118 protein-coding genes, 3 tRNA genes, 3 pseudogenes and 1 riboswitch (1 of these 125 only partly in view) are annotated in these 111,420 nt (G+C 67.2%); of the genes and pseudogenes, 76 read left to right on the forward strand and 48 right to left on the reverse strand.

All coding sequences use genetic code 11. The features are described from left to right. Positions 1-542: 542 nt before the first annotated feature. Positions 543-845 carry a helix-turn-helix domain-containing protein gene (locus tag D7252_RS00005; RefSeq protein ID WP_120773532.1) on the forward strand — a complete coding sequence of 101 codons (303 nt, stop codon included), beginning with the start codon at positions 543-545 and terminating at the stop codon, positions 843-845. Between the two features lie 21 nt (positions 846-866). Here D7252_RS00005 and D7252_RS00010 read toward each other — a convergent pair whose 3' ends face one another. From D7252_RS00010 to D7252_RS00025, 4 genes are all read right to left on the reverse strand, one after another. Further along, positions 867-1,961, reverse strand: a complete 1,095-nt coding sequence (locus D7252_RS00010) for a CHAT domain-containing protein (protein ID WP_120773533.1) — start codon at positions 1,959-1,961, stop codon at positions 867-869. Positions 1,962-2,038: 77 nt separating this feature from the next. After that, entirely contained in the window at positions 2,039-2,962 is a 924-nt protein-coding gene (locus D7252_RS00015) for a DUF4231 domain-containing protein (RefSeq protein WP_147406670.1), read from the reverse strand. After that, the gene (locus D7252_RS00020; RefSeq protein ID WP_120773535.1) at positions 2,959-3,420 is read right to left on the reverse strand and encodes a TIR domain-containing protein; all 462 of its coding nucleotides are present in this window, start codon (positions 3,418-3,420) and stop codon (positions 2,959-2,961) included. The genes D7252_RS00015 and D7252_RS00020 overlap by 4 nt, the downstream gene beginning before the upstream one ends. Continuing rightward, complete coding sequence (locus tag D7252_RS00025; protein ID WP_147406671.1) at positions 3,417-4,229, reverse strand: hypothetical protein; 813 nt, start codon at positions 4,227-4,229, stop codon at positions 3,417-3,419. Before D7252_RS00025 ends, D7252_RS00020 begins: the two co-directional genes overlap by 4 nt. 68 nt (positions 4,230-4,297) lie before the next feature. Here D7252_RS00025 and D7252_RS00030 point away from each other — a divergent pair, with 68 nt between their 5' ends. Beyond that, a complete protein-coding gene (locus D7252_RS00030) occupies positions 4,298-4,918 on the forward strand; it encodes a hypothetical protein (protein WP_120773537.1) in 621 nt (206 codons plus the stop codon). Between the two features lie 6 nt (positions 4,919-4,924). Continuing rightward, the gene (locus D7252_RS00035) at positions 4,925-5,923 is read left to right on the forward strand and encodes a thymidylate synthase (protein WP_120773538.1); all 999 of its coding nucleotides are present in this window, start codon (positions 4,925-4,927) and stop codon (positions 5,921-5,923) included. 17 nt (positions 5,924-5,940) lie between these two features. Here D7252_RS00035 and D7252_RS00040 read toward each other — a convergent pair whose 3' ends face one another. The 6 genes and pseudogenes from D7252_RS00040 to D7252_RS00065 all read right to left on the reverse strand — a co-directional run bounded on the left by D7252_RS00040 (position 5,941) and on the right by D7252_RS00065 (position 13,902). Then, positions 5,941-6,942, reverse strand: coding sequence for a nucleotide kinase domain-containing protein (locus D7252_RS00040; RefSeq protein WP_120773539.1), 1,002 nt, complete (start codon positions 6,940-6,942; stop codon positions 5,941-5,943). Between the two features lie 110 nt (positions 6,943-7,052). Further along, positions 7,053-7,427 (reverse strand): hypothetical protein, encoded by a 375-nt coding sequence (locus D7252_RS00045; RefSeq protein ID WP_251050532.1) that lies wholly within the window; start codon positions 7,425-7,427, stop codon positions 7,053-7,055. A gap of 174 nt (positions 7,428-7,601) precedes the next feature. Then, a complete protein-coding gene (mobF, locus tag D7252_RS00050; RefSeq protein WP_183055363.1) occupies positions 7,602-11,156 on the reverse strand; it encodes a MobF family relaxase in 3,555 nt (1,184 codons plus the stop codon). A gap of 35 nt (positions 11,157-11,191) precedes the next feature. Further along, positions 11,192-12,056: pseudogene (locus tag D7252_RS00055) on the reverse strand (helix-turn-helix transcriptional regulator). Between the two features lie 143 nt (positions 12,057-12,199). Continuing rightward, the gene (locus D7252_RS00060) at positions 12,200-12,802 is read right to left on the reverse strand and encodes a histidine phosphatase family protein (protein WP_120773540.1); all 603 of its coding nucleotides are present in this window, start codon (positions 12,800-12,802) and stop codon (positions 12,200-12,202) included. Positions 12,803-12,822: 20 nt separating this feature from the next. Continuing rightward, on the reverse strand, positions 12,823-13,902 hold the full coding sequence (locus D7252_RS00065) for a PEP/pyruvate-binding domain-containing protein (RefSeq protein WP_259461020.1): 1,080 nt from the start codon (positions 13,900-13,902) through the stop codon (positions 12,823-12,825). A 145-nt stretch (positions 13,903-14,047) separates the two neighbouring features. Here D7252_RS00065 and D7252_RS00070 point away from each other — a divergent pair, with 145 nt between their 5' ends. Next, a complete protein-coding gene (locus D7252_RS00070; protein WP_120773542.1) occupies positions 14,048-14,443 on the forward strand; it encodes a DNA-binding protein in 396 nt (131 codons plus the stop codon). Further along, entirely contained in the window at positions 14,440-15,090 is a 651-nt protein-coding gene (locus tag D7252_RS00075) for a transcriptional regulator (RefSeq protein ID WP_120773543.1), read from the forward strand. Before D7252_RS00070 ends, D7252_RS00075 begins: the two co-directional genes overlap by 4 nt. A 79-nt stretch (positions 15,091-15,169) precedes the next feature. On the opposite strand, the gene D7252_RS00080 is transcribed toward D7252_RS00075, so the two are convergent. Continuing rightward, positions 15,170-15,712, reverse strand: a complete 543-nt coding sequence (locus tag D7252_RS00080; RefSeq protein ID WP_147406672.1) for a type II toxin-antitoxin system Phd/YefM family antitoxin — start codon at positions 15,710-15,712, stop codon at positions 15,170-15,172. Positions 15,713-16,029: 317 nt separating this feature from the next. After that, a complete protein-coding gene (locus D7252_RS20280; RefSeq protein WP_259461021.1) occupies positions 16,030-16,152 on the reverse strand; it encodes a hypothetical protein in 123 nt (40 codons plus the stop codon). Here D7252_RS20280 and D7252_RS00085 point away from each other — a divergent pair. The 11 genes and pseudogenes from D7252_RS00085 to D7252_RS00135 all read left to right on the forward strand — a co-directional run bounded on the left by D7252_RS00085 (position 16,141) and on the right by D7252_RS00135 (position 25,789). After that, complete coding sequence (locus tag D7252_RS00085) at positions 16,141-16,608, forward strand: DNA cytosine methyltransferase (RefSeq protein ID WP_259461022.1); 468 nt, start codon at positions 16,141-16,143, stop codon at positions 16,606-16,608. The two genes, D7252_RS20280 and D7252_RS00085, sit on opposite strands and share 12 nt — an antisense overlap. 265 nt (positions 16,609-16,873) lie before the next feature. Further along, positions 16,874-17,326, forward strand: a complete 453-nt coding sequence (locus D7252_RS00090; protein ID WP_120773545.1) for a MarR family winged helix-turn-helix transcriptional regulator — start codon at positions 16,874-16,876, stop codon at positions 17,324-17,326. Continuing rightward, positions 17,326-19,059 carry an ATP-binding cassette domain-containing protein gene (locus D7252_RS20495; protein WP_308162430.1) on the forward strand — a complete coding sequence of 578 codons (1,734 nt, stop codon included), beginning with the start codon at positions 17,326-17,328 and terminating at the stop codon, positions 19,057-19,059. The genes D7252_RS00090 and D7252_RS20495 overlap by 1 nt, the downstream gene beginning before the upstream one ends. Further along, positions 19,056-19,868 carry an ABC transporter permease gene (locus tag D7252_RS00100; RefSeq protein WP_120773546.1) on the forward strand — a complete coding sequence of 271 codons (813 nt, stop codon included), beginning with the start codon at positions 19,056-19,058 and terminating at the stop codon, positions 19,866-19,868. Before D7252_RS20495 ends, D7252_RS00100 begins: the two co-directional genes overlap by 4 nt. Positions 19,869-19,899: 31 nt before the next feature. Then, positions 19,900-20,207, forward strand: a pseudogene (locus D7252_RS20550) (AraC family transcriptional regulator); the annotation flags it as partial. 65 nt (positions 20,208-20,272) lie between these two features. Next, complete coding sequence (locus D7252_RS00110; RefSeq protein WP_120773547.1) at positions 20,273-20,887, forward strand: TetR/AcrR family transcriptional regulator; 615 nt, start codon at positions 20,273-20,275, stop codon at positions 20,885-20,887. Further along, positions 20,884-21,639 carry an ABC transporter ATP-binding protein gene (locus D7252_RS00115; RefSeq protein ID WP_120773548.1) on the forward strand — a complete coding sequence of 252 codons (756 nt, stop codon included), beginning with the start codon at positions 20,884-20,886 and terminating at the stop codon, positions 21,637-21,639. Before D7252_RS00110 ends, D7252_RS00115 begins: the two co-directional genes overlap by 4 nt. Positions 21,640-21,641: 2 nt before the next feature. Then, positions 21,642-23,285, forward strand: a complete 1,644-nt coding sequence (locus tag D7252_RS00120) for a hypothetical protein (RefSeq protein WP_120773549.1) — start codon at positions 21,642-21,644, stop codon at positions 23,283-23,285. Positions 23,286-23,420: 135 nt separating this feature from the next. Then, complete coding sequence (locus D7252_RS00125; RefSeq protein ID WP_120773550.1) at positions 23,421-24,032, forward strand: TetR/AcrR family transcriptional regulator; 612 nt, start codon at positions 23,421-23,423, stop codon at positions 24,030-24,032. Continuing rightward, the gene (locus tag D7252_RS00130) at positions 24,025-24,714 is read left to right on the forward strand and encodes a hypothetical protein (protein WP_120773551.1); all 690 of its coding nucleotides are present in this window, start codon (positions 24,025-24,027) and stop codon (positions 24,712-24,714) included. The genes D7252_RS00125 and D7252_RS00130 overlap by 8 nt, the downstream gene beginning before the upstream one ends. Beyond that, positions 24,632-25,789 carry an NAD(P)H-binding protein gene (locus D7252_RS00135; RefSeq protein WP_215110876.1) on the forward strand — a complete coding sequence of 386 codons (1,158 nt, stop codon included), beginning with the start codon at positions 24,632-24,634 and terminating at the stop codon, positions 25,787-25,789. The genes D7252_RS00130 and D7252_RS00135 overlap by 83 nt, the downstream gene beginning before the upstream one ends. Before the next feature lie 26 nt (positions 25,790-25,815). Here D7252_RS00135 and D7252_RS00140 read toward each other — a convergent pair whose 3' ends face one another. Further along, positions 25,816-26,613, reverse strand: coding sequence for a TetR/AcrR family transcriptional regulator (locus D7252_RS00140; RefSeq protein WP_120773553.1), 798 nt, complete (start codon positions 26,611-26,613; stop codon positions 25,816-25,818). 93 nt (positions 26,614-26,706) lie between these two features. Between D7252_RS00140 and D7252_RS00145 the strand changes: the two genes are divergently transcribed. From D7252_RS00145 to D7252_RS20555, 23 genes and pseudogenes are all read left to right on the forward strand, one after another. Beyond that, positions 26,707-27,732, forward strand: a complete 1,026-nt coding sequence (locus tag D7252_RS00145) for an ATP-binding cassette domain-containing protein (RefSeq protein ID WP_120773554.1) — start codon at positions 26,707-26,709, stop codon at positions 27,730-27,732. Beyond that, positions 27,729-28,577 (forward strand): ABC transporter permease, encoded by an 849-nt coding sequence (locus D7252_RS00150; protein ID WP_120773555.1) that lies wholly within the window; start codon positions 27,729-27,731, stop codon positions 28,575-28,577. The genes D7252_RS00145 and D7252_RS00150 overlap by 4 nt, the downstream gene beginning before the upstream one ends. 33 nt (positions 28,578-28,610) lie before the next feature. Beyond that, on the forward strand, positions 28,611-29,552 hold the full coding sequence (locus D7252_RS00155) for a helix-turn-helix domain-containing protein (protein WP_251050533.1): 942 nt from the start codon (positions 28,611-28,613) through the stop codon (positions 29,550-29,552). A gap of 250 nt (positions 29,553-29,802) precedes the next feature. Next, positions 29,803-30,903, forward strand: coding sequence for an ImmA/IrrE family metallo-endopeptidase (locus D7252_RS00160; protein WP_120773557.1), 1,101 nt, complete (start codon positions 29,803-29,805; stop codon positions 30,901-30,903). Then, positions 30,900-31,850 carry a bifunctional DNA primase/polymerase gene (locus D7252_RS00165; protein ID WP_120773558.1) on the forward strand — a complete coding sequence of 317 codons (951 nt, stop codon included), beginning with the start codon at positions 30,900-30,902 and terminating at the stop codon, positions 31,848-31,850. Before D7252_RS00160 ends, D7252_RS00165 begins: the two co-directional genes overlap by 4 nt. Then, positions 31,850-32,593, forward strand: a complete 744-nt coding sequence (locus D7252_RS00170) for a DUF2637 domain-containing protein (RefSeq protein ID WP_120776712.1) — start codon at positions 31,850-31,852, stop codon at positions 32,591-32,593. The genes D7252_RS00165 and D7252_RS00170 overlap by 1 nt, the downstream gene beginning before the upstream one ends. Continuing rightward, positions 32,593-33,036 (forward strand): hypothetical protein, encoded by a 444-nt coding sequence (locus D7252_RS00175; RefSeq protein WP_120773559.1) that lies wholly within the window; start codon positions 32,593-32,595, stop codon positions 33,034-33,036. The genes D7252_RS00170 and D7252_RS00175 overlap by 1 nt, the downstream gene beginning before the upstream one ends. A 93-nt stretch (positions 33,037-33,129) precedes the next feature. Next, positions 33,130-34,014, forward strand: a complete 885-nt coding sequence (locus D7252_RS00180; RefSeq protein WP_120773560.1) for a hypothetical protein — start codon at positions 33,130-33,132, stop codon at positions 34,012-34,014. Then, complete coding sequence (locus tag D7252_RS00185) at positions 34,011-35,024, forward strand: ParB N-terminal domain-containing protein (protein WP_120773561.1); 1,014 nt, start codon at positions 34,011-34,013, stop codon at positions 35,022-35,024. Before D7252_RS00180 ends, D7252_RS00185 begins: the two co-directional genes overlap by 4 nt. Before the next feature lie 38 nt (positions 35,025-35,062). Next, entirely contained in the window at positions 35,063-35,749 is a 687-nt protein-coding gene (locus D7252_RS00190; protein ID WP_120773562.1) for a hypothetical protein, read from the forward strand. A gap of 22 nt (positions 35,750-35,771) precedes the next feature. After that, the gene (locus D7252_RS00195) at positions 35,772-37,379 is read left to right on the forward strand and encodes a M23 family metallopeptidase (protein ID WP_374225750.1); all 1,608 of its coding nucleotides are present in this window, start codon (positions 35,772-35,774) and stop codon (positions 37,377-37,379) included. 6 nt (positions 37,380-37,385) lie between these two features. Further along, a complete protein-coding gene (locus tag D7252_RS00200; protein ID WP_120773563.1) occupies positions 37,386-37,652 on the forward strand; it encodes a DUF6112 family protein in 267 nt (88 codons plus the stop codon). 128 nt (positions 37,653-37,780) lie between these two features. After that, the gene (locus tag D7252_RS00205; RefSeq protein WP_120773564.1) at positions 37,781-38,092 is read left to right on the forward strand and encodes a DUF6112 family protein; all 312 of its coding nucleotides are present in this window, start codon (positions 37,781-37,783) and stop codon (positions 38,090-38,092) included. 42 nt (positions 38,093-38,134) lie between these two features. Beyond that, positions 38,135-39,496 carry a conjugal transfer protein TrbL gene (locus tag D7252_RS00210; protein ID WP_120773565.1) on the forward strand — a complete coding sequence of 454 codons (1,362 nt, stop codon included), beginning with the start codon at positions 38,135-38,137 and terminating at the stop codon, positions 39,494-39,496. A gap of 6 nt (positions 39,497-39,502) precedes the next feature. Beyond that, positions 39,503-40,972, forward strand: coding sequence for an SCO6880 family protein (locus D7252_RS00215; RefSeq protein ID WP_120773566.1), 1,470 nt, complete (start codon positions 39,503-39,505; stop codon positions 40,970-40,972). Positions 40,973-41,057: 85 nt separating this feature from the next. After that, a complete protein-coding gene (locus tag D7252_RS20285; protein WP_251050537.1) occupies positions 41,058-42,287 on the forward strand; it encodes a hypothetical protein in 1,230 nt (409 codons plus the stop codon). Next, positions 42,284-43,774: an ATP-binding protein gene (locus D7252_RS00225; protein ID WP_120773567.1), complete on the forward strand. Its 1,491-nt coding sequence runs from the start codon at positions 42,284-42,286 to the stop codon at positions 43,772-43,774. The genes D7252_RS20285 and D7252_RS00225 overlap by 4 nt, the downstream gene beginning before the upstream one ends. Further along, a complete protein-coding gene (locus tag D7252_RS00230) occupies positions 43,774-44,331 on the forward strand; it encodes a hypothetical protein (RefSeq protein ID WP_120773568.1) in 558 nt (185 codons plus the stop codon). The genes D7252_RS00225 and D7252_RS00230 overlap by 1 nt, the downstream gene beginning before the upstream one ends. Before the next feature lie 23 nt (positions 44,332-44,354). Further along, the gene (locus tag D7252_RS00235) at positions 44,355-46,106 is read left to right on the forward strand and encodes a type IV secretory system conjugative DNA transfer family protein (protein WP_120773569.1); all 1,752 of its coding nucleotides are present in this window, start codon (positions 44,355-44,357) and stop codon (positions 46,104-46,106) included. A gap of 90 nt (positions 46,107-46,196) precedes the next feature. Then, the gene (locus D7252_RS00240) at positions 46,197-46,643 is read left to right on the forward strand and encodes a single-stranded DNA-binding protein (RefSeq protein ID WP_120773570.1); all 447 of its coding nucleotides are present in this window, start codon (positions 46,197-46,199) and stop codon (positions 46,641-46,643) included. Between the two features lie 20 nt (positions 46,644-46,663). Further along, positions 46,664-47,248 carry a hypothetical protein gene (locus D7252_RS00245; RefSeq protein ID WP_120773571.1) on the forward strand — a complete coding sequence of 195 codons (585 nt, stop codon included), beginning with the start codon at positions 46,664-46,666 and terminating at the stop codon, positions 47,246-47,248. Next, entirely contained in the window at positions 47,245-47,493 is a 249-nt protein-coding gene (locus D7252_RS00250) for a hypothetical protein (protein WP_120773572.1), read from the forward strand. Before D7252_RS00245 ends, D7252_RS00250 begins: the two co-directional genes overlap by 4 nt. 246 nt (positions 47,494-47,739) lie before the next feature. Then, positions 47,740-48,705 (forward strand): annotated as a pseudogene (locus D7252_RS20555) (recombinase family protein); the annotation flags it as partial. Positions 48,706-49,303: 598 nt separating this feature from the next. Here D7252_RS20555 and D7252_RS00260 read toward each other — a convergent pair. The 4 genes from D7252_RS00260 to galU all read right to left on the reverse strand — a co-directional run bounded on the left by D7252_RS00260 (position 49,304) and on the right by galU (position 51,912). Further along, positions 49,304-49,379: transfer RNA gene (locus D7252_RS00260), tRNA-Ala, on the reverse strand. Between the two features lie 53 nt (positions 49,380-49,432). Next, a complete protein-coding gene (locus D7252_RS00265) occupies positions 49,433-50,278 on the reverse strand; it encodes a hypothetical protein (RefSeq protein ID WP_120773573.1) in 846 nt (281 codons plus the stop codon). Between the two features lie 90 nt (positions 50,279-50,368). Continuing rightward, positions 50,369-50,998 carry a GNAT family N-acetyltransferase gene (locus D7252_RS00270; RefSeq protein ID WP_120773574.1) on the reverse strand — a complete coding sequence of 210 codons (630 nt, stop codon included), beginning with the start codon at positions 50,996-50,998 and terminating at the stop codon, positions 50,369-50,371. A 26-nt stretch (positions 50,999-51,024) separates the two neighbouring features. Then, complete coding sequence (gene galU, locus D7252_RS00275; RefSeq protein WP_120773575.1) at positions 51,025-51,912, reverse strand: UTP--glucose-1-phosphate uridylyltransferase GalU; 888 nt, start codon at positions 51,910-51,912, stop codon at positions 51,025-51,027. A 44-nt stretch (positions 51,913-51,956) separates the two neighbouring features. Here galU and D7252_RS00280 point away from each other — a divergent pair, with 44 nt between their 5' ends. The 3 genes from D7252_RS00280 to mscL are packed head-to-tail and all read left to right on the forward strand — an operon-like array spanning position 51,957 to position 53,305. Next, positions 51,957-52,553, forward strand: coding sequence for a 5-formyltetrahydrofolate cyclo-ligase (locus D7252_RS00280; protein WP_120773576.1), 597 nt, complete (start codon positions 51,957-51,959; stop codon positions 52,551-52,553). A 14-nt stretch (positions 52,554-52,567) separates the two neighbouring features. After that, the gene (locus D7252_RS00285; RefSeq protein ID WP_120773577.1) at positions 52,568-52,840 is read left to right on the forward strand and encodes an FmdB family zinc ribbon protein; all 273 of its coding nucleotides are present in this window, start codon (positions 52,568-52,570) and stop codon (positions 52,838-52,840) included. Between the two features lie 24 nt (positions 52,841-52,864). Then, the gene (gene mscL, locus D7252_RS00290; RefSeq protein ID WP_120773578.1) at positions 52,865-53,305 is read left to right on the forward strand and encodes a large conductance mechanosensitive channel protein MscL; all 441 of its coding nucleotides are present in this window, start codon (positions 52,865-52,867) and stop codon (positions 53,303-53,305) included. Here the strand turns inward: mscL and D7252_RS00295 are convergent. Together D7252_RS00295 and D7252_RS00300 are read right to left on the reverse strand one after the other, a co-directional pair. Next, a complete protein-coding gene (locus D7252_RS00295) occupies positions 53,299-53,508 on the reverse strand; it encodes a hypothetical protein (protein WP_120773579.1) in 210 nt (69 codons plus the stop codon). The genes mscL and D7252_RS00295 overlap by 7 nt on opposite strands. Next, a complete protein-coding gene (locus D7252_RS00300) occupies positions 53,505-57,221 on the reverse strand; it encodes an ATP-binding protein (RefSeq protein ID WP_120773580.1) in 3,717 nt (1,238 codons plus the stop codon). Before D7252_RS00300 ends, D7252_RS00295 begins: the two co-directional genes overlap by 4 nt. A 178-nt stretch (positions 57,222-57,399) precedes the next feature. On the opposite strand from D7252_RS00300, the gene D7252_RS00305 reads away from it, so the two are divergent. Further along, positions 57,400-57,912 carry a methylated-DNA--[protein]-cysteine S-methyltransferase gene (locus tag D7252_RS00305; protein ID WP_120773581.1) on the forward strand — a complete coding sequence of 171 codons (513 nt, stop codon included), beginning with the start codon at positions 57,400-57,402 and terminating at the stop codon, positions 57,910-57,912. Between the two features lie 70 nt (positions 57,913-57,982). Here the strand turns inward: D7252_RS00305 and D7252_RS00310 are convergent, their stop codons facing one another. Together D7252_RS00310 and D7252_RS00315 are read right to left on the reverse strand one after the other, a co-directional pair. After that, positions 57,983-59,620: a cation acetate symporter gene (locus tag D7252_RS00310; RefSeq protein ID WP_120773582.1), complete on the reverse strand. Its 1,638-nt coding sequence runs from the start codon at positions 59,618-59,620 to the stop codon at positions 57,983-57,985. Then, positions 59,617-59,964, reverse strand: a complete 348-nt coding sequence (locus D7252_RS00315) for a DUF485 domain-containing protein (RefSeq protein WP_120773583.1) — start codon at positions 59,962-59,964, stop codon at positions 59,617-59,619. The genes D7252_RS00310 and D7252_RS00315 overlap by 4 nt, the downstream gene beginning before the upstream one ends. A 108-nt stretch (positions 59,965-60,072) precedes the next feature. On the opposite strand from D7252_RS00315, the gene D7252_RS00320 reads away from it, so the two are divergent. The 3 genes from D7252_RS00320 (at position 60,073) to D7252_RS00330 (ending at position 61,809) form a co-directional block, all read left to right on the forward strand. Then, a complete protein-coding gene (locus tag D7252_RS00320; protein ID WP_120773584.1) occupies positions 60,073-60,927 on the forward strand; it encodes a LuxR C-terminal-related transcriptional regulator in 855 nt (284 codons plus the stop codon). A 71-nt stretch (positions 60,928-60,998) separates the two neighbouring features. Continuing rightward, a riboswitch (guanidine-III (ykkC-III) riboswitch) is annotated at positions 60,999-61,069 on the forward strand. Between the two features lie 11 nt (positions 61,070-61,080). Beyond that, positions 61,081-61,407 (forward strand): multidrug efflux SMR transporter, encoded by a 327-nt coding sequence (locus D7252_RS00325; protein ID WP_120773585.1) that lies wholly within the window; start codon positions 61,081-61,083, stop codon positions 61,405-61,407. Between the two features lie 45 nt (positions 61,408-61,452). Beyond that, a complete protein-coding gene (locus D7252_RS00330; RefSeq protein WP_251050541.1) occupies positions 61,453-61,809 on the forward strand; it encodes an Lsr2 family protein in 357 nt (118 codons plus the stop codon). Between the two features lie 39 nt (positions 61,810-61,848). Here the strand turns inward: D7252_RS00330 and D7252_RS00335 are convergent, their stop codons facing one another. Beyond that, on the reverse strand, positions 61,849-62,496 hold the full coding sequence (locus tag D7252_RS00335) for a MarR family winged helix-turn-helix transcriptional regulator (RefSeq protein WP_120773586.1): 648 nt from the start codon (positions 62,494-62,496) through the stop codon (positions 61,849-61,851). A 77-nt stretch (positions 62,497-62,573) separates the two neighbouring features. Between D7252_RS00335 and idi the strand changes: the two genes are divergently transcribed. From idi to D7252_RS00380, 9 genes are all read left to right on the forward strand, one after another. Further along, positions 62,574-63,095, forward strand: a complete 522-nt coding sequence (gene idi, locus D7252_RS00340) for an isopentenyl-diphosphate Delta-isomerase (RefSeq protein ID WP_120773587.1) — start codon at positions 62,574-62,576, stop codon at positions 63,093-63,095. A 3-nt stretch (positions 63,096-63,098) separates the two neighbouring features. Next, entirely contained in the window at positions 63,099-64,181 is a 1,083-nt protein-coding gene (locus D7252_RS00345; RefSeq protein ID WP_120773588.1) for a polyprenyl synthetase family protein, read from the forward strand. Next, a complete protein-coding gene (locus D7252_RS00350) occupies positions 64,178-65,086 on the forward strand; it encodes a squalene/phytoene synthase family protein (protein WP_120773589.1) in 909 nt (302 codons plus the stop codon). Before D7252_RS00345 ends, D7252_RS00350 begins: the two co-directional genes overlap by 4 nt. Further along, entirely contained in the window at positions 65,083-66,675 is a 1,593-nt protein-coding gene (gene crtI / locus D7252_RS00355; RefSeq protein WP_120773590.1) for a phytoene desaturase family protein, read from the forward strand. Before D7252_RS00350 ends, crtI begins: the two co-directional genes overlap by 4 nt. Beyond that, positions 66,675-67,022, forward strand: coding sequence for a lycopene cyclase domain-containing protein (locus D7252_RS00360; RefSeq protein ID WP_120773591.1), 348 nt, complete (start codon positions 66,675-66,677; stop codon positions 67,020-67,022). Before crtI ends, D7252_RS00360 begins: the two co-directional genes overlap by 1 nt. Then, positions 67,019-67,366 carry a lycopene cyclase domain-containing protein gene (locus D7252_RS00365; protein WP_120773592.1) on the forward strand — a complete coding sequence of 116 codons (348 nt, stop codon included), beginning with the start codon at positions 67,019-67,021 and terminating at the stop codon, positions 67,364-67,366. Before D7252_RS00360 ends, D7252_RS00365 begins: the two co-directional genes overlap by 4 nt. Next, the gene (locus tag D7252_RS00370) at positions 67,363-68,253 is read left to right on the forward strand and encodes a prenyltransferase (protein WP_120773593.1); all 891 of its coding nucleotides are present in this window, start codon (positions 67,363-67,365) and stop codon (positions 68,251-68,253) included. Before D7252_RS00365 ends, D7252_RS00370 begins: the two co-directional genes overlap by 4 nt. 35 nt (positions 68,254-68,288) lie before the next feature. Next, positions 68,289-70,475 (forward strand): MMPL family transporter, encoded by a 2,187-nt coding sequence (locus D7252_RS00375; protein WP_120773594.1) that lies wholly within the window; start codon positions 68,289-68,291, stop codon positions 70,473-70,475. A 38-nt stretch (positions 70,476-70,513) separates the two neighbouring features. After that, positions 70,514-70,587, forward strand: a tRNA-Arg gene (locus D7252_RS00380). Positions 70,588-70,666: 79 nt separating this feature from the next. On the opposite strand, the gene D7252_RS00385 is transcribed toward D7252_RS00380, so the two are convergent. The 3 genes from D7252_RS00385 to D7252_RS00395 form a co-directional block, all read right to left on the reverse strand. Beyond that, entirely contained in the window at positions 70,667-71,164 is a 498-nt protein-coding gene (locus D7252_RS00385; RefSeq protein WP_120773595.1) for an HNH endonuclease, read from the reverse strand. 309 nt (positions 71,165-71,473) lie between these two features. Beyond that, on the reverse strand, positions 71,474-72,247 hold the full coding sequence (locus tag D7252_RS00390; RefSeq protein ID WP_259461023.1) for a M23 family metallopeptidase: 774 nt from the start codon (positions 72,245-72,247) through the stop codon (positions 71,474-71,476). A gap of 313 nt (positions 72,248-72,560) precedes the next feature. After that, positions 72,561-73,262, reverse strand: coding sequence for a metal-dependent transcriptional regulator (locus D7252_RS00395; RefSeq protein ID WP_120773597.1), 702 nt, complete (start codon positions 73,260-73,262; stop codon positions 72,561-72,563). A gap of 100 nt (positions 73,263-73,362) precedes the next feature. On the opposite strand from D7252_RS00395, the gene serC reads away from it, so the two are divergent. Continuing rightward, positions 73,363-74,475: a phosphoserine transaminase gene (serC, locus tag D7252_RS00400; protein ID WP_120773598.1), complete on the forward strand. Its 1,113-nt coding sequence runs from the start codon at positions 73,363-73,365 to the stop codon at positions 74,473-74,475. A 10-nt stretch (positions 74,476-74,485) separates the two neighbouring features. Here serC and D7252_RS00405 read toward each other — a convergent pair whose 3' ends face one another. Then, entirely contained in the window at positions 74,486-75,085 is a 600-nt protein-coding gene (locus D7252_RS00405; RefSeq protein WP_120773599.1) for a DUF3027 domain-containing protein, read from the reverse strand. Continuing rightward, complete coding sequence (locus D7252_RS00410; protein ID WP_120773600.1) at positions 75,069-75,449, reverse strand: cold-shock protein; 381 nt, start codon at positions 75,447-75,449, stop codon at positions 75,069-75,071. Before D7252_RS00410 ends, D7252_RS00405 begins: the two co-directional genes overlap by 17 nt. A gap of 117 nt (positions 75,450-75,566) precedes the next feature. Here D7252_RS00410 and D7252_RS00415 point away from each other — a divergent pair, with 117 nt between their 5' ends. From D7252_RS00415 to D7252_RS00440, 6 genes are all read left to right on the forward strand, one after another. Beyond that, on the forward strand, positions 75,567-75,842 hold the full coding sequence (locus D7252_RS00415) for a multidrug ABC transporter ATPase (RefSeq protein ID WP_120773601.1): 276 nt from the start codon (positions 75,567-75,569) through the stop codon (positions 75,840-75,842). A 10-nt stretch (positions 75,843-75,852) separates the two neighbouring features. Then, positions 75,853-77,562 (forward strand): helicase-associated domain-containing protein, encoded by a 1,710-nt coding sequence (locus tag D7252_RS00420; RefSeq protein ID WP_120773602.1) that lies wholly within the window; start codon positions 75,853-75,855, stop codon positions 77,560-77,562. A gap of 37 nt (positions 77,563-77,599) precedes the next feature. Further along, complete coding sequence (locus D7252_RS00425; protein WP_120773603.1) at positions 77,600-79,240, forward strand: DNA repair helicase XPB; 1,641 nt, start codon at positions 77,600-77,602, stop codon at positions 79,238-79,240. A gap of 99 nt (positions 79,241-79,339) precedes the next feature. Beyond that, a complete protein-coding gene (locus tag D7252_RS00430; protein WP_120773604.1) occupies positions 79,340-80,032 on the forward strand; it encodes a response regulator transcription factor in 693 nt (230 codons plus the stop codon). 58 nt (positions 80,033-80,090) lie between these two features. Beyond that, entirely contained in the window at positions 80,091-81,800 is a 1,710-nt protein-coding gene (locus D7252_RS00435) for a cell wall metabolism sensor histidine kinase WalK (RefSeq protein ID WP_120773605.1), read from the forward strand. 124 nt (positions 81,801-81,924) lie between these two features. Then, the gene (locus D7252_RS00440) at positions 81,925-82,212 is read left to right on the forward strand and encodes a WXG100 family type VII secretion target (protein ID WP_120773606.1); all 288 of its coding nucleotides are present in this window, start codon (positions 81,925-81,927) and stop codon (positions 82,210-82,212) included. A 76-nt stretch (positions 82,213-82,288) separates the two neighbouring features. On the opposite strand, the gene groL is transcribed toward D7252_RS00440, so the two are convergent. From groL to D7252_RS00460, 4 genes are all read right to left on the reverse strand, one after another. Continuing rightward, positions 82,289-83,908, reverse strand: coding sequence for a chaperonin GroEL (gene groL / locus D7252_RS00445; protein ID WP_120773607.1), 1,620 nt, complete (start codon positions 83,906-83,908; stop codon positions 82,289-82,291). Positions 83,909-84,021: 113 nt separating this feature from the next. Beyond that, complete coding sequence (locus D7252_RS00450; protein WP_259461024.1) at positions 84,022-84,588, reverse strand: LytR C-terminal domain-containing protein; 567 nt, start codon at positions 84,586-84,588, stop codon at positions 84,022-84,024. Between the two features lie 81 nt (positions 84,589-84,669). Then, the gene (locus D7252_RS00455) at positions 84,670-84,927 is read right to left on the reverse strand and encodes a DUF3263 domain-containing protein (protein WP_120773608.1); all 258 of its coding nucleotides are present in this window, start codon (positions 84,925-84,927) and stop codon (positions 84,670-84,672) included. A 9-nt stretch (positions 84,928-84,936) separates the two neighbouring features. Beyond that, on the reverse strand, positions 84,937-85,932 hold the full coding sequence (locus tag D7252_RS00460; RefSeq protein WP_120773609.1) for a DUF2332 domain-containing protein: 996 nt from the start codon (positions 85,930-85,932) through the stop codon (positions 84,937-84,939). Between the two features lie 71 nt (positions 85,933-86,003). Here D7252_RS00460 and msrB point away from each other — a divergent pair, with 71 nt between their 5' ends. Both msrB and D7252_RS00470 read left to right on the forward strand, forming a co-directional pair. Further along, positions 86,004-86,408, forward strand: a complete 405-nt coding sequence (msrB, locus tag D7252_RS00465) for a peptide-methionine (R)-S-oxide reductase MsrB (RefSeq protein WP_120773610.1) — start codon at positions 86,004-86,006, stop codon at positions 86,406-86,408. Beyond that, positions 86,405-86,965 (forward strand): nitroreductase family protein, encoded by a 561-nt coding sequence (locus D7252_RS00470; RefSeq protein ID WP_120773611.1) that lies wholly within the window; start codon positions 86,405-86,407, stop codon positions 86,963-86,965. The genes msrB and D7252_RS00470 overlap by 4 nt, the downstream gene beginning before the upstream one ends. Here D7252_RS00470 and D7252_RS00475 read toward each other — a convergent pair. Then, positions 86,962-87,888: a DMT family transporter gene (locus tag D7252_RS00475; RefSeq protein WP_120776716.1), complete on the reverse strand. Its 927-nt coding sequence runs from the start codon at positions 87,886-87,888 to the stop codon at positions 86,962-86,964. The genes D7252_RS00470 and D7252_RS00475 overlap by 4 nt on opposite strands. Before the next feature lie 102 nt (positions 87,889-87,990). On the opposite strand from D7252_RS00475, the gene D7252_RS00480 reads away from it, so the two are divergent. The 5 genes from D7252_RS00480 to D7252_RS00500 all read left to right on the forward strand — a co-directional run bounded on the left by D7252_RS00480 (position 87,991) and on the right by D7252_RS00500 (position 92,428). Beyond that, the gene (locus D7252_RS00480; RefSeq protein WP_120773612.1) at positions 87,991-88,617 is read left to right on the forward strand and encodes an SOS response-associated peptidase family protein; all 627 of its coding nucleotides are present in this window, start codon (positions 87,991-87,993) and stop codon (positions 88,615-88,617) included. Positions 88,618-88,710: 93 nt separating this feature from the next. Further along, positions 88,711-89,622 carry an ABC transporter ATP-binding protein gene (locus D7252_RS00485; RefSeq protein ID WP_120773613.1) on the forward strand — a complete coding sequence of 304 codons (912 nt, stop codon included), beginning with the start codon at positions 88,711-88,713 and terminating at the stop codon, positions 89,620-89,622. Then, positions 89,619-90,425, forward strand: a complete 807-nt coding sequence (locus tag D7252_RS00490; RefSeq protein ID WP_120773614.1) for an ABC transporter permease — start codon at positions 89,619-89,621, stop codon at positions 90,423-90,425. Before D7252_RS00485 ends, D7252_RS00490 begins: the two co-directional genes overlap by 4 nt. Before the next feature lie 9 nt (positions 90,426-90,434). Beyond that, on the forward strand, positions 90,435-91,706 hold the full coding sequence (locus D7252_RS00495) for a sensor histidine kinase (RefSeq protein ID WP_120773615.1): 1,272 nt from the start codon (positions 90,435-90,437) through the stop codon (positions 91,704-91,706). Further along, a complete protein-coding gene (locus D7252_RS00500) occupies positions 91,703-92,428 on the forward strand; it encodes a response regulator transcription factor (RefSeq protein WP_120773616.1) in 726 nt (241 codons plus the stop codon). Before D7252_RS00495 ends, D7252_RS00500 begins: the two co-directional genes overlap by 4 nt. Here D7252_RS00500 and D7252_RS00505 read toward each other — a convergent pair. Continuing rightward, a complete protein-coding gene (locus D7252_RS00505) occupies positions 92,419-93,372 on the reverse strand; it encodes an aldo/keto reductase (RefSeq protein WP_120776717.1) in 954 nt (317 codons plus the stop codon). The genes D7252_RS00500 and D7252_RS00505 overlap by 10 nt on opposite strands. A gap of 56 nt (positions 93,373-93,428) precedes the next feature. Continuing rightward, positions 93,429-93,773: a hypothetical protein gene (locus D7252_RS00510; RefSeq protein ID WP_120773617.1), complete on the reverse strand. Its 345-nt coding sequence runs from the start codon at positions 93,771-93,773 to the stop codon at positions 93,429-93,431. Positions 93,774-93,849: 76 nt separating this feature from the next. Here D7252_RS00510 and D7252_RS00515 point away from each other — a divergent pair, with 76 nt between their 5' ends. Further along, positions 93,850-94,149 (forward strand): hypothetical protein, encoded by a 300-nt coding sequence (locus tag D7252_RS00515; RefSeq protein WP_120773618.1) that lies wholly within the window; start codon positions 93,850-93,852, stop codon positions 94,147-94,149. 12 nt (positions 94,150-94,161) lie between these two features. Here the strand turns inward: D7252_RS00515 and D7252_RS00520 are convergent, their stop codons facing one another. The 3 genes from D7252_RS00520 to D7252_RS00530 all read right to left on the reverse strand — a co-directional run bounded on the left by D7252_RS00520 (position 94,162) and on the right by D7252_RS00530 (position 95,797). Continuing rightward, a complete protein-coding gene (locus D7252_RS00520) occupies positions 94,162-94,500 on the reverse strand; it encodes an ATP-dependent DNA ligase (protein WP_120773619.1) in 339 nt (112 codons plus the stop codon). Between the two features lie 223 nt (positions 94,501-94,723). Then, positions 94,724-94,796, reverse strand: a tRNA-Thr gene (locus tag D7252_RS00525). Between the two features lie 41 nt (positions 94,797-94,837). Then, the gene (locus D7252_RS00530; RefSeq protein WP_120773620.1) at positions 94,838-95,797 is read right to left on the reverse strand and encodes a thioredoxin domain-containing protein; all 960 of its coding nucleotides are present in this window, start codon (positions 95,795-95,797) and stop codon (positions 94,838-94,840) included. Between the two features lie 233 nt (positions 95,798-96,030). Here D7252_RS00530 and D7252_RS00535 point away from each other — a divergent pair, with 233 nt between their 5' ends. Continuing rightward, a complete protein-coding gene (locus tag D7252_RS00535) occupies positions 96,031-97,137 on the forward strand; it encodes an ABC transporter ATP-binding protein (protein WP_120773621.1) in 1,107 nt (368 codons plus the stop codon). A gap of 86 nt (positions 97,138-97,223) precedes the next feature. Continuing rightward, on the forward strand, positions 97,224-98,522 hold the full coding sequence (locus D7252_RS00540) for a DUF4032 domain-containing protein (protein ID WP_120773622.1): 1,299 nt from the start codon (positions 97,224-97,226) through the stop codon (positions 98,520-98,522). 6 nt (positions 98,523-98,528) lie between these two features. Here D7252_RS00540 and D7252_RS00545 read toward each other — a convergent pair whose 3' ends face one another. From D7252_RS00545 to D7252_RS00565, 5 genes are all read right to left on the reverse strand, one after another. Beyond that, positions 98,529-99,170: an NAD(P)-dependent oxidoreductase gene (locus tag D7252_RS00545; protein WP_120773623.1), complete on the reverse strand. Its 642-nt coding sequence runs from the start codon at positions 99,168-99,170 to the stop codon at positions 98,529-98,531. Positions 99,171-99,183: 13 nt separating this feature from the next. Continuing rightward, on the reverse strand, positions 99,184-100,188 hold the full coding sequence (gene rlmB, locus D7252_RS00550) for a 23S rRNA (guanosine(2251)-2'-O)-methyltransferase RlmB (protein ID WP_120773624.1): 1,005 nt from the start codon (positions 100,186-100,188) through the stop codon (positions 99,184-99,186). After that, the gene (gene cysS, locus D7252_RS00555; RefSeq protein ID WP_120773625.1) at positions 100,181-101,590 is read right to left on the reverse strand and encodes a cysteine--tRNA ligase; all 1,410 of its coding nucleotides are present in this window, start codon (positions 101,588-101,590) and stop codon (positions 100,181-100,183) included. Before cysS ends, rlmB begins: the two co-directional genes overlap by 8 nt. 9 nt (positions 101,591-101,599) lie before the next feature. Further along, the gene (gene ispD / locus D7252_RS00560) at positions 101,600-102,847 is read right to left on the reverse strand and encodes a 2-C-methyl-D-erythritol 4-phosphate cytidylyltransferase (protein ID WP_120773626.1); all 1,248 of its coding nucleotides are present in this window, start codon (positions 102,845-102,847) and stop codon (positions 101,600-101,602) included. A 70-nt stretch (positions 102,848-102,917) separates the two neighbouring features. After that, entirely contained in the window at positions 102,918-103,400 is a 483-nt protein-coding gene (locus D7252_RS00565; protein WP_120773627.1) for a CarD family transcriptional regulator, read from the reverse strand. A 135-nt stretch (positions 103,401-103,535) separates the two neighbouring features. Here D7252_RS00565 and D7252_RS00570 point away from each other — a divergent pair, with 135 nt between their 5' ends. Then, complete coding sequence (locus D7252_RS00570) at positions 103,536-104,069, forward strand: DNA modification methylase (protein ID WP_120773628.1); 534 nt, start codon at positions 103,536-103,538, stop codon at positions 104,067-104,069. Between the two features lie 83 nt (positions 104,070-104,152). Here D7252_RS00570 and D7252_RS00575 read toward each other — a convergent pair whose 3' ends face one another. Next, positions 104,153-104,836: a response regulator transcription factor gene (locus tag D7252_RS00575; RefSeq protein WP_120773629.1), complete on the reverse strand. Its 684-nt coding sequence runs from the start codon at positions 104,834-104,836 to the stop codon at positions 104,153-104,155. After that, a complete protein-coding gene (locus D7252_RS00580; RefSeq protein WP_120773630.1) occupies positions 104,833-106,056 on the reverse strand; it encodes a cell wall metabolism sensor histidine kinase WalK in 1,224 nt (407 codons plus the stop codon). The genes D7252_RS00575 and D7252_RS00580 overlap by 4 nt, the downstream gene beginning before the upstream one ends. Before the next feature lie 222 nt (positions 106,057-106,278). Between D7252_RS00580 and phoU the strand changes: the two genes are divergently transcribed. Beyond that, positions 106,279-106,977 (forward strand): phosphate signaling complex protein PhoU, encoded by a 699-nt coding sequence (gene phoU, locus D7252_RS00585; protein WP_120773631.1) that lies wholly within the window; start codon positions 106,279-106,281, stop codon positions 106,975-106,977. Between the two features lie 112 nt (positions 106,978-107,089). On the opposite strand, the gene D7252_RS00590 is transcribed toward phoU, so the two are convergent. After that, on the reverse strand, positions 107,090-107,839 hold the full coding sequence (locus D7252_RS00590) for a phosphoglyceromutase (protein ID WP_120773632.1): 750 nt from the start codon (positions 107,837-107,839) through the stop codon (positions 107,090-107,092). Between the two features lie 69 nt (positions 107,840-107,908). On the opposite strand from D7252_RS00590, the gene D7252_RS00595 reads away from it, so the two are divergent. Continuing rightward, entirely contained in the window at positions 107,909-108,739 is an 831-nt protein-coding gene (locus tag D7252_RS00595; protein WP_120773633.1) for a class I SAM-dependent methyltransferase, read from the forward strand. Positions 108,740-108,820: 81 nt separating this feature from the next. On the opposite strand, the gene D7252_RS00600 is transcribed toward D7252_RS00595, so the two are convergent. The 3 genes from D7252_RS00600 to D7252_RS00610 form a co-directional block, all read right to left on the reverse strand. Then, positions 108,821-109,945: a folate-binding protein YgfZ gene (locus D7252_RS00600; protein WP_120773634.1), complete on the reverse strand. Its 1,125-nt coding sequence runs from the start codon at positions 109,943-109,945 to the stop codon at positions 108,821-108,823. Position 109,946: 1 nt separating this feature from the next. Continuing rightward, positions 109,947-110,549, reverse strand: coding sequence for an FABP family protein (locus D7252_RS00605; RefSeq protein WP_120773635.1), 603 nt, complete (start codon positions 110,547-110,549; stop codon positions 109,947-109,949). Between the two features lie 161 nt (positions 110,550-110,710). After that, positions 110,711-111,001 (reverse strand): hypothetical protein, encoded by a 291-nt coding sequence (locus tag D7252_RS00610; protein ID WP_183055123.1) that lies wholly within the window; start codon positions 110,999-111,001, stop codon positions 110,711-110,713. 73 nt (positions 111,002-111,074) lie between these two features. Between D7252_RS00610 and D7252_RS00615 the strand changes: the two genes are divergently transcribed. Further along, a protein-coding gene (locus D7252_RS00615; protein ID WP_120773637.1) for a response regulator transcription factor crosses the window boundary here: on the forward strand, positions 111,075-111,420 show its 5' portion. 338 nt of this gene lie beyond the right edge of the window; only the first 346 of its 684 coding nucleotides appear in the window; it begins with the start codon at positions 111,075-111,077; its stop codon lies beyond the right edge, outside the window.

The following is a 111,420-nucleotide window of genomic DNA, read 5'->3' on the forward strand; positions in this document are numbered from 1 at the left end:
AAGGGCAACTTCTCTATCTTACTGATCTTTTCCCTGTTGTCAAATCGCCTTCCGGCGACTGACTCGAGGGAACGAGTCAGTTCCTTCATCCAGATCACTCACTGAGTGGTTCTCGATTCGGGAGGTGTTCGATGCTTGAGGGGAGCCGGCCCGGAGGCTTTCGCTCAACCCTTTGGGGCGAACAAGTAATAAGTTACGCGGATCTCGGGAGTCCGGCAAATCCTGGCTGACCGCCGGGCGTGTCGTCCACCGTGCCCCCGGAAACACGGGGCTGGCCGGAGGTCGGGGCCCGGTTTCGCTCATGCCCTCCGCTCGGGCTCGAGCACTCCCCTCCGTGTACGAAGAAAGCCCCCGGCTTTCGCCAGGGGCTTTCTTGTCTTGTGGACCTCCGTAGTAGCTTCTCAAACCCCCGGAAGCCGCTCGGCTCGCTGATTTCCCGTGTCCTGCGCGGATCGCGGGCTCGTCGACCGCGTAAGCGGGCTACTCGGATCACCGATCAGCGCGGCCCGGTACGGGAAAATTCTCGTCAGCCTCAAACCCGTTTGAGCGTCTCCAATCGGGCTGAGCTGCTCGCCGGATACGCTGCCGGCGTGCCGGTGCGAGAGCTGGCTACGCGGTTCAAGGTGCACCGCGGCACGGTACGCGAGATAGCTCGGCAGGCTGGAATGGTGGCACGCCAGCCCCAGCTGGCCGACCTGATCCGACAGGACGCTGCCCGGCTCTACACGGACGGTCTGGCTCTCGCTCAGGTCGCGGACCAACTCGGCATCAGCAACGAGGCCGTGCGATCCGCAGTGCTCGCGTGCGGTGGCGCGGTGCGCACCGGGAGTCGTCGTCAAATCTGATCCGCCGAACCGTCTTTGCCGTCAGCTACCAGGTGGTCGTGTCACCAAGATCAGCTCAGCAGGGTTTGCGTCATCCCGACTTCGAATCTCAGGCAGGTGAGAGTCCCCGAGCGACGCCATCTGCATAGCGACCTTCGCCTGCTCGACTGCCGAAGCAACTGACTGCGCGGAGGCGATTGCGGCGTAGAACCTCGCGGCGAACATCACGGCAGCAATATCCGTGATCGACTCTGACATCCCGATGACCGTCGGGACCGTCTGCAAGAGATCATCGGCCCCTTCGAGACTCTCGCAGGCATTGAGTACGACGAGTTGGGGAGGCTGGTCAGTGGCGCCAAGCGCTTGGGCGAGAAGGCCGAACTCTACTTCGGCACCATCTACTGAGCCTTCCTCGTTCTCCAGGAGTACGCCCAAGAAGGAGGCGTGGCCTGAGAAGTGAACGACATGTGGCCTGTGATCGTTGAGGCCGTCGATCAAGTCTGATCCGGTCGCCGCGGGCAGATGCTCGATCGTCACCAAGTCTCGGAGCTTTGACGCTCTCAACGCCTGCTTCACCTGACGCACCTCCTGGTCTACGCGCAGCCAGACGCCGTTCGATTCAGTAGATCCGTCCGGATGCTCGATGACAGTTTCCACGGCCTGAGGATTTGCTGTGAGGTAGAGCACTCGCAGTGGTTCAGGCTTGGGCGGCTGTACCTCGACATAGCGGATCTGCGCATGGGGCCGAGTGAGCCTGCCCATCTCCCGAGCGTGAGTCTTCTCCCTTTGGCGACGACGATCGTCTGCACGATCCTGAGCACGTTGCTCGCCCTGTTCCGCGCCGCGCAGAGAGGTTCGCTTGCTTGCGATCGTCTTGCTCGCGTTCGCAATCTTTGTGCCGATGTCGCCCACCTTCTTCAACGCATCCGAGGCCTCCTTTTCCTTGCGTTCGGCCGCGCTGCGTGCCGAGCGCCGCGTAGCGTCGCTGTTGGTCTTCTCTGCGCGCGCGTGCTCGCTGCGCGCCTTAGCTGAAGCGTCGTCAGTCTTCTTCTGGTACTTCGACAGCTCCTTCTTGTGGCCGGCTACCGCCGTTTCCAGACGAGCTATGTCGGAACGCAATTGGTCGCTACGGGCCATGTGATGTCACCGTCCGTTTCTTCTGCAAGTCTGTTCGCTTGTCAGTCCATGCCGACAGCGATTTTCTTGAGCTTCCATCAAATTCCGCCATTGCGGTTTGGTGGCAGTGGCTCCTCACCGCGGGTAGCCAGCCACATGGTGTGCTCGCGACTGATGGCTTCCTCTGCGTCGGCCACCGCCTGCGGCCACTCCTCGGCGCTCACTCCGCGAAGAACATCTGCTTGAACAGCAAGTTCGCCAGCCGCTACTCGGTATGCGGAGGTCAGTTGCGAGTGCTGCTTGATTGCTAGCCAGGCGGCTCCGCCAGCGACGAAGGCGGCGACGATACCGGCAAAGTCGAAGGGCTCGTCACGACCGAGGGAAATAGCCGCCGCCACGATGGCAAGCAACTCTCCGAGGAGGAGGGCGTACCGCCAGGCTGTGGCGCGAGTCTCGTTCTTTCGCGCGTTTGACGAGTACCAGTTGCGCTGCTCCTCCGTCCTATGTGCGAGGTACGAGTCTCTGCGTGTGGGGAATGCTGCTCGCCGGAGTTCCAACATGCTGTCCGTGAGGACGGCATCGCCAGGACCCACGTTGATTCGGTCTTTGCCACGTTGAAGAACTTCGGTGACTCGCGTACGAAGCAGTACCTCAGCTTCTCCCTCCGTGACACCTGGCCCGAATGGTTCTCCCTGGACGGCGAAACGCCACGCGAGCGTCTTCGTGGACTCCGCGACTGCGCGTCCGGAGTACCAGTCGCGCTCGGGCTGGAATCGGATCAGGGCGAGTTCGGCCAATGCCGCGGCAATGAACGCGACGAGAAGTACGAGGCCAGAGAAGTCAAAACTTCCAATGGCGATGCCAATTGCTGCGGCGAGCGTGGCTATGAGAAGCGAGATTAGCCGCAGGGCGCTGAGCCGCACGTAGGTAGTCTGTCCGCGTCCCGATGCTTCACTCGCCGCATCGTGGATTCCGGGGAGCTTGATGTTTGTAGGGCCAGAAGAGTTGCCATGGTCACTCATCGTGTGCACGTGCTCATCGTGTTGGTAGGCATCGATCGGCCTCGACTAGTCGCAGAGATCGCCCGTTCGATGGCGTCGTCGAACTGATTGACATCAGCTGGCTCGTACCAATTCAGTATTTCAGCTCCGTACTCCGTCAAGCCATCCGGCACCGGCGCGTCCGGGTCGATCCGGATTCCGATGATGCCCTTTCCTTGGTCTTTGCTCCATTGGATTTCTTTCTCAACCCAATCACTATCAGCGGTGTTCTTTCCGATGAGCACTACTGTCGCGGAGCTGCCGCTGATCCTTTCCTTGATCTTCCGGCTTATGTAGTCCGGGTCGCGACTCTTGACTGGGTCGAGGAGGTGTCGACCTGTGAAGTCGATGTTGACATTCTTGTTGTAGGTCATCAGGTTGAGGCCGCGCGCCTTCATTTGATCGGCGTGCTGATAACTGATGAAGACGCGTCGTGTCATGCCTTTTCCTCCACTGGCACGAGCGTGGCGGTCTTCTTGCAGAGCGGGCACCGCTTAAGCAATGCGCCGCTCTTGATCACGTACCCGCATTCGGGTTCACGGCAGCGCCATCTTCGAGTCTTGGAGCTATTGGGGACCTTCGACAGTTCCGCATCGGTTTGGTAGTAGTCGGCTGCGTCGTCCCAATTGAAGCCGGTTTCACGACCCCACGACGGATAGGCAAAGCCGGATCGAGCGCGGGCGAAGCGTTCGATCCGCCCAACCTCGTCGAGATAGTTGCCGGTCTGGTCGGGTTGACCGTCGCAGATTCTTGTCAGTGCGGCAACACTTTCAAATTCAATCGGCTTCATCGTTCGAAACGGCGCCGAGCAAATTGTTGCGAGAGGTTCTGGAAGTTCCCTCGTAAGGATGGGATTGATGAACCGAATCTCGCTCGCGGCTAGCGCGTAGTCATGATTGACCGCGCCCTGCGTCCCTTCGGTATACCAGCCGATCTTGTAGTACCCGGACAGCACGCGACCCTGGTGCTTCTTACGCGTAGTCAGGAAGAAGATCGTCGCAGCGCCGTCCTGCACGATGCGGTTGCGCATCGTTGGCTCGCAGGTAGAGAAGAGGCCGTAACTGCCTGTCTCGATGTTCGGATCGCTCTTGTTATCGCCTGGGCGAGTGATCTCACGGACAGGCCAGCGAGCTAGAGGCTCGGAGAAGTAAACCGAGAGGTAGCCCGACCCTCTGTCGTCGAGTGGGCGCCATGGATCGCTGAGGCGACGCGCCGTGGCGCCTGCCGATGTGACCGCAGGTCTTCCCATATCTTGATGATAGAGGTGACCTCTGACACCTCTACGAAGCCACGCTGTACGGGCAAAGGAGCTGTCCCATGTCCGAAGGGACACTCTCGATCCAGCCAGGAGCCGTGGTGGTGTTCGAAGGACTCGATCGAACCGGCAAGTCGACTCAGTTGAGCCGTCTCCGAGCGGCCCTCAGCCCAGAGTCAGCGGCTTTCGCCCACATGCCACGGGGCTTCGGCCGCTTCACTAAGCGTGTGTACGCAGCCCTGGAAGCTGAGGAGGTAGACGAGAAGCCCTCGTCGGGGCTCGCCCAGCAACTCGCACACCTTGCATGTCACGCGGAGTCGATCAGGCGGCTGACCGAGTCGGTCGCGTCGAGCGCGCTGGTGCTGGATCGCTGGTGGTGGTCCACGATCGCGTACGGCTGGTACGGCGGGTCGGTCGAGCAGTCAGGGCTTTCCGAGGCAAGCTTCCGTGACCTCATCGACACGATATGGTCCCCGATCGTCCCATCTGTTGTGTTCGTGTTTCTCGAACCTCACCAGCTTGACAGCAGTAACAACAAAGGCGTCGAAGCCGGCTATCGCGCTCTCATCGAACAGCATCCTGACGTCGCTGTTGTCGTGCACAGCGCCTCCGAGGATGCTGTCCACGCGCTGGTGCTGGAGACACTGTCGGAGCGCGGTCTGGCCAGCGGCCAGGATCAGTGATGCTCGATGTCGACCTACCGGGACGTGCAGGCCGCCTTCGTCGAGGAACTGCGCTCGATCATGGAGTTCGGAGAACACATCGAGGTTCGCGGCCAGTCAACGCGTGAGCTACGAGCACGACTCATCGAGATCAAAGACATCCGTGCCCGATATGTGGTGGTGCCGCATCGTCACAACAACGTCTTCGCGTCCATCGCCGAAAGCATGTGGGTAATCTCTGGACGGAATGATCTCGGGTACCTCGGCGCCTACTTGAAACGCGCACACGAGTTCTCCGACGACGGGACTACCTGGCGCGCAGGGTATGGTCCCCGGCTTCGCGACTGGAACGGCATCGACCAGTTGGCCGAAGTCGTGGCGATCCTGCGAGCAGACCCATCATCGCGGCGAGCTGTCGTGAGCATCTTCGATCCCGATCGCGACTTCGTCAGTAGCAATGATATTCCTTGCAACAACTGGCTCCACTTCCTCATCCGCGACGGGCGACTTGACCTTCACATTGCGGCGCGAAGCACTGATATCTGGTGGGGATTCTCGGGTATCAATGCCTTCGAATGGACACTCTTGCTCGAAATGATGGCCCATTGGCTTGATCAGGAACCTGGTCGCCTGGTGTTCTTCAGCTCATCCATCCACTTGTATCAACGGCACTTCGAACCGGCCACTCAAATGTTGCAACATGTGAGCGACACAGGGGAAGCCCACGGCCAGGACGACACTGCACCTCTGACGTTCAGCACGTCCTGGGACGACTTCCCTGCTGAGTTGGAAGAGTGGATGCGCGTAGAGACGGCCGTACGGTCCGGCGATAGTCTTGACGCCCTCAACTATGTCCTCACCGATCCTCTGCTAACCGGCTATGCGCGCATGATCGATGTGTTCTGGGCTTTCAAACGCGGCGCGGACGATACCGACCTCGAACGACGCTTGTGTGGCATCGGCGACAGCAGGCTGATGATCGCAGCAGCGGAGTACCTAGGGCGTCCTGAGCGACTGAGCCACTAGAGAAAGTCCTGTGTGTACTAGACCACGGCCACGGCACCGGCAGTCACCGACGCCGCCGGGTCGTTGATTCCCCACTTCGGGGGAAAGAAGGGTGTGCCCGGTGAGCCAAGTGGAGCGAACTGCTGCTTGATTCGACTACGGCCTCCTACTCCGCGCACGTGCGGGTGCATCACGCGGGCATACTTGTCTGTTTCGCAAAAGAGATTCTGGCAGTCAATGAGTGTCAGCGACCGGCCGAATAGATTCTCGAACTCGATACCGTTCTGCTCAAACTGCTCCTCCTGAGTGTCCACCATCCATCGGATCAGCTCTTCGGCAGGCAATCCATCGAGATCTGGGAAGCACTTCGCAATACCACTACGCGCCCCTGGGCCAGGTACCACAAAGTCGTTCTCGCCGAAGTCGAGAAGGGTCGTGTAGTTCAGGTCGATCGCGAGTTGATACGACAGGAAGGGGCCCAATGAAGGGAATGAAGAGATCGTCTCAAAAACGTCGCGTAGCAACGCCGCCCCAGTGAGCTGTTCAGTAACCCTGGATCGCATCATGTGCTCGGCCAGAAGCAAGTGATTGCGGTGCTTTCTCGCCGCACCGAATGGAGGAGGCGGAACGATGTATGCCGCGGAATATACCCGCTCTCCGCGGGAGAGTAGTCCGTCTAGAACCTCGCTGAACGCATCGACGTCGAACGAGTCCGCTGTAATTTCTCCGAAGCGATCCTCAAGTACGCTCCATGTGGAAGGCTTGTTGAAGAATCGGAACAACAGGACCCTGAGCACGAGATCCCGTGGTTCTTGCGATCCAGCGTAGGCGATACGAATTAGGTCCTGCGACACGCGATCGGCTGCGCGATAGGCATTCGTAAATCGAAAGCGTGAGATGACAGGATCATCGGTCCACGGCGCCGACTCTCCGCGAAGACGGGCGTGATAGACATGCTGCCGCTCGGCGGCGAAGCGCCAGTAAGACGGCAATACTTCAGAGACCACGACGTTACGCCGTCCAATACGCAAGCGTCGCATGGGCTCTTCCTGTCCTTGGGGTCTGGGTTCGACCGTGGCTCAAGACTGCCATGCGCCGGACGCGCGATCGCAGAGGCTCGCTCTACCGGCGCGAACCCCAGGCGGTCGAGCTACACCGAGACCGTCTGCTGGACATCCTCGGCCTTGAGGGCGCCACCGCTCTCGGCAAACGACGTCATGCGCCGGTCCCGAAGGCATGCCCGGAGGAGCAGGACGAGGCTGATCGGCCCGACCCAAAGCATCTTGAGCATGTTCCAGATGCCCCACAGCACGACCAGGTGCAACCAGCCGGGACCGCCGTCGGCGATGAGCTGGACGCACACGTTCGCGATCAACAAATATGGGATCGCGAGCAGCATCGCCGGGACGCCCCACTTCAACCCGCGGCGGCGGGTGCGGATCGCATCCAGCAGGATGTTGGTGGGCAGGTAGCGCCGCAGATAGTAGCGGGTGTGGACGCTCGCGGCCCAGATCAGACGGATCATGGCTCTTGTTCCTCTCCATCGCACAGGTATGTCCGGTGAGGCGGTGCGTTGGAGAGTGACCCGAAGGTCTGCCGCAAGCGGCGCGTTACAGAGGAGAAATCCGCTTCACGTCGAAGTCTACGCCCGATCTCCGACAGGGGAAAGAGGTCGCCGAGAGGCTGGGTGGCGGCACGCTCACAAGGTCGGCCCGACGTGCTCCCTCCCGGCTGCCGGTCGTGGGGCGGCAGCAGACGTAGAAGTCTGCGTGATCGCCTGCGCTCGTTCGAGCGCAGTCCGTGCGCGGGCAGCGTCGATCTTCTGCACCGTGGTCTCCGGCGCCGGGCCGAGGGGTGTGTCGTCGGTGATGTTGTACCTGTCGCGGTAAGCGGCGACGGTGCCTGCGTGCTGCCGCCACGCTGCTGTCTTGTGTGGGTCGCGGGGTGGTGTTCCGAGGGGCTTCATCCACGGGGCTTTCGCGTCCAAGGCGATGTCCAGGACGGCGTTGGCGCGCTGCTCGATCAGCTCCCGGCGCTCGTCCAGCGCTTGCCGCATATCGGTGCTCATCGATCCTCGCGCAGCGGGGACGAGACCGGCGATCAGCCTCGGCGCTTTCCTCGTGCGACCGGACCCGGCGGGTCGTGCGGTGGCTCGGGCGACGCGGTGGTGCAGGACAGAGGCGATGTCGTCGGCGTCGGCGAACCCGCGTGCGGCGACCAATCGCGGGAGCATCGTGTCGAGGGCGTGGTGGTTCGCTTCGGCGCGTCGGAGTTCGGCGGTGAGCGCCCCGAAGGCTTCGGACTCGATGGCCGTGTCCGCTTGCTCAGGGCTCAGGCCGGACGCGCGAACCAGGTTCACCCAGCGGTCGTGTTGGGCTGCGGCGGCGATGGTCTCGTACTCGGCAGCGAGCTGAGCGATCGAGCCCCAGTGTTCGTGTTCGGCGGTGATGGTCTCGTGCGCGGACAGCTCGGCACCCGCATGTTGTAGGACTCCGTAGAGCACGGACCGGGCAGTGGTGTCGGGGTTGTCGGCCGGATGCGGATGGGCGTGCTCGTCGGCCCGGTCGAGGATCACATAGGCGTAGTTGGCGTGCTTGCCGCGGGTCATGGCAACGTAGAAGTTTTCTCTCGTGGCGGTCGGCTCCGCCAGGACGTGTGCGGTGTCGGTGGTGACGCCCTGGGCACGGTGGGCGGTGACGGCGTAGCCAAGATCGGCGTGCTCGGCGACATAGGCCGCCGGAAGGACGATGGAGCCCCCGAACCGGCGTCTGGTCTTGCGGATGGTGACCGAGCCGTCGTCGCGGACGCCGGTGATGGTCCAGGTGTCGCCGTTGCGCACCCAGTCCTTGCCGGTGCGTAGCCGGCGGTCGTTGCGGCGGGTGATGATCGTGTCCCCGACTCCGGCCGTGGTGCCGTCGTTCAGTTCGACATCGCGGCCGGGCGTGAGGGTGCCGTCGAGGATCAGGTCCGCTCGGGCACGAGTGTTGAGGGTGGTTACCTGGTCGCGGGTCTCGGCGATCAGCACCGACACTAGCCCCTGGTCGCGATCAGCGCGCCAGGCTGTGTAGGCGGTGTCGGTCATCGCTTCGGCGTCACCCTCGCGAATGCGGTCGTGGTTGAGGTACGTGTCGATCACCTCGGTACGTCCGTGACGCAGGGCAAGGGAGGCGGTCTTCTCCCACGGGTTGATGAATCTGTGTACGTCGACCAGCTCTGGCGTGTCGTCTCGGTCGTTCACGAGGAGTCCGAAGGCGCCGCCGGCGTCCACTGACTGGAGCTGGGCGAAGTCGCCGACCAGCAGCACTTTCGCCCCGGCCCGTTCGGCCAGGTGGGTTATCCGGTCCAGGGACAGGGTTCCAGCCAGGGAGGCTTCGTCAATGATGACGAGCTGACCCGCCTCGAAGGTGGTGCCATGGGTGAGGTGGTTGGTCCACCACTTCGCCGTGTTCTCCGTCGCGATGCCGAGGTCGTCGGCGAGCACTTGCGCGGCTACCGCCGAGGGTGCGAGCCCGACCACGGAACCGGTGCCGTGTTCGGTCTCCCACGCCTGCCGCAAGGCAGACATGGCGGTGGTCTTTCCCGCACCGGCCGGGCCGACCAGCACGTCGAGCATCCGGCCGGAGACGGCGATCTTCATCAGGGCGTCGGCCTGGTCCTCTCCGAGCATTCGTCCCTCGGCGTCAGGGCGGGAGGTGGTCTTCTCCATCGTGTCCACTGGGACCGTGGGGGCGATCATGGTGCGGGAGCGGTCGAGTAGCCGGTCCTCGGCCTCAAGCAACAGTTCGGAGGAGAATACGGTCGAGTGCTTGGGCCGGAACACGCTCGTACTATCCACCCGGCGGAACGTCGCAGGGCTGGTGGCGAGATCGGGCGGGGTGAGGCGCAGCGACGCTTGTTCGGCCGAATCGGTGACCATCCCGACGATCGCTTCCCGATCCCGGGCGGTGGCGAACCGCCATCCCATCGTCTGCCGGGAGGCCTCCGCATGCAGGTTCCACCGGCGCCACGTGGATCGCTTCTCTCCCACGAGGCCGACCACGGTCTGGCCAAGTTCAGCGATCAGTTCCAGGGGCACGTCATCGGCCCGCAACACCAGCCCGGAGTCGTTGGCGGTCACGCTGCCAGCCCAGGTCGTCGCGTCATGACCGAGGACTGTGGTGGCGCGGGTGCGCCACTGGTCGGCGAGGCTCTCCAGCGACCGGACCTCCTTGTCCGGCCGGGTGGACAGTGTGGCTTGCGCGCGGAGCTTCACGATCGTCGTCTTCGATGGTCTGTGCCCGTGCTTGTCCACGTGGTCGGCTATGAGCCGGTCGGTTTCGGCCTCGATGTCGTGGGACCGGGTGGAGAACGCCGCGATCAGCTCTTCTGGGACATCGGTGATCTCCCATGACGGGTTCCGATCCCGGCCCCGCGTCCTGGTCTCCCACGCCAGGCCGAAGGTGCGGGTGAGTCGGTCGGCCAGTACCGCGTTGTAGTGCTCGGACAGGGCGACCACTGCGGCGTGCATCGGTCGCCCGTCCAAGGACCGCCACTTCCCATCGAACGCGGTCTGCACCTTGTTGGACACGACGACGTGGGTGTGAAGCTGCGGGTCACCGGCACGGGAGTCGTAATGGTCGAACCCGGTGGCGACCAGCCCGGTCACATCGACTTGCGCGACCGCCCCATCACCGGCCGTGGTGCCGGTCCGGGTGGCGGCGACCTCGCGCTCCATGAAGTCCAGCACCTCGACGACCGCGTCGTGGTGGACTTGGGCGATCAGCGCCTGTGTCCCGGCGTCGGCGATGCCCCAGAGCACCGAAACCGACTTCGGCACACTGAACGTGTAGTCGAACCCGGCAACGGCCCGTCGGCTTCCTCGCGTGGTCTCCTCGGCCTCGATCTGCGCGACCGCACCACCCCGGCCAGCCGGCCCCATCTCGTCCGGTAGCTGCTCGACGCGCGCTTTGATCCGCTCGGCCACCGGAGCGTACTCAGGGAACGCCTTACCCAACGGCTCACCGGTCACCGGGTTGCGGCCCATGCCGACCAGAAGCTGAAGCTGCGCCTCGGACACCCGGTCACCGACAGCCAACCGACCACCACCAAGCCCGGCGAGGCCAGAACCGAGCCACCGTCCGGGCGGCGTTCCCGCCTCGGCGTAGTAGCGCGTGAGCGGTGTCGATAGTGAGCGATCACCGTCAGCGGCGGCCACTGAGCGCAGGAGGTACTTGTAGCCGTCGCCGGCACTCATCACCCGCATCGAGACCGTCATACCGGGAAGGTGCACCCGGCATCGAGCAAGCAGCATCAAGTCGGAGTCTGGCGGTGCTTTCGGAGGAGCTGGCGATACCGGGTTGGAGTAACGCCAACCACCTGACGAAACACTCGGGCGGCGTGACCGCGGCTGCGCCAGCCGACCTGACGCATCGCCGACTCGATCGGCAGGTTGGTCTCTCGGAGCAGCCGTGCCAGATGTTCGGCCCGCACGGTCGCGAGATACGTCATCGGGGTCTTGCCGTAGGCGTCGACGAACACTCGGCCGACCTGCGATGGCGAGAGATGCACCGCTGCGGCGATCTCGTGGAGTGTCCATCGGTGCTCGGGTTTGGCGTGAAACAGGCCAGCTGCCTGCCGGGCCTCGGTTCGCAAGGGTGCACATCGAAGCGGTGAGGATAGGCCGGGCCGAGTGACCGTACGTTGAGTCGGCGAGTGTCGCACGGGCGTGGTTCTCACGAACGGCATGATGACGTCGAGCACAGCGAACAACAGTGCTTGAAGCCGGTAGAAATTCGCTGGCGATGGTCCGTCCAGGCTCAGGGCAACCAGCTCGTCGAGCCACGGCCCCATGCTCTCGGCCCGGTCCTCCCCGAGACGCAGGATTTGAGCAGATTCGGAGTACAACTCATCGGCGAGGTCCTGAGCCTCCCACCGGTCGGCCAAGAAGGCAGAATGCTGCCAGAACACTTGATCGATCACACAGTCCCGGTCGAGACAGAGCGTCGTGACGGTGATCGAGCCCTCGGGTTGACTGCCGCACAGCGTGTTCGCGCCCAAAGCCACGGCGTCGCCGAGCTTGACGGGCTCCAACGCCGAACTCGCCGAGCAACATCGCCGATCCACTGCGAACGAAGATCAGCTTCACACAGTCATGCGCGACCGGCACCTGCGGCATGTGCACTGCCTGGGTAAGGGCAATGACAGGAGCGAACGGGTCCGGAATCTGGCTGTGCCCCTGAGCGGGGATGATGCTGGTGGCCATGATCGCAGCGGCGCCTGCCCGCATCCGATGCCCTGCCCCGAAGGTGCCTGGTTGGTTCAGGGCTGGAGCGTCTGGGGGAATCCTGTCCAGCGGAGTTCGGGGCGAAGGTGGCTCATATCGTTGAACATGCTGATGCTCGGGTGGGAACCGGGGCGGTACTCGATGACGGTGAGGGCGGTGTTTGCGCTGCTGAGTCCGAGCCAGCGCACGGGTGGCGCGTCAAGGGCGTCTCGGATAAGCCACGCGATCGGGTAGGCGTGAGTGATGAGCAGTTCGTGAACATCGTCATCGTGTTTCGGTGCGTGAGCGAACCGAGCGGTGAGGCTTTGCGCGATCTCGTAGCCTGCGGCTGCCTCCTGCGGGGCGTAGCCGTCGAAGAACGGCGTCCACGACGGGGGTGTTTCCTCCGGTTCGGGTACGTAGGGAATGTGGTCGATGAGTTCGGGGGCCTCGGCGACGGAGTTGCTCCCACCGAGGAACAAGTCAAGCTCTCGGGCTGTGTCGGCGGCTCGCGGCAGCGGGGAATGCCAGACCGCACCGATGGGAAGGTGGGCGAGGCGTTTTCCGAGGAGCCGGGCTTGTTCGCGGCCGGTGTCGGTGAGATTGCCGAAGGCGTCCGCGTCGCCATGTCGAGTGATGTAGAGATACCGAGTTGCCATGAGTACGTCTTCCTTTGCGTTCAGAGTGGAGTGATGGTTCCCGCTGTTCCATCGAGCGCAATCCGACGACCGTTCTCGATGAGGTTCAGGGCGTCAGGTACGCCGAGGACGGCGGGGATGCCGTACTCCCGGGCGACGATCGCGGCGTGTGAGAGGGCTCCGCCAATTTCCGTGACGACACCGGCAGCGATCGTGAACAGTGGCGTCCAGGCAGGATCGGTGTACGGACACACCACGATCTCGCCGGGCTGCACGGCAGCGAAGTCGGAGGGGCCACGAACGATCCGGGCCACCCCGATGACAGTTCCGTGTGATCCCGGCGTTCCCGTCAAGGTTCTGAATGGGAGCGGTGATCCGTGAGCCCGGACGGCAGGAAGTGACGCTGTGACGGGTCGCGCTTGCAGCACCCACACGGCGCCGTCGGCGACCGCCCACTCGATGTCTTGCGGGCCGCCTTGGATCTGCGCCATGCGGCTCCCCAGCCCGGTCAGAATCGCCACCGTTCCATCGTCCAGCGACCGCGCCTGTTGCTCCTCGGCGGCGACAGCACTCGCGATGACGCCGCCGCGCGCGACGTTGAGGTCGATACGGGTCTGTTTGCTCCCGACCGAATACCTGATCGATCCATCCGCCGCCACCTCATAGGAATCGGGAGCGACCGTTCCGCCCACGACGGCAAGGCCCAGACCCCAGGATGCTTCGATCCTGGTCGGCTCTCCTGACCGCTGAGGCGTGAACATGACGCCCGACACCTCGGCTTCGATCACGCGTTGCACGAGAACCGCCATGCCAGGAGCGGAGGGTGTGGCGCCGACTGTTGCCCGGTTCCAGTACTCGCCCACTCTCGACGCGTCGGCCGATGACCAGCAAGCCACTATCGCGTCGCACACCTCCGCCGTTCCCCGAGCACCGATGACGCTCTCGTACTGGCCCGCTGCCGAGGCGTCGGCGGTGTCCTCGTTCATGGCCGAGGAACGCACGGCGACAACAGGATCACCCATTCGGGCGAGCTCTCGGGCAACTTCGACGCGAAGAAACTCAGTGACCTCCATCCCCGCGGCATGCTCACCGTCATGCGGGACCACGAACCCATCAGGCACCGGCAAGCCCTCGCGCAGCAGGGTGCCGAGTGTCGCTGCCTTCCCTCCGCAACTCCCCGGAGTTGCGCGAGCAAGCCTCGTCAACATTCCACCTCCCTCAACATTTTGTTGACAACATCATGTTGATCGTAACAGGATGGGGTGCATGGAACGCAAGCACGACCTCGACCAACCCGCCAGCACCGACCACGAGCAGGCCGGACGGGAACACGACGCGCAAGAACGCATTTTCGCGATGGGCGCAGACCAGCTCGAACCGCGCCCGTGGCGGCCCGCACCGGCCCCGCCCACCGCAGTCGATCTGACGCAGTACGCGCTCTGGCGAGCGTCTGATCTGACACCCGAGGAGTTGCTGAGCGCCCTCACCCTGCTTCCATCGGCGCGAGCCGAGATCGAGGGGGCCGAAGTCGGACTGCTCTTCGTTGCCCGCAGCGAAGGACTGACCTGGGCGCAGATCGCTGTTGCCATGGGATTCCGCTCACCGCAAGCGTGCCAACAGTATGTGAACCGTCTCGCGGCCCGGCAGGACAAGCAGACATGAGCTGTCAGTCGGCGTCAGCGCTGCGGGTCTTGCACGCGGTTCGACTCGTCGGCTTCGCCGACGGTGATGCGGTTGCCGCGCGTGCCGGAACAGGCGTGGACGAGGCGCTGCGCACATTGCGCGAGGCGGAGCGCGAGGGCTGGGTGCAGCATCTCGCGTTCGCGGACCTCGATGGGTGGTCGCTGACCGACCTGGGCAAGTTCGAGAACGAACATCAGCTGGCAGCCGAGCGTGAGCGCAACGATCCGCACCAAACGGTCGCAGCCGTCTATCGCGACTTCCTCCCGCTCAACACACGCCTGGTGCGCGCTGTGACCGACTGGCAGATCAAGCCTTCCGACGACGACCGGTTCGCGCCCAACCAGCACAGCGACCGGGCCTGGGACGGGCAAGTGCTCGATGAGCTGACGCTACTCGGCAACGAGCTTGCTCCTTTGGTCACGCGCCTTTCGGAAGTTCTCGCGCGATTCGACGGGTACGCAGATCGCTACAACTCGGCTCTGCGCCGGGCCGTGAACGGCGAGCACGACTGGGTCGACAAGACCAAGTTGGACTCATGCCACCGAGTCTGGTTCCAACTCCACGAAGACCTCGTCGCCACCCTCGGCATCGATCGCCGCACGGAAACGCCCAGCGGCTCCGCGTAGAGCACACGGACGACAATCCTCCTCAGCAAGGCTGCGCCGGCATCAGTCTCCGCTCGATGAATGTCGCGCGTCGCGCACGCTAAGGGGTTGCGCGTTCGGCATCCGCAACGTGGCGCAAGATGGTTGCAACCTTGGGCATCACAGTCGCGACAAGTTGCTCATACAACGCAGGATGCTCGCCTGCGGACATCGAAATGCCGACGAGCAACTGATCCAGCGACGGCGCCTCCTGATCCTCCTCCTGGTACAGGCGGTTGGTCACGATCGCGAGCGAGGTAACAAACTCGGCGGCGAAGTCTCGCCCACTGGGGATCGAGACCAAGGCCTTGACGACATCAGCGGCCAGGTTGTCCGGGACCGCGCGCAACACACTCTCCTCGCCACTTTCGCTTGCCAGGGAGCGCTCCTCAAACATTCGATGAGCCTGAGATTCGCCGAGCCCACGGGTCAAAGTCGCGAGTTCGGCGTCACTGAGCGTCGGGGTCAGGTAGCTGACAAGCTTTGCCTCCGGCACGCCTCGCATCCCGATCAGGATCGTCTCACCGTCCCGGGCTCGACCCACCAGCTCCGGCAACATACGCCGCGCTTCCGCCTTCCCATACAACGGCCGCTTACTAGTCATCGCCCTCACCCTTCCGTACTTAGTTGTACGACAGTGTACAACTAAGTACACCTCGATCTGCAAGAGGTGTGACGCCTGCAAGAGCCGAGCGACGCCTGCGGAGGGGCTGGCTTAAACGGGTCTCGTCGCTCGGCACGACAGAGGGCTGCTCGTTGACATGGTGCGCGGAGGGCACGGCAGAAGGCGCCGCCTGTGGAGCGGGTGGGCGAGCACCTGGCGTCTGCCCAGCCCGGAGGGACTTCCCGCGAGGAGTCTGACCGGGGATCACCCGTCAGCCGGAGTCCTCATGCTCGACGCCCAATCACCCCGGCCGCCCGCTACGGGTCGGCTCCCTGTTCGGCGGCTCCGGCGGGCTCGACCTCGCCGTCGAACACGCCCTCGATGCCGAGACGATCGGGTTCTCCTAGAACGACGAGAAGGTCGCCCGCGTGTTCGCCCATCACTGGCCGGACGCCCCCACCCTAGGCGAGATCACCATGATCGGCTGGCCCGTTGTGCCGCCGGTTGACGTGCTGTGCGGGGGGCTTTCCATGCCAGGACGTTCGACGGTTGGCAAGCGGGCTGGCCTCGCACCCGGCGCCCGCTCTGGACTGTGGTCGCACATGGCCGAAGCGATCGACGCGCTGCAACCCCAACTCGTCGTCATCGAAAACGTACTCGGCCTGCTGTCCTCACCCGCCGTCCGCGCAGCCCTGGAAGGAGCCGACATGCGCACGCAACTCCGAGACTGCAACCCTTCGCGACCTGGAACCCGACCCGTGGGGTCTGGGAGACAGCGCAGCTCGACCTCTCCGGGCAGCCGGCGCCGTACTCGGCGATTTGGCCGACCTCGGGCTGGATGCGCAGTGGATCGGCCTACCAGCGTCCCTTGTCGGTGCCCCTCACCCCAAGCTTGAACGACGCCGCAGGACCACGGACAGCACCGGAGTTCGTGGAATGGCTCATTGGCCTCGGTGAGGGGTGGGCACGAACTCCGCGCACGGGCTCACGCCCGACCAGTAGATCACGGCGCTCGGCAACGGGGTGCTGCCTCTGCACGCGAGCGTCACGATCACGCTGGGCAGGGGCGCGACTCCTCGGACAGCAATCTGACGGGATCTCGCGCACCGTTCCATCATGTGAGAGTGGTTACCTATCTACTTCATGTAGTAAGGTAACGATATGCCCACCTCGATCGTAGACAAGCTCATGGCCATCACGAGCATGTTCCAGCAGGACATGGCCCGAGCCTTCGCCGGCACTCCGCTCACCGAGTCGCGGGTCGCCGTCCTGTGGACGCTGGCACTAAGCGGGCCATCCACCCAGCAGACCCTCTCTGAGGCGCTGTCGGTGACACCTCGCAACATCTCCGGCCTCGTGGACGCGCTGGAACAGCACGGATACGTGCGGCGCGTCCCCCACCCGTCCGACCGCCGTGCCGTGCTGGTGACGCTCACCCCGAACGGCGAGGCGGCGGTGGCGCGGATGCAGGAGGAACACGCTCATCTGGAGGTCGAGCTGCGCGACGCCGTCGCGCCGGAGCACCTCGATGCGCTCGAACAAGGCATCGAGGCGATCATCGCCCGCCTCGCCACGTTGGTGAGTGCAGAGCAGCCGGCCGCGGAGGACGGCTGATGAGCATCGCTACTCGCACCGCGCAGACCCCGCAGACCGAACCGAGTCGAATCCGAGCGCTCCTGGCTCGCGGCGCGGGGATGGAAAGGATCGTCTACGCCGCTATCGGTCGCGCGATCGCCCGCAAGCCCTGGAAAGCCCGCGACGCCAAGGGCTTCCGCTACCACGCTCAGAGCCTCGCGATTCTCGTCATTTTCATCGTGCTCTCCGCCGTCGAAATCGTGGTCATCGACCTGATCATGCATCAGTGGCTCTGGGTGAGAATCCCGCTGCTCATCATCGGCATCTGGGGACTGGTCTGGATGACCGGGCTCCTGTGTGCCCATTTCATGCGACCCCACACGGTCGGGAGCGATGGCATCCGAGTGCGGGATGGTCTCGACATGGATGCGCACGTCACGTGGGACGACGTGTACTCGGTGGGACTGAAGAACCGCAACTATGAGCCCAAGACCCCGAGCGTGATCGATGACCAGGGGGGCCGGTCCCTGGTGATGAACATCACCGACCAGACCAACATCGAGATCGTCCTGGAACGACCGACGACCATCACCCTTCCTGGCCTGCCGCCGAAGGGCGGCGAGCAGGTTATCGACCGCATCTACCTCTGGACCGACGAGCCCAAGGGATTCCTCGACGCGGTACGGGAGCACATGGGCTCTGAGGCGGACAGCGCCCAGGCCAAGAAGGCGCAGGCTCAGGCCGCGCAGGACGAAGAACGGAGAAAGCGCATGGCTCAGCACAACAACGGTCCGGCAATCGAGGTGAGCGGCCTCGTCAAGAGATTCGGTGACACCACCGCCCTCGACGGCATCGACCTCACCGTGGAGCCTGGGTCGGTGCTCGGGCTGCTCGGCCCGAACGGGTCGGGCAAGACCACGACCGTGCGCATTCTCGCGACCCTGATGAAGGCCGACGAAGGCACCGCCCGCGTGTGCGGTTATGACGTCGTGCGCGACGCCTACCAGGTGCGGCAGTTGATCGGACTCACCGGCCAGTACGCCTCGGTGGACAAGGACCTCAGCGGCCACCAGAACCTCACCATGATCGGCCGGCTCCTCGGCATGTCCAGCAAGCAGGCCAAAGCCCGCGCCTCTGAACTCATCGAAGAAGCCGGTCTCGCCGACGCCGCCACCAAGCCCGCAAAGAGCTACTCCGGCGGCATGCGCCGACGTCTCGACCTCGCGGCAAGCATCATGGGCGAAGCCGCGGTCGTCTTCCTCGATGAGCCCACCACCGGCCTCGACCCCGCCCGCAGAGGCGAGACCTGGGCCATGATCCGCCGGCTCGCCGCGCAGGGTTCCACGGTGCTGCTCACGACCCAATACCTCGAAGAAGCCGACCACCTGGCGAACGACATCGTCGTCATCGACGCGGGCAAGGTCGTCGCACGCGGCACCCCCGACACCCTCAAACGGCGCATGGGAAGCCAGACACTCGACCTGCGCCTGAGCGACCCCAGCCAGCTCGAAGAAGCCACGAACCGCATCCAGAGCATCATCGACGCCGCCCCGGTGGTCGATGCACGGACGGGGCAGTTGAGTGCGGCCGTGACCGATGGCGAGGTCATGCCCGCCATCGTGCGCAGCCTCGATGAGGCCGCCATCGGCGTCAGCGAGCTCTCGCTTCGCCTGCCCAGCCTGGATGACGTCTTCCTGACCCTCACCGGACACCGCGCAACCACCGCCGACGAGAAGGCCGACGAGCAGAACGAGAAGGAGGCAGCAGCATGACCACCGCAACGCTCCCCGCCACCCACACACCACTGAGGAAGCACGTCAGCATGGGGCAGGTGTTCGTTCAGTCCGCGACGCTCTCCTGGCGAGGCATCGTCAAGCTTCGCCGGCACCCCGCCGGACTCGCAGACGTCATCATCGGCCCCGCGATCTTCCTCGTGCTCTTCGGCTACGTCTTCGGTGGCGCCATCTCCGGCGACACGAGCGAGTACCTCCAGTACGTGTTTCCCGGCATCCTCGGCATGATGACCCTCTTCGCCACCATGGGGGTCGGCGTCTCCCTCAGCACCGACCTCTCCGAGGGCATCTTCGACCGCTTCCGCAGCCTCCCCATCGCCCGCATCTCCCCGCTCATCGGAGCCGTCGGCAGCGACATCGTCCGCCAGCTCGTCTCTCTCACCGCACTCATCGGCTTCGGGCTGCTACTCGGCGTGCGCTTCGAGACCAGCGTGTGGTTGGTGCTCGCCGGATGCGCTCTCGCCCTCGCGTTCGCCCTCGCGGTGTCGTCGGCACTGATCCTCCTCGCCTTGGCCATCAAGGACCCGATGGCCGTGCAAGGCCTCGGCGCGGTCATCATTCTGCCCCTGGCCTTCGCCAGCAACATCTTCGTGCCGGTCGAGACAATGCCCGGCTGGATGCAGACCTTCGCCTCATGGAACCCGATCGGGCACCTGGTCGACACCGTGCGCGGACTCATGATGGGCGGCCCCGTCGGTGAGCCACTGATGTTCACCCTGATGTGGATGGCGGCGTTCGTCCTCGTGTTCGCCCCGCTGTCACTGATCGCCTACAACCGACGCGCATAGAGTCCACTGAGCCACGACATGCCTCAACGCAATGTCTGCCCACACGCAGCCGCATCTGCGCGAAAATGCGGCTGCGTGCAGGGCGGGCGCCCCCATCATTGCTCGAACTGCGCCCTCTAACCGGCGAGCTGATCCTGTCGCCTACGCCTGCATCAGGCTGATCGTCGTTCGGGACGGGAGCGCGATCTTGTTCAGCGAGTCCGGGCAGGAGCCGGTCAAGCTCGGTGACGTGATCCTGCTCGGCGCGAACACCCTGTGCGGGGCGCACCCGAGGGCCACATCACAGTGACGACGATCGACGCGGATGCCGACTACGTGATCGACCAAGTGTTCTGGCAGCAGCTCGATTCCGACTAGAGTTGGCATTGAAGCCAAACTCTTGACTGTGATGCCGAGGAGTCTCCGTGGATGTGAAGCGGCCCGTGACGTTGACGCAGGAGGTGCGTCGGCAGCGGATCATCGAGGCGGCGATCGAGTGCCTCGCTCGTGAGGGGTGGAACGGTACGAAGCTGGCCTTGGTGGCGGCGGAGGCGGGGATCAGCCGGGGGTTGATCTCGTATCACTTCGCGGGCCGTGACGATCTGTACGAGGCGGTTCTGGACACCGTGGTGGAGACGATCTTCGGCGAGGGCTCGGCAGCGATGCAGCAGCGGATCGATGAGGCATCCACGGCCCGCGGCAAGCTCGTGGCCTACATCGAGGAGAATCTGCGGTTCATCGGATCGCATCGGCGGGAGATGGCGGCGCTGGGGCAGGTGATGCCAAACCTGCGCGGCAAGGACGGCGCGCCGCGGTTCGACGCCGATGCTGAGGAGCCGGTTATCGCGGGAACGGCGCTGCTGTTCGAGTACGGGCTGTCCACCGGGGAGTTCCGCGGGGTCGACGCGCGGCTGACGGCCTACACGCTGCGTCGTTGCATCGACGGGGCCGCGGTGAAGATCGTCGCGGACCCCGGGTTCGATATCGACGCCTACGCCCGGGAGCTGACCGCCCTGTTCCTGCAAGGAGTGCAAGCATGACCGCGACGACTCCGCCTGCCGTTGTCTTGTCTGGTCTGACCAAGCGCTTCGGTGACCACGTCGCGGTGGATGCGATCGATCTGAGCATCCCGGCGGGGATGTTGTTCGGCATCGTCGGCCCGAACGGGGCGGGCAAGTCGACCACGTTGTCGATGATCGCCGGGCTGCTCGCGCCGGATTCCGGGACGGTGACGGTCGCCGGGTTCGACGCGAAGAGTCAGCGTGAGCAGGTGCTGAACGCGCTGGGCATCATGATGGAAGGGCTCTCACTGCCCGAGCGGCTCACCGGTGGCGAGCTGTTGGAGTACACGGCCCGGTTGCGGGGTATCGGTGCCGAGTGGCGCCAGCGCGCCACGGACCTTCTGGAGGTTCTGGAGCTGGATCGGGCGCCGTCGACGTTGATCGTGGACTACTCAACCGGGATGCGGAAGAAGATCGGTCTGGCGGTGGCGTTGCTGCACCGGCCGCGGGTGCTGGTGCTCGATGAGCCGTTCGAGGCCATCGATCCGGTCTCGGCCCACGCCATCGAGGGTCTGCTGGGCCAGTACGTCGCCGGTGGCGGGACCGTGCTGCTGTCGAGCCACATCATGGACGTCGTCGAGCGCACCTGTGAACGGGTCGCGCTCATCAAGGACGGCCGCGTCCTCACCCAGGGCACGATCGAGGAGGTCCGCACCGGCGGGACGCTGGCGGAGACGTTCGTGAACTTGGTCGGTGCTGCCCCGCGTCGTGACATCGGGTGGTTGCGTTGAGGATGAGCGGGGCTTTCGCGGGGCTGCGGTGGCGGGTCATCCGCCACGGCCCTCACGACGAGCGCGGCTTCGGCCTGGTCGCCGGTCTTGTCGCAGCCGCAGGCGTCATCGCCGTGGCCGTTCTCGCCCGCACGGGTGTCCTCGATCAGAGCTGGCTCACCGTCGCGGTCTCACTGTTGGGGCTGACGTGGCTGCTCGGCCCGATCCTGCTCCCCGGTGCCGCGCCGATCCTGAACCCGGAGTGGTTCCGCACCCTGCCTCGCCCACCGGCCCGGATTGCGTGGGAGATGTCTGCGAGCGAGGCCATCAGCGTGGGGAGCGTGATCACCACTGCGGCGCTGAGCAGCTTTGTGGTGGTCGCCATCCCGCACGGCGCCGGAGTGGTCGCGGTCGCCGTGGTGGCGGCGTCGTCCCAGGTGTTCTTCCTGCTGTGGCTGGGCAGATGCGCTGCGGCCGTGACTGCCCGTCTGCTCCGCTCCACAGGGGGCACATGGGTGGCGGCGTTTCAGATGTCCGTGCTGTTGGCGCTCTCCTTCGCCGGATGGGTGCCGCTGTTCGCGGTGATCCTGCCGAACCTCGGCACCGGAGACACCACGATCATCACCCCCTCGACCCCTGGCGCCGTCCCCGACGCGATCGAGACCACACTGCAAGCGCTCCCGACCGGCTGGGGCATCGCCGCTGTGACCGCGGCCGCCACGCACGCATCGTTCATAGCGGTCGCTGTACCGATCGTCGGACTCATCGTCGGCGGGCTGCTGCTGTGGGCCATATGGATCGGCCTCACGGCTCGCACGCTGCGCCAGCCACCTGCTCGCACGCGCAGCAACCTCAGCGCCGGCAGGTTTCGCCGCACACATTCCGCACAGTCGACTGGCCCGGTCCGGGCGGTCGTCAGCCGGGAGGTCAAGACCTGGTTCCGCGACCCGCACCGCCGCCTCGCGCTCGGGCACGCCTGGATCACCCCGGTGCTGATGATCCTCCTGGTCGCGCCCACCGGATGGTCCTGGGCGCTGCCGTTCATCGGCGTCCTCGCCGCAGCCATCGCGGGGATGACCGCAGTGAACACCTACGCCCTCGACGGGACCGCGCTGTGGCAACTCCTCACCACCCCGAAAGCGATCCGCGCCGACGTCGCCGGACGCCAACTCGCCTGGATGCTCCTCTTCGCCATCCCCGTCATCGTCGTGACGATCCTGCTGAGCCTGGTCAGCCAGTCGCCGTTCTGGGCCGTTGCGCTCGGGATGACCCTCGCCGCGACCGGCATGGCATGCGCGAGCGCCCCGCTGTTCAGCGCGCTCATGCCCGCGATCGGAGCCGACGCCCGCGACCGTGTTGCCGCCACACACAACGCTGGCAACCCCGCAGGGGGACAGTGGACGGTGTTCACTGCCGTCGCCGCCGCCGCAGCCGTCCCCGCCGTCCTCACCCAGATCACCGGCACCGGTCACTCCTGGATCGCTCACCTGAGCATCGGCATCGCCGTCGGCACATCCGCGCTCCTGACGCTGACACCTCTGACACGCGCCCGCCTCCAACGATCAGGACCAGCACTGCTCGCTGCCATGGCATCAGGCGACCCCACCCGACTCAGAAACAGGGCCGCACGCAAGCCCTCCACCGAAACACCGACCCACAACCTGTAGAAATCGGGACTCTGAGAGCGCGCCGGTGCGCGCACAGCCGCTGTCCGGCGCGACCGGGGCATGACCGTAGAAGCTGGAGCGCACACATGCGAGCTGTATTCTTTGACTGATTGATCAGACGATGATTGGAGTCGGGTGTCCAGACGAGTTGATCCGGAGCGGATCGCACAGAAGCGGGAGCAGATCGCGGTCGAGGCAGCCCGCCTGTTCGCGACGCAGGGGTATGACCGGACGAGCGTCGCGCAGATCGCCAGAGCGGTCGGCACCAGCCCGGCCAGCGTCTTCTACTACTTCGAGGACAAGGCGTCGTTGTTCCGGGCAGTGTTCGAACGCGACCTGCCTGCGGCCGAGGCGCTGATCGAGCGCCATGCCGAGGCCGCTGACCCGGTGGCGGCGATCCTCGACGTGCTCGACGCTCTGGCCGAGGATGCGGCCGACCCGTCCGCGTCGGGAATGCTGGTCGAGCTGCTGCGCCGTGTCGGCGACGACCCCGAGCTGCTCGCGGTCGTGGGACGAACCGCCGACGTGCTCCGCGAGGGCTTGGCCGCACTGATCTCACGCGGAATCGCCCGCGGCGTCATCGATCCGGCACTGAACGCAACCGAGGCAGCGGCCTGGTTGCAGACGATCGTCGACGCGACCTACCTCAACGCCCGATCGGGGCACTCCCCGCACGCCGATCTGCACCGCACCGCCCTGGGATACCTCGCCCCGCCACAACACCGCCAGGAGGAAGGTCATGGCTGAGAACACCATCAACGTCACGATCCCCAAACGATGGGTCGTCGGGGTGCATCTGACGGGCGCGGTACTCGGGTTCGGTGCCGCCTTCGTCGTGGGCCCGATCGTGAACTGGCTGCTCAGCTTGGCCGGCGACGCCCCCGGTCCGCTGCGCCTGGCCGCGGGCCTGCCACTGGTCTGGGCGATACCCGTGCTCACCCTCGCTGGCCTCGGCGTCGGGTTCTGGTTCGCCAAGGAATGGCAGAAGGACAACGGCACCATCACGATCACCCCCGAGGGCGTGACGGTGCACCGGGCAGGGAGTAGCCGCCACGTCGCTCGTGACCGCATCGGCGGCGCGTTCACCGACGGTCACGACCTCGTCGTCACCGATGACCTCACGAACGAGCTGCTGCGGGTGAAGACGGACAAAGTGCTCGTGGGCAGGCTGAGCGACGCATTCCCACGTCTCGGATACCCCTGGCAGGGAACGACGGACCCCTACGACCACGCGTTCGCCACCTGGGTCGATGACAGCGGCCTGCTGGATGCTCACGCACATGATCTCCTGCGCGCCCGGCAACGAGCCCTGGCCGACAAGCGCCCCGGCGCCGCCGAGGATGCCCGTGACGAACTCCGCGCACTGGGCATCGCCGTGCGCGACCGCCACGGCGCACAGCAGTACCGGGTCGTTGCGCGCGGCACGTAGCAAGCGCTCAGAGCGATGGGCGACGCCTGGCGGCCAGGCCGTCGAGAAGAGGACAGCAGCAGCATGCTGGCTCGCGCATCACAGCAGTCAGTCGATGCACTGGCTTGGCGATGACAGGGCATGGTGCACCTTCAGTTCGCTAGCAGATTCCCCGGTCTGCTCAATAGTCGCCATATGCGGTGGAGGGCGTCGTGACCGTAGCCTCGAATCCCAGACGGAATCAGTGGAGGGACGTCACGACATGACTATTCTCGTTACAGGCGCGACCGGCAACGTCGGCAGGCTGGTGGTCGACCATCTCAGAGCAGCTGGCTCCCCCGTCCGGGCGCTGACCAAGAACCCGAAGAAGGCCGCACTTCCCGCGGACGTCGAGGTGTTCACTGGCTATCTCGGCGAGCTGGAGACGCTGCCACCGGTGCTCGAAGGCGTCGATCGGATGTACCTGGCACCGCTGCCCGAGACCGTGCGCGATGTTGTGAGCATGGCGAAGGACGCGGGCGTGCGCAAGATCGTCGCGCTGTCGCAGATCGACGCGGACCGGGAAGCGGAGCGCGATGAAAGCGAGTGGCATTACCACGTGATCGAGAAGGCTGTGGAGAACTCTGGACTGGAGTGGACCTTCCTGCGTGTCGGTCAGTTCTTCGCCAACTCCTTGGACTGGGCCGAGCAGATTCGCTCCACCGGCGCGGTCAAGGGTGCTTACGGCAGCGCGACCTATGCGCCCATCGACCAGAACGACATCGCCGCCACCGCGGCGACTCTGCTGCTCCAGGACGGACACCACGGCAAGAAGTACGTGTTGACCGGGCCGGAGAGTCTGACGAAGATCGAGATGGTCCGGATTATCGGCGAGGTGATCGGACGGGACATCCGATTTGAGGAGCAGACTCGCGAGGAAGCGTACAAGGACATGTACGACTCGGGCTGGGGCGAGGGCGCGGACTGGATGCTCGACCTCGATGCGAGGTTCACTGAGAACCCCGAGGTCGCGTTGCCGACGTTCGAGCAAATCAACGGCCGCCGGGGGACGACCTTCGCCGAGTTCATCGCCAACAAAGCAGACAAGCTCCGCTGAACGTCCTGTTGCCGATCCGCTGAGGATCAGGTGCGTAAGGAACTTGGGGTGCGCTGCTGGGTTGATCCGGTCGAGGCGTGGATGAGGTTCTCGATGCCATCGAGGACGAATGTGACGCCGAGGTCGAGGGCGTGCCGGGGGTTTCTGGCGGCATCGAAGGTTGCCCCGAGCGTGTTGCCCACGCGGCCGGAGACGGGATAGTCATCGTCGCTCATCAGGTGTTCGAGCGCGGGCGCGATGACGGCCCACCATTCGGGGTCGGCCAGACCGGAGTCTCGCTGTTGGTCGCGGTCGCTGCGCTGGGCGCGGGCAGCGCTCTCGACCACGCCCAGGACGGTGGTCAGGCTGGCTTCCATGTCCAGGTCGGAGAGTCCGATCCCGTCCAGGACGCGCAGCTCGGCTTCGTACTTGCGGGTGGCGTTCGGGCCGAGGAGCATCCGGCTTTCGTGGATGTCGAGCAGCCAGGGGTGGCGAGTGCAGAGCATCCAGTTGCGCTCCGCGACGTATCGCAGTCCGGCCCGCCAGTCACCGGCATCCTTCGCAGTGTCAACGCTGTCGTACAAGTTCGCATAGGCGGTATCGACCATCAGGGCGGTGAGGTCGTCCTTGCGGGGCACGTGGTTGTACAGGGCCATCGTGCTCACGCCGAGCCGCTCGGCGACCTTCCGCATCGAGGTCGCTCCTAAGCCGTCGGTGTCGGCGAGGTCGATGCCAGCCTGCACGATCTGCGTCACGGTAATCCCGGACCTGCCCGGCTGTGGGTGGTGTCCCCAGAGCAGGTAGAGGCTGCGCACGAGTTCGGGGGCGGACTTCTCGGCGGTCACGATCCTCTTTCTCTCGCCATATGCGAATAGGGCCCAGGCTACCGTACGGTTGGAACGTACGCCGTACATAACGGCGTCCAGAAAGGACTGACGATGCGAACTGGAGAAGCAGCGATCGCCTTGGAGGGCGTTCGCAAGAGCTACGGCGGAGCCAAGGGGAAGCCGGTGCTGGACGGGCTCGACCTCACCGTGGCGCGCGGCAGCGTGCATGGGCTGCTGGGGCCGAACGGCGCGGGCAAGACGACCGCGGTGCGGATCATGACCACGCTTCTGGCCCCCGACGCCGGCCGGGTGACGGTCGCGGGGCTGGACGCGGTGCGCGACTCGGCTCGGGTGCGTGCGCAGATCGGTCTGGTCGGTCAGTATGCCGCGGTCGACGAGGCGCTGTCGGGGCGGCAGAACCTGGTCATGTTCGCCCGCCTGAACCGCTACCGGCCGCCGTCCGCGAGACGCCGGGCCGAGGAGCTGCTTGAGAGGTTCGGGCTGGTCGAGGCCGCCGACCGGCAGGTCAAGACGTATTCCGGCGGGATGCGGCGGCGGGTAGACCTCGCCGCGGGCCTGATCACGGCACCGGACATCCTGTTCGTGGACGAGCCGACAACGGGCCTGGACCCCGGCGTCCGTCAAGACGTGTGGGCCGCGATCCGCGATCTGGTGCGCGGTGGCACCACCGTGCTGCTGACCACCCAGTACCTGGAGGAGGCCGACCAGCTCGCCGACCAGATCTCCATGCTCGGCCGCGGACGCGTCGTCGCCGAGGGCAGCCCCACAGAACTCAAAGCCAAGGCCGGAGACGACTGGCTCGAAGTCACCCCCGCCCACGACACCGACCTCGCCCGACTGCGCGCGGAGCTGTCCGCTTGGTCCTCCGGCGACGTCACCATGGACCACGGTCTGATCCGCGTCCCCCTTGCCGACCGCGCGTCCTCCCTGATCGGAGCCACGGCAGCGCTCCGGGACGCGGACCTGAAGGTGCGCGACCTCTCGCTGCGTACTCCGACCCTGGACGAGGTCTTCCTCCAGGTCACCGGGCACACCGCCCTCGACACCGCCGAACCCGACGACAACACCGCGGACACCGCGGACACCGCGGACACCGCCAAGGAGGCCACCCGATGAGTACCCTCACCACCCGCACCGCCACCGCCACCGTCACCGAGCCGGATGGGTCGACGTCGCCCGTCGCCCGAGCGTTCGCCGACACCTGGACCATCACCCGCCGAGACCTCCAGCACTGGCGGCACATGATCGGCACCAGGGTCTTCAACTGGCTCTGGCCGATCATCCTGATGGCCCTGTTCCTCGGCCTCATCGGCGGCGCCCTCGGAGACGACCTCGGCGGAAGCTACATCGACTTCGTCATGCCCGGCATCCTCGCCATGACGGTCTTCATCGGCCTGGAAGGAACGATGGCCGCCGTCAGCAACGACTCCCTGCGCGGCATCACCGACCGATTCCGCTCCCTGCCCATGAGCGGCATCGCCGTCGTCGGAGGCCGTTGCGTCGCCGACCTGCTCGACTCCCTCGTCACCATCGTCGTCGTCATCGCCGGCGGCCTGGCCTTCGGATGGCGCCCGGAAACCACCGTCCCCGAAGCACTCGCCGCGCTCTGTCTGCTGCTCCTGCTCCGGATCGCGATGCTGTGGACCGGCATCTACGTCGGACTCAAAGCCTCCAGCCCCGAATCGCTCGGCCCGATCAACATCATGGTCTGGCCCATCCTGTTCTTCTCCAGCGTCTTCATCGACACCTCCACCATGCCCCGCTGGCTCGGCGTCATCGCCGATGCCAACCCGATCTCCGCGACGGCAACCACGGTCCGCGAACTCCTCGGCGCTCCCGTGGTCGGCGGGGAGAGCTGGTTCGCCGACAACGCCACGATCCTCGCCGTCGTCTGGCCCGCTCTGATCATCGTGATCTTCCTGCCACTGGCTGTGTCGACCTACCGACACCTGCGCCGCTGACCACCCGGCCAAGCTCGCCTCGAAGGGTACCCAATGCCGTCCGCACCTTCCCCCTCCAAGGGGGAGATGCGGACGGCATCAGCGCTCTATCGTCCGGTCCTCGCGCATACCCAAACCCTCCACGCGCCGGTCGGCCCGGTCGCCTATGACTGCGTGAAAGTGATCGTCGTCCGGTCCGGGTCAGCGATCCTGTTCAGCGAGTTCGGTCAGAAGCCCGTCAACGTTGGCGACGCGGTGTTTCTTGGCGCGAACGTGCTGTGCGGCTCGGAACCTGAGGGACACATCACCGTCACCACGATCTATCTGGACACGGACTATGTGATCGACCAAGTGTTCTGGCAACACGCCGGGCTGTTCCAGGATCGGCTCGAAGCGCAGGGATTCGCTGAGACGGTCTACTCCGATCCCGCGCAGATTCTCCGCCTGGGTGAGGACCGGGCGGGGATGCTGATGCCGTGGCTGGATGAGCTGGTCGAGCGAAGCCTCGAAGGTGGCTTCGCCCGGAACTTCTACCGGATGCAGGCAGCGTGGTTCAGCATCGCCCACGTGATCGCCCCCTTCATCCAGGTCTCGCCGGTCCGCATCTCGGCATTGCAACATGCGCATATCCGGCCCACCCTCCCACGGCATCGTCAGTTCGCCCCGTTGCGTGCCGAGGCGCGACGCGCTGCCGAGCTGCTTCACCAGGCACCAGCGGAGCACTGGACCCTCGACGGGCTGGCCACCCAAGTGCACCTGTCGCCCTCGCAACTCAGCCGAGTGTTCGCCGACGCCTACGGCAAGACACCCTTGGCGTACCTGACCATGCTCCGCGCCGAACGTCTGGCGCAGTCGCTGCGGGAGACGGATGTGCCGATCGAGACCGCAATGCGCCAGGTCGGCTGGCGCAGCCGCGGCCACGCCGCCCAGCAGTTCCGCAAATACGTGGGGCTTACCCCCGCCCGCTACCGACAACTGACCCTTCGCCCGAGTTGAACGCCGCTCCCGATCTGGCCACCCGCGAGCGGAATATCGGGAGCATTCGCGCCTCAGACCCCACGGCGCTCTGTTCTTTCGGTAGTCCGGTATGCACGTCAGGCGCACCATAAGTTCTCCCTGACGGCCGAGCTACCGATCCGTAGTTCGCTGACCGTCTCGACACACCTGCTGGTTCTCCTGGCGCACCTCGTTTGTGCACCGCCGCCCTCTCCTGGGCGCGGTTTATGCCGGGAGGAGGCGCGAGCAGATGGCGACGAGGCAAGAGGCCCGCGAGGTGCGGGAGGTGAAGCTCGATGAGCTTCACGAGGGTCTGACCGGCGCGGTCGAACAGCTCGTGTCCGGTCCGGATTGGGCGCGAGCGCTGGCATTCGCGGCTCGGTTCCGGTCGCGGTCGTTCTCAAACTCGGTACTGATCTGGGAGCAGCACCAGGGCGCCTACGGGGCCGGCCTGGTGCCCGAGCCGTTCCCGTCGTATGTGGCTGGGTATCGGCAGTGGCAGGGCCTGGGCAGGCAGGTGCAGAAGGGGCAGCCGGGGTATCAGATTCTCGCGCCGGTCACCGGCCGCTTCGCCACCGCGACCCCTGCCGATGCGGACTCGTGGCGGAGGCTCGGGAAGGGTGAGAAGCCGCGTGCCGGTGAGGTCGTGCGATCGAAGATGGTCGGTGTTCGCCCGGCCTACGTGTGGGACGCCTCGCAGACCGCGGGCGATCCGATTCCAGAACCGCCCGCGCCGAAGCTGCTGGAAGGCGAAGCACCGGCAGGGCTCTGGGGTGGCCTTACTGCGCAGGTGGAGACGGCGGGTTTCACGGTGGTGCGGGTGCCGCATGAGGGGATGATCCACGGCGCGAACGGCATGACCGACTACACGAACCGGACGGTCGCGGTGCGGGAGAACATGGATCCGGCCGCGCAGCTCAAGACGCTGGCCCACGAACTCGGCCACGTCCTGATGCACGGCCCCGACCAGGCCGAGGCCCGGCAGCATCGCGGTATCGGGGAAGTCGAAGCCGAGAGCGTAGCGCTGATGATCGGCGCCGCCCACGGAATGGACACAAGCGGGTACACGATCCCGTACGTCTCGACCTGGGCGGCGCGAGTCGATGGCAAGGAGCCGGTGGAGGTGGTCAAGGCCACCGGTGAACGAGTCCGCAAGACCACCCTGGCGATCCTCGATCAGCTCGACACCGTCCAGGTCGCCGATGGCACCCCGCCGGGTCTGGACCGGCACACGCCGCAGCACGACCAGCCAGCGCACCAGCGACCGGGGCCGGAGCGGCGGGTGGAGCCGTTGCCCGAGCCCAGCGCGCGGCCTGCCTCGGCGGCGGCGGTGCAGGGGCGGGGGTTGTGATGGCCTCCCCCGATGCTCTCGCCAGTGTGCTCACCCGGATCAACGAGGCGTGGCCGCTGACCGCGGCTGCCCGTGTCTTCGCCGCCGCGGGGGTGCCGGTGTTCCCGTGTATGCCGGGCGGGAAGCGCCCGCTGACCGCGCACGGTTTCTACGACGCCACCACCGACCCCGGACAGCTCGCGGAATGGTGGAACAAACGTCCGGGAGCGAACATCGGCGTGCCCACCGGCGCCGCCTCCGGGGTGGTGGTGGTGGATGTCGATGTCCACGGACCGGTCAATGGCTTCGAGGCGTTCGATCACGCCGATCGTGCTGGACTCGTGGACGGATGGCAGTTCCTGGTCTCCTCGCCGTCGGGCGGGATGCACGCCTACTACCCGGCCGCCCCTGGACAAGCACAACGGTCATGGCAGGCCGCTCGAGTCGGGATCGATTTTCGGGGCGACGGCGGCTACATCGTCGTTCCGCCCTCCCAGGTCACTGCTGGTGGCACGAGCAACGGGTATCGGGTGCGCCACATCAACCCCGGCGCGGCGCACACGTTGGATTCGGATGGGTTGCGGGACTTCCTCGACCCGAGGCCAGCACCCCGTCGACCTGTGGGCGGGGTGACGCGGGAGGCGGATGTGTCGCGGTTGGCGGCATGGGTCGCCAACCGTGGTGAAGGGGAACGCAATCGGGGCTTGTTCTGGGCCGCGTGCCGCCTGGCCGAGAACAACGTCCCCGCCACAGACGCGCTGGACGCGCTGACCGCTGCGGCCAGGCACGCCGGACTCAGCCAGCGAGAGGTCACCACGACCGTGCGCTCTGCCTACCGCACCATCCACCCCCTGCCCAGCACGCGGGACTCTTCGGTGCAGGGACGTGCCGACTCTCCGCTGGCCGCCGATGAGTGGTTCGGCAGGGACGCTGCGACGGGGGCTGAGCCGTGGGTGCCGGGGCTGTGATGGGTACCCCGGTCGTGAGCCGGCAGACGGGCCGCCGATGGGCGGTCGTGACGGCGGTGGCGGGGACGGTGTTCATCGCTGCCGGCGCCTTCTGGCTGTCGTTCACGGCGTTGGCGGATTTGGCCGCCAGGTCTGGGATCGGTGCGGGGCAGGCGTGGGTGTGGCCGCTGATCGTGGACGGCATCATCGTGGTCGCGACCGTCGCCGTCGTGGCGCTGGCCGGGCAGCGATCTGCCTGGTATCCGTGGTCACTGTTGATCGTCGGCGCTCTGGTGTCGGTGATGGCGAACGCGATCCATGCCGTGGTCGCAGCTGATGCCGACGTTCCCGGTGTGCTGGCCGCCGCTGTGGCGGCGGTGCCGCCGGTGGTGCTGCTGGCGATCACCCATCTGACCGTCATCCTCACCCGGCCCCTGCCCGTTCCGGGCGACGCCGAATCGGTCGAGCATCCGGCGTCGCCGCCCGAGATCTCCCCGGCGGCGGCGCTGGTCCCAGGGACGCCGCTGGCTCCTGACGGGGCGGTCGACTCCTTGGCCGTCATCGGTGCGACTCCGCCCCAACCGCCCGGTGTCGTGAGCACGGGTCGGCGGGAGCGGGCACGTGCCCTGCGCGATCTAGGTTGGTCGAACAAGCGCATCGCCCGCGACCTTGGCGTGCATCCCTCGACGGTGGGCCGGTGGTTCTCGGCCGCGCACCTTCCCGACGACACCGGCCACCCGGCGATCGAGGAGGCGAAGGACTGATGAACCCCACCGAGTACACGGCTCAGCAGCGCGACCCGCGCCGGCGGTCGCCCCAGCCGGAGACGGACCGCGAGGCCACGGAGCTGGCGCAGAAGGCGGGGACGCCGGAGGCGGTCAAGGCAGCGAAGACCGGCCACCGAGCCGAGGTAACGAGGACCACCCAGGACGTCAGACGGGCGCGGGGTGTGGAGTGGGTGCGGCCCACCGACCTGATCGCCCGCCATTCGGCGAGCATCGCGGGGCGGGGTGTCGACTTCGAGGCCGCGCTGGCCCGCCGCGCCCGCCGTGTGCCCGGCACAGCCACCCGCGCCAGCGGGCGCGGTATCAGCGCCGTCCGGATGACGACACGTGAGCGGGCACGTCGGCTGCCGAACGTGTCGGAGTTCGGGCGCGGGAGCCGAACGTCGTCGTGGGTGACGCGTTCGGGGATCGGGCTGGGGTGAGCTGACCATGCGGACCCCAGCGCCACATCGTCGTCGCCGCGGACGGCTGCTGGGGAACGGGCGCGCACCTGTCTGTCAGGAGGTGCCCCAACCATGACCACCAACACCCACACCACCGCGCCCAACGCCGACGGTGAGGACTTCGCCACCAGCAACGGGCTACGCGCCCTGCTGCACCGGCTCCACACCACAGGACCAGGAGGATGGATCCACGACCCGGCCGCCGCCGGACTGATGGCCTACGCCGCGGAGAAGTACGAGCCTCTGGCCAGGAAGCACGGGTTGGACCCGTGGGAAGCCGCGTCCGCAGCATTCGACGTGATGCGCACCCGTGCCGCCCGAGAAGCACACGATCCGTGGGCGGTGATCACCCACGCGGTGCGGATCACCTGCATCTTCGAAGAACGCGCCCAGGGACTCTTGTGCTCGGTCCACCAGGCCCGCCGCCCCCACGTCTCGGCGTTCCACGACCCCGAACGGTTCTCCGACCGCGAGAACCCTCGGACCGACTACCACCCCGCATTCCACATCACCGACACCCCGGCCACCCACGAAGAGACGGACACGGATTCGCTCGGGTCGCGAGCGTGCACCTCGGCGTCTTCGGCGGTGGAAGACGCGATCACGCTGTTCACCCGGCTGGGGTGGCCGCCTTCGACCGCGCGAGCCGGCCTGGAGCACGTCTGCGCTGCGTTGACGAAAACCGGAACCCGCCACGCCACCTTTGAGAGCTTGCGTCGAGACAAGCACGCTCGCGCGCTGCTCGACATCCCCGGCCGCTCCTGGACCGCGCTGCTGAAAGCGCTCCTGGGCAACCCGCATCCCGCCTACGCCGCCACAAACGCGGGCAGGGGTGTGCTCCTGCGGCTGCTGATCGGCGAGTCCCTGCCAGTACTGCTACGCGATGACGACCTCATCCTGACCATCTCCCTCGCCGCCCCCTGGAACCGAGACGGTCACAGCGGTGATCGGTCGTGAGCGCGCCGGCCGGCCACATCGAGCTGGAACGCACCGTCGCCTCCATCTCCGTCGGACACCGACACCGCACCGCGTTCGGTGACATCGACGAACTGGCCGCCTCGATCGACCGCGACGGATTGCTGCAACCCATCACGATCACCCCCGACGGGGTGCTGGTCTGCGGGGCGAGAAGGTTGGCGGCGATCAAGCAGCTCGGCTGGCGCACCGTCAACGTCTGGGTGAGAAGCGGCATCTCCGACCGTCTCGGGCACCTGCTCGCGGAGCAGGACGACAACGTCCTTCACAAGCCGTTGACCCAGACCGAGGCCGCCGCCCTCTACCGCGAGCTGAAGACGCTGATGGCCGAGGACGCTGCCCGCCGGCAGGCTTCGGCCCGGTTCAGCGCAGAGAACCAGCCCGGAAGTGACGGTGGTGCAAAATTTGCACCACCGTCGACGGGCGCACCGGGCAAGAGCCGTGAGCAGGCCGCCGCGATGGTCCCTGGCGGGGCCTCGCACACGACCTTGGAGAAGATCGGCTATCTCCAGCGCCTCGCCGACGACCCCGCCCAACCCGCCGACCTACGCAAACAAGTCAGCGAGGAGCTGGAGCGCATCGACGCAGGTGCCCCGGTGCATCCGATCTACGAGGCCATCCGCGCCACCGCCAGCGCTGCGCAGGAGCACCGCGAGGCCGACCTGCATCAGCTCGCAACTGAGGCGCTGGCTCGCGCGAAAGGTGCTCGTTCGAAGAGGCGTCCGCCACGGCCTCTTCCCGTGACCGGTGACGGCGGGGAGCCGGTGCGGTATCCGGTGCGGGCGTTCGTGCTCACCTGGGGCGAGCTGGCCAATTGGTGGTCGCACTACGACGCACGTCTGCTCGTCGCCGAGCTGACCGATGAGCAGATCGAGTCCTTCCTGACCACCGCCGAGGGCACCAGCCGGTTCGCCGAGGAACTGCGCGCCGCCCACGACCAGGCCAGCAGAGACGGACTCGGCTCCGCGCGGGGTCACCTGCGGGCCCTCTAGCCACGTCGGCCGGGGTGTACGGGGTGCACCTGGCGGGTATGAAGACTTCCGACTTCTCCGACCCTCGTTCCCGCCGCCGACTCATCGCCGCGCTTGCTGCTGCGGTCGTGGTTCTCCTGCTGGCCGGTGTCGGCGTGTACGGCCTGATCGCCGGCCCTTCGGGCACCAGTAACGGCAGCCGGGATGACTTCGCGCCCGGACCTGCGGTCACGACTCCGGCCGATCCGGTGCCCACCGCTACGCCGCGACTTCCGGTCGTGCGGGCCTCAGATGATCCGGAGACGTTCGCTCGCAACGTCGCCGAGACGTTGTTCGCGTGGGACACCGGGTCGGGGTTCATGCCCCTGGACTACACGTCGGTGGTCTTGGACGTGGGTGACCCGTCGGGTGCCGAGCAAGCCGGCCTCGCCTCCGACATCGCCGCCTACCTCCCCTCGCGGGAGGCGTGGATCGAGCTGCGCCAGTACGCCACCTCCCAGCACCTGAGCATCGACGACATCTCCGTTCCCGAGGCGTGGGACACCGCGATCGAACAGGCACAGCCGGGCCAGCTCGCAGACGGCACCACCGCTTACACGATCGAGGGCACCCGCCACCGCGAAGGCCTCTGGCACGACGACGAAGTGACCTCCGAACATCCGGTGGCGTTCACGGTGTTCATCGTCTGTGCGCCGACCACCTGTCACTTGCTCCGGTTGTCCCAGCTCGACAACCCCCTGCGATGAGGCCAACGGAGGTGATCGAGCTGTGAAGAAGGCGCTGATTGTCCTGCTGGCCGCAGCCGTCATGTTCGGCCCCACGGTGATGCTGCTGGGGGTCGGGGTGCTGCTGAACCCGGCCGCCCGCGCCGAGGCGACCTGCCTGCCCGGCAGCACTCTGGTCGTGGAGCCGATCCCGGACTCATTGACCGCGACGACCCGCAACGGCGAGACCATCACCCTGAACCGTCAGCAGTTGACTCATGCCGCGACGATCATCACCATCGGCTCCCAGACCGAGGGCATCAACGACCAGGGTGTGACGATCGCGCTGATGGCCGCGCTCACCGAATCGAGCTTGCGGATGCTGTCCAACACCGGCACCTACCCCGAGTCCGGCGGCTATCCCAATGACGGCGACGGCTCCGACCACGACAGTCTCGGCCTGTTCCAGATGCGCCCACAGTCCGGGTGGGGAACCGTCGCCGACCTCATGGACCCCACCTACCAAGCGCGCGCGTTCTACGGCGGACCCGGTGGTCCGAACTATCCCTCCCCGCGGGGTCTGCTGGACATTCCCGGTTGGGAACAGATGGACCCTGGCGAGGCCGCCCAAGCCGTCGAGGTGTCCGCCTACCCGGACCGGTATCGCAACTTTCAGCCGGTCGCCGAGACCATCCTCGCGACGCTCACCCGCCCCCTCACCGGCGGCGGAGACTCAGGCGTGGTGCCGGAGACCAGCCGTGTCCTGTTCCCCCTCCCGGAGGGCTCCTGGGTCAAGACGTCGGACTTCGGGCCCCGCATCCACCCGATCACCGGGCAGCAGTCCGTCCACACCGGCACGGACTACGCCGCCCCCGACGGCACGCCGATCCACGCAGTCGCCGACGGGAGGGTCACCACGGCGGAGTTCTCGGGCGGGTATGGCGGGCTGGTCGTCATCGACCACACCGTCGCCGGCCAAAGGGTCGCCACCGCGTATGCGCACATGTGGGAGACCGGCATCCACGTCACCGAGGGCCAGATCGTTACCGCTGGGCAGCACATCGGTGACGTCGGCTCTTCGGGCAACTCCACCGGCCCCCACCTGCACCTGGAAGTGCGCCCCGGCGGCCCCGGCTCCGAAGCCGTCGACCCCGCTGCCTGGCTCGCCGACCACGGCGCCACCGAACACGAAGGCGGCGACAACGGGGCGGGACCCGGCTGCGCGCCCGGGACCGACGCCGGAACACCGGAGGAGTTCCCAGGCGGGAACCCGGACGTGATGGTCGATGACCCCACCAGCTCGGGACAGATCACCGCGCGGCTCCTGCACCTGCACACCCAAGGCACCGCAACGTTCCCCGACTCCTCGTGGGCCTGCTATTCACCCCGGCCCGGAACGGTCTCCGAACACCCATTGGGGCGGGCGTGCGATCTGACGTTCGGCAACGCCATCGGCCAGGCGGCCACCGGTCCGGCGCTCGACGCCGGTTGGGCGGTCACGAACTGGATGAAGACCAACGCCGAAATCCTGGGGGTGGAGTACCTGATCTGGCAGAACCAAATCTGGTCCCTCGCCCGCGACGCCGAGGGCTGGCGCCCCTACGAACGCGGCACCGATGTCACCACACGCCACGACGACCACCTGCACGTCACCGTGCGATCCGGGAGCTGATCGGTCATGGATGTGTTCCCCGACTTCGAAGGCGTGGGCGGTATCGGTGACCTGCGCGCCGTCATCGGCGCGCTGTTGACGTTCGTGCTCATCGTCGCGGTGTTGATGCTGATCGTCTGCGCGATCATCTGGGCTATCGCGACCGCGAACGGCAACCACGGTGCCGCCACTAAAGCCCGCGTCGGCGCTTGGACCGCCCTGGGTGCTGCGGTCCTGGCCGGTGGCGGGGTCGCCTGGCTGAACTGGCTCATCTCCCTCGGCCAACAGCTCTGAGACGACGCCCGTCCGCATCCCCGGGCGGTCAGCTTCGCAGCGGGTGGGGCGGTGCCGTGCACCTGACCGACGAACCCATCCAGGTTCTCCGCCCCACGGGCGGAGTTCGTTCGTCAGGAGGCCCACCCGTGTTCGATCTCATCACCGCACTGCCCGCGCTCATGCCGATGGACATCAACATCGACCCCAACAGCGACGGCCTGCCCGGCATCGCCCAACTGCGGACCATCGTCGGCGCAGTCATGACCGTCGGACTGATCCTGTCCGTGCTGGCGCTGATCATCTCCGCGATCGTGTGGGGCTTCGGCGCCAACAGCAGCAATCCGCACCTGGCCGGTCGGGGAAAGGTCGGCGTCCTGGTGTCCTGCGGTGCGGCGGTGATCTGCGGCGCTTCGGTGACGCTCATCAACTTCTTCTGGAACGTCGGACAACAGGTCTGACCCCACCCGGCCGAACTCGAGTTCTGAGGAGTGTGATTCCCGGTGGGTGTATGCGATGTCCCCATCATCTCGTCCGTCTGCGACGTGGCCGGCGAAGCCGCCGCCACCCTCGTCTCGGCCCCCTTCGACTGGCTCGCCAGTGCGATGGGCGCCGCCGCCGGGTGGCTGTTCGAGGCCGTCTGGACGGTGTTCGACACCACCACACTGGTCGACGTCACCAGACCTGAGTACGTCGCGGTCTACAACATCCTGTTCGGCATCGCCGTGTTCGTGATGCTGATCTTCTTCTGCCTGCAACTCGTCACCGGGCTCATCAAACGCGACCCCAGCGCCCTCAGTCGTGCTGCCCTCGGACTCGCCAAGTCCGTGCTCGGGAGCTTCGTGGTCATTACCCTCACAGCGCTGATGTTGGAGATCGTCGATCAGCTCTGCGTCGGGATCATCCAAGCCGCCGGCGAGACGACCGAGTCGATGGGCGACAAGATCACCCTCCTGGTCGCGGGCCTGGTCGGGATCAACATCGCCGCCCCTGGCGTCGGAGCGATCATCACCATCTTCCTCGCCGGACTTGCGATATCGGCAGCCGCGATCGTCTGGCTCTCTCTTCTCGTCAGGAAGGCTCTGCTGTTGGTGGCGATCGTCCTCGCACCTCTGGCGTTCTCCGGCGCGTCGTGGGATGCGACGAAGGGGTGGATCAGTAAGTGGGCGATGTTCGTGATCGCCTTGATCGTCTCCAAGCTCGTCCTCGTCGTGATGTTTCTCGTCGCCATCACCCAAGTCAGTGCGCCGATCGACGGGGACCTGTCCTCGGTGGCCGACCCGATCGCGGGGATCGTGCTGATGGCGATGGCCGCGTTCGCCCCCTATATGACCTATAAGTTCCTGAACTTCGTTGGCTTCGACATGTACCACGCGATCGGCTCCGAACAGGACGCCAAGCAAGCCCTCAACCGGCCCGTTCCGACCCCGGGCAAGCCGCAGGGCGGGGCGGAGCCGAAGAAGGTCCTCGACGGCGGCGACAGCGGTGGTGGCGGTGGCGGGAAGCCTCCCGAGCCGAAGCCCTCCGCACCCGGTGGCGGTTCAGCGCCAGCCGGTGGGGGCAAGGCCGCCGTCAGCAGCGGCGGAGCGGGAGCGGGTACGGGCGGTGGAGCCGGCGCGGGTGCTGCGGCGGCGGGTCCTGTCGCGGCCGCGGTCGTCGCGGCGAAGGTCGCCAAAGACTCCGCGACTGCCGGGCCGAGGGCCGGCAAGGCGCTGGGGGGTGAGGGCGAGAGCGCCGCCGACGCCGCAGGCCAGACCGGCAGCACCCCACCGCCGGCAGCGCAGGCACCCCCGCCGTCGACCCCGGCACCCAAGACGCCCTCAGCGCCGCAGTCGCGTCCGCCGAAGCCGACCGGAAAGGAGTGACCGGCCATGACCTCGAATCAGAACGAACGCACCATGTCCTCGGAGCTGGTGCCGGTGAAGTTCTCCCGCCTCACCCGCCGCGGCATCCTCCTCGGGCTCTCGCTGTCGCAGCTCATCACCCTCGCAGTCGGCATCCTCTCGGTCGTCGGTGCGCTCTACGCCGGCGGCGGCATCCTGCTCGCCTACACCGCACCCATCTGGGTACTGGCGGCCACCTTGACGTGGACACCGATCTCCAGTCGCCCCGCGGTGGAATGGCTGCCGGTGGCGTTCTGGTGGTTCTGGCGTTCGACCGGCGGACAGCTCCTCTACCGCCGCCGGATCGTCACACCACGACCCGTCGGCACCCTCGCCCTGCCCGGTGACACGTCCCGGCTGCGCGAATACACCGACCCCGAAACCAACGCCGGCATGGTCCACGACCCCCGCCAGCAGACGTTGACCGTGGTCTGCGAGGTCACCCACCCCGCCTTCGTCCTCCTCGACCCTGGCGAGCAGGAACGACGGGTCACCTCCTGGGGCCGTGTCCTGGCCACGGTGTGCCGCTCCGGGCGCATCGCTACCCTCCAGGTTCTTGAACGGACCCTGCCGGACTCCGGCACCGGGCTGGCCGAATGGTGGGCCTCCCACGGAACCGCCGACGGCACCTGGGCGGCCACCACCTACGCCGAACTCATCGAACGCGCTGGGCCCGCCGGGGAACGCCACGCGACCACGCTGTCGCTGTCGTTGGATATGAAGACCAGTGCCCGGCAGATCAGGATCGCCGGCGGTGGCATCCGCGGGGCCGCCGCCGTTCTACGCCAGGAGATGAACACGCTGGTCGCTGCACTGCGCTCGGCTGACCTCGCCCCGACCGGGTGGCTCACACCCGGCGAGATCGCCGTCATCCTGCGCTCGGCATATGATCCGGCGATTGCTGCGACCTTGGAACGTCACGGCGAACTCGGACAATCTCTGGCCACCGCCGGACCAGTCGCGGTCAACGAGTCCTGGACGAGATTGCGCACCGACTCCGCCCACCATGCGGTGCTGTGGGTCTCCGAATGGCCGCGCTCGCTCGTCTACCCCGGCTTCCTCTCACCCGTGCTCCTGTCGACCGGCATTCAGCGCAGCTTTTCGATGATCTGCACGCCCATGCGCTCCGACCAAGCCGCCCGCGACATCCGGAAGAAGAAGGTCGAGCACGTCAGCGACGCCGCACAGCGGGCGAAGATCGGGCAGATCGAAGACGCCGCCCAGAGTGCGGAATACCAAGACGTGCTCCAGCAGGAAGCCGACCTCACCGCCGGGCACGGGGTGCTCCGCTACACCGGCCTCATCTCCATCTCCGCCCCCACCGTCGAGGAACTAGAGGCCGGTGTGGCAGCGATCGAGCAAGCCGCGATTCAAGCCTCCTGCGAAACCAGGCTGCTGGTCGGTCAGCAGGCCGCGGCGTTCACCGCGGCCGCGTTGCCACTCTGCCGCCGCGTCTGAGCACGCGGGCGGTGGAGGGGCGCGAGTGCGCACCTGAGAGGTGACCCCGATTCCGGGGCTTGCTCGCGTTCACGGGAGACCTCTGATGCCTAAATTTCACGACCCGCTCGCCGATGCCGCGGAAGCCTCCGAGGCCCTGCGTGGCCTTGCCCACGCGTCCCGGGTCTTCGATGATCCGGCCGACACCTACGCGGTGTTCGGTGAGTTGACTGCCGGGGTGCGGTCGCTGCGCCAGGTGCTCGGCCAGCTCGGTGCCGCTCATCTGGCTCACCAGGGTCGGGCGTTTTCTGACGCCGGCTCCCACACGGCCGGGACAGCCAGTGCGTTGGGCACGGCCGATGAGCTGCACCACGCCGGCACCCTCCTCGATCAGGCCTCCGACCGGCTCGACGCGGCGTTCTCCCATTCAGGGCGCATCGCCTGGCACCCCGAACCGTCACCCGACCGCACGGCCAGCCGCGAACGTCTGGTGGCCCGGCTCGACGATACCGACGTCACCACCGTGCAGGTGGGGACGCTGACCCTTGCGGTGTGGCCCGACACGCCCGTAGGTGAGCACCAGCGCTATGCCTACCGCATCACCGACACCACCACGGGCCAGGAGGTGTCGGGCCGGGACCTGTTCACCGGCGCCGGAATCCCGGTCGAACCGGACCGAGCCATCCGGGACCTGGCCGGATACCTGGGCGCGGCGGCCGAGGCCCGCCAGTACGCCTTCGACCACCCAGGCAGCGCCCCCGAGAACGCCGGCCTGTTCCCGGTCTGGGTGGCCGATGCCGCTCGCACGAACCTCGACGCGCTCAGCGAACTGAGTGAGCACGGCCCTTCAGAGCCCGAAACGGCGGTCGCGGGGCGGCGGTGGTTCAGCGTGGTGTTCCTCCAAGGCGAGGCAGCCGACCGGGTGCTCGATGTGATCGACCGTGACGGCACCGACGCCGCGATCAGTGAGCTGGCCGCTTACGACTACGGCGCCGAGACCCAGCAGTCCGCGTTGGAGAACGGGTACGTCTACGACGACCAACCACCCACCACTGTGACAGACAAGGCCGCGACAGCGGATGTGTACACGCTGACCTTCAACCACACCCTCGGACACGTCGGCCTCTACCGGCAGCTGGACGCCCTGCCCGACCCGGCCCTGCCCGATCCGGCCCAGTTGGACATCGACGCCCCCGCCGTCGGTGCGGAGCAGCCGCATCGTGAATCCATGCAACAGGGTTCTGCGGCGCGACGTGCGGCGCCGAGGGCCGAGAAGGACTGGTTCGCCCCAAGCGCGGCTGTCGGCGGGCAGTCTGGACGGGGACTGTCGCTGTGAACACTCCCGAGACCGAACGCGAGCGGCTGCATACCTCTGTCCTCGTCGCACCTGCGGAGGAGCGGCGCCGGTTGCGCAAGCAGCGCCGCGAGGCCGCCGCGAAGCTCCAGGGCGAGCAACGTTCCGCCGAGAAGACAGCAGCCAAGACCAAAGCAGAGGCCGAGCGCGCCGAACGTCGCGCCACCACCTACCTGCCCGCAGCGGGCGAGCCCGGGCCGGCCGCGTTGCGCACGCCGGGCCGGTTCCGGCTCCCGCGTCACCAGGACACGTCTGCGACGTTGGCGGGTGCGTATCCGTTCGTCGCGGAAGGAGGCCTCGGCTCCGATGGGGTGTTCGTCGGCCAAGACCTATACTCCGGCGGCTCGTTCGTCTACGACCCCTGGGTCTTGTATGCCCGTGGTGTCATCACCGCACCGAATGTGGTGCTCGCAGGGATCGTCGGGTCCGGGAAGTCGTCGCTGGCGAAGTCCCTCTACACCCGGAGCCTGCCGTTCGGGCGTCGCGTCTATGTCCCCGGCGACCCCAAGGGCGAGCACACCGCCGTCGCCGAAGCCGTCGGCGGCAGGGCGATCGTCCTCGGCCACGGCCTGAACACTCGCCTGAACCCGCTCGATGAGGGTCACCGGCCCGCGGGACTTTCTGATGAGCAGTGGGCGATCACGGTCGCGTCGCGTCGCCGTGATCTGATCGGGGCGCTTGCTGAGACGGTGCTGGTGCGCGGGTTGACGCCGTTGGAGCACACGGCCATCGACCTCGCACTCACCCAGACGGTGCGGGAGAACGACGTGCCGATCCTGCCGATGGTCGTCGATCGCATCCTTGCCCCGAGTGAGGATGCTGACGAACGGCTGGCCGAGGATGGAAGGCTCGTCGGGCACGCGCTGCGCCGTCTGGTCGCCGGTGACCTACAAGGGTTGTTCGACGGTCCGTCGACCGTCCGGTTCGATCCGTCGCTGCCGATGATCAGCCTCGACCTGTCCCGGGTGACGGAGAACAGCACGTTGATTTCGGTGCTGATGACTTGCTCCAGCGCGTGGATGGAATCGGCCCTGCTGGACCCGAATGGTGGGCAGCGGTGGGTGATCTACGACGAGGCCTGGCGACTGATGTCCCACCCGGCTCTGTTGAAGCGGATGGATGCGCACTGGCGTCTCGCCCGCCATTACGGGATCGCGAACATGCTGATCTTCCACAAGCTCTCCGACCTGGACAACGTCGGCGACCAAGGCTCCGCCATGCGATCCCTCGCCAACAGTCTGCTCGCCAACGCTGAAACCCGGATCGTCTACCGGCAGGAATCAGACCAGCTCGGCCCCACCGCCCAAGCCCTCGGACTCACCGGCACCGAACAGAAACTCCTCCCCAGCCTCGGTGTGGGACAGGGGTTGTGGCGGATCAAGGCCAGGAGCTTCGTGACCCAGCATCAGCTCCATCCTGCTGAATATTCGCTGTTCGATACGAGCACTCGCGCGTCGGGAGGCCTGTGATGGCCAGCCGCCGCCCTGCCGTGCAGGAACTCTCCCAGTCGCCGGTGGTGCTGCCGCATGTGGTGATCACCGTCACCGAAACCGGCGCCCTGGACGTGACCATCGACGGCACCCCGTTACCGCCACCAGCAGCAGACACCAGGTGGACGCGCAGCACCTTCGGCGCGTTGATGGATGCCATCACGAAGGACCGGACGGTCGCGGTGAGGATCGAGGTTCGCGAGGTTGACGGCAGTGTGTTCACCGACATCATCCGCGCCCGCAGACCCTCCCCGCCACCGACTCCCGATCTGGGTGCGGAGCCTGCGACGCGGCGCGGTCGACGCACTCACGCCCGGGAGGCGATGGAGTTGGTCGAGGTCAGCGGCGAGGGGTTTGTGCCCGGTGAGGATGTTGCGGTCGCGGTCATCGTCACCCACACCGACGCCACCGGCACCGGGGCCGTTCGTTCTCTGCTCGATGTCGGCCACCTTGACGCGGTGCTGCGGGACGGTACCGGCGAGGTGGTCCTGTTTGGTCGGGTCTCCGGCACCGTGCAAGTTCGGCGAGTGCCTTGAACGGACAGCGGCAGTCCGGGGGCATGAGTGATGAGCTGACCAACGCCGCGCTCATCGGACTGGTCGGAATGTTCGGGGTAGCGCTGATCCTGCGCGCCTCAGGGTCAGTGGCGGCGTTCGTAACCGGCACACCCCAACCCGCGGCGGGGCCGGCGTCGGGCCTCGGGGTGCTGTTCAACCCCGCCGACCCCGCCACCGCCCTCGACGCCGACGGACTGAGTCCGGTCGTCTACTGGATCACCACCGGCCTCCTGCTCGCCGCACTCGCCACCGCCGGGATATGGGCATGGGGGCGGCTGCGCAGGCACTCGCGGAAGGTCGAGACCGACCCGCGGCGCCTGGCCGGCACCGCCACCGCCCACGACGTCACCCAGGCCGCCTCGGGCAAGGCGCTGCTGCGCCGCGCCAGCACGCTGCGCCCGTCGCTGGACGACCCAGCACCGGCGGATGTGGGCTATCTGATCGGCACCTCCAAGGGACGTCAGGTGTGGGCGAGCGTTGAGGACTCGATCCTGCTCATCGGCCCACCCCGTTCCGGCAAGGGCCTGCATATGGTCGTCAACGCGATCCTGGACGCCCCCGGCGCAGTCGTCACCACCAGCACACGGCCGGACAACCTCACCGCCACATTGCGCGCCCGCCAACGGGATGGGCGGCCGGTGGCGGTGTTCGACCCCCAACGTCTCGCCGAGGGCATCCCCGCCGGGATGCGCTGGTCACCCATCCGCGGCTGCGAGGACCCGCTGACGGCGATGATCCGTGCCACCGGCCTGGCCGCAGCCACCGGGCTGTCTGCTGGTGGGGTCGAGTCCGGAGGGTTCTGGGAAGGCAAGACCCGCACTGCCCTCCAGGCTCTCCTGCATGCCGCCGCGCTCGACGCTCGTCCGCCCTCGGAGCTGTTCCGGTGGACACTCGACCCCACCACAGCGGCCGAGGCCGTCGCCATCCTTACCAACAGTGCTCAGGCGGCCACAGGGTGGGCGGACTCGCTCGGCGCGATGATCGATTCGGACCCTAAGACTCGCGACTCCATTTGGCAGGGCGTCGCCCTCGCACTCGGAGCCCTCGCCGATCCCCGCGTCCTGGACGCCGTCAGTCCCGGTCCGGGTGAGGGCTTCGACCCCGAGACCTTCATCCAAGAGCGCGGCACGCTCTACCTGCTCGCCACCGGAGCTGGCGCCGGCGCATCCTCCGCGCTCGTGGCGGCGTTCGTCGAAGACCTCATCGAAACCGCCCGACGGATCGCCGCCCGCTCACCCGGCGCACGCCTGGACCCACCGCTGCTGCTGGCGCTGGATGAGATTGGCAACCTCGCACCCCTCCCGAGCCTTCCGACGCTGATGGCCGAAGGCGGCGGCACCGGCATCACGACCCTCCCCGTCCTCCAATCCCTCGCCCAAGCACGGGACAAGTGGTCGGACAACGCCGCCGGAGCAATCTGGGACGCCTCCATCGTCAAGATCATCCTCGGCGGCGCCTCCAACTCCCGCGACCTCCAAGACCTGAGCACACTCCTCGGGGAACGCGACGAATACACCGACAGCGTGACCCTCGGCGACCACGGGACGCGATCGAGTCAACGCTCCGTGCGCCGGGTCCCGATCCTGCCCCCTGACCGCATCCGCACGCTGCCGTTCGGCACCGGCATCGCTCTCCTGCGGTCTGCGCCACCGATCGTCACCGATCTGCGTCCCTGGACGAACCGTCCCGACGCCGGCCAGCTCACCGAGGACCGAACCGGGATCGAGGCGCTGCTGCGCCGTCCTGTTTCCTGATCTGGCGCACCTGCCCAGGGGGTGGGGTGCGCACCTGCCTGACACCAGCGGCCTCGCTTCGAGACCGCGGAGTGTCAGGAGGAGATTTCGATGGCTATCCAGACTCAGCAGTCGTTCTCGGGATTCGTGGCGTGTGACCCGCAGCTATCCCGCACCGAGAGCGGCGATGCCCGGCTGTACATGAAGGTCGGCAAGGAGCACTACCGACAAGAGGAAGACGGGTCGTTCACGCAGTTGGAGACCACCTTCCACAACCTGGTCGCGTTCAAGGCCGCCGCCGAGCAGGGCCACGAACGACTCGCGAAGGGTGACAAGTTCCTCGCCGAGGGGTACGTCCGCGAGTACACCTACCAGCGCGACGGTCAGGCCGTCGAGGGTGAGGAGTTCGTCGCCCGCCGGCTCGGGCACGACATGGCCCGCACCCGTTACGACGTCAACCGCGCACCCCGCCAGGCCGCGCCTGAGCGGGCCGCGCCCGCGTTCGCCGCTCCCCAGCCCCGCCCGGTCACGCAGTCACCTGCGGCCGTGAGCATGTGACTGAAAAGACGAGACTGACGATGGACGAGTACACCCCCAAGCAGGACGAGCCCGACTACCCGGACGACAGCCCCGACACCGACAACGCATCCGATGATGTGGCAGATGACGTGGCCCAGCCGCCGCAGCCGGTGAACTGGAATCTGCTGAGTGCCGACGACCTGGAAGCCGAGTGGCTCGCGCTCAACGACTGGGTGGCGTGGCTGCGCCGCACCTACGGACTCCCCGCCAGCGTGCTGCCGCCGTTCTGGCACCGTCACCCCGAGCTGATGTGGGAACTCTCCGCCCTGCACCTGCACTGGCTGTGCGCCTACGACCCCGAGCAGAACGGGTCCGCGCCGGCCGGGTGGCACCGCGACTTCGCCGAGGCGCGCAACAGGCTCCGAGAATGGGTCGCCGCGTCCGGCACCCGCCTGGACCGCGACCGGCACACCCGCCAGACCGTCTGGCCTGGCGAAGACCCCGCCCCGCCGGTGGAGGACGTCATCATCGCCGACCGTGGCGAGGACTTCGTGGAGTTCGTGTTCGAGCAGGTCGAATCCCGCCGCGAAGCCGAGGAGGCGTTCTTCCGCACCCTCGATGAACACACCGGAGAAGTGACATGACCACTCCGTACCCGTCCAGCCGGGACGAGGGGCTGCCCACCAGGATGCGGGACTACCGGATCGAGGCCGAGCCGCGTGAGAGCCCCGACCTGCGCAAGCTCGCGCAACTGTTCATCGGCATGGCCCGCAACCGCGCCGACCAAGCCCGCACCCACCCCACGACCGATATCGACGCTGTGTCGCCGGTTTCGGAGCACCGTCGGGGCGGCGAGGTAGAATCAGAGCAGCAAGAAGCCAACGGCTGAGCTTTCGGGCTTGGTCGTGGTGCGCAGTCCTGTTTGGCCTTCGTGGCTTACCCGGCGCGCTCCTTCGGAGCCTGCCGGGTCGTGTTTCCCCTTTACGAGTCGCACCGCACCAGCGGTAGCCGCCGCTTGTGCTGGCCCCGACCATCGGGGAAGGGAACACGACCCGTGACCATCACACAACCACCCGCCACGACCGCCCTGGACCGCATCGGAGAGACCACCACTCTGGCGGTCTCCTACCTGCGCGTGTCCACCAAGGAACAAGCCTCCAAAGGAGGCCGCGACGAAGGCTTCTCGATTCCCGCTCAGCGCGAAGCGAACCTGCGCAAGGCCCGCGACCTGAACGCGATCATCACCGAAGAGTTCGTCGATGCGGGCGAGTCAGCCCGCAAGGCCGACCGGCCCGAGCTGATACGGATGATTGAGTACGTCAAGACCCACCAGGTCGCCTACTGCATCGTCCACAAAGTCGACCGCCTCGCCCGCAACCGCGCCGACGACGTCACCATCCACCTGGCCCTCAAAGAGGCCGGGGTCATGCTCGTCTCGGCGACCGAGAACATCGATGAGACCCCGTCGGGGATGCTGCTGCACGGCATCATGTCCACCATCGCTGAGTTCTACTCCCGCAACCTCGCCGGTGAGGTTGCCAAAGGCATGAACCAGAAGGCGCTCGGCGGTGGCACGAACGGCAAAGCCCCGATGGGCTACCTCAACGTCACCACCCGCGACGAACTCGGCCGCGAGGTCCGCACCGTCGCCGTCGACCCCGACCGGGCACCCCTGATCAAATGGGCGTTCGAGGCATACGCCACCGGAAACCACTCCACCATCAGCCTGCGCGAAGAACTCATCGACCGGGGCCTGACCACCCCGCCGACGCCGAAGCGGCCCTCCAAGCCACCGGTGCTGTCCACTATCCACAAGATGCTCACCAACCCCTACTACAAGGGCAGCGTCCGCTTTCGGGGCGCCAGCTACGACGGACTCCACGAACCCCTCGTCGCCCCCGAGGTCTGGTACCGGGTCCAATCTGTGCTCACCGCGCACCAGACGTCCGGGGAGAAGACCCAATCCCACGTCCACTATCTCAAAGGCACCCTGTACTGCGGGCAGTGCGGGTCCCGGCTGACGCTGACCAACGCCAAGAGCCGCAGTGGGGTCGTCTACCCGTACTTCATGTGCTCCGGCCGGCACGCCAAGCGCACCACCTGCGAACGCAAGTCCATGTTCGTGCCCGACATCGAAGCCGCCGTCGAGGACTACTACCGACACGTCCAGATACCCGAACACATCGTGACCACGCTGCGTGAGCTGGTCACCAGCGAGTTCGACCGGCTCCATGCCGTCGCCAAACAGGAGAGCCAGTCGTACAAGATCGAACGCGACGTCCTCCGCGACGAACGTCAGAAGCTCATGCAGGCCCACTACGCCGGAGCCGTACCGCTCGACCTGCTCGGCACCGAGCAGGACCGCATCGCCCGCCGGCTCGCGTTCCTCGACGCACAGATCAACGCCGGAGACATCGAGTACGAACAAGCCAAAGCTCACCTCGACGACTGCCTGGCGCTGGCTGGCGACATGCACGCCATCTACATGAGCGTCGACGACTCACTACGACGGATCGCCAACCAAGCCTTCTTCGACAAGCTCATCGTCCAAGACGACGACACCATCCACGGCGAGCCCGGCATCCCGTTCAACGTGTTCCTGAACACCGAGGTCCAGACCCTCGCCGCCCGCCCACAAGGACGGACGGCGGAATCCGGAACTCAAACCGGCAATGTCGCTGGTTTGAACAACGACCTTCTGGTGGACCTAAGGGGATTCGAACCCCTGACCTCCTCGATGCGAACGAGGCGCGCTACCAACTGCGCCATAGGCCCAAGAACGTCTTCTACGTTATCACGACGCAGAAGCCGATCGCGTCCTCCCCGAGTCACCCCGCTGCACGACGCGACAGCATCTCTCGGACGTGCGCTTCGATCTCCGCATCGTCGACGAACCCCATCTGCGCATACGGCGATGCGGCAGCGGGAAGCTTCGCGGGAGCCGGCGGCGCCATCTCCTCGGCGCGTGCCCGGAGACCCTCGAGTCGAGCCGCCTTCCGGCGTTCCTCCTGCGCCTCGATCTCGGCGCGAGCCGATTGTGCGCGGGACCCGGCCACGGACACGAGCGGTTCCGGCAGCGGGCGAGGCGTCCACGTCGCCGGACCTTGGTCGTGCAGTTCGGGGGCGATGCGCTCCGGCGTGGTCTGCTCCGCCAGCCGCGGTCGACGGGCGGCGCGCTGCGCCACAGCAGCCATCCGCTGCAGCGTCAGGCCGGACACCATCACCACTACAGCTCCCAGCCACACCAATACCTGCGAACCGAAAGCGAGAAGCTGCCAGACGCCGAGTCCGGCAGCCGCGACTCCCAGCAGCAGAGCCACGGTGGATACCATTCGGATGCGGCGGCGTGCCCTCGCTCGACGGATCACCGGATCTGCTCGCGTCGCCGCGAGTTCTTCGCGGAGCTTCTCCAACTCCGCGGCCTCGCGTTCGGACTGCACGCGCTTCGCGAGCTTCTGCTGCGCCAGGGCCGTCCGCGCGTTCAATTCGACCCGCACTTCCCCGGGAGTCTCACTGGTCTCGGCGAGCACGCGAAGCGCCTGATTCAGCCGAACCGCGTTGCGTTCCGCGGCGTCGTACTGGTACCGCCCTCGCCACGACGGCAGCAGATAGAGCATCCAGAGGAGCACGGCGACGAGCACGATCACTCCCCCGCTCAGCACCGGCCCGTCCATATCGACAACGGTACGGCCACAGAGCCGACTCGACGCCGCAGTGCGGGCGCGTGTCGCGGCGAGTCGCTCAGATGAGTTCGGGAGCCCGACTCACGACGGGATGCGGTCCGACGGCGGGACGGTCGCCGCATCCGGCGGCACCTGTCCGCTGAGCCACCGCGACAGCACCCCCTGCGGGACATCCTCCCGCGTCAGCGCGAACGCGTAGTGATCCCGCCAATCCCCATCGATGTGGATGTAGCGACGGCGGAGCCCTTCATAGCGGAACCCCAGCTTCTGCACGATGCGAAGGCTGGCAGCATTCTCCGGGCGGATGCAGATCTCCATCCGGTGCAGTCCGTACTCGGTGAAGCAGGCGTCCGTCGCGAGAGCGACCGCCGTCGGCGTGATCCCTCGACCGGCGAACCGCTCACTGACCCAATAGCCGATGGTCGCCGAACACAGTGAGCCGCGCGAGACGCCCCACACGTTCAGCTGCCCGGCGACCTCACCGTCGTACTCCATGACGAACGGGTAGCCGCTGCCGTCGCGGTACTGCTGCAGGAGGCGACGGATGCTGAGACGCATGTCGAACGACACCGACCCGTACGGCACCGTTGCTTCCCATGGCTCGAGCCACGATCTGTTCGAGAGGAGCTCCTGCTGCAGAGCGCGGGCATCCTTGGACTTCACGAGGCGCAGCTCGATCGGTCCGTGTCTTAGTCCCGCCGTCAGATCCATATCGCGTCCCGACGCCGCAGAGTCGCCTAGAGGCGCTCCGCGAATTCCTTCAGCCAGGGACGCAGCTCCGGACCGAGGTCCTCGCGGTCAGACGCGAGCTGCACGATGGCCTTGATGTAGTCCACCCGGTCGCCGGTGTCGTAACGACGCCCGCGGAAGACGACTCCGACCACGCCGGGTCCGTCCGTGTCGGCCGCCATCTCCTGCAGAGCATCGGTGAGCTGGATCTCGCCACCCTTACCCGGCTCCGTGCGCTCGAGGATGTCGAACACGGAGGCCGGCAGCACGTAGCGCCCGATGATGGCCAGGTTGGACGGTGCGTCCTCCTGCGCGGGCTTCTCCACGAGGCCGGTCACGCGAACGTTGTCCGACCCGTCGATCGGGTCGACCGCAGCCGCACCGTACATGTGGATGCTGGCGGGATCGACCTCCATCAGCGCCACCACCGCGGCGCCGGAGCGCTGGTGCTCGGCGATCATCTCGGTCAGCAGCGGGTCGCGCTCATCGATGAGGTCGTCGCCGAGAAGCACCGCGAAAGAGCTGTCCCCCACATGAGTGCGAGCGCGCAGCACGGCGTGCCCGAGCCCCTTGGGCTCACCCTGGCGGACGAAGTGGATGTCGGCGAGATCGCTCGACTTCACGACACTGGCGAGGCGACCGTCGTCGCCCTTCTCCATCAGCTTCACCTCGAGCTCGGGGACCGAGTCGAAGTGGTTGGAGATCGCGTTCTTGTTCCGACCGATGATGACGAGGATGTCGTCGATACCGGCATCCGCCGCTTCTTCGACGACGTACTGGATCGCCGGCTTGTCGACGACCGGAAGCATCTCCTTCGGCATCGCCTTGGTCGCAGGAAGGAATCGTGTTCCCAGTCCTGCCGCGGGAATGACGGCCTTGATCTTGTGCTCACCCATCCTCACAGCCTAGCGGTGGCTGCCGCCGCCGTAGACTCGGACTCATGTCGAACGACGTCGAACACGCCAAGCGCGCACTCCGCGCAGAGCTCAGAGAACGTCGTCAACTGCTCTCGGAATCGCAACGGGACGCAGCAGCGAACGCGATCGCCGAACGACTGGACGCACTGATCGATTCCCTCGACGCGCGAGCAGTCTCGTGCTACCTCTCCACCACCACCGAGCCGGGCACGCGAGCGTTCGTCTCCAGGGCTGTGCGGCGCGGCATCCGAGTACTCCTCCCCATCACCCGCGCGGACGGACTGCTCGACTGGGCCGTCGCCTCGGATGACGACGACGAGGCGGAAGGGCTCTACGGCCTGCCGGAGCCGAGCGGCGAGGTTCTGGGGCCCATCGCGGTCAACGACGTCGATCTCATGATCGTTCCGGCGGCGGCGGTCGACCGAACGGGCATGCGGATGGGTTGGGGACGCGGCTACTTCGACAAGACCATCGGCTCGATGGAGAAGTGCCCGCCCGTCTTCGCCGTCATCTATGATTCCGAGATACTCGACTCTCTGCCGCGCGAGGTGCACGACCAGCCGGTGAACGGCATCGTGACTCCGTCGCAGACCCTGACCCTGTCGCCCTCGCGGCGCTGACCTGCAAGGACTCCATGCCCACCTACGCTTATGCCTGCACTTCGTGCGGACACTCCTTCGACGCCGTGCAGAGTTTTGCCGACAACGCCCTCACCGAGTGCCCCGAGTGCGGCGGCGCGCTGCGGAAGCAGTACGGCTCGATCGGAGTGACCTTCAACGGATCCGGCTTCTATCGCACGGACTCGCGCGCCAAATCCGGTGGCTCGTCGGATGCTTCGACATCATCGAAGTCGGAGTCGACGACAAGCGCCAAACCGGCCGCTGCGTCGACCGCGACCTCGTCCTGAGGTCCTGAACTGTAAAGGACTCTGATGCTCAAGGGTTTCCGAGAATTCATCCTGCGCGGCAACGTCATCGACCTTGCCGTTGCCGTCGTCATCGGCGCCGCTTTCACCTCGATCGTCAACGCGGTCGTCGCCAGCATCATCACGCCGCTGATCTCCTTGTTCTTCAAGGCCGACGCCATGGGTGAGTTCGGCCCGCAGATCCGCAACATCTACGGCGACATGGTCACCTTTCCGCTCAGCGACCTGATCGCAGCGATCATCAGCTTCCTCGCCGTAGCGGTGGTCGTGTACTTCGTCTTCGTGCTGCCGATGAACACGTTCAAGGCGCACGTCGAAGCACGCAAGGGCACGCCGGCGGAATCGCCCGAGGAAGAACCGGCGGCCGCGACCGAGGCGGAGCTGCTCGTGGAGATCCGCGACCTGCTCAAGAACCAGAGCGCGGGAACGTCGCCCCGAATTCAGTAGTGCGGCGGCACGTCCTGGATCAGGCGGTCGTCATTGGGTCCTTTCGGACCTCGACGCCTGCCTGATTCCGGTTCGGCGCGGACATCGGGAGCGGAATCGGGTTCGGGATCCGTCCCCGGCACGGGCGTGAGACGCGCTCGGCGGGCGCCCGGAACGCGAACGACCCGCTGACCCTCCGCGTCGGGGCCGGGCCGGTCGGTCATCTGTCCCTGTCGATGATGTCGATCGGCTGCGTGTCGTTATCGGCACGAGGCGCCGACTCCGAGATCCCGAGCACGCCGGCGATGCGCGCGGCAGCGGTGACCGGATCGCTGTACAGGTCGAACGCGTGCACACGCACGTAGTGCCAGCCGAGCCGGCGGAGGACATGCGGCCGCAGACGCAAGGTCTCGCGCAGGGACTCTCCCCGAGACTCGGGGTCGGATTCGATCACGACGGCCTTGCCGTCATGCTGCGCGACCAGGGGCAGCAGGCCACGGTAGTCGACGTCGACCGATGCGCCGAGTCGGCGCAGCTCCCGTGCCAAGGCCAAGGTCAGCGGGTCGGCGAGATCCTCCAGACGCCCGTCTCTGCTGCGCGCCGCCAGACCGCCCAGGATCGACATCAGCGTCGCCGCGCCGTGCTCCAGACGTCCGTCATCGAACGAGGACGGACGGATGGACGAGACGAGGACCATCGAACGACGTGCCCGCGTCATGCCGACTGTGAGCAACCGCTCGCCGTCAGGAGTGGACAGATCACCGAAATCGCTGAGCACGCGGCCGTGCTTGGTGAGGCCGAATCCCAGGGAGAAGATCACACGATCGCGACTCTCCGCGACGGATTCCTCGAGGGTCAGCACCGCGAACGGCTCGACCGTATCGCGCCCGACGAAGTCGGCGACATCCGATCGTCCCGCGAACGCCGAGGTCACGGCCGCGCGGACGCGCTCCGCGTGGCGCGCGCTCGCGGTGACGACCATGAGCGTCTCGGACGGCCGATGGATGGCGTGCTCCACGACCAGGGTGACCACTCGCGCCACTTCGGCGTCGGGGCTCTCCACGGCACCGGAGATCGGATCCGGCGTACCGGTACCACCCTCGACGTAGTCGACGGTCAGGCTGCCGCGCCCCAGATAAGAACCTGCCCACGGAAGCGAGACGATGTCGCCGCCGTAGAAGGCGTCGTTGATCAGTTCGGCGAGATCTTCTCCACCGGCCCGATAGCTCCGCGTGAGAGTCATGACCGGCAGGAGCTCGGAGAGGCGCTCGAACACCGAGACGTCGTCGAACGGTACTTCCGCCTCCCACGTCTGTTCCGGGTCGACGGCGATGTGGAAAGGCGAGGGGCGCTGGGTGACCGGGTCACCGAAGGCCACGACCTGACGCGCGCGACGGATGGCCGGGGCCGCCTCTGCGAGATTTATCGCCGCGGCATCGACGAGGAGCACGGCGTCGAACTCGACCGAGTCCGGGATCTCGGGGACGAGGTACGGCGAGGATATCCAGACCGGTGCGAGGACCTCGACGAGCCTCGGCGCAGCGCTCACGACTTCTGCCGTGGTCGTGGCCGGTTGGGTCAGGGCGCGACGTAGGTGCTGAGACTGCTGCGGTTCGTCGACGATCGCGATCCGCCACTGGTTCGCGAGCTGCCAGGCGAGCAGTGGTCCGGCCATGGCCGCATGGGCCTCGTCGACGAGTCGGAAGTCACGTTCGAGCCGATCGACGACCGCGGTGTTGGCGCCGAGGAGTGCACGATTCTCTTGGAGAGCACGCTCGAGCAGAGACTGCCACCAGGCGAACTCGAGCTCGTCACCCACTCGCGCTTCGGAGACGTGTCGCACGGACAACTCCGCGAGCAGCGGGCCCAGGCCGAGCAAGGCGAGCCGGTCGCGCAACTGCGCCCGCTCGACCAGGTTCTCGAAGACGTCCGATTTGGCAGCGAGACCGGCCAGAGTGCGAACCAGTCGGGCTACGGGCAGCGATGCCAGCGGCTCACGGCGGCCGAGAGCCGCGTCGAGCTCGGCGAGTTCCCCTTCCACGCGCTGCCATGCGACGGAGACGTCGGCGAGACCGAGGGGCACCTCCGGCGCCACCCCCGCCTCCACGCATCGCTGCCACTGGGTGCGCTGCGCCTGGATCCGGAGGAGCGACTCGTGCATCTCGTGGACGTGCACGCCGGGACGGACGTACTCCTTGGCCAGACGACGCAGCCGCCGACGGTTCGTGCCGGACAGGCCGGGCGCGTCGCGGCGCGAGCCGTGCGCCAGGATGAGGTCGCCGAGCGGGCGCTCGAACACCGTCGGGCTGAAGCGATCGAGAGTGTCGCGGATCCCCTGAAGGAGTTGCAGATACTCCCCCAGTTCGTCGATGGTCGCGAACGGGCGCATGTGCGTCTGCGCGATGAGTTCATAGCCCCGCTCGAGGAGGGCTGGCACGCTGTCCGCGTGCAGCCGGCCCGCCAGGTCGTGCGCCGCGCGCGCGGCTTCGGTGCTGGCGAAGGTGACGCCATACCAGGGCGAGTCGTTCGGCCCGAAGCGGAACTCGCCCAGGCGCGCGGCCTGACCCAGCGCCGCAGCAGCTTCGGTTCGATCGTTCGCCAGGCGCCGCAGTGCCTCTGGACCGAGGCGTGCCGTCGTCGACGGAGGTACGGGGAGAGAGGCGAGCCGCGTCAGCTGACGGGTGGCATCCAGGACCGATGCGTCCATGCCGGTGACGGGAGCGGTCAAAGCCTGGCGGTAGTCGCGGAGAACGGTGCGCAGGCGCACCAGAGCGTCGTCGACCTCGCTGACCTTGGGCGCCGTGGCCTTCTCATTGCGTCCGATCGCGCGCACCAGATCACGGCGCACGCTGGCCGGCGAGATGGCCAGGCTGTCCAGACCGATTCCGGCGAGTCGGTGCCGGACGCCGTCGAGAGTGGACCGTCGGGCGGAGACCACGAGAACACGCTTGCCGCTGCGCACGAGCTCGCCCAGGGCGTTGATGACGGTCTGGGTGCCTCCGGTTCCGGGAAGCGTCGAGACGGTGAGTGAGTGTCCCGCCGCGATGCGCGCGAGCACCGCCTCCTGCTCCGCATCGGCGTCCAGGAGCAGGTTGTCGGATGCCGGTGCCCGGTCGTCCGGAGAGGTGTGGTGCGGCACGGCGCGCGGAGCGGTGACCTGCTCGCGGTCTGCGACGTGACCTGCCAGAGCGTTGAGCATCTGGTTGTCGAGGCTGCGGCCATCGCGCGACATCGCGCCCGCGACATCGGCGAACGTGGAGACGACCAACCGTGGTTCCACCGAGAACGTGTCGATCGACCGCGTCATCGCGCGCAGGCTGTCGATCACCGGCTGCGGTTTGAAGACTCCGCCGTCGTAGGCGAGCGCGGCCAGAGCGGTCGGATCGATCGAGATGTCGAAGTGTTCCCGGGCGATGCGGACGAGCTCCGGATTCACCTCGAACACACCCTGCAGCTTGAGCTCGAAGTCCGAGTGGTGGCGCCTGATCGCCAGCGGGCGCAGCAGCACCGGTGCAGCGAAACCGGCGCCTCCGATCCGCCACCGCGCGACGCCGACGGCGAGATGCACGGCCTCGATCCCTCGGACGGTGCGGAGCTCGGTGTTCTTGGCGGTGATGCGTTCTGCAGCCAGTCGTGCCGTTCGCAGACCGACCTCGTCGCGGAAGAGATTGGACAGGAGCGTCGACTTGCCGGTGATGAACTGCGGCAGGCTGCCGGGGTGCGCCTTCGAGATATCGATGCCTGATTCGGGGCGATCGCGGAAGCTGACGAGCGGCGACGCGCCGCCGAGATCGGCGGCCTCCGCGCGGAGTCGGGCGCGCTCGGCGTCTGCCGCATGCGCGATGCCGACCCCGGTGGCGGACTCGCTCAGGTCGCCGAGGGTCACAGAGCCCTCCGTCGCTGCGTCATCCGCAGACCTGTCTTCACGTCGCCACACACTCTCACCCTAGGCGCGAGACGGGAGAAGCCGGGGTATCCCTGGCGGGTTTCACCGGATTTCTGGCTGCGACGAACGTCCTTCACTGCTCCTGCAAAGGGTAGGGGACGCCGCTGGTTCTCCACGAAGATCGGGTTCACCCCGGTCGATCGTCGTCGTGGCCGGTCAGGATGGAGGCATGACATTCCGCTATGACTTCGCACCCACCCCGTTCGGCGACGCACTCGCGGTGTTCTCCGACGATGGCATCGTGGGCTTCGATCTCGGCGAATCCGAGGACCCCACGGTGCCGTGGCTCCTCGAGGGCGTATCCCGACAGCTCCGAGCCGTGCCCGAACCCGACCCCGGCGCCGCCGATGAGCTCGCTCATCTGCTCGCCGAGTACTTCGACGGAGCCCCTATCGACTTCAACGAGCACCTCCGCCTGGACTGGCGCCTCGTCGACGGCTTCCATCGCACCGCACTGCAGGCGATCTGCGGCATCCCCTGGGGACAGACTCTGAGTTACGGAGAGGTCGCCGTGCTCGCCGGTCATCCGGGCGCAGCCCGCGCGGTCGGCACCGCCTGTCGCCTCACGCCGTTCTCCGTCATCGTTCCCGTGCACCGGGTCGTGCGCTCAGACGGTTCGGCCGGCCACTACGGAGCGCACCCGGAGCGAAAGCAGTTTCTCCTGGACCTCGAAGGTCGGTGAGCGATTGGTCCGGGAGAGCAGACGTGGACCCGGCGAGTAGGCCGCCGGGTCCACGCGTTCCTCCATGTCGTCAGTGATCGACCGCCTTCTCTGCCCCGAACCCGGTCAGCGAGCGCACCTCCATCTCGGCCGCGAGTTCTGGCGATTCCTTCACCTTGCTGGTGACGGTTCCCAGCCAGCCGAGCAGGAACCCGAGTGGGATCGACACGATGCCGGGGTTGTTCATCGGCCAGATGGCGATGTCGATACCGGGGATCATCGACGTCGGCGTGCCGGAGAACACGGGCGACAGCACAATGAGCAGGATCGCGGCGCCGAGACCTCCGTACATGCTCCACACCGCGCCTCGGGTGTTGAACCGTCGCCAGAAGAGCGAGTACAGGATCGTGGGGAGGTTGGCGGAGGCCGCGACAGCGAACGCCAGAGCGACGAGGAAGGCGATGTTCTGCCCCTGCGCACCGATGCCGCCGATGATCGCGAGGATGCCGATCACGATCACCGTGCGTCGGGCGACCCGCACCTCGGCGTCCGGGTCGGCCTCGACCTGCTTGCCGGCCGCGTCCTTCCGCCCCTTCTGGATGACGTTCGCATAGATGTCGTGCGCGAACGACGCGGCGGCGGTGATCGTCAATCCGGCGACGACCGCGAGGATCGTCGCGAACGCCACGGCCGAGATGAAGCCGAGGAGCAGAGGCCCGCCGAGCTCGAGCGCGAGCAATGGTGCCGCCGAGTTCACGCCTCCGGGAGCGGCGGCGATGACGTCGGCGCCCACCAGGGCACCTGCGCCGTAGCCGAGCACCAGAGTCAGCAGGTAGAACCCGCCGATCAGCCAGATCGCCCATACGACCGAACGCCGAGCCTCCTTGGCGGTGGGTACCGTGTAGAACCGCATGAGCACGTGCGGGAGACCCGCGGTGCCGAGCACGAGAGCCATCCCGAGTGACAGGAAGTCCCAAGGGTTCGCTCCGTACTGCAGTCCGGGCGCGAGGATCGCGTCACCCTTGTCGGAGTTGGCGACCGCAGCTTCCAGCAGCGTGTTCAAGCTGAACCCGTTGATCGCCAGCACCCAGATCGTCATTCCCAGCGCACCGCCGATAAGGAGGAACGCCTTGACGATCTGAACCCACGTCGTCCCCTTCATGCCGCCGATCAGGACGTAGACGATCATCAGGATGCCGACCACCGCGATCACGATCGATTGGCCGAGACGACCGTCGATGCCGAGCAGCAGTGAGACGAGTCCGCCGGCGCCGGCCATCTGCGCGAGCAGGTAGAAGAAGCACACGGCGAGAGTCGTGATCGCCGCTGCCATCCGCACCGGACGCTGCTTGAGACGGAACGAGAGCACATCGGCCATCGTGAACTTGCCGGTGTTGCGCATGAGCTCCGCGACCAGCAGCAACGCGACGAGCCAGGCGACCAGGAATCCGATCGAATACAGGAACCCGTCATAGCCGTTGATCGCGATGGCTCCGCAGATCCCGAGAAAGGACGCCGCCGACAGGTAGTCGCCGGCGATGGCGAAGCCGTTCTGCGGTCCCGTGAACGAGCGTCCGGCGGCGTAGTAGTCGGCCGCGGTCTTGTTGTTGCGGCTCGCACGGATGACGATGAAGAGCGTCACCGCGACGAATGCCAGGAAGATCGAGATGTTGAGGATCGGATTGCTCTGGCTGGCGACGGAGTCCGTTGCGGTGCGAATGATGTTCACGCGTGCCCCTGTGCTTTCTCGAGGTCTTCACGAATCTCCGTCGAGAGAGGATCGAGCTTCCTGTTGGCGAAAGACACGTAGGCCATGGTGATGGCGAAGGTCGTGACGAACTGCCCCAGGCCCAGGAGAAGGCCGATGGTGATATCGCCCCACACACGTTGCGCCATGAAATCCGTCGCGAATGCGGCGAGAAGGACATAGGCGAAATACCAGATGAGGAAGAACGCCGCGAGGGGGAAGATGAAAGATCGCTGCGTGCGTTTCAAAGTGAGGAATCGTGGAGATTCCTCGATCGCGATGTAGTCGATCGCGCCGTTCGAACCCGGAGGGGTCTCGCTGCTCATGGGGCCTCCTTGCCACACGTCCGTTTCCGCACGTCTCAGCCGCGCAGAATGATAGGGTCGACGCTACGAAACGGGGAACGGCGCCGTCACCCCCGAAAGTAGGTAGTCGTGAGCTCTCCGGTCGCGCTGGAATCCGAAGCCGAACTCGTCGCCAACGCGGTGCGCGAGCTCGCTCGACGCACGCGCTTTCCGGTCGCCTTCGGTGGCCTCATCGAGGAAGGTGTCGTCAGCGTCACCAGCATCGTCGGAAACCGCACCCGCGCCCTCAACGGGCTCCGCGTCCGGCCGGAACGCGGCCTCGGCGGTCGCGCGATGATGGAACTCCGTCCACGGATGACCAGCGACTACGGCTCCTCTCGTCAGATCACACACGACTACGACGTCTTCGTGCTCGGCGAGGGCATCCAGACCTTGCTGGCGCTGCCGATCGTGGTGCAGGGCCGTCCGCGTGGCGTGCTGTACGCGGGCGCCTGGGACGAAGAGCAGGTCGGCGGCGTGACCACCGCCCCGGCGATGCAGGTCGCCCAGTCGGTCGCCGACGAGCTGCGTATCCGCGACGAGGTGCAGCGGCGCCTGCTCACCGCCGCCGGACCCGATCCAGTGGCGCCCCCGCAGCGCGAGGAGCTCCGCGAAAGCTTCGCCGAGCTGCGCAGCATCGCCGCGTCGATCAACGATGCGGATCTCCGCGCGCGGATCGCGGAGGTCGAACGGCGACTGGTCACCCTCGCCGGTGACCATACGGCCGTCGCGACCGGCCCCGTGCCGACCGTGCATCTGTCTCGCCGCGAGACCGATGTCCTGGCATGCGCCGCGCTGGGTTCGACCAACGCGGAGATCGCGGCCCAGCTCGGCCTGCGTGAGGGCACGGTGAAGGCGTACCTCGGCACCGCGATGTCGAAGCTGGACGCGTCCACCCGCCATTCCGCCGTCACACGAGCGCGGCGAGCAGGACTCCTCCCCTGACGACACCGCTATCCGTGTGCAGCCCGTGCCCAGATATTGCCCGGTCGATGACCAGGCGGGTCGGATAGCATCGAGACCGGTCGGCGAACTCCGGCTCCGGACGAGGTAAACCAGTACCCGGCGAGCGAAAAGACTGGTTCGAAAGGACCGATCATGTCGTGGATCGTACTCATCGTCTCCGGAGTCCTCGAAGCTGTGTGGGCCACCGCCCTCGGGAAGTCGGAAGGCCTCACGAAACTCTGGCCGAGCGTGCTCTTCTTCGTCGCGCTGGCGATTTCGATGGTCGGACTCGCTTTCGCGATGCGGGACATTCCCACCGGAACCGCATACGCCGTCTGGGTGGGGATCGGCGCTTCTCTTACCGTCATCTGGGCGATGATCACCGGCGACACGGACGTGTCGTGGATACGCATTCTCCTTTTGATGGGCCTGGTCGGCTGCATCGTTGGTCTCAAGCTGATCGATCCCGGCCATGAATAGGTGCGACGTCCGCCATTCGTCTTGCCGGGGCACTCACCCGAGGGTATGGTCATCCGCATGGCTAGAAGAATTGTGCATCAACTGGTAGACGATATCGACGGCAGCGTTCTCGAGGTGGGCGAAGGCGAGACTGTGCATTTCTCGCTCAACGGGACTGCTTATGAGATCGACGTGAATTCCGCGCATGCCGAGGAATTGCGTCAGGCATTTGAGCCCTACATCGCCGCGGGTCGCCGGGCGGGGTCTTCGGGATCGAACCGCTCTTCTGCGTCTCGAAAGCGCCCGGCGCGCAATCCCGAGGTCGCTGCGATCCGCGCCTGGGCCAACGACAACGGCCACAAGCTCTCGGAGCGCGGGCGCATCCCGGCCTCCGTGGTCGAGGCGTACAACGCGGCCCACTGATTCCGGCACTCTTCGTGCGGGGCGAGTTCGATCGTGTGCTCAGTCAGCTGTCTGCTGGAGCCAGGGCTCGTCCCGCAGGGTGATCTCGTCCGTCATATCGGCGAGGAACCGGATCACCACATCCCGTTCCGCCGGCGTCAGGCGCGCGGCGGCGTAGAACCGCTTCGCCTGCTGTCGTCCCACCGTCTCCATCGCCGCGTGCCGCGTCGCGGGCGTGATGGTTATGGCCAGCGCTCGGCGATCCGTCGGGTGCGGCGCTCGGCGAGTATGCCCGCCGGTCTCGAGACGATCGAGCAGTTTCGTGATCGCAGCGGTGGAGATTCCGAGATGGTGAGCGATCCCGCTCGGCGTCGCCACAAGCCCCCGATTCGCACAGACGATCAGGTAATGGAGCGCACGCATGTCCGTCTCGTTGAGGCGCATGTAGCGCCGCGAGGCCTGCGACAGCCGCTGCTCCGCGTCACGGAGGCCGGCGAGCGCTTCCATGACTGCGGCGATCTGCTTGAGGTCCTCTGGCGGCACTCCACTGCGGTCGATCAGAGTGCTGCGCGGGTCACTCGCTTCGACGTCGTAGATCGCCGCATGGGTCAGACCGTCTGGCGAATCAGCGGATGCCTCCGACTGCCCTTGGCGTGTGCGCGAACCCCGCGCGCTCACCCCCGGGCTGGTGTCGGCATCCGTGTCCATGCGATCATGTTACACACGAAGAGTTTCATGCTAAGTTGATTACTCACTTGGTTAGCTAAATGAGAGTGCGAGATGCCATGGATGAGGTGACGCTCCTCGCCGACGACGGCAGCATCGTCGGAACCCTGCCCAAGAGCGAGGTCCACACCACTGACACTCCGCTGCACCTGGCGTTCTCGTGCTACCTGTTCGACGCTGACGGCCGCTTGCTGGTCACGCGACGAGCGCTGAGCAAGCGCACCTGGCCCGGAGTCTGGACCAACAGCTTCTGCGGTCATCCCCGTCCCGACGAGGAGATGACGGCCGCCGTCAGCCGGCGGGCCCTCGATGAACTCGGTGTGGCGGTGACCGGCATCCGTCTGGTCATTCCCGACTACCGGTACCGCGCGGTCGACGCGAGCGGCATCGTCGAGAACGAGATCTGTCCGGTGCACATCGCCGTCATCGACGGCGATATCGTCGCCGATCCGGACGAGGTGGCCGAATGGGCCTGGATCGACGGGGCGCAACTGGCAGAAGCGGTCGCGCGCGCGCCATTCGCCTTCAGCCCCTGGCTCATCGAGCAGCTTCCTCGCCTTCGCGAGCTCGGTGAGGTCTGAACAATGACCACGACGGCCACGGAAGAGGACCTCGCGATCCGGATCGAAGAGGCGCTACGGCGACGCTTCTCCGAGCGCAGCGCCGCGGCCGCCCAATACGGCCCCGAGTTCGTCGCACTCTGGCATGCGGCGGCAGAGCACGCCCTCGGCGGGAAGTTGATCCGGCCACGACTTGTCATCGATCTGCGGAGGTCGCTCGCTCCTGCCGGCCTCACCGCCGCGGAAGTGGAAGCCGCGGTCGACGTCGCGGCTCACGTCGAACTGCTGCACTTCGCATTCCTGCTGCATGACGACGTCATCGACGGCGACCTCATCCGGCGGCGCCGCCCCAACCTCATCGGCTCGCTCGTGGAGCGCCGCGCGACAGAACCGGCAGAACCGGCACTGCACTGGGCCCGTTCGAGTGCGATTCTCATGGGGGATCTGCTGCTGGCATCCGCCGTCCTCGGATTCGCACGGGCCGACGTCTCCCCCGATGCGCGCACGCGCCTTCTGGCGTTGCTCGAGGAGACGATCTTCGAGACCGTGGCGGGCGAACACACCGACATCGGCCTGAGCGACGGGATCATCCCGCCGGACCTCCGGACCATCCTCTCGACGAGTGCCTACAAGACGGCCACCTATTCATTCGTGCTCCCTCTCCGGGCCGCCGCGGTCCTCGCGGGGTCCATCTCTGCCGCCGAAGACCAACTCACCGCGATCGGACGTCACCTCGGTCTCGCCTATCAGCTTCAAGACGATCTCCTCTCCGTTTTCGGAGACCCCGATGCGCACGGCAAAGACGCCTTCTCCGACCTGCGCGAAGGCAAAGAGACGGCGATCATCGCCTATGCCCGCATGACCGGACACTGGCCGAGCATCGAGCTGCGCTTCGGCGCGATCGACCTCTCAGCAGCGGAGGCCTCGGATATTCGCGATCGACTTCGCGAATGCGGCGCGGAGCGCTTCGTGCGCAGCCTCGTGCAGGAGCAGATCGGTGCGGTCTCGGCCGTCCTGGCGGAAGCCGAGTCAGCGGGAAACCTCTCACCGCGCGCAGGCAGGACGATCCTGGAGCTCGCCTCCCGCATCGAAGGTCGCAGGTCATGAGCCGACGACCATCGCCGAACGCCGACGACGGGGCGCTTCACCGATTCAGTCGTACCGCGGAGATCGCCACGACCGACGTGATCCGCTCGTATTCGACGTCATTCGGACTCGCCACCCGCCTGCTCGGGCGGCGGCATCGGCAGCACGTGCGCAACATCTACGCGATGGTGCGCATCGCCGACGAGATCGTGGACGGCGTCGCGGCGCAAGCCGGACTCGATGCATCGGCGCAGTCGGCGGCCCTCGCCTCCTACATCGCGGAGACTCACCGCTCCATGCGCAGCGGCTACAGCAGCGATCTCATCCTCCACGCGTTCGCGCGCACGGCGCGCGAGTGCGGAATCGGCGAAGACCTGACTCAGCCCTTCTTCGACTCCATGACGGCGGACGTCGCCAGCGACACGGACTTCGCCTCCTACGACGCGGACGCGCACGCGACGTACGTGTACGGCTCTGCGGAGGTCGTCGGCCTGATGTGCCTGCAGGTGTTCCTGCGTGACGCGATTCTCACCGAGCAGGAGCGGACGATGCTGCGCCACGGGGCCCGCCAGCTCGGCGCGGCGTTCCAGAACGTGAACTTCCTTCGGGATCTGGCCGACGACACCGACAGGCTCCATCGCGGGTATCTGGGCGGTTCCTCGCGGCTGACCGACGCAGATCGGGACGCCTGGGTCGCGACGATCCGCCGGCAGCTCGACGATGCCCGCGCGACGATTCCGCTGCTGCCGAAGGATGCGCGGGCAGCCGTTCGGAGCGCCCTCGCCCTGTTCGCCGCTCTCACACGTCGGGTCGCGAAGACCCCCGTCGACGAGCTCTACCGGAAGCGTGTGCGAGTGCCCAACCCCGTCAAAGCCGTTCTCGCCGCGAAAGCGACGGCCATCACCGCACTGGAGCGGGACCGGTGAGCCGCGTCGTCGTCATCGGCGCCGGAATCGCCGGGCTCGCTGTTGCCGGTCTGCTCGCGCGCGACGGGCACGAGGTCGTCATCCTCGAGAAGAACGATCGGGTCGGCGGCCGCGCGGGAACCGTCGAGCGCGAGGGGTTCCGCTTCGACTCGGGGCCGTCCTGGTATCTCATGCCGGAGGTCTTCGACCACTTCTTCGCGATGATGGGCACCTCCACCGAGGCGCAACTCGAACTCCTGCGGCTCGACCCGGCTTATCGCGTCTTCCGGTCTCCGGAATCGCCCGACGACCACGTGACGGTCCCGGCGGGACGAGAAACCGTCACGTCCCTCTTCGAATCGCTGGAGCCGGGCTCCGCGGGGACGCTCGACGCCTACCTGGACTCGGCGCATCAGGCGAGCACCATGGCGGAGAAGTACTTCCTCTACAACCCGTTCACGCGGCTTCGGTCGCTGACGGCTCCCGAGGTGCTGCGCGCACTCCCGCGTCTGTTCTCGCTCCTCGGCACGCGCCTGCAGTCGTTCGCGGAACGGCGCTTCCGGCATCCCGTCATCCGCCAGATCCTGGGATATCCCGCGGTGTTCCTCGGCACGGATCCGCGGACTGCCCCGGCGATGTACCACCTGATGAGCGCACTCGACCTCGACCAGGGGGTCAGTTACCCACAGGGCGGCTTCTGGCGCGTCGTGCAGCGCATCGAGGGCCTCGCCCGCGATGCCGGCGTGCGCATCGTCACGGGCGCGGAGGCCCGCGGGATCCGCACGAGCGATGGCCCTGAGGGCGCGCACGTCGTCGGCGTGGAATGGATCGACGTCAGCGGAGTCGAACACCTCGAGCATGCCGACATCGTCGTCTCCGCGGCTGACCTGCACCACACCGAGACGGCCCTGCTTCCCGCGTCCTTGCGCACGTATCCGGAGTCGTGGTGGTCTCGCCGTACGAGCGGGCCCGGCGGCGTGCTGGTGATGCTCGGCATCCGCGGTGAGCTGCCGGAGCTTCCGCATCACTCCCTGTTCTTCACCGATGACTGGGACACGAACTTCGATGCGATCTTCGGGGCTTCCCCGGCCGTGCCGTCGCCCGCCTCGATCTACGTCTGCCGCCCCAGCGCGACGGATCCGGACGTCGCTCCTCCGGGGCACGAGAACCTGTTCGTCTTGATCCCGGTCCCCGCCGACGTCGACCTGGGTCATGGCGGTCCCGACGGCGGAGGGTCCGCGCACGTCGAACGTGCCGCCGACGCGGCCATCGACCAGATCTCGACGTGGGCGGGTATCCCTGACCTACGAGACCGCATCGTGGTCCGCGAGACCACCGGCCCCGCCGACTTCCGCGACGACTACCATTCCTGGCGGGGCGGGATGCTCGGACCGGCGCACATTCTTTCGCAAAGTGCCATGTTCCGGGCCCAGAATGCGTCGCAGCGCGTCCGCGGCCTGTTCTACGCCGGGGCGACCACCGCTCCCGGGGTCGGCGTCCCGATGTGCTTGATCAGCGCCGAGATCGTGCTGAAGCGCATCCGAGGCGATCACACCGCGGGCCCGCTGTCGGAGCCTCGCCCGGATGCCGCGTCGTCAGGGGCGCGCTGATGGGCGCCGTCTATCTCGCTGCTCTCCTGCTGTCGTTGGGCTGCATGCTGCTACTGGACTGGCGATTCCGTCTGTTCTTCTGGCGCGACACGGTGGCGGCCGCGATCGTGACCGCGGTCGGACTCGCGTTCTTCCTCGCCTGGGACATCGCGGGTATCGCCGGAGGGATCTTCTTCCGCGGCGACGGGGTCATCGCCACCGGCGTGCTGCTCGCTCCGGAGCTGCCGATCGAGGAGCCGATCTTCCTGCTGTTCCTGGTGGTGTGCACGATGGTGATCTACACCGGTGCGGTTCGGCTCCTTCGGAAGCGGCGTCGCCCGCGCGCCGCGGGGCAGAGGCTCCCATGACGTACCTCCAGCTCTCCCTCTGCTTCCTGCTCCTTGCTGTCGTGGCGGCCATCGGGCTGACGATCGCCTCCCGACGGCGCGGCGCCCGTCCCGCCGCTGTCGCGCTCACGATCGTGGTGCTCTTCACTCTGACGGCCGTGTTCGACACCGTGATGATCGCGACCGGCTTGTTCCACTACTCCCCCGATCACCTGCTCGGGTGGCACATCGGCCTCGCCCCCGTCGAGGACTTCGCCTATCCGCTCGCCGGTGCGCTGCTACTGCCTGCACTGTGGGCCGCGCTCAGAACTCGAAGGGCCGCACCGGACCGACGCGTCGAGGACAAGCGGGAGGAGCGCGCGTGAGCGCCCCCGCATCCGGCCCGCGCATCGGACGGGACATCGCGACGATCGTGCTCTCGTCGCGACCGATCAGCTGGATCAACACCGCGTTCCCTTTCGCCGCCGCCTACCTGCTCACCACGCGCGAGATCGACCTGACCCTCGTGATCGGCACGCTGTACTTCCTCGTCCCGTACAACCTCGCGATGTACGGGATCAACGACGTCTTCGACTATGCCTCCGACGTGGCCAACCCGCGGAAGGGCGGAATCGAAGGCGCGCTGCTGGTGCCGCGCATCCACCGTGCGACGCTGTGGGCCGCCGCCGCATCGAACGCACCGTTCCTCATCTATCTCGTCGTCGTCGGCGACCCGGTCACCTGGGCCTGGCTGGCCGTGAGCATCTTCGCGGTGATCGCGTACTCCGCACCGGTGCTGCGCTTCAAGGAGCGCCCCTTCCTCGACTCCGCGACGTCGAGCACGCACTTCGTCAGTCCCGCCATCGTCGGACTCGCCCTGGGCGATGCCTCGGTCACACCCGGCACTGTCACGACCCTGGCGGCTTTCTTCCTATGGGGCATGGCGGCGCACGCTTTCGGCGCCGTGCAGGACATCGGCCCCGACCGCGCCGCCGGAATCTCGTCGATCGCCACCGTGATCGGCGCCCGGGCGACCGTCCGGCTGTCGCTTGCGCTGTGGAGCATCGCCGGGGCTGCGATGCTCCTGACGCCCTGGCCGGGACCGCTCGCCGCCGTTCTCGCGCTCCCGTACATCGTCAACGCGGCGCCGTGGTGGAAGGTCACCGACGACACCGCCGCGTCGACCAACCGTGCCTGGCGTCGGTTCATCGCACTGAACTACTTCGCCGGTTTCCTCGCGACCATGATCCTCATCCTCGCCTGGGTCTCCTGACTTCTCGACCGACCGTCTCCTCCGAAAGGCACTCGATGTCTCACCCCGATCACGCCCCGAGTCGGCCACTCCGGGAGCGCACGCGCCGCCACTCCTGGGCGCGGGTCTTCGTACCCGTCGCCCTCATCCTGGTGTGGCTCGTCGGCGCCTCCCTCGGCGGCCCCCTCTTCGGCAAGGTGGACGAGGTCTCGTCGAACGATCAGACGACCTACCTCCCGGAATCGGCTGACGCCACGCAGGTGCAGGAGCTCCTCGGCGAGTTCCGAGACAGCGACACGATCCCGGCGATCGCCGTGTTCACCTCCGAAGACGAACTCACCGCGTCGGAGCTCGACGCGATCACGGATGCCGTGGCCGACGCCACGTCGGTGGAGGGCATCGGTGAAGACGTCTCGCCCGCGATACCGTCCGAGGACGGGCTCGCCGTCCAGGCGTTCATCCCCGTTCTCAGCGAGGCGGAGCTCGCAGACACGATCGCCGCGCTCGATGATCGATTGAGTGAGGCCGTCCCCGACGGCATCACGGTGTACATCACCGGGCCGGCAGGGCTCAGTGCCGACCTGGTGGCCGGGTTCGCCGGTATCGACGGGTTGCTCCTCGGTGTGGCGCTGTTGGCCGTGCTGGTGATCCTCGTGCTCGTGTACCGCTCATTCCTGCTGCCATTGGTGGTGCTGTCGACGAGCCTGTTCGCCCTCTGCGTCGCCCTTCTGGTGGTCTGGTGGTTGGCGAAGTTCGAGATTCTCCTCCTGAGCGGCCAGACGCAGGGCATTCTCTTCATCCTCGTCATCGGTGCCGCCACGGACTACGCGCTGCTGCTGGTGGCCCGGTTCCGCGAAGAACTCCGCGTCGCGCAGGACAAGGGCGCGGCGCTGGCCGCAGCGTGGAAGGGGTCGTTCGAACCGATCGTCGCCTCGGGAGGCACCGTGATCGCGGGGCTCCTGTGCCTGTTGCTGAGCGATCTGAAGTCGAACAGCACCCTCGGCCCGGTGGCGGCGATCGGCATCGTGTTCGCGATGCTCGCTGCTCTCACGCTGCTCCCCTCGCTGCTGCTCATCTTCGGCCGCGCGGTCTTCTGGCCGCGGCGCCCGAAGTTCGAGCCCGAGGTCGTCGCAGCGGAACAGGGCGGTCGCACGACGGGCCTCTGGGCTCGCCTGGCCGGCTTCATCAAGCGCCGCCCCCGCGCGATCTGGATCATCACGACGCTGGTGCTGCTGTTCGGCGCGGCAGGGGTGACCCAGCTCGACGCCGTCGGAGTTCCGCAATCGGATCTCGTACTCGGAAACTCCGAAGCGCGCGACGGGCAGGTGGCGCTCGGCGAGCACTTCCCCGGCGGCTCGGGAAGTCCGGTCTACGTGGTGGTGGCCGAAGACCGGATGCAGGATGCCGCCGACGTCCTCCTCACGAACGACGGCGTCGACGGCGTCACGGTGACCGCGGCCGACTCCCCCAGCGGCACCGCGCCGGTGACCGCGGACGGGATCACCGCGGTCGGGCCTCCGGGAACCCCGGCGCCCGCACCGACGACGGTGGATGGCGACGTGCTCCTCCAGGGCACGTTGACGGATGCTGCCGACTCCGATGCCGCCGCGTCGACCGTGCGCGAGTTGCGCGGCGATCTCGAGGACGTGGATGCGCTCGTCGGCGGGGTGACGGCGACGAGCATCGACACCAACGACGCGTCGATCCATGACCGAAACCTCATCATCCCGGTCATCCTCGTCGTCATCATGCTCATCCTGATGCTGCTCCTGCGATCGATCCTCGCGCCGGTGCTGCTGATCCTGACGACGGTGCTCTCGTTCGGCACGGCGATGGGTGTCGCCGCCCTGGTCTTCAACGGGATCTTCCAGTTCCCGGGTGCAGATCCTGCCGTCCCGTTGTTCGGTTTCGTCTTCCTCGTGGCTCTCGGAATCGACTACAACATCTTCCTGATGACCCGTGTGCGGGAGGAATCGAAGATGCACGGCACACGGGAAGGCATCCTCCGTGGTCTCTCCATCACCGGTGGGGTGATCACGTCGGCGGGGCTCGTGCTCGCTGCGACGTTCGCCGCGCTGTCGGTGATCCCCATCCTGTTCCTGGTGCAACTCGCTTTCATCGTCGCGTTCGGCGTGCTGCTGGACACTTTCGTCGTGCGCTCGCTGCTGGTCCCCGCGCTGACCTACGACCTCGGGAAGACCATCTGGTGGCCGTCGAAGCTCTGGCGGACCGGGAAGGACTGACGCGGTCGCGCGCGGCCGGTCGCTTAGACTTGTCGCACGCCCTCGTAGCTCAGCAGGATAGAGCAGCCCTCTCCTAAAGGGCAGGTCGCAGGTTCGAATCCTGTCGAGGGCACGACGTCGAAATGGGCCGCCCGGAGGGTGGCCCATTTCGACGTCTCAGGGTCTCGTCAGCGGGCCACGTCGGCCACAGGCTAGGCCGCGAGGGCGAGATACGGCTCCCACCGCGGATCGCTCCGTTCCGTGCCGCGCACGGTCCATGCGGTCCCGTGCGGCGGGCGGGGGGCGAACCGGAGCTCCCAACGCATCTCCTGCGGGGTGCGGTCGCTCTTGACGTTGTTGCAACGCAGGCAGCACGCGACCAGGTTCTCCCAGGAATCGGCTCCGCCGCGCGAACGCGGCAGCACGTGGTCGATCGTCGACGCAGCCTTTCCGCAATACCCGCATCGGTGGTTGTCGCGACGCAGCACTCCACGCCTGGTCACCGGCACGCGTCGGCTGGAGGGCACCCGCACGTATCTCGAGAGGACGATGACAGCCGGGCGCTCGTACACGCCGTGGCTCCCCCAGACCGGGTCATCTTCCACACGTTCGACCACGGTGGCCTTGTCGTTCAACACGAGCACCAGCGCTCGTTTGAACGACACGATCGCCAGCGGCTCATACCCGGCATTCAGGACCAGTGTGCGCATTCGTCATCCTCTCGATCCGCCGGGACGGCTTCCCGGCACTCTCGACTCACACGAGGTCGTGCGGGTGACAGAGCGATCGCAGGGACGAGAAAAGGCGCCGTCTAAAGACAGCGCCTTTCGCACACGGCAGCGCCGTGGCATCCCTGCGGGCTATGCAGAAGGACGTGACGACCGAGGGCATCCATGGTTCGGATGCGCGGTATTCGCTCCATCTGCCTCTCCCACCAGTACGACAACGGGTTCAGGCTAACCCATCTCACTGGGTACGAGGCGAAACGGAAGGTGAACGAAGCGGAGTGTGTCCGGTGATCAGCCCGCGTTGGCCCGGAGCCAGGAGTACGGCTCGACGAGCCCGCCGTTGATCCAGACCTCGAAGTGCAGGTGGTTCGCCGTGGAACGTCCGGTGCTGCCGACGAATCCGATCAGCTGCCCTGCGGCAACGGTCTGCCCGGCCTGCACCTGGCGCGAACCGTACGTCATGTGACCGTAGGTGGTCTGCACCTGCTGTCCGCCCACGACGCTGTCGATCATGACGGCGACGCCGTAGCCGCCGATGCTCTCCGCCGAGGCGCGAACGACGCCGGCCGCAGCGGCGTAGATGGGCGTCCTGGCCGGTGCCAGCATGTCGACGCCGTTGTGGCCGCCACCGATGGTGCGGCCTTCGTTGTACGAGCCGCGCGGGAGCGGATACCGCACCGCGCCGGAACCGGGAGAGACGAGCGCGTAGCCGGCGGTGTCGAAGTTCGAGGAGGCCGTCGACGAGGAAGACGCGGAAGAGGCGAGCTGCGCGGCTTTCGCTGCGGCAGCTGCTCGGGCTTCTGCAGCCTCCTGCGCCTTCTTCTTCGCGATCTCCTCAGGAGTGGTGGCCGTGAACGTGCCGCGGTTGAGCGGTGCGGCCGTCGCCTGCGAGGCGACCACGAGGGACTGGGCGTCGACGGCAGCGAGCTGCTGAACGGTGGTGGTGTCGGCCTGCGCGGGCTTGGATGCGGCGTACGCGGGCAGCGCGACAGCGGCGACCAAGGCACCGACGGCCGCGAAGATGGTGATGGAGCGGAGTGGTTTGACGACCTTCTGAGCATTCACCCGTGCAGCGGTGCGGCGGGCGGGTACTCGGTCTCCAGATGATTTCGCGGGCGATTCGATGTCTGTGGCCAAAACGTGGTCCTCCTGGGCCTTCACGCATTCGGGCTGCGCTGGCACGTCGCAATCTGCTTCGCGCACGGATGCAACTCGGATAGCGTGCGTTCTGCATGAAGACGACGGGCCTGGAAGGCGATCTTCGCGGATGATCACCAGCGGGCTTCTTCGCTGGCGACTCGTCCGAGGTTACCGGAAGATAACGATCATGTCACCCTGAGACGCTGACAATCTTCAGAGAGCGCCGAGGCACACGCTCTCAGACCGGCTCGCCGACGAGGAATATGTGCGAGGCGAGCTCGACGGGAAGCTCGAGGCCCTCGTCCTTGCCGTCCATCTGGATGAGCACGTAACCCTCGCTGAATCGGAAGTCTCCGCGTGCCCCAGGCATGACGCCGGCATCGCGAAGCTGTTCGAGCAGTTCGGGGTCGACCTGCGCCGGTTCGGCGAGGCGACGTACTGTGCCGTCGATGGGCTCGCCGGCCGCGTTCAGCTTCTGGACGAGGCCGATCACACCCTCATCGAAGGTCCGAGCGGGCAGGTCACCCAACTGGTCGAGACCCGGAATCGGGTTTCCGTACGGGGATTCGGTGGGGTGACCGAGCAGTTCGACCAGGCGACGTTCCACCTGCTCACTCATGACGTGCTCCCAGCGGCAGGCCTCCTCATGGACGAACGCCCAGTCGAGGCCGATCACGTCGGAGAGCAGGCGCTCCGCCAGCCGATGCTTGCGCATGACGTTGACCGCCTTGCGCCGACCGGCGTCGGTGAGCTCGAGGGTACGGTCTTCGGAGACGACGACGAGGCCGTCGCGTTCCATCCGCCCGACGGTCTGCGACACCGTGGGGCCGGAATGCCCGAGGCGCTCGGAGATGCGCGCCCGCAGGGGAACGATGTTCTCCTCCTCGAGTTCGAGGATGGTGCGGAGATACATCTCCGTGGTGTCGATCAGATCGGTCATGTGCAGGCCTTCCGAGATTCTTAGGCAAGCCTACATTCCCGGAGGGGCGTCCGTCCCGCCCGGGTCGGGCGCGGATCACCCCTCCCCCTAGAATCGACGCATGGCGATCGAGATTCCCCGCGACCTTCTGCCCACCGACGGTCGTTTCGGCTGCGGCCCCTCGAAGGTGCGGGGTGCCCAACTCGAGGCCCTGGTCACCTCGGGGGCGACCATCCTGGGGACGTCTCACCGGCAGGCCCCGGTGAAGAACCTGGTCGGCAGCGTGCGCGAACAGCTTGCCGCACTGTTCCGGGTGCCGGAGGGCTACGAAGTCCTCGTCGGCAACGGCGGCTCGACGGCGTTCTGGGATGCCGCCGCCTTCGGCCTCATCGAGAATCGCAGCCAGAACCTCGTCTTCGGGGAGTTCGGCGGCAAGTTCGCCGCTGCGGCTGCCGCACCATGGCTCGCCGCGCCGGATGTACGCAAGGCGGAACCCGGATCCCTCGTCGCGCCCGAGGTCGTGGACGGCGTCGACGTGTACGCGTGGCCGCACAACGAGACCTCGACCGGCGTCGCCGCTCCGGTGGAGCGCGTCCACGCCGACCACGCCCTCACGGTCACCGATGCGACCAGCGCCGCCGGCGGTATCGACTTCGACGTCGCGCAGGCCGACGTCTACTACTTCGCGCCGCAGAAGAACCTGGGATCCGACGGCGGACTCTGGTTCGCCGTCGTCTCTCCGGCGGCGATCGAGCGGATCGAGCGGATCGCGGCATCCGGGCGGTACATCCCGGAGTTCCTCAGCCTCAAGAACGCGGTCGACAACTCTCGTCTCAACCAGACTCTCAACACTCCCGCTCTCACCACGCTGCACCTGCTCGACAGCCAGCTGCGGTGGATTCTCGACAGCGGCGCTCTCGCGTGGGCATCGGCCCGCACCAGCGAGTCGTCGACGGTGCTCTACGACTGGGCGCAGGCGTCTTCGGTCGCGACGCCGTTCGTGGCGGATGCCGCACATCGTTCGCCTGTCGTCGTCACGATCGACTTCGATGAGAGCGTCGACGCCGCAGCGATCGCGAAGACCCTCCGCGCAAACGGGATCGTCGACACCGAGCCCTACCGCAAACTCGGACGCAACCAGTTGCGCGTGGCGACATTCGTCTCCATCGAGCCGGACGACATCCGTCAGCTGACGCGCTCACTCGACTTCGTGCTGGAGACCCTCGGCGCCTGAGCGCCGCGGGTCACTCCTCGTCGTCGGCGTCGGCGTCCTCCGGGACGTCGGTGTCGCCGTCGTCTTCGTCATCGTCGTCGTCTTCATCATCGGCCGTGACATCGAGCTCGTCGATGTCGACCCCGTCGACGTCGCCGGCGTGCAGAATGTCGCCGCCGTGCTCGTCGTCGTCTTCGTCATCATCGTCATCGAGGTCGAGGTCGAGGTCGAGGTCGAGGTCGAGGTCCTCATCGTCGACGCTCTCGACCTCACCGCCCTCGGACGCGGCAGCAGCCTGCGCAGCCAGTTCCGTCTGGTGGGCGCGGTAGTCCGCGAGCCGCTCGGCCCAGGGCACCCACTCGGGGGCGAGGAGTGCGCCATCGCCGGGAAGGAGTTCGATCTCCAACACGGTCGGCTCGGCGTCATCGACCCGGGCGACGGTGACGGTCCAGTACCACCCGGGGTACCCGGGGAGTCGGTTCTCGAAACGGAGCGAGACCGAACCGTCGTCTTCGAGCAGATACCCGGACGGCGGCCCGACGGTCGACGCAGGAGTGATCTCGCGCAGTGCCTTGAGCGCGAGGTCGTGGGCGTCGACGAGACGCTGATCGGCGTCAGGCTTCGAGGTCATCGGCGACCTTGCGTAGGACGGCGGCGATCTTGCGGCCGTGACCGGACGACGGGTAGCGTCCGCGACGCAGGTCCCCGCCGATGTCGTCGAGAAGCTTCACGAGGTCTTCGACGATGATCGCCATGTCGTCGGCAGGCTTGCGCTTGGCCTTCGACAGGCTCGGCGGCGCTTCCAGCACCCGCACCGACAGCGCCTGCAGACCGCGCTTGCCGTCTGCCACCCCGAACTCCACGCGCGCGCCGGCCTTCACCGCGGTGCCCGTGGGCATCGCGGAGGCGTGCAGGAAGACGTCCTGGCCGTCATCGCTGGCGATGAAGCCGAAACCCTTGTCTTCGTCGTAGAACCTGACCTTGCCGGTGGGCATGGGAGAACCTCGCTGGATCGTGTGGAGAACAATGTGCACGCCGGTGGGCGTACCCTCCCAGCCTACCGGTCGCAGCACCGGCCGACTCGAGGTCGCGGTACGAGTAGGCTGAGGCGGATGAGCACGCAGAATTCCGGACCGGAGGTTCCCGTCCGCCGGCTGGACCGCTTCCTGGCGTTCGGAGCGCTCGGCATCGCCGCGGCATCCGTCATCTGCTTCTTCGCCATCATCATCGGCACCGCCGTCGGCTTGGACCAGGCGGCTTTCGGTCAAGGGCTGTGGCCGGTGGTCGCCGCGATCCCGTTCTGGGGTCTGCCGGTCGCCTTCCTCATGATCATCTCGCTCCTGGTGATGAGCTTCGTCCGAAAGGGCCGCGCGGCGTCGCGTTCCTGAGGGATCACCCATGAGCACATACGCACGACCGCTGGCGGATTGGCTGGCTGCGGCGAGCGACGATGAGCTGCGTCATCTGTTCACCTCCCGTGGCGTCCGCCCCGACATCGGCTGGCAGGACTTCTTCGACGCCGCCGAGGCACTGCTCGACACGGCCTCGGTGAGCAGGGCCCTCCCCATCCTCACCGCGCCGGAAGCGCGAGCCCTTCTCCGTGCGGCATCCGGTGACGACGCCGGGCCGGAGCGGGAGGCATTGATCGCGCTCGCGCTGCTCCGCCCAGACGGCTCTCCGTACGCCCCGGTGTCGGTAGCCGTCGAAGGAAAGTCGGTGCCGGACGAGATCGTCACCGGCGCCGCGCCCCGTGCGACGGCGACCGCGTCCGCGCACGCCGCGGAGCGGGCATTCACCACGGTGGCCACGCTCGCCGACCTCCTGCTCGTCGCCAGGGACAGCCCCTTCGCGTTACTCGCCACCGGCAGCATCAGCGCCGGCGAGAAGCGTCAGCTGGCCGACTCCGGGATGCCCGTGGAGATCGTCGACGCGCTCGTCACGATCGCCGTACCCGCGGGACTCGCCGTCGCGGTGGATCGCCGGCTTCGCACCACCACCGCGGCGGAGGCCTGGCTACGGTCGTCCGTCGCCGATCGGTGGACGGCCTTGGCGGTATCGTTCCGCGACGCATTGCCGCGAGGCGTGCGCGGTGCCGACGCCGGGTGGCTTCCGACGAAGAGTTGGCCACTGGCGCACCCCTGGGATCCCTCCTGGCCCGAACGCGCGCGTCTGCTTCGCGAGGCTGCGCGACTGCTCGGACTGATCGCCGAAGACGGCACCGAGCCCGACTGGGTCGCCGACCTGCGCCGGGGAGCCGCCCCCGACCCGTCGGGGCTCGTCAGCCTCCTCCCCGCCGAGGTAGACCGTATCTTCCTGCAGAACGACCTCACCGCGATCGCGCCAGGGCCCCTCGAGCCGGCGCTCGACGTGCGCCTCCGCGCCATCGCCGCTCGGGAATCCGCTGCTCAGGCTTCGTCCTACCGTTTCACCGCCGAGTCGGTCGCGCATGCGTTCGTCGTGGGTGAGACCGAGCAGTCGATCCTGGAGTTCCTCGGCGAGATCTCCCTCACGGGTATCCCTCAGCCGCTGAGCTACCTGGTCACGCAGACCGCACAGCGGCATGGGCTGGTACGGGTGTCCACCGACGACGAGACCGGACGCACACGGATCGAGAGCACGGATATGCATCTCATCGAAGCGATGGCAGTCGATCAGTCGCTGCGTCCGCTCGCCCTCGCAAAGCACGTGGATTCTCTCACCACGCGCGTCGGCCGGGAGACGGTGTACTGGGCGCTCACCGACGCCCGCTACCCGGCGACGCTCGTGGGCTCCGACGGCACCCCGCCGATGCGCGAGCGCCACCCCGCCCCCGCACCGGAGGCACCGGCGACCCCCGACTCGGTCATGTCACCACTGATCGCCCGTCTGCGCTCCCACCAGGGCCCTGATGCCGACGCCGCCTGGCTCGACCGCGAGCTCGAAGCGGCGGTTCGCGCGCGAGCGGTGCTCCAGGTGACCGTGGGCATGCCCGACGGATCCACCAGAGAACTCCTGCTCGAGGCGACAGGGCTCGGCGGGGGAAGACTCCGCGGCCGCGATCGTGCCGCCGACGTCGAGCGCACCCTCCCTGTCTCCAGCATCCGCGCTGCCACGATCGTGGCGTCGTAGGCCCTGTGCCCCGAACCGACCGCTAAACTGGTCAGCTATGTCTGATGGCCCCCTGATCGTCCAGAGCGATCGCACCGTGCTGCTCGAAGTCGCCCACGCTGATGCCGAGAGCGCCCGCCATGAGCTGGCGATCTTCGCCGAGCTGGAACGCGCCCCCGAGCACATCCACACGTACCGGATCACCCGACTCGGACTGTGGAACGCGCGCGCTGCGGGTCACACCGCCGAAGACATGCTGGAGACCCTGAACCGCTGGTCGCGGTTCCCGGTGCCGCCGTCCGTCGCCGTCGACCTGCGCGAGACCGTCACCCGTTACGGGCGCCTCGTCATCGAGCGAGACGACGAGGGAACGCTCATCCTCCGCTCCTCCGACCCGGCCGTGCTGGCCCAGGTGGCGCACAACAAGCGCATCCAGCCGCTGCTGATCGGCCACCCGTCGCCGGATACCTTCGTCGTCGACGCGTGGGCCCGTGGCCAGATCAAGCAGGAGCTGCTCAAGATCGGCTGGCCCGCTGAAGACCTCGCCGGCTACACGCCGGGCACGCCGCACGAGATCGACCTCGCAGAGGACGGCTGGCACATCCGCCCGTATCAGCAGGATGCTGTCGACGCCTTCTCCAAGGACGGTTCCGGAGTCGTGGTGCTCCCCTGTGGTGCCGGCAAGACCATCGTCGGCGCCGGAGCGATGGCGGCGACGAAGACCACCACCCTCATCCTCGTGACCAACACGGTCTCGGCACGGCAGTGGCGCGACGAGCTGCTCAAGCGCACGAGTCTGACGGCGGAGGAGATCGGCGAGTATTCGGGTCAGGCCAAAGAGGTCAAGCCGGTCACCATCGCGACCTACCAGATCCTCACGGCCAAGAGAAAGGGCGAGTACGCCCACCTCGCGCTGCTGGATGCGCTCGACTGGGGCCTCATCGTCTATGACGAGGTGCACCTTCTCCCCGCGCCGGTGTTCAAGCTCACCGCAGACCTGCAGGCCCGACGCCGGATCGGTCTCACCGCGACGCTCGTTCGCGAGGACGGCCGCGAAGGCGACGTGTTCAGCCTGATCGGACCCAAGCGGTTCGATGCGCCGTGGAAGCAGATCGAGGCGCAGGGCTTCATCTCCCCCGCCGCGTGCTACGAGGTGCGCGTGGATCTGCCGCCCAGCGATCGGCTCGAGTACGCGGCCGCGACAGACGACGAGCGCTACCGGCTCGCCGCCTCCGCCCCCGCCAAGGTCCAGGCGGTGCGCGAACTCATCGCGAAGCACGAGGGCGAGCGCATCCTCGTGATCGGACAGTATCTGGATCAGCTCGAAACGCTCTCCACCGCTCTCGACGCACCGCAGATCACCGGCGCGACGCCGATCGACGAGCGGGAAGAGCTGTATCGCGCGTTCCGGGAAGGCGACATCTCCCTCCTCGTGGTGTCGAAGGTCGCGAACTTCTCGATCGACCTGCCCGAAGCATCCGTCGCGATCCAGGTGTCCGGCTCGTTCGGCTCGCGTCAGGAGGAAGCGCAGCGTCTCGGGCGCCTCCTGCGACCGAAGGAATCCGGTCACACCGCCAGCTTCTACACGCTCGTGGCCCGGGACACGATCGATCAGGACTACGCGCAGAACCGCCAGCGTTTCCTCGCCGAACAGGGCTACAGCTACACGATCATGGATGCCGACGCGATCGCTGCCTGAGGGTTCGGGCGCCGGAAGGAAGGGCCTTCGGAGGGCCGACACCGCGCCGTTCCGAACAATAGTCAGCATCCGCATGGGTGAAGTCACCATAATGGGGACATGACTGATGCGCGCATCCTGGTCGTCGACGACGAGCCCAACATCCGCGACCTGCTCTCCACGGGTCTCAGCTTCGCCGGGTTCCAGGTGAAGACCGTCGCCAACGGCGCCGCGACGATCTCGGCGGTCCTCGAGGAGGAGCCCGACCTGATCATCCTCGATGTCATGCTTCCGGACATGAACGGCTTCAGCGTGACCAAGCGGCTGCGCGGCGCCGGTTTCACCGCGCCGATCCTCTTCCTCACGGCGAAGGACGGCACGGAGGACAAGATCGAAGGTCTGAACGCGGGCGGCGACGACTACGTCACCAAGCCCTTCAGCCTCGACGAGATCGTCGCCAGGGCGCAGGCCATCCTGCGCCGCACGATGCAGGCCGACGAGGAGTCGATCATCCGTGCCGGTGAGCTGGCCATGGATCAGGACACCCACGACGTGCTTGTCGGCAAAGAGGCGATCGAGCTCAGCCCGACCGAGTTCAAGCTGCTGCGATACCTCATGCTGAACCCGAACCGCGTCCTCTCGAAGGCACAGATCCTCGACCACGTCTGGGAGTACGACTTCAACGGCGACGCCGGCATCGTGGAGAGCTACATCTCGTACCTCCGTCGCAAGATCGATCCGCACACCGAGGAGTCGCTGATCCAGACCAAGCGCGGCTTCGGCTACATGCTCAAGGTCGGCAAGACGGTCTGACGACCACAACGCCGTCGACGCCGTCCGCCGGCGCAGACGCCGGATTCGGGAGGACCGCATGGCGCACAAGCCCGATGCGGTCACCAGCTGGTGGCGGCGCATCAGCCTTCGAGCGAAGGTCACGGGCGTCACCGTGGCCGTGCTGGCACTCGGGCTGCTCGTGGCGGGGATCGGGACCGTGCCGATCCTCCGCAACGCTCTCGTGACCAATATCGATGCCCAGCTTCCCTCGCTCGTCTCCAGCGATCTGGTCGAGCGCTATTTCGACGCGACGACCGTCAACGGCGAGACGTTCTACGCACCGCGTGAGGAGCAGCCGCGCGACTTCTCCTTCGCGATCTACGACGCCGAAGGGGTGCTGCGCGCGACGGCTCCCGGGATGTCCGGTCGCGCGCCGCTCTTCCCTGCCGAGTACTCGCTGAGTGACGCCAAGCTGCACGAGGACGAGGTGCTCGAACTGGGCGGCGAGGACGGTTCCACCTTCCATGCGGCCGTGGCGATCGTTCAGCCCGAAGGCAGCCCGCTGCGCATCCAGCTGGTCGCGATGCCGCTCGCCGAGGCCGACAGCATCATCGGACAGTACTTCGGCATCTACATCACGATCGCGCTGATCACGATCTTCATCGCCGCGCTCCTGACCCGAGGTCTCGTCACTCTGACGTTCCGCCGGCTCGGACAGGTCGAAGCCACAGCCATGTCGATCGCGGCCGGCGACTTCCGTCAGCGCCTCACCGACCTGGAACCGACCACGGAGGTCGGCCGCCTGAACGCCGCGATCAACACCATGCTCGACCGTGTCGACCGCTCACTCGCGCAGCGCGACCGCACGGTCCAGCACATGCGACGATTCATCGGCGACGCGAGCCATGAGCTCCGCACTCCTCTCGTGAGCGTTCGCGGGTACGCGGAGCTGTACCGGATGGGTGCGATCCAGGGCGAGGAGGACACGGCTCGTGCGATGGAGCGCATCGAGAAGGAGGCGATTCGGATGGGCGTGCTGGTGGAGGATCTCCTCGCGCTGGCCCGCCTCGACGAGGAGCGGGAGCCGGAGATCGCGCCGTTGGATCTGCGACCCATCGCTCGCGACGCCGCACTCGACCTGCGCGCCGCTGCTCCCGGGCGCACGGTGACGGTGATCGATCGCACGGTGAAGATGATGCCCTCGACCACGATACGGAGCGTGCCGGAGGGCGCATCGCCCAAGCCGGACCCGCCCACAGCGCCGACCCAGACATCGCGTGGCCTTTCCCGTGGCGCGCTCTCCCGACTCCGCCGCCGCCCGCGTCAGCCCGAAGAGCATCCTGCCATCGACTTCAGCGAGATTCCCGACATCCCGGTGCGCACCCCGCCGATCGTGCTGGCCGAGGAGAACAAGGTCCGTCAGGTGGTCACCAATCTGCTCGGCAACGCACGTCGCTTCTCCCCCGACGACGGCCCGATCGAGATCGTCGTGGATTCGGACCGCGTCCTGGGCACGGCGAGCATCGCCGTCGTCGACCACGGCGAGGGCATCCCTCCGCAGATCCGCGATCAGATCTTCGAGCGCTTCTGGCGCGCCGACACCTCTCGCGCGCGCGAGACCGGAGGGTCCGGACTCGGGCTTGCGATCGTCGCCTCCATCATGAAGGCGCTGCACGGATCGGTCGCGGTGTCCGAGACGCCAGGCGGCGGGGCGACCTTCACGGTCACGCTCCCCCTCGCTCCCTCGCGAGCGACACCCGCGCATCTGCTCGAGGACACTCAGCCGCTGGATCGACTGGAGCTGTAGGTCCTCTTCTGCACGGACGGGCCTGTTCGAGGACTCTGCACCGCACACGGACGATCGCTCTCTCGGGACGGATTCCGAGTCTTCCTCCGCTCTAACGTCGGAACTCCAACGAGAAGGAGTTTCCATGTCTGTCTTCACCGTCGACACCGACGCCGTTTACGCCGCGCACGGCTCCACCCGCGCCACGATCGAACGCCTGCAGAGCGAGTCCGCGACACTCATGGCGCAGCTCCGACAGCTGCAGTCCTCGTGGGTGGGCACGGCGTCCAACGCGTTCCAAGGCTGTGCCGAGCAATGGCAGGGCGCACAGCTGCACGTGGAGCAGGTGCTCGATTCCATCGGCACCGCCCTGGGCTCTGCCGCCACACAGTACGCCGACGCCGATCAGTACTCGGCGAGCCTGTTCCGCTGAGCCACGCCACAGGCACGGACGCGAAAACAGAAACGCCCCGACCGAGGTCGGGGCGTTTCTGTTGAGGCGAAGTGGATCAGAAGTCCATGCCACCCGACGGGTCGCCCATCGGAGCCGAAGCCTTCTCAGGCTTGTCGGCGACGACGACCTCGGTCGTGAGGAAGAGACCGGCGATCGACGCGGCGTTCTGCAGCGCGGAACGCGTGACCTTGGCCGGGTCGATGATGCCCTGAGCGAAGAGGTCACCGTACTCGCCGGTTGCGGCGTTGAGGCCGTGACCGGTCGGCAGGTCTGCGACCTTGTTCGCGACGACACCGGGCTCGAGACCGGCGTTGAGCGCGATCTGCTTCAGCGGAGCCTCGATCGCGACACGCACGATGTTGACACCGATCGCCTCGTCGCCCGTGAGGTTGAGCGTGGCGAGTGCCTTGGTGCCGGCCTGGATCAGCGCGACGCCACCACCGGGGACGATGCCCTCTTCGACGGCTGCCTTCGCGTTGCGAACGGCGTCCTCGATGCGGTGCTTGCGCTCCTTGAGCTCGACCTCGGTCGCTGCGCCCGCCTTGATGACGGCCACGCCACCGGCGAGCTTGGCGAGACGCTCCTGCAGCTTCTCACGGTCGTAGTCGCTGTCGGTGTTCTCGATCTCGCGACGGATCTGAGTCACGCGACCCTCGATCTGGTCTGCCTCGCCCGCACCCTCGACGATGGTGGTCTCGTCCTTGGTGACGATGACCTTGCGTGCACGACCCAGAAGGTCGAGCGTGGCGTTCTCGAGCTTGAGGCCGACCTCTTCGGTGATGACCTGACCACCGGTGAGGATCGCGATGTCCTGCAGCTGCGCCTTGCGGCGGTCGCCGAAGCCGGGAGCCTTGACGGCGACCGACTTGAAGATGCCCTTGAGCTTGTTGAGCACGAGAGTCGCGAGAGCCTCGCCCTCGACGTCTTCGGCGATGATGACGAGCTCCTTGCCGTCCTGGATCACCTTGTCGACGATGGGCAGAAGGTCCTTGATGTTGGAGATCTTCTGGTTCGCGATGAGGATGTACGCGTCTTCGAACACCGCCTCCTGGCGGTCGGGGTCGGTGACGAAGTACGGGTTCAGGTAGCCCTTGTCGAAGCGCATGCCCTCGGTGAGCTCGAGCTCGGTACCGAAGGTCTGCGACTCCTCGACGGTGACGACACCTTCCTTGCCGACCTTGTCGATCGCCTCGGCGATGAGCTCGCCGATCGCGGGGTCAGCGGCGGAGATGGATGCCGTGGCGGCGATCTGCTCCTTCGACTCGATCTCCTTGGCGCTCGAGAGCAGCTCCTCGGTGATCGCGGCGACAGCCTTCTCGATGCCGCGCTTGAGCGAGATCGGGTCGGACCCGGCCGCGACGTTGCGCAGGCCTTCGCGAACCAGAGCCTGAGCGAGCACCGTGGCGGTGGTGGTTCCGTCGCCGGCGACGTCGTCGGTCTTCTTGGCGACCTCCTTGACGAGCTCCGCACCGATCTTCTCGTACGGGTCGTCCAGCTCGATCTCCTTGGCGATGGAGACACCGTCGTTCGTGATCGTGGGGGCGCCCCACTTCTTCTCGAGCACGACGTTGCGGCCGCGCGGGCCGAGCGTCACCTTGACGGCGTCGGCGAGAATGTTGAGGCCGCGCTCGAGGCCGCGGCGGGCCTCCTCATCGAAAGCAATGATCTTTGCCATGAGTTTTTTCGTCCCTCCTGGACGTAGACGTTGGGTTTAGCACTCAGAGTATGAGAGTGCTAACGCCATTCTGGCACTCGACACCTTCGAGTGCAAGCCGCGGAGAGAGCAGACTATTCGGCCGGCGTCTCGGGAGCGGACGCGGAGCGATCGAGCCCGATCACGACGGTGAACTGCTTGGCCCCCGTCTCATTCAGGGCCGCATAGAACTCGCTCTGCTGCACCTGAGCGCCGCCGATCGCGTCGGCCAGACCGACGGCGGCGAGCTCGTCCTCGGCATCGACGTAATAGACCGTGGTCTCGGGGAAGTCTTCGCTGTCACTGGGGCTGGCGTAGACATCTTCCGCAGCCCAGCCGGCGTTGACGAGGTCGTCGCGCATCTGGGCGTCCAAGCCCTCGTCGGGGGTGGCATTGAGGATCATCACCGAAATGGAGGTGTCGACCACGCCCGTCGCGGCCGGTGTCGGCCCCGCACTGGACTCGGCGTCGGGAAACAGCGACACCCGTCCCATGATGGCCAGTGAACCGAAGATCCCCGCGATGATGAGCACGAGCGCGGCGACGAACGACCACAGCAGGACGACCCAGCCGTTCATTCCGGGGGCTTCGGCGCGGTGCGCTCCCACGCGACCGGAGGAGCGGGGGACATCGTCGAAGCGATCGCGGGAGGGCTGAGACACCACTCGATGCTAGCGGCACGTCCCTGTCAATCCGTTCCGCGCCGCGGACCGGGAATGCGCACGTCGGGATCGGAAATGCGGTCAGCCGACGAAGCCCGGCGCCCGCGCCGTCCGTCTCCGAGCCCGGGAGTCCCTGATCCGGCGGAGCCTACGCACCAGCATCGGGTCGTACTCCAGAGCCGTATCGGAATCGATCAGTCGCGCGAGGAGCTGGTAGTACCGGGCGGCGCTCATCCCGAGCTGCGCCCGGATGACCTCTTCCTTCGCCCCGCCGTGACGCGGCCAGGCCGCCTCGAGGGCGAGGATCGCGCGATCGCGCTCCGTGAGGTCTCCGAGCATGGCTCCAGGTTAGGACGCATCAGCGGCGGAACCCGCGCGCCACTCCCACCATCCACCGAGTGGATCCGCTGCGGCGCGCACCCGCCCGTCGAGGGCGACGACGAACCCCGGCCAGTCGGCGGCGTCGACCGCGGGTTCCCAGATGTCGAGCAGACCCGGTGGGTCGATCGTGACCCAGCGCGCCCCCGCCAGCCTGGTGATGCGGTCGACGAGAGCAGTGCGCTCCGCCCGCGGAATGTGCACCAGCACACCCGGAGTCGTGATGACGAGGGTCGCGTCGTCGGGGGCCTGATCGGCGAGGGCCTGGAGGTGGGCTGCGGCGTCGCCGGCGACGAGATGGGGAGGATCAGCGGCGGCGATGTCGAGGGCGGCATCGATACGTTCCTCGCGCCCCGTCTCGCCCGGCCATACCAGGCCTCGCAGCCAGCGTCGATCGCCCTCATCTGCGGCATCGAGCGGCGCGAGGTCGATGCCCGCCCGCCAGACGACATCGGGCATCCGCAGCGCTGGCAGCGATCCGTGCACCCGGCTTTCCAGGACCACCTCGGACGGCCCGTCGACGGGATCGAGCGCGAAGCGGAGTCCGCCGCCCGCGTCGTGGAACCGGTACGAGTAGCGATCCGGATAGAGACAGAGCCCTGCGGATGCCCCCACCTCCAGCAACGCGAGCGGACCGTCGATCTCGGACAGGACGGGGAGCAGCGCCGCGAGCCGCAGCGGATCGTTCGTCTGGAGTCGACGGGTTCCGCATTCGGCCACGATCCGGTCGGCGTGCTCGAGCAGGAAGCGCCGCCAGGCCGGGTAGCCGTCCTGGCCGACCCCGAGAAGACGCGTGACGGCGAACACCAGGGGCGGCTGTCTGCGGGTCTCCGGTATGCGGGTCAGGATCCGCTGCGCCTCGGGGTCCTCCGCCACGCCTGCCGCCCACTCCGCGTAGAGGGCGCTCCGACCCGGCGCCTCGAGTCGGGCGAACCGCGCGTAGCGCTGCTGGACAGCATCCGTCATCCGTCCATTCTGACCCGAGTCACCCGACGTGGTGCCGCAGGAGGGAGAATGGAGAGGACTCAGGAGGACACATGACGTACAGCGTGGAAAAGACCGAAGACGAGTGGCGCGAGGAGCTCGGCGATGAGCAGTACGCCGTGCTGCGCCAGGCCGCGACCGAGCGGGCGTGGACAGGTGAGCTGCTCGACGAGGAGCGTGCCGGGCTCTACACCTGTGGAGCGTGCGACGCCGAGCTGTTCAAGAGCGGCACCAAGTTCGACTCCGGATGCGGGTGGCCGAGCTTCTACGAATCGATCCGTCCCGACGCGGTCGAGCTCATCGAGGACACGAGCCTGGGGATGCAACGCACCGAAGTGCGGTGCGCGAAGTGCGGTTCACATCTGGGACACGTCTTCCCCGACGGTTTCGGTACCCCCACCGGCGACCGCTACTGCATGAACTCGATCGCGATGAACTTCACCCCCGACGCCTCGTGACCGCGCTCGACGCCGTCCGCGCACGCCAGTCGTGGTCCAAGGTCGACGAGACGGCGCCGACCCGCGAAGAGCTGCTCACCTACGTCGGCGCTGCGGGCCGCGTCGCCGACCACTCGTCGCTGCGACCGTGGCGCTTGATCGAGCTGCGCGGCGCCGATCGAGAGGTGCTGGGTGCGGCGATCGCAAAAGCGCAGGGCGACTCCAGCCCGTCGACGAAGCCGTTGCGCGCTCCGCTGGTCATCGCGGTCGTCGCCAGCTACCGCAAGAGCGAGAAGGTGCCGCGCTGGGAGCAGGAAGCCGTGGCCTCCGGTGTCGCGCACGTGCTGAGTCTGTTGCTCGACGAAGCCGGCTGGGGCGTCATCTGGCGGACGGGGCATTACACCCGCTCGAAGGCCGTGGCCAAGGCTCATGGTCTCGGTAAGAACGAGGAGCTCCTGGGCTGGCTGTACGTGGGCGGCAAGCCGGCCGGCCGGCGGCCGGGCCGTCGCAAGCCGGTCGATGCTCGCAAGCTCGTGACCCGGATGCCGAAGAAGGCGAAGAAGCCGAAGAAGGGCTAACGCCCACGACCGCGACGAGGGCGCGGTCGTGGAACCGCCACCACGACGGAGGCGACGGCCACAGCGACCATCGCGACGAGTTGCCAGAGCGCAGGCCCCGCGGCTGTCGGCCAGATCAGGTCGATGACCACCGAGGTCACGAGCTGCCCGAGCACCGAACCCAGCCCCATCAGGAGCACCCCGGTGTGGGCGACGATGAACGCGCCGAGCAGGATGTAGGCGGCTCCGAGGAACCCTCCGAGATACAGCCACGGCTCGGTCGGCAGAGCCCCGGGCATCCCTCGGAAAGCGACGCTCACCGCGGCCGCGAACAGGAGCACGACCGTGCCGGCGATGAAGCTCATCAGGGTCGCAGCGATCGGCGACTCGACCCGCTGGGCGAGCCTGCCGTTCGTGGCCGCCTGCCACGCGATGCCGACTCCCGCGGCGAACGGCAGCAGCAGCATCCACAGCGGGGCGGATGCGAGCACGTTCCCGGAGAGCGAGATGGCGACCGCGGCGAGCGCCAGCGCACCACCGATCACGCGACCGGGAGTGACGGCGACGACCCCGGCCGGACCGAAGCCGATGCGGTCGAGGACCAGCCCGTTGAGCGTCTGCCCGGCGACGACCCCGACGCTGAAGAGAGACACCCCGAGGACGCCGGCGGTGAGGCCCTGGGTGGAGACCGTGAGGGCGCCGCAGGCGCCGCCGAGCAGCATCCAGAACGGGATGCTGCGGTGTCGGATTGCTTTCGCGAGGCGGGCGACGCCGCGCCGCGCTCCCGGCATGCACGAGATCGCGATCGCGAGCGCGAGAAGTCCTACGGCGAACGAGAGGAGCCCGGCGACGATGCCGTCGTCCACCCTGACCCCCAGCACGCCGTTTATGCGCGCTTGGACCGCGGTCATGACGCCGATCGCCACTGCTCCCCCGAGTGCCAGAGGGGCGGGGATTCGGCGGGCGGCGGGCACCTGTCGACCCTACCCGAGCGACGGATGCGCCCATTCCGACCGAATGTCCGCGGGCGCGGCTACGCTGACGGCATGTGCGCGAGCTACGGCCTCGATCCCCGGTTCACCGACGCGGAACTCCTCGCCGAAGCCGACGACGCGGTCCTCGAGGGTCTGCGCTCGTGGGCGGAGCGGAACGCCGGCGAGACGCTCCGACCCACCGGCAAGAATCTCCGCAATCTCAATCCGTTGGTGGTCCAACCCGAAGAAGCGCCGATTCTCGAGCCGGCGTGGTGGGGTTTCCTCGTGAACGGCGAGCCGGCGAAGTTCCCCTCGATCAACACGCGTTCCGAGCGCCTGCAGGATCGCCCGGGCGGCGCCAAGTCGCGAGCGATCGTCCCGGCGACGAGTTGGTACGAGATGCAGAAGCCCTCGCGGCAGTGGCACGAGTTTCGCGTCGACGACGGAGCGCTTTTCGGAATGGCGGCCGTCACTCAGCGCGGGCGCACCTCGGACGGCGCGTGGTTCACCTGCTACTCGGTCGTGATGAGGCCCGCGCCCGCCCATCTCGCCGAGCTGCACGACCGGATGCCGCTGCTGATCCCGGCGTCACTCAGCCACGAGTGGCTGACGGCACCGCCCACCAGGGAGATCATCGACGAGGCGATCATCGCCTCGGACGAGATGGCGGAGCGGGTCCGCGCGCGGCCTCGCGACTGATCCTCGCCGTCCACCGCGGGGAGGACCCTGCGCGCCCGAGAACCGTACCGCGGGAGGACGCGCCCCGAACCGCCGCTCCGTAGCGTTGACACCATGATCACAGCAGAAGGCCTCACGAAGAGGTTCGGAGACAAGACAGCCGTCGACGACGTGTCGTTCACGGTCCAGCCAGGAAGCGTCACCGGGTTCCTCGGACCCAACGGCGCCGGCAAATCCACCACCATGCGCATGATCGTCGGTCTCGACCGCCCGACGTCCGGTCGCACTGCCGTCGGCGGACGCGAATACGGAAAGCTTCGAGCGCCACTGACCGAGGTGGGCGTGCTCCTCGACGCGAAGGCCGTCCACACGGGTCGCACGGCACGCAACCATCTCCGCGCGATGGCGGCGACGCACGGCATCCCGGCCTCCCGTGTCGACGAGGTCATCGACCTCGCCGGCATCGGCGCCGTGGCCCGCAAGCGCGCCGGCAAGTTCTCGCTCGGCATGGGTCAGCGACTCGGCATCGCGTCTGCGCTGCTCGGCGACCCGCACACGCTCATCCTCGACGAGCCGGTCAACGGGCTCGACCCCGAGGGTGTGCGCTGGGTGCGACAGTTCGTGCGTCACGCCGCATCCGAGGGTCGCACTGTCCTGCTCTCGAGCCACCTGATGAGCGAAATGGCGCAGACCGCCGACCACGTCATCGTGATGGGACGCGGGAAGGTTCTGGCTGACGCTCCTCTGAACGAACTGGTGCGCGCCTGGACGACCAACACCGTGCGCGTACGCACACCCCGGGCGGCGGACCTCGTGGCGGCTGTCGGCGGACCCGACGTGGAGGTCGTCAGCTCGGCTCCCGACCTCCTCGACGTGATCGGCCTGCCGGCCTCTCGAATCGGCGATCTCGCCGCCGAACGCGGCATCCCGCTGCACGAGCTCACGCCCACCACCGGCTCACTGGAAGAGGCCTACCTCGCCCTCACCGGCGACGCCGTCGAGTACCGGACCAAGGAGATCTCATGACCGTCCAGGCACCCGCACAGACCGTCAACCGCGGAGACAGCAGACAGCGACTGTCATTCCCGCGCGCCGTCCACAGCGAGTGGATCAAGCTCGCCACGCTGCGCTCGACGTGGTGGTCGATCGGCCTGACCGCCGTGCTCACCGTCGGTATCGCCGTGCTGATCGCGCAGGCCGTGGAGGCTCCAGGGTTCGCCCCGATCCAAGCCGTCGTGCTGCCCATTCAGTTCACGATGCTCCTCGCCGGCATCCTCGGGGCGATCTCCGTCACCGGCGAGTACTCGACCGGCATGATCCGCTCGACCCTCACCGCCGATCCGGTCCGCGGTTCGGTGCTGGCCGCGAAGGCCGTCGTGCTGGCGGTGTTCCTGTTCGTGTCCTCGCTGATCATTTTCGGACTCGCCGCCGTGGCCGTCTCCCTGGTCGTGTCGACTCGCGACGTCAGCATCGACTGGTCCGACCCCGCCGCGTCATTCCTCCCGATCCTGGTCGCCTCACTCGCGATGGCCGTGTTCGCGCTCATCGGCGTCGCCTTCGGATTCATCATCCGTTCCGGCGCCGGCGCGATCGCCGCGACCGTCGGGCTGCTTTTCGTGCTGCCCGTGGTCTCGTCGATCTTCGCCGTCGCCGGCGAGAGCTGGAAGTGGCTGATGGATGCTGCGAACTACCTGCCCGTCGCGGCAGCGCAGAGCGTCATCATCCCCGGCACCGGGCTGGATGAGCCGGTCGCCTACCTCACGCTGGCCTGCTGGGTGGTCGCCGGCATGCTGTCCGCATGGGCCGTGCTCCGTACGCGCGACGCGTAGAGTCGGCCCGTGAGCAGAACGCGCAGCCGCAGCGACTCGATCCGCGAGGACGAGGAGCTGCGGCTTCCGCGTGCACCGGGCGTGCTCCGCCGGTTCTGGGCTCGCCATCCGGTCGTCGTAGACGTGCTGATCACGGCGATCTGCCTGCTGCTCTCGCTGGGAGCCGCAGCGCGCATCGACCCCCAAGTCCCCGAGCCGTGGGCGCTGGTGTTCGCCGTGCTCGCTCCGGTGACGGTGACCGTCGCCTGCGCGACGCTTCTGTGGCGACGACGCGCACCGCTCGTGGGCTTCATCGCCGCCTTCTCCCTCGAATTGCTCTTCCTGCTCGGCATGGCTCCCGGCGGCAGTCCGCTCGTCATCGTGTCCTGCTACGCACTTGCGGTCTACGGTTCCTCACGGACCGCCTGGATCGCCCTCGGGGTCGGAGCGGGCGTCGTGAGCGCCGTCGCGCTGCCGCTCATGCTCACCGAGGTGATCCCGGTGCAGGACGGCGTCAACAGCATCCTCAACTGCGTCGTGCTGGGGCTGATCGGCACTCTCATCGGCGTCAATGTCGGCGAGCGCAAGCGCTACCTCACGGCCATCATCGACCGCTCCCGGCAGCTGCTGGTCGAACGCGATCAGCAGGCGCAACTGGCTGCCGCGGCGGAGCGCGCTCGTATCGCCCGCGAGATGCACGACATCGTCTCGCACTCGCTCACCGTGATCGTCGCGCTCTCGGAGGGAGCCGTCGCCACCCCCGATCGCGATCAGGCACGTGCCGCATCGACGTCGGCCGCGGAGACGGCTCGCGGCGCGTTGGCGGAGATGCGATCGATGCTGGGGGTTCTCCGCGACCCCGATTCTCCGCTGCCCCTGGCCCCGATGGAGCCCACCCCTCCCCGCGACACAGTGTCCGCCGCCCAGCGCGCCGGCTACCCGGTGAGCTTCACTGTCAGCGGCGACGCGGAGGTCTCCCCCGCCGTCGCCCATGCCGTGGGGCGCATCGTCCAGGAGGGTGTGACGAACGCCATGCGCCATGCTCCCGCGGCGACCACCATCGCGGTGCGCCTGGCCTACGAGACCGACACCGTCACCATCGAGATCGTCAACGACGGCGTCACCGGTACAGCCGATACGGGCGGCTTCGGCATCCAGGGTCTGATCGAGCGCGCCGCCCATGTCAACGGGCGCGTGCGGTCCGAACCCGATGACGGCGGACGCTGGGTGCTTCGCGCCGAGCTCCCCGCGACGGCGGCGTCACCCTCGACCCCGCATCCACCGATGGAGGAACTTCCGTGACCGACACGATCCGAATACTGCTGGTCGACGATCAGGAATTGATCCGCGTCGGCTTCCGCATGGTCCTGGAGGCGGAGTCCGACATCGAGGTGGTGGGCGAAGCGGCGGACGGCAATGCTGCGATCACCCAGACCGCCCGCCTCACACCCGACCTGGTGCTCATGGACATCCGGATGCCGGGGATGGACGGCATCGCCGCCACGGAGGCGATCGTGCGGGATCACCCGCAGACCCGAGTCCTCGTGCTGACGACCTTCGATCTGGATGAGTACGCCTTCGGCGCCATCCGTGCGGGTGCGAGCGGATTCCTGTTGAAGGATGCGCAACGGCACGAGATGATCTCCGCCGTGCGGGCGGTGCACCGAGGAGATGCAGCCCTCGCGCCCCGCATCACCCGGATGCTGATGGAGCACGTGACCCCGGGGCTGGGCACTGGCGAAGCCCGCCCCCATCCGGATCCCGCCGACAGCTCACGCCTGGCGGAGCTCACCGACCGCGAACGCGAGGTCTTCCTCGCCATCGGGCGCGGGCTGACCAACGCGGAGATCGCGCAGACCCTTTACGTCGGCGAATCCACGGTGAAGACCCACGTCGGGCGCATCCTGGCCAAGCTCGAGGCTCGCGATCGCATTCACGCGGTGATCCTGGCGCACCGGCTCGGGCTCGTCGGGAGCACGACGGACGACGACCCGCCGCGCCCGCGCGACGCACGTCACGCCTGAGCGGGCGACCACTCCGAGACACGGTTGAGCCGCTGGATCTCCTCGGCCGAGAGGTCGAGGCGGGCACCCGCGAGAAGATCCGGGAGCTGCTCGACGGTACGCGCGCTCGCGATCGGCGCGGCGACGGCGGGCTGGGCCCGCAACCATGCCAGCGCCGTCGAAGCGACCGACTCCCGGTGCGCGTCCCCGATCTCCGCCAGGGCATCGATGACGCGAAGTCCTGCGTCCGTGGCGTATTTCGCCGCGCCCTGCGCCCGCGGCGACGTCCGGCCCGCGGCATCCGTCGATCGATACTTGCCCGTCAGGAATCCGCTCGCGAGCGAGTAATAGGGAACGAGGCTCAGCCCGAACTCCTCCGCCACCGGGACGATCGTCTGCTCGACGTCGTTGCGGTGCACGAGGTTGTAGTGGGGTTGTACGGCGACCGGAAGGGCCGCGCCGGTGCGCTTCGCGATATCGAACCACTCATGGATCCGCTCGGCCGAATAGTTCGACACGGCGACGTGTCGGACGAGGCCGTCATCCACGAGCTGACCGAACGCGGTGACGGTCTCCTCCAGCGGCACGCTCTCGTCGTCGAAATGCGCGTAGTACAGGTCGATCGTGTCGATACCCAGGCGCGAGAGCGACGCTTCAGCGGCCCGGCGGACGTTCGCGGCGGAAAGACCCGGGAAGTCCGGGTGCTGACTCACCTTCGTCGCGATGACGACGCCCGCCGGCTTCCGGGACGCGAGCCATTCACCGATGATCGTCTCGCTCTCGCCGCCCGCATTGCCGGGCGCCCAGGAGCTGTACGAATCAGCCGTGTCGACGAAATCGCCTCCTCCTGCCACGAAGGCGTCGAGAACGGCGAAGGAGCCGTCGCGGTCGGCGGTCCAGCCGAACACATTGCCGCCGAGCGCGAGCGGGAAGACGTCGAGATCACTGTTTCCGATGCGTGTCATGACCGGGACAACGATCGGCGGCACCCTGGTATTTCCCTGTACGCACCTGCCCGCGACTATCCCATCGTCGAGTGGTGACCCGCGTCATCGGGCGATGGTGACTCGTGTTCCGCCACGATTTCCGGGGGGTCGGTCAGCCGCGCCATCCGCGCACGCATGTCCTCGATGGCTGCGTCGTTGTCCGGCTCCGCCATGTTGCTCGAGGAGGTCTCGACCAACATCGCTGAGCTGGGGTTGAGGAGGAACGTGGCCTCCACACTGTTGCCATGATCGTCCACGGCTGCCAGGGTCACGGTGTCACTGTGGTCCGCGTTCCCGAGCGCCTTCGCGTACTCCACGAGCGTGTCCGCTGCATCGTCGCCGAGGAAGTGCGCCTTCTCACCGAATGTCACATGCTTCATGCCCAAACGGTGCCCGCACCGACGTCCAATCGCCTAGGGGGTTGACACGCCACCGGCCCGCGACCGACGGTGAGGCATGGGAAAACTCCGATATGACAGCAGCTTGCCTTCGATCCTGATCGAGGACGTCGAATTGGCGCACCTGAAGGTCGTCATCGGAACCAAGCTCCGTCGTCAAGAGAGCTTCATGATGACATGGCATCCGCCTGGCGGTGATCCCGGCGCGGTCTGCAGCGCGTGGATTCATCCCGCCATCCCGCTGCAGTTCGCGTTCGACAGCGAGTCCATCCCGCAGGTCACCCCGGGTCATGTGGCGGAACTGATGGAACGCCTCAACGCCACCGGCGATCTCGTTCTCGCACAGGCCGTCCGCTGAGGCCAACGAGGGTCAGACCGGCGGGAGCGGTCCCTTTTGCTCAGTCGACATGGGGTCGGGCGGCTCGGGCACGAGATAGAGCCCGGTCGGTGCGTTCGCTGTGTACGCGAGGGCGTCGATCCAGTGCCGGTTGATGGACGGCTGCCGGCTGCCGGCGTACTTGAAGACGAGCGAGCTGCCAGGGTGCAACCACACGGTGGTTCGCCCGCCGCCGATGCTCGCGTCTTCTCTCCAGGTGAATCCGAAGGGCTCGCCGCGCCTCAGCTTCGACGTCACCACCAGTTGGATGTGCGTGAGCGCACGATCCTCGATCTCGGTCTTCACGTTGCCGTCGTAGATGAATCTACCCATCCGATCAGTCCTCTGTCCGCCACAAAACCTGTGTCAAGAGGTGCGACCGTGCTGGTTGCATGAGTGGTTCTTCGAGACTCTCAGCCGCACGCCGTCCGCACGAGACCCTTGTCAGTTTTCGCGAGTGATGATAGTCACCCGACCCCGCGATGCGCTCACCGTCAGCGCGGCAGGGCACGGCATCGGTTGCGAACCTGTGGAACAGGCGTGACCACCACAACAGTGCCGACTACAGGACTCGAACCTGCAACCCCCGTATTACAAGTACGGTGCGCTACCAATTGCGCCAAGTCGGCGGATGCCACCAGCTTAGCGATGGCACCGACCCTCCCTCGACCTACGGGGCGGGTGTCTCCGTCGGAGTCGGGGTGGGCGACGGCGTCGCTTCCTGGGAAGCATCGTTGTCGACCGTCAGCATGAAGTTCGCGAACTCGTCGGGATCGTCCAGCGCACCCACGTAAGCTTCGCCGTTCGCGATGATCATCGGCGCGGCCTTCAGAACGAGGTCTTCGGAGCCGGCGAGCGGACCTTCGAGCGCACGCGTCGTCGCATCCTTCGCCCAGGTCACGAAGTCGCCGCCTTCGATGCACGTGCGCACATCTTTGGCGTTGTCTGCGCCGACGGCACCGGCGAGATCGGCGAGGTCCTCGTCCGAGAATCCGTCGGTTCCCACCTCTGGCTGATCCTGAAGCAGATCGTGGTTGAACGCATAGAACTGTGCAGGAGAGTGCGTCGCCACACACGCGGCAGCGGCCGCTGCCCGCAACGAGTACTTGGTGCCGTTCGAGCTGGCGGTGAGAAGCGCTACGGGGTGGTAGCTGACCGCCACCGCATCCGTCGAGATCCACCGGGCGAGCTGCGACGCGTTGGCCCGCTCGAATTCGCCCGCGTCGGGCGACAGGTAGTCCACGTAGACGTGGATCTCCACCCGCTCGGCTGCCGTCGGCTCCGGAGTGGGTTCGGCCGTCGGAGCGGCCGTCTCGCCGGCTTCGGTCGACTCGGGCGCGGGCGTGGCGAGGCCCTCCTCCGCGGACGCGATTGCGGCGATGTCGTTGACGACGACACCATCCGCTTCCATCCCCGTCGGGGTCATCTCGGGCTTGGACACCTGCGCGGACACCGCGAGAGTCACGGCCGTGCCGATCGCTCCGATCGCGACGAGCGCGACCGCGCCGATGATGATCCGTCTCATGAGACGCGCCCTCGACTGCTGCGCGTGCACCTTCTGGGCCTTCTCCCGTACGACCTCGCGGGAATTGCGAGGCGTGGGGACGTTCGGCGTTTCGTCGCTCGACATCGTTCCTCTTGAAAGTCTGAGGGGGTCCGGGTTGGCCCCGACCATCGCTCGGGCGACAGTCGCCGCGGGACGCGCGGCCAGGTTCGATGCTAACGAGCCAGGCTGAGAAATACCCAGGTGTCATCGTTCGTGTCATACTGATCCCGACCCAAAGACGGGTCACGGCGGCTCGCACCGCCGCTTCCATCACAACGGATCGTCCGGCACGTACCTGCCGGTGAAGGAGAAACACAATGGCTACTGTCACCTTCGATGACGCCACACGCCTGTACCCCGGCGGAACCCGTCCGGCCGTCGACAAGCTGAGCCTCGAGGTCGGAGACGGCGAGTTCCTCGTCCTCGTCGGTCCTTCCGGTTGCGGTAAGTCCACGTCCCTCCGCATGCTCGCCGGTCTCGAAGAGGTCAACGCCGGTCGCATCCTCATCGGCGACCGTGACGTCACCGACGTTCCGCCGAAGGACCGCGACATCGCGATGGTCTTCCAGAACTACGCGCTGTACCCGCACATGACCGTCGCAGAGAACATGGGCTTCGCCCTCAAGATCGCCGGTGTCAACAAGGAAGAGCGCGCCACCCGCGTGCTCGAGGCCGCCAAGCTCCTCGACCTCGAGGACTACCTGACCCGCAAGCCGAAGGCCCTTTCGGGTGGTCAGCGTCAGCGTGTCGCCATGGGCCGTGCGATCGTCCGCCAGCCGCAGGTGTTCCTCATGGACGAGCCGCTGTCGAACCTCGACGCGAAGCTGCGCGTCCAGACGCGTACGCAGATCGCCTCGCTGCAGCGTCGCCTCGGAGTCACCACGGTCTACGTCACGCACGACCAGACCGAGGCCCTCACGATGGGTGACCGCATCGCGGTGCTCAAGGACGGTCTGCTCCAGCAGGTCGGAACCCCGCGCGACCTGTACGAGAAGCCGAACAACGTGTTCGTCGCCGGCTTCATCGGCTCCCCCGCGATGAACCTGTTCTCGGCGGACCTCGCCGAGGGCGGCATCCGCTTCGGCAGCGAGGTCGTCCCGCTCGACCGCGACACCGTGGGCCGCGCGAACGGTTCGCAGGTCACGGTCGGCGTCCGCCCGGAGGACATCGTCGTCGGTCCCGCCGACGGCAAGGGTCTCTCGGTCACGGTCGACCTCGTAGAGGAGCTCGGTGCTGACGGGTACCTCTACGGCCACACCGACATCAACGGCAAGCGTGCCGACCTGGTCGCGCGTGTCGACGGTCGCAGCCACCCGAACGCCGGCGAGACCGTGACGCTTGCGGCATCCGCTGGTCACGTCCACGCGTTCGACATCGAGTCCGGCGAGCGTCTGAACGACAAGCCGATCGTCTCCGGCGTCTGATTCGACCAGACGCGGCGCGGGTCGACCTTCGGGTCGCCCGCGCCGCTTCTGCTTTCCCCCGAACTCCTCCTCACCCTCGGAGCGCCATGCCGGATTCACTGCGGATCACCGCCAGCACCGTCGACCCCGGGTTGCTGTCGTTGCCATGGTCCACGACGCTGGCGAAATGGCCGTCCGAGCACATCGTCTCGCTGCCGAAGGGACTCTCCCGTCACCTCGTGCGCTTCGCCGACCTGTCGGGGCGGGTCATCGCCGTGAAGGAGACCACCGCGGAGATGGCCCAGCGCGAGTACGACATGCTCGGCAACCTCGCACGCCTCGACGTTCCGTGCGTCGATCGGGTGGCCGTCATCGCGGGACGAACGGATGCTGCGGGCGACCCGCTCCCGGCTGCCCTGGTGACCTCGCACCTGCGTTTCTCGATGCCGTATCGTGCGCTGTTCACCCGGGTGCTGCGCCCCGACACGGCGAATCGCCTCGTGGACGCGCTCGCGCTGCTGCTGGTGCGCCTGCACAACGTCGGCTTCTACTGGGGCGACGTGTCACTGTCGAACACGCTGTTCCGGCGTGACGCGGGCGCGTTCGCCGCCTACCTGGTGGATGCCGAGACCGGCGAGCTGCACGAGGAGGGGCTGACCGACGGCCAGCGTGCCTACGACCTCGACCTGGCGCGCACGAACATCGCCGGCGAGATCATGGACCTCGCTGCGGGCGGTCGCCTGGAGCACGGCGTGGATGCCGTCGCGATCGCCGACGGGATCGTGTCGTCGTACCGGTCGCTCTGGGCCGAGCTGACAGCGCAGGAGTCGTTCTCGACAGCGGAGACGTGGCGTATCACCGAGCGAGTGGAGCGCCTCAACGCCCTCGGTTTCGACATCGACGAGATGTCGATGTCGACCACGGCCGACGGCACCCAGGTCGAGATCCAGCCCAAGGTCGTCGATGCCGGACATCATCAACGCCGACTGATCCGCCTGACGGGTCTCGATGTCGAAGAGAATCAGGCGCGACGACTGCTCAACGATCTCGACGAGTTCCGCGCCCGCTCGACCAAGCAGTGGGCTGATGAGGAGATGTACGCGCACGAGTGGCTCACCCGGGTGTTCGAGCCGGTCGTGCGAGCGATCCCGTATGAGCTGCGGGCGAAACTCGAGCCCGCCGAGGTCTTCCACCAGGTGCTCGAGCACCGCTGGTACCTCTCCCAGGCGCAGGGCCGCTCGGTACCCCTCGCAGAGGTGCTCACCAGCTACATCAACGAGGTCCTTCGCCACCGTCGCGACGAGGCCACCATCATGGGACCTCCCACCGAGACCATGAGCCTGCCCGTGATCACCGGTTCGCTGTCGCTCACCGACGATGCCGTCGACTGGCGGGACCTGGTCTGACGCCGCTCAGTAGCCGACGGTGAACCGCTCGCGGTGGTGGTTGCCCTGCTCGATCTCGTCGACCACGGCGACCGCGAAATCCGCACCGGAGATGTACGACTTCCCGTCGGCGTCCTTCACCAGCACGTCGCCACCGTCACGGTAGTGACCGGTCCGCTCGCCCTCGGCCCAGGGCCCGAACACCTCGGCCGGGTGCACGAAGAACCAGTCGAGGCCGGCATCCGTCGCCTCAAGGAGCGCGAGCGAATCGATGCCGACCTGCGCCTCGGCCTTGTACTCCTCCGGGAAATCGAGATCGAACAGACGCGGGCCGCCGGGAGCCACGAGACTTCCGCCCGCTCCCCCGACGACACCCAGGCGCGTCTCGGTCCCCGTGAGGCGGTCGGCGATGGCGCGCAGCGCACCCAACACCTTGTCCTCCATGTCGCCGCGGGGCGCGAGCGCCGAGACGACTGCATCGGCACCCTCGAAGGACGTCGCGATCGAGTCGAGGTCGAGCACCGACCCCTGCACGTGCGCGGCCCCGGCCACGGGGTCGGTGGCTTCGGAACGGGAGACCGCGACCACGGCGTGCCCTCGACTCACCGCCTCGGCGACGATGTGTCGACCGGCGTAACCGGTGCCTCCGAGAACGACGATACGAGCCATGTGCTTACCTTCCTCAGGACTTCTTCGCGCCGCGGGTGGTCGCGACCTGGTACAGAGCGACGGACGTCGCGATACCGGCGTTCAGCGACTCGGTCGCCGCCGAGATCGGGATGGACACGATCTGGTCGCACGTCTCGGTGACGAGGCGAGACAGACCTTTGCCCTCGGATCCGACCACGATAACGACCGGGCGGTCGGCGAGCTCGAGGTCGGGGAGCAGCACGTCGCCGCCGCCGTCGAGGCCGAGCACGAACACACCCTGCTTCTTGAATTCCTTGAGCTGGGTGGTGAGGTTCGTGGCGAGCGCGACGGGCGTGCGAGCGACCGCCCCGGCACTCGTCTTCCACACGGCGGAGTTGACTCCGGCCGACCGGCGCTGCGGCACGATGATCCCGTGGCCGCCGAAAGCCGCAGCGGAGCGGATGATCGCACCGAGGTTGCGCGGATCGGTGATGCCGTCGAGCGCGACGAACAACGGCACCTCGCCACGGTCGATCACCTGTTCGAGGAGATCCTGCGGGTGCGCGTACTCGTACGGCGGCACCTTGATGGCGACGCCCTGGTGCACGCCGTCGAACCCGGCCATCCGGTCGAGCTCCTGGCGAGTCACCTCCATCACGGGGATCCCGCGGTGCGTGGCGATCGAGAGCATCTCCTTGACCCGATCGTCCATCTCCACCCGCTGAGCCACGTGAAACGCGGTCGCCGGGATCTTGGCGCGAAGCGCCTCGAGCACCGAGTTGCGGCCGGTGACGATCTCGACCTCGGTCGTGTTGTCCTTCGCCCGCGCCGAACGGTTCGGGCTGCCGCCGGAGCGCTGGCCCGGCTTCCCCTTGCCTCCGGAGGCCGCATAGCGCTCGGCCGCAGCCTTGCGCTTACCTGCGGGGTGCCATGCACGGTCTTCGGCCTTGGGCGTCGGACCGCGACCCTCGAGCGCTTTGCGCCCGAGGCCGCCGGTGCCCTTGGTCGGGCCCTTCTTCTTGCTGTTGCTCGCGCCGGGGCGCCCTGGCTTAACCATCAATACTCCAATGAGTTCCGGCCGGAGTGTCCTCCAGCGTGATTCCTGCGGCGGCGATCGCATCGCGGATGCGATCCGCGGCCGCCCAGTCCTTGTCTGCACGCGCCTGGGCGCGCTGGGTGATCATCGTCTGGACGAGATTGTCCAGGGCAGACGCCGACGCGGTGTCCGTGTCGGCAGCCCACTCGGACGCCTGCGGATTGATACCCAGGATGTGGGTCATCTGGATGACGTCCATCACGTCCTGTTTCGCTTCGACGTGCTTCCCCGCATCGAGGAGAGCGTTGCCGGAGCGGATGCTGTTGTGAATCTCCGCGAGTGCGCGCGGGAGGGCGAGGTCATCGTCCATCGCCTCGACGAATGCGTCCGGGAGGCCCTCCTCGGCGTGCCCCCACCCCGGCTCCACGAGCCTCGCACCGCGCTCGAGGAACGTACGGATGCGGCCGAGCGCGGTTTCGGCCTCCGCCCACGAAGACTCGGTGAGATCGAGGCTCGATCGATAGTGCGCCGCCGCCAACGCATAGCGGACCACCAGCGGGTCTCGTTCGCCGAGGACATCGGCGGCCGGGGTGAAGTTGCCCAGCGACTTCGACATCTTCTGGCCGTTCACCGTCACGAGACCGTTGTGCACCCAGTAGCGTGCGAAGCCGTCGCCGGCGGCCGTCGACTGTGCGAGTTCGTTCTCGTGGTGCGGGAAGCGCAGATCGAGACCGCCGCCGTGGATGTCGAACTCGGGCCCCAGGTAGCGCCTCGACATGGCAGAGCACTCGATGTGCCATCCGGGACGACCGGAGCCCCAGGGAGAGGCCCACGTCGCATCGGCCGGCTCGTCGACCTTCGCACCCTTCCAGAGAGCGAAGTCCTGAGGATTGCGCTTGCCTCGCGGGTCGGCATCCTCTGCAGCTTCCATCGCGTCGACCGACTGGCGCGTCAGCGAGCCGTACGTCGGCCACGATCGCACGTCGAAGTACACATCGCCCGAGTCGTCGGTCGCCGAGTACGCATGCCCCCGCTCCATGAGGAGCGCGATGAGCTCCTGCATCTGCGGAACGGACGCGGTCGCTCGCGGCTCATACGTCGGCGGCAGGATGCCAATCGCCGAGTACGCGCCCGTGAACTCCTGCTCCATACGGTAGGCGAGCGCCCACCAGGGCTCGGCGTCCGTGGCGTTGGCGATCACCTTGTCATCGATGTCGGTGACGTTGCGCACGAAAGTGACGCGACCGTAGCGGTACGCGAGCCACCGGCGCAGCAGGTCGAAGCTCAGGGCGGCGCGGACGTGTCCGATATGCGGGCCGGACTGCACCGTGGGTCCGCACACGTACATCGTGATGTTCTCGGGGTCGAGAGGCACGAAGTCGCGCAGCTGTTGCGCGCGGGTGTCGTAGAGGCGGACTGTCACCGCTCAAGCCTACTCGGGCGTGGCTGAGCGCGAACCTTCCGGTCGCGGCACCACGAGCGCGACCGCTGTCACGGCGACGCCCTCACCGCGCCCGGAGAACCCCAGCCCGTCGGTGGTCGTCGCCGTCACCGAGACAGGGGCGCCGCCCAGGGCCTGCGACAGGACACCCTCCGCTTCGATCCGGCGTGCGCTGAACCGCGGCCGATTCCCCTGGAACTGCACCGAGACGTTGCCGATCGCGAATCCGGCTTCGCGCAGCAGGTCGCGGGTCCGCGCGAGGAACACATCGGCATGTGCACCCGCGTACTCGGGGTGCGCGGTTCCGAAGTGCTCGCCGATGTCGCCCAATCCGGCCGCTCCCAGGAGCGCGTCGACCATCGCGTGGGCGACGGCATCGCCGTCGGAGTGCCCGGACAGTGGTTGTTCGCCGGGCCATTCGAGTCCGGCGAGCCACAGGTTGCCGTCGCCTCCGAACGCGTGCACGTCGGTGCCGACGCCGATGCGGGCCGCGGCCGCTGCAGCGGTGGGCGCGATGCGCGAGGCCGCCCGCGCGTCCGGTTCCCCCGACAGAAGGTGGCGCGCACGCTCGAGGTCGGCGGGTGTGGTGATCTTGAAGGCCCGCGGCGAGCCGGCGATCAGGCGCACCGGGTGGCCTGCCGCGGCGAACAGCGCGGCGTCGTCGGTGTACTCGACGCCGGAATCGAGAGCCGCCGCGTAGGCCATTTCCAGGAGTCGCCGAGGGAATCCCTGCGGGGTCTGCGCGGCCGCGAGCTCCGAGCGGTCGACGACATCGACGACCGCATCGCCGTCGACCTTCTTGAGGGTGTCGACCACGGGCAGTGCAGGGATGATCCCGCTGTCGACCGTCACGGCGGCGGCGACAGCGTCGATCAGACTCGGCGGCGTCAACGCGCGGGCGGCGTCGTGCACCAGCACCGAGGTCACCCCACCCCAAAGGGCGGCAAGCCCGGCAGCCACGGACCGCTGGCGGGTCGCTCCCCCGGTGACGACCCGACCGAGTTCGCGACGGTCACCGGCAGCGGCAGCCAGTTCCGCCTCGGCATCGCCCTCGTATCCGGCGGGTGCGACGACGACGACCTGTGCAGGAGAGGCCGCGAACACTCCGTCGAGCGCATGACGGAGGATCGAGTGCGCGTCGATCCCGACGAGCGCCTTGGGAGCCCGGGCCTCCAGACGCGTTCCGGAGCCTGCGGCCACGACGATGATCGCGGTGTCGGGAACGGGGAGCGTGGTCACCGTTCCACGCTACCGGGTGCCGGGAACGACGAAGGAGCGGATGCCGCAGCATCCGCTCCTTCGAACGAACTCAGGACGCGAGGACCTCGTCGAGCATCGTGCTCGCCTTGTCTTCGTCGGTCTTCTCCGCGAGCGCGAGCTCGGAGATGAGGATCTGACGAGCCTTGGCCAGCATCCGCTTCTCTCCTGCGGACAGGCCGCGGTCCTGGTCTCGACGCCACAGGTCGCGAACGACCTCGCTCACCTTGATCACATCGCCCGAGGCGAGCTTCTCGAGGTTCGCCTTGTAGCGGCGCGACCAGTTGGTCGGCTCTTCGGTGAACGGTGCGCGCAGCACCTCGAACACATGGTCGAGGCCCTCCTTGCCGATCACGTCGCGAACGCCGACCAGGTCGACATTCTCTGCCGGGACCTCGATGATGAGATCACCCTGCGTGACGTTGAGCTTCAGATATTTCTTCGCCTCACCCTTGATGATGCGTTCCTTGACCTCGATGATGGTCGCGGCGCCATGGTGCGGATAGACGACTGTCTCGCCAACCTCAAAAAGCATAAAAACGTGTCCTTTCGGCAACCTCAAGGATACCACAGCGAATATGCGCTAAGGTTCGCGCCTCGTCGTCTCCGAGCCGCCTCCCGCATACCCGTAGAATGGGTGCGGACATCCCGCCGGACCTCAGGAGGACCCGTGAAATCGCGCCTTGTTGCGTCTGCCGCCATCAGCGCCTTCGTTCTTCTCGGCGCGACGGGATGCACGTTCATCTCGCCCCAGGCGACGACCATCGAGTACTCGGCCTCGGACGGTGTGAACATCTCCGACGACGCGGGTCCGATCGACGTGCGCAACGCGCTCATCGTCGCCACTGAAGACGGCTCGGTCGGCAACTTCGTCGCTGCGCTCGCGAACCCGACCGAAGACAGCGCCACGCTGACGATCGGACTCAAGGGCAGCGACCCGTTCACGGTCACCGTCCCCGCCGGCAAGACCGTCAGCCTGGGCGGCGACGAAGAGCCCCTGCGGATCGTCGACCTCGACACGCTGCCAGGAGCGACGGTCGAGATGCACTTCCAGTCGGGCGATTCCACCGGCGCGAAGAGCGAGATCCCCGTGCTGGACGGCACCCTGCCCTACTACGCAGACCTCGTCCCCGAGATGGTCGAGTCCACGCCGTCACCGACGCCGATGCCGACCGACACCGCTGCCCCCGCACCGGCAGAGTGATCGTTCACCCCTGACACCTCGCGTTCCCCGCGAGAGAAGAGGCCGGCGCCCCGAGGGGCGGCCGGCCTCTTCTCGTACTCGGTCTAACCTTCGAAGCGATATCCCAGCCCGCGTACCGTCACCAGCATCACCGGTTCGCTGGGATTCTCCTCGATGCGCGACCGGATGCGTTTGATGTGCACGTCGAGGGTCTTGGTGTCACCGAAGTAGTCGCTCCCCCAGACACGATCGATGAGCTGTCCGCGGGTCAGGACGCGCCCCGAATTGCGCATCAGCACTTCGAGCAGCTCGAATTCCTTCAACGGCATGTTGATCTGCGCACCCGCCACAGCGACGGTGTGCCGATCGATGTCGAGGGAGACGCGACCGCCGTCGAGGATCCGTTCGTCCAGTTCGCTGTCGGCCTGGACGACGCGGCGCAGCACGGCCCGCATCCTCGCGAGCAGCTCGCGTGACGAATACGGCTTGGTGATGTAGTCGTCCGCGCCGAGCTCGAGGCCCACCACGATGTCGACCTCGGAGTCCTTGGCGGTGAGCATGATGATCGGGACGGCCGATGTCGACCTGATCTGACGGCACACCTCCGTGCCCGGCATTCCGGGGAGCATCAGGTCGAGCAGGACGATGTCGGCGCCGCGTTCGCGGAACGCGGTGAGCGCGCCGGGTCCGTCTTCGGCGATCTCCACCTCGTAACCTTCTCGGCGCAGCAGGTACGCGAGGGGATCCGCGAGGTCGGGCTCGTCTTCGACGAGAAGGATGCGGGTCATGCTCTCTCTCCGTTTCGGACGTGCGCGGGTGCTGCCGCAGTGGCAGCCTTGCGCGCACGTTTCTTCTTGCTCTTCTTGCCGCGATCGAGGTTCTCGGGCGCGGCGATCCTCGGGAGTCGGATCGTGAAAGTGGAGCCCCGGCCGGGGCGAGACCACAGTCGCACCTCGCCACCGTGGCGCTGTGTGGCGTGCTTGACGATGGACAGGCCGAGACCGGTGCCACCGGTGCGCCGCGAACGCGCCTCATCCGCGCGGTAGAACCGCTCGAAGATCCGCTCACGGTCGGCCTCGGCGATGCCGATCCCCTGGTCGGACACGGCGATCTCCACGATGTCGTCGAGCGCCTTCACCCCCACGCCCACCCGCGAACCTCGGGGCGAGTACACGATCGCGTTCGCGATCAGGTTGCCCACGGCCTCGATCAGGATCTGGGCATCTCCACGCACCCAGACACCGCGGTCACCACCACGCGTGAGCTCGACCCCTGCCGAGTCGGCTTGAACGACGTGGGCCTCGGTCGACGACGCGATGACCTCGTCGATGTTCACCGGCGCGACTTCGGTGAGCCCGTCTTCCGCCTGCAGGCGCGACAGGCTCATGATGCGGCCGGTGAGCTGACCGAGACGCCCCGCCTCGGCAGAGATCCGGGCGGCGAAGATGCGCACCTGCGCCGGGTCATCGGCAGCCGACTCGATCGCCTCGGCGAGGAGACTGACCGCGCCGACCGGCGTCTTCAGCTCATGACTGGTGTTCGCGACGAAGTCGCGCCGCATCTGATCGAGGCGCTCCTGCTCGGTGACGTCACGGATGATCAGCAGCACCAGGCGCGCGCCCAGCACGCTCGCACGGGCCGAGACCAGTCGCGGATCGAGGCTCAGCCCGCCGCGAGTGATCCGCATCGACTCGGTGTTGGAGCCGCCCGCGATCTTGACACCGCGCACGAGCTGACGCAGCTCGGGATTGTCCAGCGTGGAGCCCACCTCGATACCGAAGCGTGCCGCCGCCTGGGATGCCGCGAGGACGTGCCCGGAGGAATCGACCACGCAGGCGGCGTCGTCCATGCTGTCGAGAACATCGATGATCCCGGTCGGAATCGCGAGGGAGGTCTCCTCCTCGGCCCGTGCGCGGGCCCGGTAGGCCCACACCACGACGAGGCTGAGCCCCACGCCGATCACCAGCCCGACGGCGAGTGAAAACAGCGCGAGCTGCGGCAAGGTCATGCACTAAGCGTAGAGTGCGTTCACCGGCCGTCCGGCGAGTTTCCGCGCCCTGGCACCAGAGCGCGAAGTAGTATTCACGTTCTGGGCACCGTTCGTTAACCTTCGAAGCAGACAATCGCTTCGGGCCTGTGCGGGAGCGCAGTCCTGCTCCCTGCGTGCGGACGACCGCCGTTTCGCGCTGACAACCCACACAGCCGAGATTCGAACGAAAGGTTGCGCCCCATGCGCGAAGTCTTCCACCAGTCCCTCGAGGACCTGCAATCCGGGATCGTCGAGATCGCCGATCTCGTGACGGTCTCCATCGACAAGGCGACTCGCGCGTTCGCGACCAGCGACGTCGCTCTCGCCGAGGAGGTCATCGCCGACGACGCCAACATCGACAAGCTGGCCGTGGCGCTCGACGAGTTGGCGATCGAGATCCTCGCCCGCCAACAGCCGGTCGCCCGTGACCTGCGCATCGTCGTGACCGCGCTCCGCGTGAGCGCGTCGCTCGAGCGCATGGGCGACATGTCCGAGCACATCGCACAGCTCGCTCGTCTCCGCTTCCCCGAACGTGCCATCCCGCGCGGTCTCAAGGGAACCTTCGTCAAGATGGGCGAACTCGACGTCGAGATCTCTCGCACGCTCTCCGACCTGCTGCGCACGGGAGACCTCCGCTTCGCCGACACGATCCGCAACGCGGACGACGACGTCGACGAACTGCACGCGAGTGTCTTCGAGAAGGTGCTCAGCGACAACTGGAAGGGCGAAGCGACGGCCACCGTCGACGCGACGCTCGCCAGCCGTTACCACGAGCGCTTCGCCGACCACGCCGTCGCTGTCGCCAAGAAGATGGTCTACCTGGCGACCGGTGACTGGCGGGTGTCCGAGGCCGAGATCGCTCTCGCCGTCGAGCAGCAGCGGGAGCTCGGTCACGCCTGAGACGTGCCTGCGCGCCTTCGAAGCGCAGCATCCGCCTCTCCGCAGACGGATAAGGCCCCTCCGCACCGGTGACGGTGAGGAGGGGCCTCGTCGTTGAGCGCGAGGCCCTGGGCTACTTCTTGCCCTGAGCGGCCACGGCCGCGGCGCCGGCTGCGGCCGCTTCCGGGTCGAGATAACGACCGGGAGCGGTGGGAACGTTGTTCTCGTCCAGCTCGTAGACCAGCGGGATGCCCGTGGGGATGTTCAGCCCAGCGATGTCGTCGTCGCCGATCCCCTCCAGGTGCTTGACCAGCCCGCGCAGCGAGTTGCCATGCGCGGTGACGAGCACCGTCTTCCCCGCCTCGAGGTCGGGAACGATGGCATCCTCCCAATAGGGAAGCAGACGGTCGATGACCAGCTTGAGTGACTCGGTGCGCGGCACCTCGCCGTCTATCCCCTCGTACCGAGCGTCGCCGACCTGGCTGAACTCGCTCGCGTCATCGAGCAGGGGCGGCGGAACGTCGAACGACCGACGCCAGAGCTGGAACTGCTCCGGTCCGAACTCTTCCAGCGTCTGCGCCTTGTCCTTGCCCTGGAGCGCACCGTAGTGGCGCTCGTTGAGGCGCCACGACCGCGTCACGGGGATCCACAGGCGGTCTGCGGCATCGAGCGCGATGTCGGCCGTCTGGATCGCACGACTCAGCAGCGACGTGTGGAGGATGTCCGGCAGGATGCCGGCCTCGGCGAGCAGCTCGCCGCCGCGGCGAGCCTCCCCCTTGCCTTTCTCGGTGAGACGGACGTCCACCCAGCCGGTGAAGAGGTTCAGTTCGTTCCATTCGCTCTGGCCGTGACGGAGCAGGATCAGGGTGCGCTTCGAAGTCATGCCGCCAGTTTATCCGCGCGAGGCCCTTCGGATTGGTTCGTGAACAGCGGGACGGGAGAAGATTGACCCATGGCGCCATCTCCGCTCGGTCGACCCACGCGCGGCACGACCGGGACCAACCGGCTGCGCCGTAACGATCGCTGGATCTCGGCCAGCCCGGCCTTCCTGCGGGCAGCGGATCCGCTCGTCGTCGATCTCGGTTTCGGGGCGAGCGGCGTCACCGCCTTCGAGCTGGCCGCCCGCCTGCGCCGAGCCCGTGCGGATGCCGAAGTGCGAGGTCTGGAGCTGGACCCGGGACGGGTGGCCACCGCTGAGCACCAACTCACCGAGGTGCGCGAAGGACGCACCAGCTTTCCCGCGGACCTCCGGGTCTCCTTCGCGCGCGGCGGATTCGAGGTGCCGCTCCCAGACGGTCGGCGTGCCGCGGTGATCCGAGCGATGAACGTGCTGCGTCAGTACGACGAGGCGGACGTGCCGAGTGCCTGGCGGACGATGGCCGCACGGCTGGCGCCGACCGGGCTCCTCATCGAAGGTACGTGCGACGAGATCGGTCGGGTGGCGAGCTGGGTCGATGTGCAGCCAGACGGCACGCCCGTCCGGTTCACGATCTCGCTGCGTCTGTCCGGTCTGGAGCGTCCGAGCATCGTCGCCGAGCGGCTGCCGAAGGCGCTGATCCACCGGAACATCCCGGGTGAGCGGATCCACGCGCTGCTGGTCGACCTCGACCGCGAATGGGAGCGCGCCGCAGCCCTTTCCACGTTCGGCGCCACTCAGAGGTTCCTGGCGGCGGTCACGGCGATCCGCGAGCAGGGATGGCCGGTGCTCGGCGGGCGTGCGCGCTGGCGCCTCGGCGAGATCACCCTGCCGTGGGATGCCGTCGCGCCCGCGAACGAACACTGATCGAGCCCGGTCGTCGACCGCGGCGCGCGGTGACGAGCGCCGTACCGAGCGAGCGAAGCGAGTCGAAGTGAGGAAACGGGCTCAGAGGCCTGCGCCGCGCGGATCCGGCGCTGACGGCCGGCGCGAAAGGCGCGTGAGCCGCGGGATGTCTGCCGTGGCCCCCGCATCGGCCGGCACGATGACCTGTTGAGCGGCCGCCACGTCGATGCCGTCAGCCCGCACGACCAGGTCGCCGACGGGCGTCCGTCGGGCGAGGATGGCAAGCGCGATCGGTCCGTCCTCGTGATGGCGTGCGACGGACGTGATGTGCCCCACCTCGTCATCGCCGACGAAGACCGGGGAGCCGGGCTCGGGAAGGACCGCTTCGCTGCCGTCGAGCTGGAGGGCAGCGAGCCGACGGGGCGGGTGCCCGAGGTTGTGCACCTTCGCGACCGTCTCCTGCCCGCGGTAGCAGCCCTTGCTCAGATGCACGGCAGTACGGATCCAGTCGGACTCGTGCGGCAGCGACCGGTCGTCGACCTCCGCCGCCCAGCGCGGACGCCACGCGGCGACGCGCAACGCCTCTGCTGCGATCAGCCCCGCGACGGAATCGTGGTCGACGGAGGCGAACGTGGCCTCGACGACGTCTGCCGGAAGGATGCCGACCCGCCACGCCAGCGCTGCCCCGGGATGCTCGGCGACCTCGGCGTACTGGTGCCCGCCCAGGCTCACCTGCTGCCAGGGATCGACCCACACGAGAGGCACGCCGCCGCGCGACGCACCAGCCGCGCGGACGAGCTCGGCAGCGGATCCCCCCTCGACGAAGCCCAGCAGGACGAGGTCCCGGCGCACATCCACGCTGGCCTGAGTCCGGAACTTCATGCGGGTCAGCCAGCCGGCGAGCGCCTCGGCATCGGCGGCATCCGCGATCAGCCAGGTCGATGAACCGTCGTCGACGACGCCGGCCGCATGCTCGACGCGGCCCTGAGGGTCGAGCACGAGCAGTTCGGTGCTGTCACCGGCGGCGAGCCGCCCCACGGACTGCGAGGTGACGGAGTCCAGCCAGCCGAGTCGCTCCGGCCCGGACACCTGGATCACGACGCGGTCGTCGAGCGGGACGACCGCTGAGCCCGCCGCCAGGCGGCGCTGCTCACGGAAAGGATCGCCGAAATGCCCGATGCCGAGATCGCCGGCGACGGCTCCGCTGATGCCCTCGAAAACACTCATCTCAGACCCGAGCCAGACGCGCCGAGGCGTGCGCACGCAGCGGAGTGCCGAGTGCGGCGATGTCCCAGGCCCAGAGCAGGTGTCCGTCGACGAGTCCGTACATCCGCGACGCCGCCGCATAGTCTTTGGTTCCGGCGCCCCGGACGATGGCATCTGAGGCGATGTCGACGCGGGGACCGTTGATCTCCCCGAGATAGAACTCCAGGATGCCGTCGGAGTGCGCGAGCGACACCTCGATGGGGAACGCACCGTTCTCGCCGCGCAGTTCCTCGACGTCGTCGACGGTCCGAAGCACGGCTTCACTCTGCGGAGGCAGGAGCGCGGGACCGGCATCCGTTGCCGCGGCCGGACGCGAGAGGCGCCAGAACCCGGTCTCTGCGATCAGCGGTACGGAGAGGGACTGGTCTTCGCCGGTGAAGGTCGCCGTACCCGAGTAGTTGAGGAATGGACCGCCGTCATGGCTGAAGCTGACCCGCTGGGCGAACTCCCCCTGGAGGCGCTGCTCGCCGACGGGATAGTCGATGACACCGGATCCCTCCCAGACCCCGATCAGCCAGGAGAGGGGGGCGAGATCAGCCGGAAGGTCGGTGGGCAGCTCGATCACGGTCGGTCAGCGCTGGCCGCGGAAGAGGTTGCGAAGAACCACGGCCGAGACGAAGACGATAGCGAGACTCGCCAGGCCCAGGAGGCCGATGAAGAAGATTTCGAGCGCCATGAGGTCCATGGCCTCCACCTTACCGCGCCACCACCGACGTCGGACCGGAATCAGGTGGGGATCAGGGCGGCGAGGCCGAAGCCCACCGAGATGACGCCCATGAGGAGCAATGCTCCCGTCACGCTGCTGGCCACACGGAAGATGAAGCCCTGTGTGCGGCCGAACCAGAGCTGCACCGCGAACGAGAGCAGCACGACGCCGCCGAAGGCGACGAGCATCCACGAGACACGCCACTCTTCGGGCACGAAGATGCCCACGGCTATCGTGGCGACGAAGGTGGCCGCCCATACGGCGACCACTCCGACGAACGCGTTACGCGGCGCGAGTGCTGGATCCGTCATGTCACCATTGTGGCGCATCGGTGCCGGTATCATTACGGCACGGCGTCGACCCCCGCGCCGGTGAGGAGTGCGCGTGGCCCTGGTGCTGGTTCTGACCAACGCTCCGCTCTCGGAGCAGGTTCTGCCCGCCCTCGAACTGCTGAGCCACCGCGTGCGCCAGATTCCCGCGGAGCCCGCGCAACTCGTCAGCGCACCGGAATACGACGTCGTGATCGTCGACGGCCGCCACGATCTGGTCGGAGCCAAGTCGCTGTGCCGACTGCTGCGCGCCACCGGCCAGACCGCGCCGCTCCTGCTCGTCGTCACCGAAGGCGGCATGAGTGCGCTGTCGGGCGACTGGGGCATCGACGACGTCCTCCTCTCCACAGCAGGCCCCGCCGAGATCGACGCACGCGTGCGTCTCGGCCTGGCACGGCGCG

It is taken from the genome of Microbacterium sp. CGR2, assembly GCF_003626735.1.
Lineage (GTDB): Bacteria > Actinomycetota > Actinomycetes > Actinomycetales > Microbacteriaceae > Microbacterium.

Bases quoted from the DNA above. Each gene is read 5' to 3' on its own strand.
- D7252_RS00010 (WP_120773533.1), bottom strand. From the start codon at position 1,961: ATGGCCCGTAGCGACCAATTGCGTTCCGACATAGCTCGTCTGGAAACG.
- D7252_RS00015 (WP_147406670.1), bottom strand. From the start codon at position 2,962: ATGAGTGACCATGGCAACTCTTCTGGCCCTACAAACATCAAGCTCCCC.
- D7252_RS00020 (WP_120773535.1), bottom strand. From the start codon at position 3,420: ATGACACGACGCGTCTTCATCAGTTATCAGCACGCCGATCAAATGAAG.
- D7252_RS00025 (WP_147406671.1), bottom strand. From the start codon at position 4,229: ATGGGAAGACCTGCGGTCACATCGGCAGGCGCCACGGCGCGTCGCCTC.
- D7252_RS00030 (WP_120773537.1), top strand. From the start codon at position 4,298: ATGTCCGAAGGGACACTCTCGATCCAGCCAGGAGCCGTGGTGGTGTTC.
- D7252_RS00035 (WP_120773538.1), top strand. From the start codon at position 4,925: ATGTCGACCTACCGGGACGTGCAGGCCGCCTTCGTCGAGGAACTGCGC.
- D7252_RS00040 (WP_120773539.1), bottom strand. From the start codon at position 6,942: ATGCGACGCTTGCGTATTGGACGGCGTAACGTCGTGGTCTCTGAAGTA.
- D7252_RS00045 (WP_251050532.1), bottom strand. From the start codon at position 7,427: ATGATCCGTCTGATCTGGGCCGCGAGCGTCCACACCCGCTACTATCTG.
- mobF (WP_183055363.1), bottom strand. From the start codon at position 11,156: ATGACGGTCTCGATGCGGGTGATGAGTGCCGGCGACGGCTACAAGTAC.
- D7252_RS00060 (WP_120773540.1), bottom strand. From the start codon at position 12,802: ATGGCAACTCGGTATCTCTACATCACTCGACATGGCGACGCGGACGCC.
- D7252_RS00070 (WP_120773542.1), top strand. From the start codon at position 14,048: ATGGAACGCAAGCACGACCTCGACCAACCCGCCAGCACCGACCACGAG.
- D7252_RS00075 (WP_120773543.1), top strand. From the start codon at position 14,440: ATGAGCTGTCAGTCGGCGTCAGCGCTGCGGGTCTTGCACGCGGTTCGA.
- D7252_RS00080 (WP_147406672.1), bottom strand. From the start codon at position 15,712: ATGACTAGTAAGCGGCCGTTGTATGGGAAGGCGGAAGCGCGGCGTATG.
- D7252_RS20280 (WP_259461021.1), bottom strand. From the start codon at position 16,152: ATGGGCGAACACGCGGGCGACCTTCTCGTCGTTCTAGGAGAACCCGAT.
- D7252_RS00090 (WP_120773545.1), top strand. From the start codon at position 16,874: ATGCCCACCTCGATCGTAGACAAGCTCATGGCCATCACGAGCATGTTC.
- D7252_RS20495 (WP_308162430.1), top strand. From the start codon at position 17,326: ATGAGCATCGCTACTCGCACCGCGCAGACCCCGCAGACCGAACCGAGT.
- D7252_RS00100 (WP_120773546.1), top strand. From the start codon at position 19,056: ATGACCACCGCAACGCTCCCCGCCACCCACACACCACTGAGGAAGCAC.
- D7252_RS00115 (WP_120773548.1), top strand. From the start codon at position 20,884: ATGACCGCGACGACTCCGCCTGCCGTTGTCTTGTCTGGTCTGACCAAG.
- D7252_RS00120 (WP_120773549.1), top strand. From the start codon at position 21,642: ATGAGCGGGGCTTTCGCGGGGCTGCGGTGGCGGGTCATCCGCCACGGC.
- D7252_RS00130 (WP_120773551.1), top strand. From the start codon at position 24,025: ATGGCTGAGAACACCATCAACGTCACGATCCCCAAACGATGGGTCGTC.
- D7252_RS00145 (WP_120773554.1), top strand. From the start codon at position 26,707: ATGCGAACTGGAGAAGCAGCGATCGCCTTGGAGGGCGTTCGCAAGAGC.
- D7252_RS00150 (WP_120773555.1), top strand. From the start codon at position 27,729: ATGAGTACCCTCACCACCCGCACCGCCACCGCCACCGTCACCGAGCCG.
- D7252_RS00155 (WP_251050533.1), top strand. From the start codon at position 28,611: ATGCCGTCCGCACCTTCCCCCTCCAAGGGGGAGATGCGGACGGCATCA.
- D7252_RS00160 (WP_120773557.1), top strand. From the start codon at position 29,803: ATGGCGACGAGGCAAGAGGCCCGCGAGGTGCGGGAGGTGAAGCTCGAT.
- D7252_RS00170 (WP_120776712.1), top strand. From the start codon at position 31,850: ATGGGTACCCCGGTCGTGAGCCGGCAGACGGGCCGCCGATGGGCGGTC.
- D7252_RS00175 (WP_120773559.1), top strand. From the start codon at position 32,593: ATGAACCCCACCGAGTACACGGCTCAGCAGCGCGACCCGCGCCGGCGG.
- D7252_RS00180 (WP_120773560.1), top strand. From the start codon at position 33,130: ATGACCACCAACACCCACACCACCGCGCCCAACGCCGACGGTGAGGAC.
- D7252_RS00190 (WP_120773562.1), top strand. From the start codon at position 35,063: ATGAAGACTTCCGACTTCTCCGACCCTCGTTCCCGCCGCCGACTCATC.
- D7252_RS00200 (WP_120773563.1), top strand. From the start codon at position 37,386: ATGGATGTGTTCCCCGACTTCGAAGGCGTGGGCGGTATCGGTGACCTG.
- D7252_RS00215 (WP_120773566.1), top strand. From the start codon at position 39,503: ATGACCTCGAATCAGAACGAACGCACCATGTCCTCGGAGCTGGTGCCG.
- D7252_RS20285 (WP_251050537.1), top strand. From the start codon at position 41,058: ATGCCTAAATTTCACGACCCGCTCGCCGATGCCGCGGAAGCCTCCGAG.
- D7252_RS00230 (WP_120773568.1), top strand. From the start codon at position 43,774: ATGGCCAGCCGCCGCCCTGCCGTGCAGGAACTCTCCCAGTCGCCGGTG.
- D7252_RS00235 (WP_120773569.1), top strand. From the start codon at position 44,355: ATGAGTGATGAGCTGACCAACGCCGCGCTCATCGGACTGGTCGGAATG.
- D7252_RS00240 (WP_120773570.1), top strand. From the start codon at position 46,197: ATGGCTATCCAGACTCAGCAGTCGTTCTCGGGATTCGTGGCGTGTGAC.
- D7252_RS00245 (WP_120773571.1), top strand. From the start codon at position 46,664: ATGGACGAGTACACCCCCAAGCAGGACGAGCCCGACTACCCGGACGAC.
- D7252_RS00250 (WP_120773572.1), top strand. From the start codon at position 47,245: ATGACCACTCCGTACCCGTCCAGCCGGGACGAGGGGCTGCCCACCAGG.
- D7252_RS00265 (WP_120773573.1), bottom strand. From the start codon at position 50,278: ATGGACGGGCCGGTGCTGAGCGGGGGAGTGATCGTGCTCGTCGCCGTG.
- D7252_RS00270 (WP_120773574.1), bottom strand. From the start codon at position 50,998: ATGGATCTGACGGCGGGACTAAGACACGGACCGATCGAGCTGCGCCTC.
- galU (WP_120773575.1), bottom strand. From the start codon at position 51,912: ATGGGTGAGCACAAGATCAAGGCCGTCATTCCCGCGGCAGGACTGGGA.
- D7252_RS00280 (WP_120773576.1), top strand. From the start codon at position 51,957: ATGTCGAACGACGTCGAACACGCCAAGCGCGCACTCCGCGCAGAGCTC.
- D7252_RS00285 (WP_120773577.1), top strand. From the start codon at position 52,568: ATGCCCACCTACGCTTATGCCTGCACTTCGTGCGGACACTCCTTCGAC.
- mscL (WP_120773578.1), top strand. From the start codon at position 52,865: ATGCTCAAGGGTTTCCGAGAATTCATCCTGCGCGGCAACGTCATCGAC.
- D7252_RS00295 (WP_120773579.1), bottom strand. From the start codon at position 53,508: ATGACCGACCGGCCCGGCCCCGACGCGGAGGGTCAGCGGGTCGTTCGC.
- D7252_RS00305 (WP_120773581.1), top strand. From the start codon at position 57,400: ATGACATTCCGCTATGACTTCGCACCCACCCCGTTCGGCGACGCACTC.
- D7252_RS00315 (WP_120773583.1), bottom strand. From the start codon at position 59,964: ATGAGCAGCGAGACCCCTCCGGGTTCGAACGGCGCGATCGACTACATC.
- D7252_RS00325 (WP_120773585.1), top strand. From the start codon at position 61,081: ATGTCGTGGATCGTACTCATCGTCTCCGGAGTCCTCGAAGCTGTGTGG.
- D7252_RS00330 (WP_251050541.1), top strand. From the start codon at position 61,453: ATGGTCATCCGCATGGCTAGAAGAATTGTGCATCAACTGGTAGACGAT.
- D7252_RS00335 (WP_120773586.1), bottom strand. From the start codon at position 62,496: ATGGACACGGATGCCGACACCAGCCCGGGGGTGAGCGCGCGGGGTTCG.
- idi (WP_120773587.1), top strand. From the start codon at position 62,574: ATGGATGAGGTGACGCTCCTCGCCGACGACGGCAGCATCGTCGGAACC.
- D7252_RS00345 (WP_120773588.1), top strand. From the start codon at position 63,099: ATGACCACGACGGCCACGGAAGAGGACCTCGCGATCCGGATCGAAGAG.
- D7252_RS00350 (WP_120773589.1), top strand. From the start codon at position 64,178: ATGAGCCGACGACCATCGCCGAACGCCGACGACGGGGCGCTTCACCGA.
- D7252_RS00360 (WP_120773591.1), top strand. From the start codon at position 66,675: ATGGGCGCCGTCTATCTCGCTGCTCTCCTGCTGTCGTTGGGCTGCATG.
- D7252_RS00365 (WP_120773592.1), top strand. From the start codon at position 67,019: ATGACGTACCTCCAGCTCTCCCTCTGCTTCCTGCTCCTTGCTGTCGTG.
- D7252_RS00375 (WP_120773594.1), top strand. From the start codon at position 68,289: ATGTCTCACCCCGATCACGCCCCGAGTCGGCCACTCCGGGAGCGCACG.
- D7252_RS00385 (WP_120773595.1), bottom strand. From the start codon at position 71,164: ATGCGCACACTGGTCCTGAATGCCGGGTATGAGCCGCTGGCGATCGTG.
- D7252_RS00395 (WP_120773597.1), bottom strand. From the start codon at position 73,262: ATGACCGATCTGATCGACACCACGGAGATGTATCTCCGCACCATCCTC.
- serC (WP_120773598.1), top strand. From the start codon at position 73,363: ATGGCGATCGAGATTCCCCGCGACCTTCTGCCCACCGACGGTCGTTTC.
- D7252_RS00405 (WP_120773599.1), bottom strand. From the start codon at position 75,085: ATGACCTCGAAGCCTGACGCCGATCAGCGTCTCGTCGACGCCCACGAC.
- D7252_RS00410 (WP_120773600.1), bottom strand. From the start codon at position 75,449: ATGCCCACCGGCAAGGTCAGGTTCTACGACGAAGACAAGGGTTTCGGC.
- D7252_RS00415 (WP_120773601.1), top strand. From the start codon at position 75,567: ATGAGCACGCAGAATTCCGGACCGGAGGTTCCCGTCCGCCGGCTGGAC.
- D7252_RS00420 (WP_120773602.1), top strand. From the start codon at position 75,853: ATGAGCACATACGCACGACCGCTGGCGGATTGGCTGGCTGCGGCGAGC.
- D7252_RS00425 (WP_120773603.1), top strand. From the start codon at position 77,600: ATGTCTGATGGCCCCCTGATCGTCCAGAGCGATCGCACCGTGCTGCTC.
- D7252_RS00430 (WP_120773604.1), top strand. From the start codon at position 79,340: ATGACTGATGCGCGCATCCTGGTCGTCGACGACGAGCCCAACATCCGC.
- D7252_RS00435 (WP_120773605.1), top strand. From the start codon at position 80,091: ATGGCGCACAAGCCCGATGCGGTCACCAGCTGGTGGCGGCGCATCAGC.
- D7252_RS00440 (WP_120773606.1), top strand. From the start codon at position 81,925: ATGTCTGTCTTCACCGTCGACACCGACGCCGTTTACGCCGCGCACGGC.
- groL (WP_120773607.1), bottom strand. From the start codon at position 83,908: ATGGCAAAGATCATTGCTTTCGATGAGGAGGCCCGCCGCGGCCTCGAG.
- D7252_RS00455 (WP_120773608.1), bottom strand. From the start codon at position 84,927: ATGCTCGGAGACCTCACGGAGCGCGATCGCGCGATCCTCGCCCTCGAG.
- D7252_RS00460 (WP_120773609.1), bottom strand. From the start codon at position 85,932: ATGACGGATGCTGTCCAGCAGCGCTACGCGCGGTTCGCCCGACTCGAG.
- msrB (WP_120773610.1), top strand. From the start codon at position 86,004: ATGACGTACAGCGTGGAAAAGACCGAAGACGAGTGGCGCGAGGAGCTC.
- D7252_RS00480 (WP_120773612.1), top strand. From the start codon at position 87,991: ATGTGCGCGAGCTACGGCCTCGATCCCCGGTTCACCGACGCGGAACTC.
- D7252_RS00485 (WP_120773613.1), top strand. From the start codon at position 88,711: ATGATCACAGCAGAAGGCCTCACGAAGAGGTTCGGAGACAAGACAGCC.
- D7252_RS00490 (WP_120773614.1), top strand. From the start codon at position 89,619: ATGACCGTCCAGGCACCCGCACAGACCGTCAACCGCGGAGACAGCAGA.
- D7252_RS00505 (WP_120776717.1), bottom strand. From the start codon at position 93,372: ATGACACGCATCGGAAACAGTGATCTCGACGTCTTCCCGCTCGCGCTC.
- D7252_RS00510 (WP_120773617.1), bottom strand. From the start codon at position 93,773: ATGAAGCATGTGACATTCGGTGAGAAGGCGCACTTCCTCGGCGACGAT.
- D7252_RS00515 (WP_120773618.1), top strand. From the start codon at position 93,850: ATGGGAAAACTCCGATATGACAGCAGCTTGCCTTCGATCCTGATCGAG.
- D7252_RS00520 (WP_120773619.1), bottom strand. From the start codon at position 94,500: ATGGGTAGATTCATCTACGACGGCAACGTGAAGACCGAGATCGAGGAT.
- D7252_RS00530 (WP_120773620.1), bottom strand. From the start codon at position 95,797: ATGTCGAGCGACGAAACGCCGAACGTCCCCACGCCTCGCAATTCCCGC.
- D7252_RS00535 (WP_120773621.1), top strand. From the start codon at position 96,031: ATGGCTACTGTCACCTTCGATGACGCCACACGCCTGTACCCCGGCGGA.
- D7252_RS00540 (WP_120773622.1), top strand. From the start codon at position 97,224: ATGCCGGATTCACTGCGGATCACCGCCAGCACCGTCGACCCCGGGTTG.
- D7252_RS00545 (WP_120773623.1), bottom strand. From the start codon at position 99,170: ATGGCTCGTATCGTCGTTCTCGGAGGCACCGGTTACGCCGGTCGACAC.
- rlmB (WP_120773624.1), bottom strand. From the start codon at position 100,188: ATGGTTAAGCCAGGGCGCCCCGGCGCGAGCAACAGCAAGAAGAAGGGC.
- D7252_RS00565 (WP_120773627.1), bottom strand. From the start codon at position 103,400: ATGCTTTTTGAGGTTGGCGAGACAGTCGTCTATCCGCACCATGGCGCC.
- D7252_RS00575 (WP_120773629.1), bottom strand. From the start codon at position 104,836: ATGACCCGCATCCTTCTCGTCGAAGACGAGCCCGACCTCGCGGATCCC.
- D7252_RS00580 (WP_120773630.1), bottom strand. From the start codon at position 106,056: ATGACCTTGCCGCAGCTCGCGCTGTTTTCACTCGCCGTCGGGCTGGTG.
- phoU (WP_120773631.1), top strand. From the start codon at position 106,279: ATGCGCGAAGTCTTCCACCAGTCCCTCGAGGACCTGCAATCCGGGATC.
- D7252_RS00590 (WP_120773632.1), bottom strand. From the start codon at position 107,839: ATGACTTCGAAGCGCACCCTGATCCTGCTCCGTCACGGCCAGAGCGAA.
- D7252_RS00595 (WP_120773633.1), top strand. From the start codon at position 107,909: ATGGCGCCATCTCCGCTCGGTCGACCCACGCGCGGCACGACCGGGACC.
- D7252_RS00600 (WP_120773634.1), bottom strand. From the start codon at position 109,945: ATGAGTGTTTTCGAGGGCATCAGCGGAGCCGTCGCCGGCGATCTCGGC.
- D7252_RS00610 (WP_183055123.1), bottom strand. From the start codon at position 111,001: ATGACGGATCCAGCACTCGCGCCGCGTAACGCGTTCGTCGGAGTGGTC.